Raw genomic sequence first — 114,600 nt, forward strand, 5'->3', positions numbered from 1 at the left:
TCGCCTGCCGGCCCGGTGACAATCGCGGTCTGCACGCCGGGCGCCGCACAAGGCGTGCTGTTGAACTGCCGCCCCGGATACCAGCGGATACTCTTGCGGATGCAGCTAAAACGGTTTTCATAATGCGACTTCGCGCCCGTGCCTGCCTGGTAATTGTTGCTGGCGACATGATCGACCGACAGGATCAGGTATTCGCGCGAGCGGATGTCAGGGCGCGCCGCTTCACCTTTGGCCGGCATGGACTGCGTGCCGCTGAAGTGGCCGCCCAGCGTGAAACTGCGCCCGGCCTGGGCGCAGCGGTGATTGCCGCCAGCGTCGAAGTATTGTGCCTGGCCGTTATGCTCCTCCAGGCGGCGTTGCGCCAGCGCTTCGCCGCCATCCATGCCGGCGTAGCCATAGCCGGTGTTTTGATACAGTTCATGGGCAAACACATCGCCCTGCTGGTGCAGTGCATGGCCGCTGGCGCGGCTGGCGTAAGGATGCTTGTAGTTGAAGCTGGCCAGCGTGAGCGAGCCTGAGACGATCTTCCGTATGGCCTGCCAATCGCGTATGCCGTCGCCTTCCTGCGATCCCGCATCGCTGCGAAACACCATCTCGTCGTCTTCGCCGGCATGGGGGTCGCCTGGGTCGATGCTGTCGCACAGCCAGGTATTGTCGCCCAGACAAAGCGTATGTCCGTCGGCGCGATGTTCATACCAATAGTGGATGCCCTGGTCTTCCCAGCGCCGGTGCAGATGGCTGTAATCGGTTTCATTATGCTGGTTGGCGCAGCTTAATATCGCGACTTCCTCATGCAGCCGGTTTTGCCAGTCGCGCTGCACATAATGCGCGAAGGTCGTTTCGCTGATATCGATGACGTTACGTTCGTGAAACGAGACGTTGTCCATGCGCAGCCTGGCAAACGCCAGCCAGGGTTGCAGCACCATCTGGTAGACCGCGAAACCGCCATCGCTGCGCAACAAGCGAAATTCGCCGACATAACCATTAAAATAGCGCAAGCTGGCGTCATCGCGCACCATCGAAATCGTGACCATGCGCCCCATCATGGCGGTCAGGGGAAGGTAGAGATTGTCGGACAGCAGTTCGACCTCGAAACGGAAGTCGCGTGACATTTCTTCGTGTGCCCGCAAGCTGTTGACCAGCAGCGCGGTATCGGGCGGACCATCGCCGCGCGGAAAATCCATGCGCAGCAAGCGGCTTTCCTGGACTTGTTTGCCGCTTGCGAAAAGCCGCGCAAGATCGCCTCCCAGCTCGCCATCGCCCATATTGCCTCCTTCGGATTTGTTTCGCTAGACCATGCTAACCATGGTGGAGGCTGGCATATTGAGAGAACTCAAACTAGTTGGCCATGCGCAAAAAAAGGCTCTGTTCTCGTTAACTAGGGGAACCTCTCTGCAAGGCTAAGGTCTGACTGATCAGACCAGGTAAACAGGGAGAGCGTCATGCAACAGGCGCACTGGCAGGCATTCATCACGCAGTTTGCGGCACTGTCCTGGCGCCAACGCCTGGACAGCATAGCGCTATTGAACGGCACCCAGCGCAAACAAGCAGCCAGCGCATTGATCGAGCGCACGGCCCAGTCTCGGCTGTGTTGCCCGGCATGTCGCTCGCGACATATACACCGGCACGGTCACGCCAACGACTTGCAACGCTATCGTTGCGTACCGTGCGGCAAGACTTTCAATGCGCTGACGGGTACGCCGCTGGCGCATCTGCGCCATAAATCCCTGTGGCTGGACTATGCCGATTGCCTGCTGAACTCGAATTCGGTACGCAAGGCTGCGCAACAACTGGGCATACACCGCAACACCAGTTTCCGCTGGCGTCATCGCTTTCTGACACTGGCAAGAACCGACCGTCCGCGCTGCCTGCACGGCATCACCGAGGCGGATGAAATGTATCTGCTGGAGTCGGAAAAAGGCGCACGTCATCTGCAACGCCCGGCGCGCCGGCGTGGTGGTCATGCCCGGCAACGGGGTATATCCAGCGAGCAGGTCTGCATCCTGGTGGCGCGCGACCGCACGGGACAAACCATTGCTTGCGTCACGGGCAAGGTGCAACTGACGAAGAAGCAGTTGCTGCATTGCCTGTTGCCCGTGATTGATCGGGACATCTTGCTGGTGACTGATGGTCATGCCGCCTACGCTGCCTTTGCCAGAGAGACCGGCATCAGCCATCAAGCCGTCAATTTGCGTGCTGGCATACGCGTACGCGGTGCTGCCCACGTGCAGAACGTCAACGCGTATCACAGCCGCTTGCGGGGATGGCTGAGCATTTTTCATGGCGTGGCGACGCGTTTTCTGCCCAATTACCTGGGCTGGCGCTGGATACTCGACGCCAGGCGCATCCTGTCCGCTGAAACATTATTGAAGGCAACCTTGGGAGATTTCCCACACATGACGGTGACATAGCCCAAAAAAACCGCATCGGCCCTGCGGCGGATGCGGCTTGTTGAGTGTCGAAACTTACTTCTTCGCCGTGGCAGCTTTCGGATACTTGATCGTCATTTCCTTGAGCAAGTTATCCGCATGGTCGACTTCTTTCATGACCCACAGCATGTAGCGGATGTCCAGGTGGATCGCGCGCGTGATGGCCGTGTCGAAGTACCAGTCCTTGGTGATCGATTCATAGGTCGAATCGAAGTTCAGGCCGATCAGTTCGCCACGCTTGTTCATCACGGCCGAACCGGAATTGCCGCCGGTGGTGTCGGCGCTGGTCAGGAAGTTGACGGGCACGGTGCCCAATACCGGGTCGCGGAACTGGCCGTAGCGTTTTTCCTTGACGGCGTCGATCAGCGCTTGCGGCGCTTCGAACGGGGCCTTGCCGGTGACTTTCTCGACGATGCCTTCCACGGTCGTGAATGGACCCTTGGTGATGCCGTCGCGCGGCGAGTAGGGCGCCACGGTGCCGTAGGTTACGCGCAGGGTCGAGTTGGCGTCAGGATAGACTGGTTTGCCTTGCGACTTTTTCCAGGCGATCACGGCTTGCATGTATTGCGGAATCACGCGTTCCAGGTTGCCGTCGATTTCCTTGCGGCGCTCTTCCAGCGCTTGCGCCACCGGTTGCAGCTTGGCCGCCAGCTGGAGGAAGGCGTCGTCCGATTGTTGCAACGCAGCTTGATCCTTGCCCATCCAGGCCAGGCGCTTGGCCGTGTCGGCCAGTTGCGTCTGCTGGTACAGGGCCGCCACAGCCGTTGGCGCCGGCAGCAGCGCGTCCAGGCCTTGCGGATGGCTCTTCGCCGCCAGCTGGGCGTAACGCTTCAGGCCCGCTTCAAAACGCGCCTGGTCGACCTTGTTGACGTACGACTGTTCCAGGCGCGCCAGGCGGGCCTTGATGAAGGCCAGGTCGCGCTGCTGGTAGCCGGACTCGCGTTCCGCATCCGGCTTTTGCTGCTCTTGCGCCAGGCGGTACAGGGTGCGTGCGCTTTTCAGCAAGTCGCTATTGGTGGCCACCGACCAGGCGAACTCTTCATCGCTGAGCGCCATGTCGTTGGCGATCGCCGCGTCCAGCTCGGCCAGCATGGTGTTCGATACATTCGGCTGTTTGGCGTACCAGGCGCGGAACTCGGCATCCTGCACGTCCTTGATGGCGGCGATGTCCTTGCGGGCGAAACCGTCGAGCAAGCCCTGGGTTTTCTTCAGCACGTTATTGATGCTTTTCACCACACTGGCGTAACGCACGGCGGCCGCTTCGTCACCGGCAGTGGCGTCAGCCATCACGGCCAGGTCGGCTTGCAGCTCAGCTACTTTCAAGGGGAAGGCCGAATCGCGCGCTTCGCGGATTTCCGCCGGCAGCTTGTAGCGGCTGGTGCGGCCGGGGTAGCCGGCCAGCAAGATGCCGTCGCCGGCCTTGATGCCTTCCGCCGAGACCACCAGGAAGTCTTTCGATTTGTACGGCACGTTGTCCGGCGAGGGGTCGGCCGGACGGCCATCCTTGCCCACGTAGGCGCGCAGGAACGAGTAGTCGCCCGTGTGGCGCGGCCATTCGTAGTTGTCGATATCGCCGCCGAAGTTGCCGATCTTGTCCGATGGCGCGTACACCAGGCGCACGTCGCGTATCATCATCTGGCGGATGCGGTAGTATTCCAGGCCGCGGTGGAAGGCGGGCACCGAGCAGCGGTACATCTTGTCCGTCTCGCATTCGGCGATCAAATCCTTGATGCGCTTTTCCACTGCTTCGTGGCGGGCGCGGCCCGTCATGTCGGCCGTCAAGCCTTTCAGCACGCGGTCGCTGACGTTTTCCACCTTGTCGGTCACGTAGACCAGGCTGTTCGGGCCGCCCGGCAGCTCTTCGGCGCGGGTCTTGGCCAAAAAGCCGTTGGTGATGTAATTGTGTTCCGGCGTGGAATTGCGCTGGATCGCGCCATACGCGCAATGGTGGTTCGTGACCACCAGGCCGGCATCGGACACGAAGGACGCCGAGCAGCCGCCCAGCGACACGATGGCGCTCATCGGGTGTTTGCTCAGGTCAGCCAGTTTCTCGGCGGGGATTTCGATGCCCACGCGCTTCAATTCGGATTTCAGTTGTGGCAGCTGGTACGGCTGCCACTGTCCTTCGTCTGCGTGTGCGCTGGCGAACGCGCCCATCAGGGCGACAGGTAATACCAATTTTTTTAACAACATATGCCCCTCCATAAAAAGCAGGCGAAAGTATAGCCTGTCCGGCGGCTGGAAGGCAGGCAAAAAATTCTCCTACGACAATTATTAACTTGTTTTCAGGCGCGCTTTCAAGCTGGCGGCCGCAAGGGTATTTGCAGTGACAGACGACAACCGCTGCCCGAGGCCGGCGCACCGATCACGAACTGCCCGCCCAACGCCGTGACCCGTTCGGCAATGCCGATCAGGCCGAAACACTGGCTCTTGCGTTGTTGTTGCGGCGTAATGCCGACGCCATTGTCGCTGATCACCAGGTGGATGGCCCAGGCATCAAAGCTGAGCTCGATCTCGACGGTGCTGGCCTGGGAGTGGCGCATGACGTTGCTCAGCGCTTCCTGCACGATGCGGAACAGCACGATTTCGACCTGGCTGCCGATGGCCGCAAACAGCGCTTCATCGCCGATGCGCAGCTGGCAGCTTATCCCGCTGCGCTTGCGGAAATCGCCCACCTGCCATTCGATGGCGGCCTGCAAGCCCAGGTCCAGCGCCATCGGGCGCAATTCATTCATGATGCCGCGCACGCTCTTGATGGTGGTATCGACATTGCTGAGCACGGAGCCGACGCGGCCGTGCAGGCGCGGATGCGAGCCTTCCGTGCGTGCGCTGAGCATGGAAATATCGATGCGCAGAGCCAGCAGGTTTTGTCCCAGCTCATCGTGGATGTCGCGCGAAATGCGCTTGCGCTCGTCTTCCTTGGCCGTTTCCAGGTGCAGCGCCAACTGGCGCAGCTGGGCATGCGACTGGCGCAGCGCGCCATCCATCAGCTTGCGCTCGGTGATGTCCGTATGCGCCACCACCACCCGCAGCGGCCCGTCTCCCAGGAAACGGCTGACCCTGGCCTGCGACCAGCGCGCGCCGGCGGGCGTGGCAAATTCATATTCGAGCGTAAAGATATCGGCGCGGCCGGCAATCACGGCGCGGATGCCGCTGGCCAGTTCCTGCCCCGACTTGCGTTGCCAGCGCGGATCCGTCTCGCAAAACTGCAGATACTGCACTTCCCTGGCGGCATGCCCGGTAAACGCCATGCACGCCTGGTTGGCATGCACGATCTTGCCCGCCTCATCGAGCACCAGCACGCGGTCCGTCAGCGAATCGATGGTGGAGTGAAAAAAGCGTTCCGCATCGCGCAGGGCCACTTGCGCCTGTTCGCGCTGGTGGACTTCCAGCTGCAAATGCTGGTTGGCCCGCACCAGCTCGGCGGTACGGTCGATCACGCGCTGGTCGAGCTCACGGTGCAATTCGCGTACGGCCGCCTCGGCCAGCTTGCGCTCGGTAATGTCGGAAAACACGCCCACGAAGTGGCTGGTCGCGCCATCGGACGTGCGCATCGGCGTAATCGACAGCGATTCGACGAAGCGCTCGCCATTCTTGCGCCGGTTGACCAGTTCGCCAAACCAGCTGCCCTCCTGCCGCAGGCTCTGCCACATCGATGCATAGAATTGGGGGGGATGGGTGCCGCCGCCCAGGAAGGACGGATTGCGGCCGATGGCTTCTTCGGCCAGGTAGCCCGTGATGGTGGTAAAGGCGGGGTTGACGGAGATGATCAGGTTATCACTATCAGTCACCATTACCCCCTCGCGGATGGTATCGAGGATGACAAAGGCGCGCCGCAAGGCCGAGTCGCGCGCCAGGCCGTCGCCCAGGTCCGTCACCAGCATGCGCGCGGTGGCGGTAGCCCGGTCAACATTGGCCTCGATGCGCACCACGCCACCGTCGACAGGCGCATTCTGGAACAACGGCGCTTCCAGCACTTGCCGCACGCCACTGTCGAAAACGGCGTCGAGAAAACGCCGGAACGCGCCTTGCGCCTGGGGCGCGATGAATTGCTCGAAAGGCCGCGCCAGCATTTGTTCCTTGTCACGCTGCAGCAAGCCGCAGGCGGCCACGTTGGCGCGCGTGATCACGCCTTCGCGGTTCAGCGAGAAATAACTGACGGGCGCCTGCTCATACAGCTGGGAATAAAGGTCGCGGCTGCTCTCAAAGGCATTTTTCAGCTGTTCCAGTTCGGCCAATGCCACATTCTGCATTTCCAGTTCGATCTGGCTGACCTGCAATTCATGCAGCTGGCGCATCATCTCTTCACTCGACAACGATGACGCCACGGATACCAGTTGCTCCGCTGCCAATTGCTCGGCCTGCTCACGCAACTTCATGGAGTTGATCCCGCTGTCGAATGCGTCGTTCATGACACGCTCTCACCCGCTTCTCCGCCCATCACCACATCGGACTGCATCTGCCGCAGCTGGGCTTCCAGCAGCTTCGACTCGGTGATGTTGATAAAGGTCACGATCACGCCATCGATCACATTTTCTATGGTCCGGTACGGCATGATGCGTACGTCGTACCAGCGCCCGGTCTTGGTTGATACATGTTTCTCGGAAAATACCAGGCTGCGGATGACTTCCAGCGCATCGTTTTCCAGTTCCGGATAATCGAGATCGTTGACGATATCGCTCAAAGGGCGACGCAAATCCGTCGCGATGAGCTTGTAGATTTGCGTGGCCGGCGCGGTAAAACGGCGGATGCGCAAGGCGCTATCAAGGAAAATGGTGGCGATATCCGTGCTGTTGAGCAGGTTTTTCATGTCGCTATTGACCAGCGACAAATCATCGACCTTCGATTGCAGCTCGGCGTTCACCGTATACAGTTCTTCATTGAGCGACTGCATCTCTTCCTTCGAGGTAGTCAGTTCCTCGTTCGTCGATTGCAGCTCTTCATTGGTCGATTGCAATTCCTCGTTAGCCGATTTCAGTTCTTCGCGTGAAGTCTGCATCTCGTCGCGCACGGCCTGGATTTCATTGCGCGCCTGCGCCAGCTGCTGTTCCAGCTCCAGCACCTTGGGATTGGGCGACCGCCCACGGCGCGTCTCGGCCACCAGCGGCGCGCTGGAAAACGTCACGAACAGCATGCCGCGCAAGGATTCGGGCTGGCTCAGCGCCTCGGCGCTCACATCCACGCCCAGCGACTGGCCCAGATGGTCTTTCACGACCAGCCCCCTCAGACGCACCACGCCATCGCTTTGCAAGGCCTGCTTGATCAGGCCGGCCAGCTCATAACGCAAGCCTTCGCGCGCCATCGCGTGGATATTCCAGTTGGCCTTGCCGGCCGCCGGCTCCAGGAAGGCGCCCGTACGGCCATTGATATACAGGATGTCCCCATCCTGGTTCAGCAGTGCCGCCGCCGGTGAATACTTTTGGAGCAATAACTGCTCGACATGGGATTGTATTTTTCCAGGCATGCTAGCTTCTCTCGTATCGCTGGGTATGGGGGGCGACACCAATGATACCTTGGTGGGGAAATACGTAGGCAGGCGCTGACGGGCCAGGTTATCAAGCCGGCGGTACAGACGGCTCGACGTGATCAGCGGTGCAAACAATTCGGAAAAATGGCCAGGTGTATCGGCGGTGCCCAACAATAACAGACCGTCGCGGTTCAAGGCGTAATGAAACAGGGGAATCAGCCGCTGCTGCAGCCTGGCGTTCAGATAAATCAGCAGATTACGGCAGCATAGAATATCGAGCTTGGTAAACGGCGGATCCGAAATGATATTTTGCTGGGCAAAAATAATCATATTGCGTATCTCTTTTTTCACGTGGTACTCACGCTTGCCGGCCATAAAAAAGCGCTCCAGGCGCTCCGCCGAGACATCACTGCTGATCGTGTCAGGAAACCTGCCCTGTCGCGCACGATCGATCGCGTCACCCGACAGGTCGGTGGCGAAAATCTGCAAGCTGTATTTCGAAGGCGGATTGATGCCGGCCACCACTTCATGAAACACCATCGCCAGCGAATACGCTTCCTCGCCCGTGGAGCAGGCCGGTATCCAGGCTTTGAAGGCACGCCCGTCTGGATGGGCTTCCAGCAATTGCGGCAAGGCCACCGCTTTCAGATATTCCCATACCTTCTGGTCGCGGAAAAAACTCGTCACGCCGATCAGCAATTCCTTGAACAGCAAATCGATTTCTGCAGGGTTGCTGCGCAAATACACCACGTATTCTTCCATCGCCCCCATTTGATGCAGACTCATACGCCGCTCGATGCGGCGCAGCACTGTATTGATCTTGTAATCAGTAAAACTATTACCCGTATGTTCAGATAGCAGTGCGACGATTTCCTGCAGCGTATTCCGCCCGTTAGCCCCACTCCCCGGCGAGCGCAGGAAATTGCTGCGCAACATGTAGGCAATGATCTTTTCCGGCATCTTGTCGGGAAAATCGATCAAATCCACCAAGGCGGCGCTAATCGCGCTTTGCGGCATCATGTCGAACTTGGCCGCATCGGGATGCTGGGCCAGGGTCAGGCCGCCTGCCCGCTTGATCGCCTGCAAGCCGCGCGTGCCATCGCTGCCCATGCCGGAAAAAATGACGCCCACGGCCAGCTTGCCCACTTCGGCTGCCAGGCTCTCGAAAAAGATATTGATCGGCAGGCGATGCCCGCGCAGCTGCACCGGTTCGCTGAGCACAAAGCAGCCATTGAACAGGGTCAGGTCCGCATTCGACGGTATCACATAGATATGATTCGGCCGCATTTCCCTGTGATGCGTGATTTCCATCACGGGAATGCTGGTAGCCCGCTGCAGCAGTTCAGGCAGCATGGCTTTTTGCGTAGGATCGAGATGCTGGATCACCACGTAGGCTATGCCGCTTTCCTGCGGCACATTCGACAGGAAAGCAACGATGGGATCGAGCCCGCCGGCCGAAGCGCCGATCGCCACCACGGGGAAGATGATGGGAGCGGCCTCGGTATTCGAAGCAGTGCTGTGTTTGCTGCGTATCATCATCTGCAAGATAGCCACCGTGCCCGAAGGAAGGATAGGCAATGATTAATCTTGCATTTTAGCACTCAAGCACGGTCTGAAAACCGAATTTGACACAGGGTGTAAAGCCTGTGTCCGATCCCGCAGCACCACCTTCCCCTTTTACTGCGCTGGCTGTGCCTGCGCTTGCGGCTGCGGCACATGCCAGCCGCCGCCCAATGCCTGGATCAGCGCCACGGCCGTGGTCTGGCGGTCCGCCTGCGCCTGCACCAGCGAGCGGCGCGCCGACAGCGCCGTCACCTGCGCCGTCACCACGTCCGTATAGCTGACCTGGCCCGCGTTGTAGCGGTTCAGCATCTGCTGTTCCACCTCATCGGCAGCACTCGACGCCACCTTGCGCAACTCGATCTGTTCGGCCAGCGCGCGCGTGGCCGACAACTGGTCTTCCACCGCGCCAAAGGCGGCCAGCACGGTCTGGCGGTAACGCGCCACGGCCGCATCGCGGCCCGCCTTGGCCGCATCCACGGCAGCACTGGTGGCGCCCGCATTGAACAGGGTTTGCGTGGCCGACAGGCCGAGCGACCACAGGCTGCTCGATGCATTGAACAGGTCGCCTATCTTGCTGGAAGCCCCGCCATACGAGCCGGTCAGGTCCAGGCTCGGGTAATAGGCGGAGCGGGCAATGCCGATCTGCTCGTTGGCCAGCGCCACGCGGCGCTCGGCGGCAGCGATGTCGGGACGGCGCTCCAGCAGGGTCGACGGCACGCCCAGCGGCACGTCTGGCACGACGATATTCCACGGCGCCACGGCCAGGCTGAAATCAGCCGGCGCGCGGCCCAGCAGGATGGCGATCGCGTGTTCCAGCTGGGCCCGCTGACGCACGGAAGTGGACAGGTCGATCTGCGCATTGGCCAGTTGCGTCTGCGCCTGCAGCAAGTCGGACTTGGCGGCGATGCCCGAATTGAAGCGGTTGCGCGTAATGTCGAACACGCGCTGGTAGCCATCCAGGGTGGAGGTCAGCAGCGCGATCTGCGCATCTGTCTGGCGCAGCGAGAAATAATTGGTCGCCAGTTCGCCCTGGGCCGACAGGCGCGCTGCCGCCAGGTCCGCCGCGCTGGCCGCGGCGCTCGCTTCCGCGCCCGTCACGCCGGCGCGCAGCTTGCCCCAGACATCCGGTTCCCAGCTGGCGCCGATGGAGGCGCGGTAATTATTGCTGACGCTTTGCTGCCCGACACCGCCACCGCCATTGCCACTACCATTGCCCGAACGCGTGCCGCTGCCCGTCAGGCTGACGGTAGGGAACAGCGAAGCGCGCTGTTCCCGCACCAGCGCGCGCGCCTGTTCATACGAGGCGATGGCTTCGGCCACGTTCTGGTTCGATATCTCGATACTCTCGGCCATCTGGTTCAGCTGTGCGTCGCCGAACAGCGTCCACCAGGGACCGCGTTCCAGCGTATCGGCCGGCGCGGCCGGCTGCCAGCCAGCCGCTTCCTTGAACGCCTGCGGCGCGGGAGTCAGCGGCACTTGATAGGTGGGGCTGACGGAGCAGCCGGCCAGCAGGGCCGCGGCGGCCAGCGCCAACAGGCGGCGTGCAGGAACGGTGGACTTGATATGTTTTACTTGAATCATGATTGTGTGCTCGGGTTATCTGGCCCTGGAATGCGGCTCAATTGCTGCTCGTCGGCGCTGCGCGTGCGCAGTTTGTCGAGCAGGATGTAGACCACCGGGGTAGTCAGCAATGTCAACAACTGGCTGGCAATCAGGCCGCCGATGATGGCGACCCCTAAAGGCTGGCGTAACTCGGACCCCTCGCCAAAGCCGATCGCCAGCGGCAAGGCGCCCAGTGCCGCCGCGACGGTCGTCATCAGGATGGGACGGAAACGCAGCAGGCATGCTTCGCGCACCGCTTCCACCGCTGTCAAGCCGCGCGAACGCTCGGCCTCCAGCGCGAAGTCGATGATCAATATAGCATTTTTCTTGACGATGCCGATCAACAGGAACACGCCGATCAGGGCGATGATGGAAAACTCCATGCGGAACATCAGCAGCGCCAGCACGGCGCCCACCCCGGCCGACGGCAGGGTCGACAGCACGGTGACCGGATGCACCAGGCTTTCATACAGGATGCCCAGCACGATGTAGATCACCACGATGGCCGCCAGGATCAGCAGCGGCTGCTCCTTGTTGTTGTCCTGCGCGCTTTTCGCCGTGCCCTGGAAGCTGCCGCGCACATTGACGGGCATGCCGATTTCCGCTTCCGCCTGGGCCACGGCCGCCTGGCCATCGCTCAGGGTGTAGCCATCGGTCAGGTTGAACGAGACGGTGGTCGCCAGCTCGCCGCCCTGGTGGTTGACGGAAGTAGCGGTCGAGCTTTCGGCAAAGCGGCTGAACGAGGACAGCGGCACCATGTTCGTCAGCGTATTGCTCAGCGCATTGCCGCTCGATGGATCGCGCGAGGCCGTGATGTTGGCCAGCGTGGCGCCCGCCGTGGCGGCCGTCGCCGGCACGTACACGGCACTCAAGGATTCCGGACTTTGCGCGTAGCGTGGCGCCACTTCCATGATCACGTGATACTGGTTCAGCTCATCGTAGATGGTCGCTACCTGGCGCTGGCCAAAGCTGTTGTACAGCGCATTGTCGATATCGCGCACCTGCACGCCCAGTTCCGTGGCACGGTCCTTGTCGATATGCACATAGGTTTCCACGCCATTTTCCGCCTGGTCGGTATCGACGTCGATCAGGGCCGGCTGCATCTTCATCTGGTCGGCCAGTTTGGCTGCCCATTTTTTCAGGTCCGCCTGGTTATCGCTGATCAGGGTGTACTGGTAGGTGGAGTTCGATGAACGTCCGCCCATGCGCAAGTCCTGCACCGGATTGAGGAACAGCGAGACGCCCGTCACCTTGGCCAGTTGCGGACGCAGGCGCGCGATCACGGCCTGCCCCTTGTCGGTACGCTGGCCCACGGGTTTCAGGTCGATGAACATGAAGCCGCCGCCTGCCCTGCCGCCCCCCGTGAAACCGACCACGGTGGCCACGGCCGGATCTTCCTTGATGATGTTGACCAGTTCACGCAACTTGCCCTGCATCGCCTGGAACGAGATGCTCTGGTCGGCGCGCATGCCGCCATTGATCTGGCCCGTATCCTGCTGCGGGAAAAAGCCCTTCGGCGCGGCCGCGAACAGATATACGTTCAAGCCCACCACAAACACCAGGATGGCCATCACCAGCGGTGCGCTCGACAGGGCCCAGTCCAGGCAATGCTCGTAGATCGTCAGCATGCGCTGGAAACCACGCTCGAACCACTGCGCGATCTTGCCCGGCTGCTTGTGCTGCTCGTCGTTTTTCAGCAGCCAGGCGCACATCATCGGCGTGGTGGTCAGGGAAATCACCAGCGAAATCATCACGGCGGCCGACAGGGTCACGGCAAATTCGCGGAACAGGCGCCCGACCTGGCCGCCCATGAACAGCAGCGGAATGAAGACCGCCACCAGCGACAGGCTGATCGACAGCACCGTAAAGCCCACTTCGCGCGCGCCCAGCAGGGCCGCCTTGAAGCGGTCCATGCCCGCCTCGATGTGGCGCTGGGTGTTTTCCAGCACCACGATGGCGTCATCGACCACGAAGCCGGTGGCCACCGTGAGCGCCATCAGGGACAGGTTGTTCAGGCTAAAGCCCAGCATGTACATCACGCCGAAAGTGCCGAGCAGCGAAACGATGGTGGCCACCGCCGGGATGATGGTGGCGCGCACGCTGCGCAAAAAGGCGCTGACCACCAGCACCACCAGCACGATCGAAATCAGCAGGGTAAATTCGATCTCGTGCAGCGAGGCGCGGATGGAATTGGTGCTGTCGGACGCCACCTCCAGCTTGATGTCGCCCGGCAGTTGCGCCTGCAGTTGCGGCAGCAGTGCGCGCACGCCATCTACGGTGGCGATCACGTTGGCGCCAGGCTGGCGCGTGATCAGCACGATCACCGCCGGCTGGCCATTGAACAGGCCCAGGGTGTTGGTGTTTTCCACGCCGTCGACCACATCGGCCACGTCGTCGAGGCGGATGGCGGCGCCATCGCGCCAGGCCACTACCAGGCTGCGGTAATCGGCCGCGCTGCGTCCACCCGAGGCCGTGCTGGCGCCCGAATAGATTTGCAGGCTGCGGTCATTGCCCGTAATCGCGCCTTTGGGACGATTGGCATTGGTCGCCTGCAAAGCGGCCCGCACATCGTCCATCGACACGGAATAATGATTGAGCTGGAACGGCAGCAGTTCCACGCGCACGGCCGGCAGCGAACCGCCGCCCAGTTCCACGTCGCCCACGCCCTTGACCTGGGCGACTTTCTGCTGCACCAGGTTCGACACGGCGTCATAGATCTGGCCCGGCGTGCGCGTCTTCGACGTCAGCGCCAGGATGATCACGGGTGCATCCGATGGATTGGCCTTGTTGTAGGTCGGGTTGCTGCGCAAGGTGGCGGGCAAGTCCACGCGCGAAGCGGAAATGGCGGCCTGCACTTCGCGCGCGGCCGCATCGATCTGGCGGTTCAGGTCGAACTGCAGGCTGATGCGGGCCGAGCCGGTGCCGGACGACGACGTCATTTCATTCACGCCCGAGATCACACCCAGGCGCCGCTCCAGCGGCGTGGCTACCGAGGTGGCCATGGTTTCCGGGCTGGCGCCCGGCAGGTTGGCGCTGACGGAAATGGTCGGGTAGTCAACCTGCGGCAGCGGCGAGACGGGCAGCACGAAAAACGCACCGATGCCCGCCAGCGCGATGCCGATGGTCAGCAGCACGGTGGCGATGGGCCGTTTGACGAACGGTGAAGACAGGTTCACGCGGCGCTCCCCGCATCCGTTTTATCCAGATTCACGCTGCTGCCTGTGCCACTGGTGGTACTGCCAAAGCGGCGGCCCAGGCGGTCGAAGGCCAGGTAGATCACCGGCGTGGTGAACAGGGTCAGTACCTGGCTGACGATCAGGCCGCCAAAGATGGCCATGCCCAGCGGACGGCGCAATTCAGCGCCCTCGCCCCAGCCCAGCATCAGCGGCACGGCCGCAAACAACGCCGCCAGGGTCGTCATCAGAATCGGACGGAAACGCAGCAGCGCCGCCTGGTGAATCGCTTCCTGCGGGCTCTTGCCCTCGTCGCGCTCGGCCTCGATGGCAAAGTCGATCATCATGATGGCGTTCTTCTTGACGATACCGATCAGGAGGATGATGCCGATGATGCCGATCACGCCCAGGTCCTGCCCGCTCATCATCAGCGCCAGCAAGGCGCCCACGCCGGCCGACGGCAGGGTCGACAGGATCGTCAGCGGGTGGATGTAGCTTTCATACAGCACGCCGAGCACGATGTAGACGCAGACCACGGCGGCCAGAATCAGCCACAGCTGGTTCGACAGCGATTTTTCATAGGCGCCGGCCGCGCCCAGGAAGGTCAGGCTGACCGATGGCGGCAAGGCGATATCCTTGGCCGCCTGGCGGATCGCATCGACCGCGCTGCCCAGGGCAACGCCATGGGCAGTGTCAAAACCCAGGGTGGTGGCCGGATACTGCGCCACGTGGGTGATTTGCAGCGGCGCCTGTTTTTCCGTGACGCTGGCAAACGCCGACAGCGGCGTCGATTTGCCCGAACCGGTGCGCACCTGCAGGTCGCCCAGGTCCGATGGGGTGGTGACGATGCCAGGCTGCGCTTCGAGAATCACGCGGTACTGGTTGGTTTCCGTGAAAATCGTCGAGATGATGCGCTGGCCGAAGGCGTTGTACAGCGCATCGTCGACGGTGGCGGTGGTGACCGACATGCGCGCGGCGCTGTCGCGGTCGATGCCCACGCTGACGGCGGCGCCGGTGGCGCCCGCATCGGTGGTGACGTTGCGCAGCTGCGATTTTTCGCGCATGCGGGCCGCCAGCTTGCCGGCCCATTGCGTGACAGTGGCCGTATCGGCGCCTTCGAGCGAGACGCGGTATTGCGTCGGGCCCGATTCGGCATCGATGGTCAGGTCTTGCGTGGGCTGCAGGTACAGGGTCACGCCGGCGACCTGGCCTACCCGTGCGCGCAGGTGCTCCATGATCTCTTCCTGGCTGCCGCTGCGCGAGCGCTTCAGGTTGATCAGCATGCTACCGGTATGCAGCATGGTGTTGTTGGCGGCGTCCACGCCCACCAGCGAACTCAGGGTGTCTACGGCCGGATCGGCCAGCACCGCAGCGGCAGCCGCCTGCTGCAAGGCCGCCATGCGCTCGTACGAGACGGCTTGCGAAGTTTCGATGCGCGCCTGCAGCTGCCCTGTATCCTGGGTAGGGAACAAGCCTTTCGGGATGGTGATGTACAGCACCACCGTCAGCACCAGGGTGGCCAGCGCGACCAGCAGGGTCAGGCCCTGGCGTTTCAGCACCCAGACCAGGGCCACGTCGTACTGCGCGATGACCTTGTCAAAGAAGACCTGGATGCGGTGGCCCATGGCGCTGACTTTTTCATCGGCGTGGCTTTTCAGCCAGCGGGCCGACATCATCGGCACCAGGGTCAGCGAGACCACGGCGGAAATCAGGATCGTGATGGCCAGGGTCATGGCGAATTCGCGGAACAGGCGTCCCACCACGTCGCCCATGAACAGCAGCGGAATCAGCACGGCGATCAGGGACACCGTCAGCGAGATGATGGTAAAGCCGATCTGCGAGGCGCCTTTCAGGGCGGCCGCCATCGGCGTTTCGCCCTCTTCGATGTAGCGCGCGATATTTTCGATCATCACGATGGCGTCATCGACGACGAAACCGGTGGCGATCGTCAGCGCCATCAGCGACAGGTTATTCAGGCTGTAGCCGAGCAAATACATGATGCCGCAGGCGCCGATCAGCGAAATCGGCACCGACAGGCTGGCGATCACGGTGGCGCGCAGGCTGTGCAAAAAGGCGAAGATCACCAGCACCACCAGCAGCACCGACAGCAGCAATTCCATTTCCACGTGTTCCACCGAGGCGCGGATACCCGTGGTGCGGTCGCTCAGCACGTCGAGTTTCATGGCCGCCGGCAGGCTCGCCTGCAATTCGGGCAACAGCGCCTTGATGGCGTCGACCGTCTTGATGACGTTGGCGCCAGGCTGGCGCTGCACGTTCAGGATGATGGCCGGCTGCTTGCCCGACCAGGCGCCCAGGCGCGTATTTTCAGCGCTGTCGACCACGTTGGCGACATCGGACAGGCGCACCGGCGCACCGTTCTTATAACTGACGATCAGGCGTTTATAGTCCTCCGCCGTGACCAGCTGGTCGTTGGCGTTGATGGTAAACGAGCGCGTGGGGCCGTCGAAACTGCCCTTGGCGCTATTCACGTTGGCGGCCGTAATGGCCGTGCGCAGGCTATCGAGGCCCAGGCCGTAGGAGGCCAGCAATTTGGTATCGCCCTGGATGCGCACCGCAGGACGCTGGCCGCCGGACAGCGACACCAGGCCCACGCCGGTCACCTGGCTGATTTTCAGTGCCAGGCGCGTGTTGACGATGTTCTGCACCTGGGTCAGCGGCATGGTGTCCGAGGTAATCGCCAGGGTCATCACGGGCGCATCGGCCGGATTGATCTTGGCGTAGACTGGCGGCGCCGGCAAGTCGGTCGGCAGCAGGGAGCCGCCCGCGTTGATGGCCGCCTGCACTTCCTGCTCTGCCACGTCCAAGGTCTGGCCCAGGGTGAATTGCAGGGTGATGATGGACACCCCGGCCGCACTGGTGGAACTCATGCGCTGCAAGCCCGCCATCTGGCCGAACTGGCGTTCCAGCGGCGCCGTCACGGTCTGTCCCATGACTTCCGGGCTGGCGCCCGGATACAGGGTCTGTACCTGGATGGTAGGGAAGTCGACTTGCGGCAAGGCTGCCAGCGGCAGGAACTTGAAGCCCACCAGCCCTGCCAGCACGATGGCCAGCATCAGCAGCGCGGTGGCGACCGGGCGCTTGATGAACGGTGCGGATGGACTCATGGCGCCGGCCCTTTCAATGTGAAGCCTGCAATCATTGGGCCGCTCCACGGGCTGGCGCTGGTGCTGCCGGTGCTATCGGCGCCGAGGCGGCCGGCGCGGACGCCGATGCGCTGGCGGCAGCATCCGCGTCACGGCGGCGGTGGTGGCGTTCGCCGCCTGCCCCGTCCGCAGCGCCGCTGGCTCCTGCGCCGCCGGCACCGCGTTCGCCACGCTGTCCACGCTGGCCGCCCTGACCACCCCAGCCGCCATGCATGCCGGCTGGTGCGTCGCCCGGCAAGGTCACTTTCGCGCCTTCCTTGAGGCGGTCCGCGCCTTCCGTGATCACTTTCTCGCCCGCTGCCAGGCCTGCCTTGATTTCCACCATGTCGATGGTGGCCTGGCCGCGCGTGACCGGGCGCACGGTGACGGTCTTGTCTTCCTTGAGCACGTAGACGAAGTCGCCGGTATTGCTGTGGCGCAGGGCGGTGACAGGCACCAGCACGGCGCCCGTGATGTTACCCAATTCCAGGCGCACGTTGACGAACTGGCTCGGGAACAGGGCCATCTTGTCATTCGTGTAGCGGGCCTTGGCGCGCACGGTGCCGGTCTGTACGTCGACCTGGTTGTCGAGCGCGCTCAAGCTGCCCTGGTCCAGGGTAATCGTGCGCGTGCGGTCCAGCGCCAGCGCCGACAGCGCCACTTTTTGCGCCTGGCGTTCCTGGATCGTTTGTACTTTATCCTGCGGTACCGAGAAGACGACGTCGATCGGCGACAGCTGCGTAATGACCACCACGCCGCCCACGTCGCTGGTGCTGACCAGGTTGCCGATATCGACCACCTTCAAGCCGGCGCGGCCGCTGATCGGCGACACCACCTTGGTGTAGCCCAGATTGAGTTTGGCCGTGCCTTCGGCCGCGCGGTCGGTCAATACCGTGCCTTCGAGCTGCTTGACCAGCGCCGCCTGGGTATCGACGTCCTGGCGCGCGATCGAATCCTGGGTCAGCAGGGTCTGGTAGCGTTTCAGGGTCAGGCGCGCATTTTCCAGCTGCGCCTCGTCGCGCTGGCGCTGGCCCGTTGCCTGCATCAGCGCCATCTCGAACTGGGCCGGGTCGATCAGGGCCACCACATCGCCAGCCTTGACCATGGCGCCTTCCTTGAAGCGCAGTTCCTTCAGGATGCCCGACACTTGCGGGCGTACGGTGACGGTGGCTGCCGCCGTCACGGTACCGAGCGCATCGAGCGTCACAGGCAAATCGGACTTCACGGCAGTGGCCACGCCGACCGTCGTCGATGGGGCGCCCCTGCGTCCACCTGGGCCACCAGGGCCGCCGGGACCGCCAGGACCACCCATGCCGGGGCCGCCTTGCGCGCTTTTGCCCGAGTGGGTCAGATACCAGGCGCCGCCTCCCAGGGCGCCCATCACGGCCAGCGCGATAACGCTACCGACAATCTTGGAACGGCGGCTGCGCCGTGGGGTATTTGCTGCTGTCTGCGAATCCATCGCTATCCTTTATAGGCCGCTGGCACGGCGATTGTGTGGCGCCGGCCGAGGTCTGTGCGCGCTCGGGCCGGATGAACGTTTTTGTTTGTTTTTACGCAATCGAGAGAAAATCAAGAGCTGAAAATCAGCTGAAAAAACAGCGTTTTCTCCATGCTGCGAGGACTCTAGCATAGTCATGTATCCATTTCATTTCTACCTGAAACATTTTATGCACGCAACAGCAAGCACCACCGGAACAGCGGCGGACGTGCCTGCAGGGATCTCTGGGGAAATAGCGGAAAAATCAGGCTCGCGGGGGCGCGAGCCGCAGCCGGTGGTCGTTTCAGGCGGCTGGCAGGCAGATACAAACTCGCTACAATTTTCCTGCCAGCGGCCTTGACCAAGGCATATCTGCCTGCATATCGGCAGCCGACAAGAAAACAAGCCGGACAAAAGCCGGCTTGTTTGGGGATGCTGGGAAAGCCGGCACGGGTCGGCCCGTCTCGCCCGCTTATTTACCGTCCAGCGGCACCGTGCACAGGCAATGCGTCAGCGCCATGAAAGGCTTGTGTTCGCGCGTCAGGCTGGAGAGCCAGCTGAAATCATTGGCGATCCCCAGCGCGGCGTCGGTCGGCAAGCCGGTGCCAGCCAGGCCCAGTTTCACGTGCTCGCCCAGGCCCAGCGATGCCATCGCCTTGGCGCCGAACATGCCGATCAGGCGGTCGACATTCGAGGTTTCCTGCTCCAGGTACGCCACGCGGTAGCCGGGGCTCAGCTTGGCCAGCTTGGCGGCCGAGGCCAGCGCATCGCCATAGCTGCCAATGCGGTCGACCAGGTTGCGGTCCTTCGCCTGCAAGCCGGTCCAGACGCGGCCCTGCGCCACTTCGTTGACTTTTTCCGGCGTGGTCTTGCGCGCCTTGGCGACCAGGTTGATAAAGTCGCCATACACGTGATTGATCGAACCCTGGATCACTTGCGCGAAACGCGGGTCGAGCGGGCGTAATGGATTGCCGGAATCGGCCAGCCAGGTGGTCGGCGAGCCGGCCGTGTGGATGCCCAGTTTTTCGATGACCTTGTCGGCCGTCGGCAAGATGGCGAATACGCCGATCGAACCGGTAATGGTGGCGGCATCGGCAATCACTTCATCGGACGAGGTGCTGATCCAGTAACCGCCCGAAGCGGCCACGTTGCCCATCGACACCACCACCGGCTTGCCGGCGGCGCGCGTCAGTTCCAGTTCGCGGCGTATCAGTTCCGAACCGAAGGCGCTGCCGCCCGGCGAATCGATGCGCAGGACGACTGCCTTGATTTGCTTGTCTTCGCGTGCCTGGCGGATCAGGCGCGAGGTGGACAAGCCGCCGATCGCGCCAGGCGAAGCGACGCCATCGCCGATTTCGCCGGAGGCGATCACCACGCCGACAGCGTCGCCCAGATGACTCGGACGCAAGCGGGCCAGGTAGTCGCTATACGAAACCTGGCGGAAGTTGGTGCCGTCGGCATTCCTGACGCCGCGCTCCATCATCAGGCTGCGGATTTCATCGCGCGTCTTCAAGCCGTCGACCAGCTTGGCGTTGACGGACAGTTTCGCCAGGTCGCCGCCGGCGGCCGTCAGCAAGGCTGGCAAGTCATTAATCGATTGCATGATGGCGCCGGCCGGCAGCTTGCGCGCCTTTTCCACGTCGTTCGTGTAAGTGGTCCACAGGCCGTTATTCAGATAGCGGTCCGCTTCGGCCGCCGCTTCGGACGGACCGTTGGCGATGAACGGTTCAGCGGCGCTCTTGTAGGTGCCCACTTTCAGCAGGTTGACCGTGACGCCGACCTTGTCGAGCGCATCGCGGTAGTAATTGCGGTAGCGGCCAAAACCTTCGAGCATGACGCCGCCCATCGGGTGCACATAGACTTCATTGGCGCTGGCAGCCACCAAGTACTGGCGCTGGTTGTAGCTGGCTCCCCAGGCGACGACCTTCTTGCCGCTGGCGCGGAAGCGCTCCACGCCGGCCGCCACTTCGCGCAAGGAAGCCAGGCCGCCGCCCTGCAAGTCGTCCAGCATCAGGACCATGCCGCCGATGTCGCTATCCTTGCTGGCCGAATCGAGCACTGCCAGCACGTCGCGCAGCTGCACGCTCTTTTTCACGTCGCCGCTGACATTGGCCAGTACCGCTTCGCGCACGCCGCCCGGCGTTTCTTCCACCAGCGGGCCTTGCAGGTCCAGCACCAGGGTGGTCTTTTCCTTCAGCGGCTTGACGCCACCGCCAAAGATCGCCACCAGGATGGCGATCAGGATCAGCAGGAAGATCAGGTTGAAGACGACGCGGCGCGTAGCGTCCAGGGCGCGCCAGAATACGCCAAAACCGCGGCGCAGGGCCGGGAACGGATTAAGTGACATCGATACTCCATGAGGTTAAACCTAAAGGAAACCAATATAACTGAAAATCCGGCCAAAGTAATGTTTTTACAAGTCCTTTACGCTCGCAGGCGCGGGCGTGGAAATGAGCAACAATCCAGCCATGACCAGGGCGCCATTCAATATCAACAACTCCAGGCCGATGCGGTAGTGCGCGAACCACTGCGTTTGTTCCTGCTCAATCAGCGCGCACAGCAGCGGCCCGGCCACCGCCACCAGCGGCACCCAGCGGTCGCGCACGCCACGGCGCGTCAATAAACCGAAGGCAAACAGGCCCAGCAAGGGACCATAGGTATAGCTGGCCAGCTTCAGGATCACGCCGATCATGCTGGGGCTATCCATCCATTTGAAGGCCATGATCAAGAGGAGGAATAGCGCGGCAAAAGCCAGGTGCACGCGGCGGCGCCAGCGCATCTGCTGCGCAGGCGCCAGGTCGGCGCGCCGCTGCAGCCCCAGGATATCGATGCAGAAAGTGGCGGTCAGCGCCGTCAGCGCCCCATCCACGCTGGGGAACAGGGCCGAGATCAGTGCAATGAAAAAGATCAGTTGCACCACGGCCGGGAAGTGGCCCAGCACCACCGCCGGGAACAGTTTGTCGCCGCTGGCCGTCACGCCGGCGACCGGCGCATACAGGTGCAGCAAGCCGCCCAGGAACAAAAACAGCAGCAGCACGCACGTCAGCACCACGGTCAGGCTGAGCATATTCTTTTGCGAATCGCGCAAGGTGCGCACCGAGATATTCTTTTGCATCATCTCCTGGTCCATGCCCGTCATGGCGATGGTGATGAAGATACCGGCCACGATGTGTTTCCACACATAGGCGGGGCTGTCCGGGTCCAGCGTAAAAATGCGCGCCAGGCCCTGGGAACGCATGCGCTCGAGGCTGTCGATCACGGACAGATCCATCTCACGCAGCAAAAACACCACGCAAATGACCAGCCCCGCCAGCATGCACGCCGTTTGCAGGGTATCGGTCCAGACGATGGTTTTCACGCCGCCTTCATAGGTGTAGAGCAAAATCAGCAGCAGCACGGCCAGCGCCGTGAGCCAGAATGGCACGCCGAAACTGTCGAGTATGGTCGCCTGCAAGATGTTGACCACCAGATACAGCCGCGCCGTGGCGCCCAGCAAGCGCGAGACGATAAAAAACGCCGCCCCGCTCTGGTAGGAACGGCGTCCCAGGCGCAGTTCCAGGTAGCGGTAAATGGAAGTGAGCTGCAGCCGGTAATACAGCGGCAGCAAGATAAAAGTAATGACCAGGTAGCCCAGCACATAACCGATCATCAGCTGGATATAGCCAAAGCCATCGCGCCCCACGGCGCCCGGCACGCTGATGAAGGTGACGCCCGTCAGGGTGGTGCCCACCATGCCGAACGCCACCAGCATCCAGTGGCTGTTCTTGTTGCCAATAAAAAAGCTGTCATTCGTCGCATGGCGCGAGGTGCGCCAGGCCACGCCCAGCAATATCAAAAAATAGGCGAGGACGACAGAAAACAAGACGGCTGGAGGCATGGGATTCAGGGAGCGAACGATGATCAGGGCAGGAATATACAGCATCGCGCCTGCCGCCATGGCGGAAGCGATAGCTCCGGCAACAATAGGCTTGAGTGGCAGAAAACAATAAAACGAGCGAAAATGGGCTTTATTCCCTTTCGCGTCCTGCGCGCCATCTGCCATGCCTGATTCAGCAGCGATCTCCCCGCGCCTGCGCGCCGATGTCAATCCAACCCCGCTGAGCGTGGCGCTGATCCTCATTGCGCTCGGCGCCTGGTATCTTGCCCAAGTCGTGGGCGCCAGCCAGGCGGCGCTGTACGTGGTGGGCGCCCTGCTCGGCATCACGCTGTATCACGCCGCATTCGGTTTCACCTCCGCCTGGCGCGTCTTCATTGCCGATGGCCGCGGCGACGGCCTGCGCGCGCAAATGCTCATGCTAGCCGTTGGCGTGGCGCTGTTTTTTCCTGCGCTGTCTGCCGGCACGCTGTTTGGCACGCCCGTCGCGGGGCTCGTATCGCCGGCCGGGACTTCGGTGGTCGTCGGCGCCTTTATCTTCGGCATCGGCATGCAGTTGGGCGGCGGCTGCGCATCGGGCACCTTGTACACGGTGGGCGGCGGCAGTACGCGCATGGTGATCACCCTGGCCGCGTTCATCGCAGGATCGGTGATCGGCACCGCGCATATGCCGTTCTGGACTTCCTTGCCGCAGCTCAAGCCCATCTCCCTCGTCAATACCCTGGGCCTGGCACCAGCGCTGGTGCTGAACTGGATCGTCTTCGCGCTGATCGCAGCCATTACCGTATTTGTTGAAAAACGCCGCCACGGCCGGCTCGTGAGCGCCCCGGCACGGCCGGCGCATGTGTCGCCATGGCTGCACGGACCATGGCCACTGATGGCTGGCGCCATCGCGCTCGTCGTGCTCAATTTCGCCACGCTCGCGCTGTCGGGACGGCCGTGGGGCGTGACGTCAGCATTCGCCCTGTGGGGCGCAAAAGCCGCTTCGCTGGCCGGTATCGATACGGCCAGCTGGGCTTACTGGTCCACCAAGGCCAACGCGGCCGCGCTTGCCGCGCCGATCGCACAGGACAAGACGTCCGTGATGGATATCGGCATCGTGCTCGGCGCGATGCTGGCGGCGGCGCTGGCCGGCCGCTATGCACCGGTGTGGCGCCTGCCGCTGCGCTCGCTCGTCGCGGCCGTGGCCGGCGGCTTGCTGCTCGGTTATGGTGCACGCCTGGCGTATGGATGCAACATCGGCGCGTATTTCAGCGGCATCCTGTCGGGCAGCCTGCACGGCTGGCTGTGGCTGGTGTTCGCCTTCCTCGGCAACGTCATCGGCACACGGCTGCGTCCCTGGTTTGGCCTCGAAGTCGAACGGGTGCAGCCGTCGGGCTGCTGATCATGCCCTGATTAATGCCCTGCCGCATGGATAGCTTGTTCGCCGCCGGCCCGTGCCGGGATCGGGTTCAAGCGGTCCAGCCTGCCGCTCAGGGCCGTCAAGCCGAACGCCCCCAGCACCACCAGCGCGCCGATCCAGCCAGTATGAATCAAGCCCAGGTGATCGACGATCAGGCCGCCACCCCAGGCGCCGCCGGCAATGCCCAGGTTAAAGGCGGCGATATTCAGGCCCGACGCCACGTCGACGGCGCGCGGCGTAAAGTGCTCGGCTTGCCGCACGACATACACTTGCAGGCCAGCCACGTTGCCGAAGGCGACGGCGCCCCACAGCAGGACGGTGGCCACCACCAGCCAGGGATACGGCGCCGTCAAGGTCAGCACCAGCAATACTGCCGCCAGCAGCAGAAAGATCAGCTTCAGGGCGCTGACCGGCCCCCGTTGATCGGCCAGCTTGCCGCCCCAGATATTGCCGAAAGCTACAGACACACCATACACCAGCATCACCAGGCTCACGGCGCTGGCGCCAAAACCCGATACCTGCTGCAAGATCGGCGCCAGATAGGTAAAGGCAATGAAGGAGCCGCCATAGCCGACCGCCGTCATGGCGTACACCAGCAGCAAGCGCGGCTGGGCCAGCACCTGCACCTGTTGCAGCAGGGAAGCAGGTTTGCTGTGCTCGATGGACGATGGCACATACAGCAGGCTGCCGATAAAGGCGATCAAGCCCAGCGCCGAGACAGCCAGGAAAGTTTCACGCCAGCCAAAATGCTGGCCGATAAAGGTACCCAGCGGCACGCCCGTCACCAGCGCCACGGTCAAGCCCGTAAACATGATGGCGATCGCGCTGGCCGCCTTGTCCTTGGGCACCAGCGAGGTGGCAATGGTGGAACCGATGGAAAAGAAGACGCCATGCGCCAGGCCCGTCAGGATGCGGGCAATGACCAGGGACTCGTAGCTGGGCGCTTTCCAGGCCAGCAGGTTGCCCAGGGTGAACAGCACCATCAGCGACAGCAATAAAATCTTGCGGGGCACCTTGCCTGTCAGCGCGGTCAATACGGGTGCGCCAACGGCAACACCCAGCGCATACAGGCTGACCAGCAAACCGGCCGATGGCAGGTTCACGCCCAGGTCGGCAGCGATGGTGGGCAACAGCCCGACGATAACAAACTCGGTGGTTCCGATGGCAAATGCGCTGATGGTCAGCGCGAGCAAGGCAATGGGCATGACAGACTCCGAAAAGATAATGTCATGCAGTATCGGGGTTTTCTTTGTTTCGAAAAATACTTCGCCAGGCAGATGATATTTGCGCTGAAATCAACAGTTGGCGATCTGCTACACTGGCTATATCACTACGGAATCCCCAACATGAATTCAGAAAAACTGGCGCTGCTGGTCGCGCGTGAAATGCCTTATGGGAAATACAAAGGAAGGCTGCTGGCCGACCTGCCCGGCCATTACCTGGGCTGGTTCGCGCGCGAGGGTTTCCCCTCGGGCGAACTGGGCAGCCTGATCGCGCTCATGTACGAACTCGATCACAATGATTTGCGCAGCCTGCTGGACCCGCTGCGCACGCACAAGTCGCCCTGGCGGCCCGGGGAATAAGAAACCGCTTAAAATTCGCGGATTTTCTTCGCCAGCATGGCGCTGAACTCGCCGTTTTCCACCAGCTTTTGCAACTCGCTGGCGCCGCCCACCAGCACGCCGTTGACGAACAGCATCGGAAAAGTCGGCCAGCCAGTCCACATCTTGAGGGCATTGCGGCGGTGCCACTGGCTCAGGTAACTGCCGTATTGCAAGTAGTGATATGGCGTGCCCAGCACGTCGAGTATCTTGCGCGCCTTGCGCGGAAACGGATTGAGCGCCATGCCGACCACCACCACCTGATGCGCGGCAATCGCGGCCTGTACTTCACGCACGATATCTGTATGTTTGCTGCCGATCAATGGACGGGCGGCGGGATGGATCTGGGTTTCGTCGAGAATGGCGCGGGTCATGGAAGTCCTGGATAAGTAGCACTCAGCGTGCAAATGATGCATTGTGCCATGCGAATGCACTGCCCGGCTTAACTGTCACCCAGCGGCACATATTGCCCCATCTTCAGACAAGTCAATGCGACCGAGGTGCGGAAGCGCCGCACGTTGTCGTCGCCGCCGAACAGGCGCTCCGTCAGCGCTTCGTATTCGGCCATGGTGCTGGCCGTGATCACCAGCAAATAGTCCGCTTCGCCAGTAATGCCGTAGCACTGCTGTATCGCCGGTTCGGCCAGGATGCGGGCGCGCAAGCCAGCCGTGCGCTGCGGGTGCTCGTCGTGCAGATGCACTTCCACCGTCAGGATCAAGGGACGGCCCAGGCGGCTGGCGTCGAGTACGGCCACTTCACTACGGATCACCCCGCTCTCACGCAGGCGCCGGATGCGTCGCTGCACGGCGGGCGCCGACAGGTGCACGGCCAGCGCAATCTCGCGTTGCGAGATGGTGTTGTCACGCTGGAGGATTTCCAGGATGGCCAGGTCAAAGCTGTCGAGTGTGGCGAGCGAAAGTTGCGTCATGGGTCGGTAAATGCAGTGCAAATATCAGGATAGACACAATAAACTTTCGGCATCACGCTTTCAATACATTTCACCATGACCCTGTCACGCCATTCCGCTTTTATTCCCCTGCTGGCCATCCTGGCTTCCGTCACCTCGCTCGGCCTGGGCACCTCGTGGGCCAAGCACACGCTGTTTCCACTGGTGGGGGCACAAGGGACGACGGCCGTGCGGGTAGGTTTTTCAGCGCTGTTGCTGCTGCTGTTCTGGCGCCCGTGGCGCTGGACATTGCGCCGCGCCGATGCCCGTTCGGTGATCTTGTATGGCGCGGCGCTGGGCGCCATGAACCTGTGTTTTTACATGGCCCTGCGCACGATCCCGTTCGGCATTGCCGTGGCGATCGAATTTTCAGGACCGCTGGCCGTGGCGCTGCTGTCCTCGCGCCGCCCGCTGGACTTTGCCTGGGTGGCGCTGGCCATCGCAGGCCTGGGCTTGCTCCTGCCGATCGGCCACAATGTCAGCGGCCTGGACCCGGCAGGCGTGGGCTTTGCGATGGCGGCCGCCGTGTTCTGGGCCACCTACATTCTGTTCGGCAAGCGCGCCAGCACCTTGCATGCGGGGCATTCGGTATCGCTGGGCCTGCTGGTGGCGGCCATGGTGGTGGTGCCCGTGGGCGTGCTGCACGCCGGCAGCGCCCTGCTGTCGCCCACGGTGCTGCTGGTGGGGCTGGGCGTGGCGCTGGTATCGAGCGCGATTCCCATCTCGCTGGAAATGGTGGCGCTCAAGCGCTTGCCGCCGCAGGCGTTCGGCATCATGGCCAGCATGGAGCCGGCCGTGGCCGCCATCCTGGCGCTGTTCCTGCTGGACGAATACCTGGGCGCCGTGCAATGGCTGGCGATCGCCATGTTCATGGCCGCCTCGATGGGCAGCTCGGTGACGGCGCAGCGCAGGCAGCGCCCCGCGGCGACTGCCTAGTCAATGAACCGCCGCGCCCGCCACATGCGAAGCCAGGTTCTTGCGGGCCAGCCAGGCCAGTGGCAGCAGGGCCAGCAGCGCGGCAACCATGCCGGCCCACGGCGAAGCGGCCATCAGGTGGCGCGACACCATCAGCGCGCCCAGCATCGAACCGAATGAAATACCCAGGTTAAACGCCGAGATATTCAGGCCGGAAGCGAAATCGACGGCTTTCGGCGTGTAGCGCTCGGCCGTGGACAGCATGCCCGATTGCAAGGCCGGCGACAGGCCAAACGCGAACATGCCCCAGATAAACAGCATCACGGGCATCAGCCATTGCGAGCTGATGCTCAAGGCCACGCCCACTTGCGTGACGGCCAGCGCCAGCAGGATCATGCGCAGCGCCTTTTGCCAGCCGTAATGGCTGGTCAGATAACCGCCGGCCAGGTTGCCGGTAAACGTGGCGGCGCCAAACACGATCAGCAAGGCGCTGGCGACGGTCGCGGAAAATCCCGTAATGTCGGTCAGGATCGGCGTAATGAAGGTAAAGGCGGCAAAGCTGCTGCCAAAGCCGAAGGTAGTGACGGCCATCATGGTCAGGATCGGGCCGCTACCGAGCGCCGCCAGCTGCGTCGACGCCTTGCCGCCCGCGCCTTGCGGCAGACCGGTCGGCAGCCAGCGCGCCATGGCGGCCAGGCCCAGCGCGGCCAGCGCCACGACGGCAAAGAACGGCAAACGCCAGCCCAGCAAGTTACCCAGGAAGCTGCCCAGCGGCACGCCCACCACCATGGCCAGGGTCAGGCCCGCAAACATCACGGAAATCGCCCTGCCCGCCTGCGCCTTGGGCACCAGGCCGGCCGCCACCGTGGCGCCGATGGCAAAAAAGGTGCCGTGCGCCACCGCCGTGATGACACGGCCAAACAGCAGGATCTCGAAACTATGCGACAAGGCCGCCAGCAGGTTGCCGGCCAGGAAGACCGACATCAGGCCCAGCAAGGCGCCCTTGCGCGGCAGGCGCGACATGGCGATCACCAGCAGCGGCGTGCCGACAGCCAGCGCCAGCGCATACAGGCTGACCAGCGAACCGGCTGATTCGATCGAGATGCCCAGGTCCTTGGCGATGGCCGGCAAGATGCCGACCACGATGAATTCGGTAACGCCGATAGCGAAGGCGCCGACGGCCAGCGACAGCACGCCGGGCGGCATTTTAGTAGAAACAGGGGTTGCGGCAGTCATCTATTTTCTCCAGCAAATCATTCAAGCCAGACAGTGTATCGATCTCGCGTCTTTTGATATAGACTCTAATAATGGAAACACCTGTGAAATGGATTCAATAATGGCGCGTCAGGATATCAACCGTTCCTTCGAAATGGCCGTCTTCGCGGCCGTGGTGGAAGCGGGCGCGTTTTCCGCTGCGGCGCGGCGCCTGGAGCTGACGCCCTCGGCCGTCAGCAAGCTGGTCAACCGCCTGGAAGCGCGGCTGGGCACGCGCTTGCTCCAGCGCAGCACGCGCCAATTGCACACCACGCCCGAGGGCGACGCCTTTTATGTGCAATGCAAGCGCATCCTCGACGATATCGATGGCGCCGAGCGCGAAGCGGCGCAAGGGGCAGCGCCGCGCGGACGCTTGCGCATCAATTGCTTCATCCCCTTCGGCGTGCATTATTTGCTGCCGATCTTGCCCGAATTTAAGGAACGTTATCCCGACATCGTGCTCGACGTGGTAGTCAGCGACGCCATCGTCGACTTGCTGGAAGACCGCACCGATATTGCCATCCGCACGGGACGGCTGAAGGAATCGAACCTGGTGGCGCGCAAGCTGGGCGAGGATTGCATGATCGTTGCCGCCGCGCCATCCTACCTGGCCCGCCACGGCACCCCGCGCACGCCACAGCAGTTGGCGCAGCACACCTTGCTGGGATTTAATTTCAAGCATCAGAAGGAAACCTGGCCTTTCAGCGATGGCGCCGGTGGCACCGTCCACGTCACGCCGCCCGGCGACATCCTGGTCAGCGATGGCGAAAGCATGCGCCAGCTGGTGCTGGCCGGCATGGGCCTGGGCCGCTTCATGAGCCAGCATGTGCAAAACGATATTGCCCAGGGCCGGCTGGTGCAGCTGCTGCAAGACTACGGCACCGGCGATATCGAAACCGTGCACGCCGTCTTCATGGGACCGGGCTTGCAAGTGCCGGCCCGGGTGCGGGTGATGCTCGATTTCCTGCTGGAAAAGGTCAAGCTCTCGCGGCCTTGCTAGTCACTAATACGCGGGTTCTTCCCCCAGCAGCAGGCGCTTGTCCGCCACCAGCATGGCTTCGAATTCCATTGCCGGCACGGCGGGACTGAACAGATAACCCTGCAATTGATCGCAGCCCAGTTCGCGCAGGAAATGCATCTGTTCTGCCGTTTCCACGCCTTCGGCAACGATTTCCTGGCGCAGCTGCTGCGCCATGGTGACGATGGCGCGGGCAATCGCACAATCGTTTTGCTCGAACGGCAAGCCGACCACAAACGAGCGGTCGATCTTGAGCGTGCTGATGGGAAACTTTTTCAGATAGGCCAGGCTGGAATACCCGGTGCCAAAATCATCGAGCGCCAGCGCCAGGCCCATCGCCACCAATTCATTCATGATGCCGATCACCGTATCGGCGCCCCGCATCAGCAGGCTTTCGGTGATTTCCAGCATGATCTGCTGGGGCCGCACGCGGTGCCGCGCCAGCACCGCCGCTATGCGGGCCGGCAATTGCGCATCGAACTGGCGCGCCGACAGATTGACGGCGATGGCCGGCATCTGCAGGCCCCTGTCTTCCCAGCTGCGGATCTGGCGGCAAGCCTCGTCCAGCACCCAGGTGCCCAGTTCCAGGATCAGGCTGGTTTCTTCCGCGACAGGAATGAACACGCCCGGCGAAACCATGCCGCGCATCGGATGCTTCCAGCGCAGCAAGGCTTCCGCGCCCACGATGCGTCCGCTATCCAGGCTCACCTTCGGCTGGTAATGCAGCTCCAGCTCCTTGTCGCCCAGCGCCAGCCGCATTTCGCTTTCCAGCCGTAAATGCTCCTTGGCGCGGCGATTCATGTCTTCGCGGTAAAAAAGGAAAGTCGATTCGATATTCTGCCCCGCCTTGGCCACCGCCACGTCGGCAAAACGGAACAGGGCCGGCGCTTCCAGGCCATCTTCCGGATACACGGTGATGCCGATGCTGGCGCCCACGTGCAAGGCGTGCGCCTCGATATTGATCGGTGCTTCCAGCAGGTTCAGCAGCTTTTGCGCCACGTTGGCCGCATGCTCGCGCTTTTCGATATGCAGCAGGGCGACGACGAATTTATTGTTGTCCACGCGCGCCAGGATGTCGGCGTCGCGCAGGGCGGCGCGGAATAGCTGGCCGATGGCGATCACCAGCTGGTCGCCCACTTCATGGCCCAGGGTGTCGCTGATCGAGCCGATGCGATTGATGTCGATCACCATCAGCGCGCCATGCGTGCCTTGCCGCTTGGCTTCGGCCAGGCCCTGGTCCACCAATTGATTGAGCAGGCAGCGGTTGGGCAAGCCCGTCAGGCTGTCGTAATTGGCCATGCGCTGCATGCGCGCTTCGGCATCCTTGTGCACGCTGATATCGGAAAACAGGGAAAACACATGGCTGATTTCGCCGAACTCATCGCGCACGACGCTGATCGTCACATCTTGCGGGAACAGCTCGCCATTCTTGCGCTTGCCGATGATCTCGCCGCGCCAGGAACCGTGGCCGCGCATGGCGGCGCGCACCTTGGCGCGAAAGTCCGGATCGTGCACGCCCGAGCGCAGCAAGTCCGGCGTGCGGCCGATCGCTTCGGCCGGCGAATAACCGGTGATGCGGCTAAAAGAACTGTTGATCGAGACGATGCGCTCTTCGGCATCGGTGATCAGCACGCCCTGCTCGCTATCTTCGATGATGCGCGCGTGCAATTTGACCTTGTCGACATCGGACAGCGGCTCGCTCAGCACCGACAGGCGCACGGCCATGCCGGCCACCTTGCCCGCCTGGTCGTGCATCACATGGCGATGCATGCGCAGCCAGGTGACCATGCCCGACTTCTTGCGCCGGCGCACATCGGTAGCCACGTCGCCTTGTGCGACATGCAACTCCAGTATGCCCTCTTCGGCATTGTCTTCCGGATACAGGAACAGGATATGCTGGCCCAGTGCCTCGAATTCGGAATAGCCAAACATTTGCTCGGCGCCATGGTTCCAGCCGATCAGGAAACCGTCGAGGTCCACCTCGAACAGGGCATCGGCCGGCGCCACGCGCACCACGGGCCGGCTGGCCCCGCGCAACAGTTCCAGCTCACTATGCAAGCGCGCCAGGGTAGCCGCTTGCTGCGGGCCGGCTTGCTCACGGGCTTCCTGGCTCAGGCGCAAACACAGGGCGACTTTCGTTTCAAGCATGGCGGCCCCGTTCTTCAACCGGGACGGAGAGGCATTTCAGGGGCGCTGCGGTCTGTGTAATCATCAGAATCCCACTATGGGGCTTGGGGTCGGACAAGAAATACTGTGAATATGTTACCCTGAAAATGTTGGCTTATGTCAACATTTTGTGACGCCTGCAAAATAGCTTGCTGACAAGCCTGCAACGCCCCCGCTTCAGGCGGGTGCGCGGCCGGGCAGATGCCGGGCCAGGCGGGCAAACACCTCCGGCTCGCGCATGCGCGCCATCCACCAGCGCAGCGCGGCGCCATCTTCGCCCACCCGCCAGGCCAGGTAAAACGTTTCCGATGGCTTTGGCTCTTCCACTGCTTTTTCCACCAGCTGGCCGCGCGCGATGGCGGCGCGGGCGCAGGGACCGGGCAGGAAGCCAAAACCCAGGCCCAGCACCTGGTAATCAAACTTGATCTGCATATTGGGGACGCTGAAGGCATCTTGCCCCAGCAACAATCCTACCGTGCGCGGCGCCAGCTGGCGCGCCGAATCGGCCACCACCACGGCGCGGTGCTGCTGCAGGTCGCTGCGGGTAAGCGGCCCCGGCAGTTGCGCCAGCGGATGCGTGGGCGCCACCACGAAGACGAAATCCATCATGCCGATCGGCTGTGAAATATAGCCGCCGCCAGCCGGACCGTCACCGGGCGCGCCCACCAGCAAGTCCACCCTGCGTTCCAGCAGCGCTTCCCAGGTACCCGACAAGGTTTCCTGCACCAGCCGCAGCCGCGTCTGCTGTGCGGCGGCATAAAACGCCTGCACGTCATCGGCCAGCGCCACGGCAGAAAACATGGTGTCCAGGCCGATGGCAATTTCCGTTTCCCACCCCGACGCCACGCGGCGCACGCGGTGTTCCAGGTCGTGCGCGGCTTTCAGCAGGTAGCGCCCCTCTTTCAGCAATTCCTGGCCGGCCGCCGTCAGCACCACTTTCGGGCCGTGGCGCTGGAACACTTGCACGCCGAGGTCATCTTCCAGCTTGGCGACCGTGTACGAGATGGTCGACGGCACCTTGTGCAATTGCTTGCCGGCAGCCGAGAACGAGCCACGGCGGGCGATGGCGTCGACAATTTGCAGTGCTTCCAGGCTCAGTCTTAACATTCGATTTTTTCGACAATGGAACGGTAGATTTTCCGTTTTTCTTTCACGATATGGACGCCTATACTGTCTTCATCGTATAGCGAAGGTGAATCAGGCAATAGTCCTTCGAAATTATCGCACATTAATTAATTCATAAACCGAGAAGAAACGGAGCTCAACATGTTGCAAATTCGTCATAGTGCAGAACGCGGCGCCGCCAACCATGGCTGGCTCAATTCCCATCACAGCTTTTCCTTCGGCCATTATCACGATCCGAAACACATGGGATTCGGCCCCTTGCTGGTGATCAATGAAGACCGGGTCGCCCCGGCCCAGGGTTTCGGCACCCACGGCCACCGCGACATGGAAATCATTTCCTACGTGCTCGAAGGCGCGCTGGAGCACAAGGACAGCATGGGCACCGGCTCCATCCTGCACTATGGCGACGTGCAGCGCATGAGCGCCGGCAGCGGCGTGCGCCACAGCGAATTCAATCCTTCGCCCAGCGAAGGCGTGCACTTCCTGCAGATCTGGATACAGCCGAACGTGACGGGCATCGCCCCCAGCTATGAAGAGAAACATTTCGCGCCAGAAAGCAAACTGGGCAAGCTGCGCCTGATCGCCTCCAGCGACGGCCGCCAGGATTCCGTGAAAATCCACCAGGACGCCGCCATCTACGCCAGCATCCTGCGCGAAGGCGAGCAGCTCGAACATGCCTTGAAAGCAGGCCGCACGGCCTATGTGCACCTGATCCGTGGCAGCCTGGTGGTCAACGGCGTGCCCTTGAAAACGGGCGATGCGCTGAAACTGACGCAGGAAGCGGCGGTGACCTTATCGCAAGCGGAAGCAGCGGAAGTCCTGGTGTTCGACTTGCCCTACTAACGGTATTGCAAAAGGCGACCCCGGCCATAAGTAAAGTGCCTGGCAACAGCAATATCAGGTGGGGGAAATGGTTTTCCCTGCTTTTTGGTATGATGACAGGGCGCGCCAGTACCGAAGTGGTCAGGCGCGTCTTTCTTTTTGAACCTTACTTATATGAGCACAACCATGCAAAGCGGCGCGGACATCCTGACCACAGGCCAATTGGATTACACGACTTCCTGTGCACTGCCGACGCCGTGGGCCCAGTTCACGCTGCACGCCTTTATCGAACACGCGACGGGCAAGGAACACCTGGCCATGGTGCTGGGCGACGTCGGCAACGGCGAACCGGTGCTGGCGCGCGTGCATTCCGAATGCCTGACGGGCGACGTGCTGTTTTCGCAACGCTGCGATTGCGGCGCCCAGCTTGAAGGCGCGCTGAAACGCATCGCCGAAGAAGGCCGCGGCATCTTGCTGTATCTGCGCCAGGAAGGACGCGGCATCGGCCTGATCAACAAGATCCGCGCCTACCGCCTGCAGGAAGCGGGCGCCGACACGGTGCAGGCGAATGAACAGCTCGGCTTCAAGGCCGATGCACGCAACTATGCGCTGTGCAAGCCGATGTTCGGCCAATTCGGCATCGCCAGCCTGCGCCTGATGACCAATAATCCGCGCAAGATTGCCGCCATGGAAGCGCTGGGCATCGTGGTGGCCGAGCGCGTGCCGCTGCTGGTCAACCGCAATGCCTTCAACCAGCACTACCTCAATACCAAAGCGGCTAAACTGGGCCACATGATGACGCCGGCAACGGCGCCCGCGCTGGAAGACGGCGCCCTGTAATGCCCTGGCCGGCGCCTGGATCATTCCAGACGCCGGCCCGCCCTGGCTTCGCTCCTGCTCACGCTCGAAGGATGCATGAAATACTCACAATTTGCCTTGCTGCTGGCCAGCCTGACCTGCGCCAGCGTCTTCGCCGCCCCGGCCACCACGGCCGCCAAGGCGGCTGCCGCCACGCCAGCCACTGCTGCGGCTGAGCACGCCGCCTTGCCGCCGCCCTCGTCGGCTGCGCAAAAGCTGTACACGGCAGCCCGCGCCGACATCCTGCAAATCCGCGTGCTGCTGAAAAACGGCCGCACGCAATCGTCGGTCGGCTCGGGCTTTTTGATCGGCACGGGTAACCTGGTGGTCAGCAATTACCACGTGGTCTCGCAATTCGCGCTTGATCCGGACACCTATGTGGGCGAATGGGTGGACACCAGCGGCCAGCGCGGCAATGTGGAATTGCTGGCCGTCGACGTGCTGCACGACCTGGCCGTGCTGCGCGTCAACCGTCACGGCACGGGCTTTTTCAAGATGCCGGCCCAGCTGGCGCAGCTGACGCAAGGCCAGTATCTGTATTCGATGGGCAATCCGCTCGATCTGGGCTTTGCCATTTCCGAAGGCGCCTACAACGGCGTCGTCACGCGCAGCTTCTACGATCAGCTGATGTTTACGGGACCGATCAATGCCGGCATGAGCGGCGGGCCCAGCGTCACCGCCAGCGGCGACGTGGCCGGCATCAACGTTTCCAAGCGCCTGGATGGCGAACTGGTGAGTTTCCTGGTGCCCGCCCGCTACGCCCAGCAATTGCTGGACAAGGTCGCGCACCAGGACAAGCCGCCGAAAGATTTCAAGCCGCTGGTCACCGCACAATTGCTGGCGCACCAGGAAGTCATGATCAACCGCCTGCTCGATACGCCCTTGAGCCTGAAAGCCATGGGGCCGTACCGCGTGCCGGTGCGCGAGTCGGACCAGATGCGCTGCTGGGGCCGCTCGAACGTGAAAGCGGACAAACCGTATACGGTAGACAACACCAGCTGTGCCATGGAATCGGCGATCTATATTTCCGGCGCCCTGCAAACGGGACAGGTGTCGATGCGCCATGAATTCCTGCGCAGCAACGAGCTGGGCGCCCTGCGCTTTGCCCAGCTGGCCAGCACTTCATTCAAGAATGAAAGCTTTGGCAGCTACAAGAGCACCCAGCTGACGGGCCCGCAGTGCACCGAACGTTTCGTGAAAAACGCCAGCCTGCCGCTGCGCGCCGTCATGTGCGTGCGCGCCTACCGCAAGTTTCCCGGCCTGTATGACTTCGCCCTGCTGGCCGCCAGCACCGATGAACCATTGATGAATCTGCAAAGCCGCATCGACGTGCGCGGCGTGTCGTATGACAACGGCATGCGCGCCACGCGTACCTTCCTCGAAGCATTGTCGCGTGACAAGGGAGGCAAATAATGCGTCCACCCTACTTCATTGAAATCCTGGCCGCCAATGGCGAAGTGCAGCAGCGCCAGCGTCTCGACAGCTTGCCGATACGCCTGGGGCGCGGCTATGACAACGACTTTATCCTCGACGACGCCCATACGGCGGCCGAGCACGCCATCATCGAGGACGATGGTCAAGGCGGCTTGCAGCTGCGCGACCTGGGCAGCCATAATGGCGTAATCCACCAGGGCAAGCGCCAGTTGCAAGTGGCGCTGACGGGCAACAGCATCGTGCGCCTGGGCCATACCCTGCTGCGCGTGCGCGCGGCCGACCACCCGGTTGCGCCCGAGCAAAGCGACACCACCATGCATGGCTGGGAAGGCACCAAGCCAGCACTGACGGGCCTGGTCATGATCGGCCTGTCGGCCATCTTCAGCAACTGGCTGGGCGACGCCGACAATTTCGATCCAATTTCCTATCTGCAAATCCTCACCTATGCGCTGGCCGCCGGCCTGGTGTGGGCCTCGATCTGGGCCGTGGCCAACCGTTTGTTTGGCCAGGTGGCCCGCTTCGGCCGCCATTTGTTCATCATCGGCTGCGGCCTGGTGGCGATGGAAGTGTGGGAACTGGGCAGCAGCATGGTGGCGTATTCGTTCTCATTGGAATCGCTGACGCGCTACGGCCGGCATATGTTCATCGTCATCGTCTGCTGCATGATCTATTTCCACCTGTGCACGATCAAGCCACAGCATCCGCGCCGCTTTGCCGTCACCAGCGTGGTGCTGGCCATTCTCGGCTCGGCGCTGGTCCTGCTGAGCAATCTGCAACTCAATGGCCGCCTGGCTGACGAGCTGTATATGTCGGAACTGTCGCCACCGGTACTGCGCCTGGCGCCCGACCATACGACGGAATCGTTCTTCAAGGAGGGCGCCGCGCTCAAGAAGGGCGTCGATGCCGAACGGGGCAAAGGCGGCAAGGGTGGCGATGACGATGAGGATGGCGACGGCGGCGATGGTGGCGATGGCGGCAGCGACGGCTGATACGCGTGCCGCCAAGGCGCCGGAAAACTAACAGTTGGCAACCAGTGCCAAAGTCTGAAGCTCCCCGAAATACCTGGGGACCTTCGGCTTGATAATATCCTCGTTGATTTGCAACACGATTGATTTCATCAGGTCAGTTTTGTTCAAGCTGGTAGTTTTCATCACAGCGGCGATTTCATCGGCCATCGCTTGCGTCACCTTGATCGACAGTCGCCTGCGCGCAGGCTCCGCCAGCACCTCAAACTCGGTTTTTTTCTGCAAGGCCCCCACCAGCCGCGCAGACCAGGCTGCGCTTTTGCTGGACTTGCTGACGTAGTACATCAATAAACGCTTCCTGAAATCCGGACTCACGGATGGATCAACACGGTAGCAAGCCAAATCCAGCGCATCCATGTAAATCGCCGGCAACTGCGCCTCCACTGGCACCATCGCCTTGTCACGGCTGGCCTTGATTGCGGGCGTCGATTGCGCAGGAGTGGACACGACACGGTCACAGAGATCGCAAACCCCTGCCAGGATATCTTTCGCGAGACCCACGCCATCGCTGAAAGGCACATCCCTGCGCCGATAGGTGGTCGTCACCAGCGCCTTGCAGTCGTAGCAAATCGCTTGGCTCTTGTCGCCTGCCTGCAAAAGTTTCATGATTTCCTCACTGACGTACGCTGATAAAGACCGTGTCGGGATCAACAAAGTAAAACTTGATATACCACTTCCTGCATCGGATGACGTGCACCTCGACACTTTGCACAACATGATGCATGCTGCTTGAATAGTCCGCTCCCGAACTCGATTTAATCAAGCTAATCACTTCCTCTGGGGTAATGTCACCGCTATGCAAAAGATTCTTGGCGTCGATAGCATGCCGGACTTCGTGAGAGTAGGCGCACAGGCTCAGGGCCTGCAATACCTTCTGTCGCGCGTATTTGTAGCCCATTCGATTATTCATAATACGACGTTCCTCGTATTATGCTTGGATTTTTACGAAAATATTCGTACCCCTTACCCATCGCCTCGCGAATAATGCCATAAAAATAATAAAAGAGGCTGGAAAGAACATACGGGCCTGCACTCCAGCGATGCTAATCCCCGGCCGTAAATCCGATGCGATTATCCGCAAGCTACAGCTGATTTCTGCGCCTACTCTCCGCACTGGCCAGACAACAAAAAGCCCGCGCATGCAGTACTGCATGCGCGGGCTTTGTCAATCTGGAGCAGTGGCGCTCAGGCCCTGAACTGGACCGTCTGGGTGCGGCGCGCCGTAAAGCCCAGCAAGCCCAGGCCGATCAGCAGCATGGCGTAGGTCGATGGTTCCGGCACGATCGACACCAGGCCGTCGGAAGCGCCGAAACTGGTGAAGTTACCCTTCCCGTACTGGAACTGCACTTGCTGGCTGCCATCGCAGCAACCTTCCACGCCATAAATACTCAACACATGGTTGCCTGGCGCCAGGTGGACTGAAGCGCTGAGATACTGGCCGGGGTTGGCGTAGCTGCCGCCCCACACCATGTCGTTCGCCTTGAAATCCAGCGCCACGCCATCGACGAACAGCGCGCCGCCTTTGCCGAAATCGACACCGGCACGGAAATTCCAGATTCCCGCCTGGGCCGCACTGACGCCAAAATTAATGCTCGACTTGAACGCCACGTTGTCGCCGCTGCCGAACACCTTGCTATTCTTGACGTTATCGTAACTGCTGATCATGGCCGTACCGTAGCCTTTGACAGGTGCGGCAATGGCCGCGTCGACTACCTCCCGATAGGCGGCGGCACTGGCTTGCGGACCGGCTTCCGAAAAGCCGGTGGAAAACAGAATGGTGCTGGCGTTGGCATGCGCGAACGCAGCAACGGCGGTCAGGCAGAGCGCGGCTTTGAAATAATTTTTCATGATGGTATCCAATCAGGGCATGGAAGCGCCTCAGCTGGGCCACGCTATGTTGAGGCGTGTCAGCGCTGCGCTGGCAATGTCAAAGAGGATGAGCGGCCGGTGGCATGATCTCCCTTCAGAAAAACGGGGCTGCGGCGCAGAGCGCTGCATTGTCCTGGCAAGGGTTCGGGTTACCGGGACAAGATCAAACGGTTGACGGATCGGAACAAACAACGTTTGTATTCTAGCCTAATTACTTCTTAAGAAAATTATTTTTTATCATTAAATATTCTTTTGAAGCAATGTCTCCCAGCTCTGTGGACAGGCCAGGACCAGTCCGTTTTCACACCGCGCCTTGTCGTTTTTGCACCACAGGAAATGCCGCCGCTGTCACAAGATGTCTGTTTCTTTTCACACCAAGGCGCACCACGCAATGAAACAGCATGGCAAAATGGATACACGCTACGATTCGTCCGCAAGGGAGAAAGAGGAAATGGTTGATCTGGAAGAACTACGCTATCTGGCCCTGTCGTTCCCCGACACCACCGAGGAAGAGCACCATGACCGGCCCGCCTTTCGCGTCGGTGGCAAGATCTTTGCCACCCTGCCCGACGACGACCACATCAACGTGCTGCTCGATGCGGAAGCGGCGCACATCGCCACCGTCATCACGCCGTCCGGCTGTGAGAAACTATGGTGGGGCGAACGCCTGGCCGGCATTACCGTGCGCCTGGCCGATGCCGAACTGGACATGCTGGCCGTGGCCCTGACGGCAGCCTGGCGGCGCAAGGCCCCCAGCGACCTGGCGCGCAGCATCGACTGATCAGCTTACAAGGGCCAATTGCGCAGCAACAAAGCCACCATCTGGTGCAATTGCGCCCGCGACACCCCTGCCGCCGCCTGGATGGCCATGCCCTGCGACAGGGTCACCACAAAACGCGCCTGCTGTTCCGGGCACGCATCGGGCGGCAAATCCCCTTCATCCCTGGCACGCTGCAAGCGCTCGCGCAGCCTGATCTCGCCGCGCAGCCGGCGCGCAAACAATTCATCGCGGATCGGCAAGGCATCGTCGCTGCAGGCCAGCGCCGCATTGACGCCCATGCAGCCATGCGGGCCGTCCGGCGCCGTCTGCGCATCGACATACTGGGTCAGCAGCGCTTCGACCACCTGGCGCGCCGTCGGCTGTTCCAGCGCTGCATCGAAAAACTGCATGCGCGTATCGCTGTAGCGCTCCAGCGCCTTGTGGAATAACTGCTCCTTGTTGCCAAACACGGCATACAGGCTGGGCCGGTTCATGCCCATGGCGCGCGTCAATTCGGGCAGCGAACTGCCTTCATAACCTTTCTCCCAGAACACTTTCATGGCGCAATCGAGCGCCTCGTCTTCATCAAACGTGCGTGGCCGGCCTGTCTTGGCCTTGACGGTACTTGTCTCGGTTTTTTTATCTTGCTTCATAGTTTGTTTTTTACTGATCGGTAAAAAATTAATTGACAACGAGGTGCGACTTACCCGATTATATACCGACCGGTTAAAAACACCATCGCCACCCATCTGTTTCTGGAGTATGACATGCAACTACCTTCTTCCCCGACCACGCCCCCCAGCGAGGCCCCCCTCAAGGACGATACCGCACTGGGGCCGTGGCTATCCGTCTTATCGGTCGGCATCGGCGCCTTCGCCCTCGTCACTTCCGAATTCCTGCCGGTCGGCCTGCTGCCAGCGATAGCGGCCGAGATGGCCATCAGCAAGGGCCAGGCGGGGCTGATGGTCACCACACCCGGCATTATCGCCGCCTTTGCCGCCATTTTCGTCACCGTCGGTTCCGGGCGCCTGGACCGGCGCATCGTGCTGCTGGCCCTGACCGCCCTGCTGGTGGCGTCGAACCTGCTGGTGGCGCTGGCGCCCTCGTTTGGCTGGATCTTGCTGGGCCGCGCCATGCTGGGCGTGGGCGTGGGCGGTTTCTGGGCCATCGGCACGGCCATCGGGCCGCGCCTGGTATCGGTGCAACATGCGCCGCGCGCCATGTCCATCATCTTTGCCGGCGTCTCATTGGGCACGGTGGCCGGCGTGCCGGCCGGCGCGCTGGTCGGCGAACTGGTGGGCTGGCGCGTGGCCTTTGGCGCGGCCAGCGCGATTGCCGTGCTGGTGTTCATCGCGCAACTGTTCCTGCTGCCCAAGCTGCCGCCCACGCAAGCGATCAAGCTGCGCCAGTTGCCGATCATCTTCAGCATCCGCAAGGCCAGGCTGGGCCTGATCGCCACCGCCATGCTGTTTACGGGCCAGTTTGCCGCCTATACCTATATCGCGCCCTTCCTGACGCAAGTTTCGCACCTGACAGCCGGCACCATCAGCGCCATGCTGCTGGTGTATGGCGTGACCGGCTTCATTGGCAACATCATCGGCGGCTGGGCGGCCGGCCGCAGCGAACGGGCGACCCTGGCACTCACAGGCGTGCTGCTGGGCCTGGCCACCCTGGCGCTGGCCGGCTTCGGCAGCAACCAGCTGGCCGCCATGCTGATCGTCACGATCTGGGGCTTTGGTTTTGGCGCCATGCCGATCTCGGTGCAAACCTGGATGTACAAGGCGGCGCCGCACCTGATGGAAGGCAGCAGCGCCCTGTTCGTGGGCATCGTGCAAGTGTCGCTGGCAGTCGGCGCGCTGGTGGGAGGCATTTCGGTCGACCACCTGGGCCTGGTCAGCGCGATGGTGCTCGGCGGACTGTTCGCTCTCGGCTGCGCGCTGACGATCTGGATCTTTGGCAGGGAACGGGCCGGCACGCAAGCAGCCGATGGCCGCGCCTGCGAAGCCCAGGCCTAGCCTAGATACGGCCGCGCTTGAATTCGCCGAGAAACTTTTTCACGTCGGCCGGCGTCATCGGCACATCGGCGTCGCCATGATAGGCGTATAAAAAAGGCGGGCCGCCCAGGCGGTCCGTCAGCTTGGCAAACAGCAGAAAACGGCTGCCCAGCGGATAGCTGTCCAGGTCGCTCAAGCGGCGCGAACACTGCACCGACAGCTCGGGCGAAAACGCCTGCCCGGGCACGGGGCGAATTTCCACTCTGCCCCTTACTTCGCGCGATTCCACCGCCACTTGCCGGTATGCATATGTATCACGGGCCATGCCGCCACCTTTTCACAAACAAAGGCGCCATCTTAAGCGAAGACGGCGCCGGTGGTACGCTTACTGGGCAACAATGCGCAGCAAGCGGCCATTCTCTTCATCGGTCAGGGCATACAGATAACCGTCCGGCCCCTGCCTGACGTCGCGCACGCGCGCGCCGATGGCCAGCCTGTCCTGTCCCGTCACCTTGCCGTTTTCATCCAGCGCGACCCGGCGGATATCCTTCGAGGCCAGGCCGCCGCTAAATACGCTGCCGCGCCAGGCGGGGATCTTGTCGCCCGTATAAAACGCCAGGCCGGACGGCGCCGGCGACGGCACCCAGGCCACGGTCGGGTTGATCATGCCGGCCACTTCATGTTTGCCCACCGGCTCATGCGTCTGGTAATCGGCGCCATACCCCTGCAAGGGCCAGCCATAGTTGCCGCCAGCGACGATCAGGTTCAACTCATCGCCGCCGCGCGGACCATGTTCCGTGGCCCACACGCGGCCCGAGACGGGATCGCGCGCCAGGCCCTGCACATTGCGATGGCCGATCGACCACAGTTCCGGCACCGCGCCTTTGGCCGCCAGAGGGTTGCCGGAGGCAGGTTTACCTTCATCGGTCAGGCGCAGGATGGCGCCCAGGTGGGTCGCCAGGTTTTGCGCCTGCTCGCGCGCCAGGCGGTCGCCGATGCGCAGCGGCGGATTGCCGCCATCGGCCACGCTCATCAGCAAAGTGCCGTCCGGCAGCCACAGCAAACGTGAACCAAAATGCTGGCCGCCGCTCTTGTCGGTGCCCACCTTGAACAGGGTCTTGATGCCCGTCACCTGCTTGCCATCGAACACGCCTTGCACCAGGGTGGTGCGGTTGGCCTCATTCGTGCCGGTCGATACCGTCATGTAGACGCGCGGATGGGGTTTGTCCGCATCCTGCGGATGGATGGCGATATCGAGCAAGCCGCCCTGCCCGCCCGCAAACACGGCCGGCATGCCGAGCAGCGGCACGGCCTCGAATTGCTGGCCATTCAGGATATGCAAGCTGCCCTGCTTGCTGGTGACCAGCGCGCGGCCATCGCCCAGCCAGGCGATGCCCCAGGGCTGGCGCACGCCATCGGCCACGGTGACGGCTTTCCATGCCTGTTTCGCGGCAGGCGGTTCGCCGCTGGCAGCCAGCTCGGCGTGGGCCGGCAACGCCAGCGACAACAGGGCAGCCGCGATGGCGGTGGCGCGCAAGGAACGGGGGAACGGATTGTTTCGGGACATGGTTTCTCCTGTAAAAAAGCCAGTTTTATCGTATCAGCATGTTTGCCGTAAAGCCAAGTATGGCATGAGTATCAGCTGAGCATGGTTCAGCAGAACAAAACACATTCCCCGAACATTAAAAAACTTTAATCCAATGCAAAGGCTGGGGTAAGCGGGGGACAGGCATAGTGCAATGCAACAAAATCCCGTTACCACCACGACTCTGGAATGCGTCTATGCCTGCCTTGCTCCGCCTTCGCCCCGCCCTTGTTCCCTGCCTGTGCCTGACCGCGCTGGCAGCCTGCAGTCCTGCCAAAAAAACCGCCGTCAGCAGCACGCCGGAAGTGACCGTGTTGACGGTGCACCATGGCGCCGTACCGCTCAGCGTAGAATTACCGGGCCGTACCGCGCCTTTCCTGATCGCCGAAGTACGCGCCCGCGTCGATGGCGTGGTCTTGCAGCGCAGCTACACGGAAGGCGCCGATGTGCGCGCCGGCCAGGCGCTGTACCAGATCGACCCTGCGCCCTACCGCGCCACCCTGGCCAGCGCCGAAGCAGCCTTGCAAAAGGCCGAGGCCAACCTGGCCACCAACGACGCCCAGTTGACCCGCTACAAGGTACTGATCAAGGGCAACGCCATCAGCCAGCAGGCGTATGACAATGCGCTGGCGGCGCAGCTGCAATCGGCTGCCGACGTGGCCGCCGCGAAAGCGGCCACCACCACCGCCCGCATCAACCTGGGCTACACCAGCGTGGTCTCGCCGATCGCCGGGCGCAGCAGCGTGTCGCAAGTGACGCAAGGCGGTTATGTGCAGGGCGGCCCGGCCACCTTGCTGACCACCGTGCAGCAGATCGACCCGATGTACGTTGACGTGCAGCAATCGTCGGCCGAAGGCCTGGCGCTGCGCGATGCGCTCGTTTCCGGGCGCCTGAAGGCCGACGGTACAGCGCAGGCGGAAGTCAACCTGACCCTGGAAAACGGCGCCACCTACGCCCACAAGGGCACGCTGGAGTTTTCCGGCGTGACCGTCAACCCGGCCACCGGCTCGGTGACCCTGCGCGCGCGCTTCCCGAATCCGGAACACCTGCTGTTGCCGGGCATGTTCGTGCGTGCCGAAGTGGGCCAGGGCTTGCAGCAAAACGTCATGCAGATTCCTTCCTCCTCGATCACGCGCGACCCGCAAGGCCAGGCCACCGTGATGCTGGCCAATGCCGAAGGCAAGGCCGAACTGCGCACCGTGGTGGCCAACACCTTGCTGCACGGCCAGTGGCTGGTCGAGAGCGGCTTGAAGGATGGCGAACGCGTGATCATCGGCGGCACGCAAAAACTGACGCCGGGCGCCGCCGTCAAGGTATTGCCTGAAGCGGCCACGACAGCTCCAGCGGCCGCGCTGGCGCAGAAATAAGGCCGGCACCATGTCACGTTTCTTCATACGCCGCCCCATTTTCGCCATCGTCCTGTCGCTGATCCTGATGCTGGTCGGCGGCATCGCCATCTTCAAGCTGCCGGTGGAACAGTTCCCGCCCGTCTCGCCGCCGGTAGTGCAGATTGCCGCCACCTTCCCTGGCGCGTCCGCAGAAACCATGCAAAACACGGTGATCCAGGTTATCGAGCAGCAAATGAGCGGCATCGACAACCTGCTGTACATGTCGTCGATCAGCGATGACACGGGCCAGTCGACCACCACCATGACCTTCGCGCCCGGCACCGATCCGGACATCGCGCAAGTGCAGGTGCAAAACAAGCTGCAGGTGGCCACCTCGCGCCTGCCGGCCGAAGTGCAGCAGACCGGCCTGCGCGTGAGCAAATCGACCAACGATTTCCTGATCGTGGCCGGCTTTGTTTCCGACGACAACAGCATGACCAAGTTCGACATCGCCAACTATGTGGCCTCGAACGTGCAGGACCCGATCAGCCGCCTGCCCGGCGTGGGCAGCCTGACCCTGTTCGGCACCCAGTTCGCCATGCGCATCTGGCTCGACCCCGTCAAGCTGACCAGCTATGGCTTGACGCCGATCGACGTCAACCAGGCCATCGCTGCACAGAACGTACAGATTTCCGGCGGCCAGCTGGGCGGCACCCCGTCCGTGCAAGGCCAGCAACTGAGCGCCACCATCAGCGAAGCGAGCCTGCTGCGCACGCCGGACCAATTCGGCCGCATCCTGCTGAAGGTGCAGCCGGACGGTTCGCGCGTGCGCCTGTCGGACGTGGCCCGCATCGCGCTGGGCCCTGAAAACTACAATGCCGACGTGCGCTACAAGGGCAAGAGCGCCTCCGCGCTGGGTATCCAGCTGGCGCCGGGCGCCAATGCGCTGGCCACGGCCGATGTGGTGCGTTCGCGCCTGGCAGAACTGTCGCGCTTTTTCCCGCACGGCCTGCGCGTGGTGTACCCGAACGATGTGACGCCTTTCATCAAGGTCTCGATCGAGGAAGTGGTGAAAACCCTCATCGAAGGGATCGTGCTGGTGTTCCTGGTGATGTATCTGTTCCTGCAAAACGTGCGCGCCACCCTGATCCCGTCGATCACCGTGCCGGTGGTATTGCTCGGGACTTTCGGCGTGATGTCGGCAATGGGCTTTACCATCAATACCCTGTCGATGTTCGGCCTGGTGCTGGCGATCGGCTTGCTGGTCGATGACGCCATCGTGGTGGTGGAAAACGTCGAGCGGGTGATGCACGAAGACGGCTTGGGGCCGTTCGAGGCCACGCAAAAAGCCATGGGCCAGATCAGCAGCGCGCTGATCGGCGTGGCCCTGGTGCTGTGCGCCGTGTTCGTGCCGGTGGCCTTCTCCAGCGGCACGGTAGGCGCCATCTACCGCGAATTTTCGCTCACCATCGTCGCCTCGATGCTGCTGTCCGTGTTCGTTGCGCTGACCCTGACGCCGGCCCTGTGCGCCATGCTGCTCAAGCGCCCTGACCCGGAACACTATGAAAAGGGCGGCTTCTTTGGCTGGTTCAACCGATCCTTCGACGCCCGCCGCGACGGCTACCTGGGCGGCGTGGCCAGCATCGTGCGCAACAAGCGCGCGTGGCTGGCGCTGTACGTGATCATCATCGGCGTGGTGATCGCCATGTTCGTGAAACTGCCGAGCGGCTTCCTGCCGAACGAAGACCAGGGCTATATGTTCGTGCAGGTGCAGACGCCGGCCGGCAGCACGCAGGAACATACGGGCGCCGTGCTCGATGAAGTGAGCAGCTACCTGCTGAAAGACGAAGGCGCGATGGTCGATGCCACGGTGACCATCAACGGCGCCAACTCGAACGGCCGCGGCCAGAACCTGGGCCGTCTGTTCCTGCACCTGCGCCCATGGGATGAGCGCAAGGGCGAAAAACTGTCGGTCGCTGCCCTCAGCGCACGCGTCGCCGCCCACTACGCCAACTACCAGGGCGCCCTGATCACGCCGATCGAACCACCGCCGATCCGCAGCCTGGGCTCGGCATCCGGTTTCGACTTCCAGTTGCAGGACCGCGGCAACCTGGGCCACGATGCACTGGCCAAGGCGCGCGACCAGTTGCTGGAACTGGCCCGCAAGGACCCGGACCTGCTGCAAGTGCGCTACACGGGCCTGGCCGACAATCCGACCTACAAGATCGACATCGACCATGAAAAAGCGGCTGCGCTGGGTGTTTCCCTGACCGATATCGACCAGACCTTCTCGACCGCCTGGGGTTCGAAGTACATCAACAACTTCTTCGACGTCGATAACCGCATCAAGCGCGTCTACGTGCAAGCCGATGCGCAGTACCGCATGAATCCGGACGACCTGAAGCTGCTGTATGTGCGCAACAAGCAGGGCGACATGGTGCCATTCTCGGCATTTGCCACGGCCGTCTGGTCGTGGGGCGCGCCGGCCATGCAGCGTTATAACGGCGTGGAATCGGCAGAAATCCTGGGCAAGCCAGCGGTCGGCAAGAGTACCGGCCAGGCCATGGCGGCGATGGAACGGCTGGCACAGCAATTGCCACCGGGCATAGGCTACGAGTGGAGCGGCATTTCGCTGCAGGAATCGCAAGCCGGTGCGCAAGCGCCGCTGCTGTACGGCCTGTCCATCCTGGTGGTGTTTTTGAGCCTGGCGGCGCTGTATGAAAGCTGGTCGGTGCCGCTGTCGGTGATCCTGGTGGTGCCGATCGGCGTGCTCGGCGCGCTGGGCGCGGCCAGCCTGTTCGGCATGCAGAACGACGTGTACTTCCAGGTCGGCCTGTTGACCACCATCGGCCTGTCGGCCAAGAACGCGATCCTGATCGTGGAATTTGCGCGCGAATTGCAGGAACACGGCGCCACCTCGCTGACGGCCGCCATGCAGGCAGCCAAGCTGCGTCTGCGCCCGATCATCATGACCTCGATGGCCTTCGTGCTGGGCGTGCTGCCACTGGCGCTGGCCAGCGGCGCCGGCGCGGCCAGCCAGAAAGCGCTCGGTATCGGCGTGATCGGCGGCATGCTGAGCGCGACCTTCCTGGCAACTTTCATGATTCCCCTGTTTTATGTATTGGTGGCAGGCAAGTCCAAAAAGACTGCCGAGACACACGGCGCACCAGCCGCAGCAGCCGTCGAAGGAGCACCGCAATGACTTATCTGAAAACCATCGCGGCCGCCGTCAGCGCCGCCCTGCTGGCTGGCTGCAGCCTGCAGGAACCGTATGTGCGTCCCGATACGACGGCGCAGCCGGCCTACCCCACCGGTAGCGCCTATCCTGGCGCTGGCGCAACAAGCAACACGACGGCAGCAGCCGACACCGGCTGGGCCGAGTTCTTAGGCGACCCTGCCCTGCGCCGCCTGGTCGCGATCGCGCTGGAAAACAACCGCGACCTGCGCGTGGCCATGCTGCGCGTGGAACAGGCGCGGGCCCAGTTGCAACTGCAGCGCGCCGCGCTGGTGCCACAAGTAGGCCTGGCGGCCGGCAGCAGCGACAGCAAGAACAATTCGTCCAGCAGCGACGACAGCAACCGCAACCATGCGCCGCTACACACGCAAAGCGTGGCCTTGTCTGCCTCGTGGGAAGCCGATTTCTTTGGCCGTTTGCGCAGCCTGAGCGACGAAGCGCGCGAGCAATACCTGGCCACCGCCTACGCACGCCAGGCAGCGCAGATCTTGCTGGTGGCGCAAGTAAGCGAGCAATACCTGACCTTGCTGGCTGCCGGCGAACAGCTGGCCGTCAGCGATTCCACCGTGGCGGCGGCCCAGGAATCATGGCGCATCAACAAGCTGCGCTATGACACGGGCAGCGGTTCGGAAATCGACGCCACCCTGGCGCTGGGCATCCTGCAGCAGGCGCAGGCGAACCAGACGGCGCAGACGCGCCTGAAGGCGCAAGCGGAAAACGCGCTGGTATTGCTGCTGGGCCAACCCTTGCCAGCCGATCTGCCGCCACCGGTGCCGCTGCGCCAACTGACCCTGATGGCCGACGTGCCGGCCGGCCTGCCATCGGACTTGCTGCTGCGCCGCCCGGATGTGCAACAGGCCGAAGCGCAGTTGCGGGCAGAAAACGCCCATATCGGCGCGGCGCGGGCCGCCTTCTTCCCGCGCATCACCCTGACGGCGGCGGCCGGTACGGCCAGTTCCGGCCTGGGCAGCCTGTTCCAGGCCGGTTCGGGCGCCTGGACCTTCGCGCCGCAACTGCTGCTGCCCCTGTTCGACGGCGGCGCCAACCAGGCCAACCTGGACGCGGCCCGCATCGGCAAGGATATTGGCGTCGCGCAATACCAGAAAAGTGTACAGTCGGCTTTCCGCGAAGTGGCCGACGGCCTGGCCGCGCGTGGCACGTATGACAAGGAACTGGAGTCGCGCCAGCAATACAGCGATACCCAGCAACGCCGTCTGGCCCTGGCTGAGTTGCGCTACAACAATGGTATCGATGATTATCTGAGCGTACTGAGCGCCAAGACTGACCTGTACAATGCGCAAACCGCGCTCGTGACGGCGCGCCTGAACCGCTGGAACAGCATGCTGGAGCTATACCGGGCACTGGGCGGCGGCTGGCGCGAGCATAGCGCGACCTGATCAAGACGAGGCTGGCAGTGAAATTACTCTTAGTGGAAGACAACGAACGCGTTTCGCGTTTCGTCATCAAGGGCTTGAGTGAGGCGGGACACACCGTCGACCATGCCGATAATGGCCGCGACGGCATGTACCACGCCGTCAGCGCCACCTATGACGCCATCATCATGGACCGGCTGTTGCCGGGAGGAATAGATGGGCTGGTGATCGTGGAAACGCTGCGCAAGAGCGGCAACCGCGTGCCTATCCTGATCCTCAGTGCCCTCGATGGCGTGGATGACCGTATCCGTGGCTTGAAAAGCGGCGGCGACGACTATCTGATCAAGCCCTTTGCGTTTGGAGAACTGCTGGCCCGCCTCGATGCGCTGCTGCGCCGCTCGCAGGAAAAAAGCGTGGAAACGAGCTTGTCGCTGGGCGGCCTGACGATCGACCTGCTGACCCACAAGGTCATGCGGGACGGTCGCCAGCTGACCCTGCAGCCACGCGAATTCAAGCTGCTCGAATATCTGCTGCGTCACGCCAACCAGGTGGTGACCCGCACCATGCTGCTGGAAAACGTCTGGGATTACCATTTCGATCCGCAAACCAATGTGATCGACGTCCATATCAGCAAGCTGCGTCAAAAGATCGACGCAGGTTTCCCCACCCAGCTGCTGCGCACCGTGCGCAGCGCTGGCTACATGCTGAGCGATCATGCCTAGACTGCTGGCCAGACTCATACCGCGCCTGAGCCTGCCCGGCTTCTCTGCGCGCACCCTGGCCATCGGTTATGTTGCCGTCAGCCTGATCGTGCTGGCCATGTTTGCCGCCCCCCTGTGGTTCAGCTGGGCCACCAATGTGGAACAGGTGCGCACGGAGCTGCTGCAATCGGATACCCACCGCTTGCATCAGCTTTACCTGCGCAACGGTCCCGAAGCGCTGGCGGCCGCCATCAATGCGCAAACGGGCACGGTCTACCAGGGCGTGGGCAAGCTGATGCTGCTGATGGGGCCGGACGGCAAGAAAATGGCTGGCAACCTTGATGAATGGCCTGTCAACGTTCACGGCAATAGCCAGCCTTGCGCCAAGCGCATCATGATCGCTGGCCAGTATCAGAATGTAGAATTGACAAATGGCGTCTTGCCAGGCGGCTATCGGCTCTTGATTGCCAGCAGCTTGAACCGTTTTGAAAACCTGGAAGCCATCTTCATCTATGGCTTGCTGGGCTGCGCCGCCACCGTGCTGATGGTGGCCATACTGGGCGCCCTGCTGATACGGCGCGTGATGCTGAACAAGGTAGACGGCATCAGCCAGACCACCACCGCCATCATCGCCGGCAAATTGTCGCAGCGCCTGCCCGCTCCCAGCCAAGGCGACGACCTGGAAATGCTGACCCATACGGTCAATGGCATGCTGGACCAGATCGAACACCTGGTGCACAGCGTGCAGGATGTGTCGAATTCGATCGCGCACGACTTGCGCACGCCGCTGGCGGAACTGCGCACCCGGCTGGAAGAATTATCCGTCACGCGTCCGCCTGAAGCGGAAACCTATGCAGAGATCGACGCCGCCATCAACGATGTCGACCGCGTGATGGCCATCTTCAACGCGCTGCTGCGGCTGGCCGAAATCGACAGCGGCACGCGCCGTGGCGGCTTCGTCCCCGTCGACCTGGCGCGCCTGACGGCCGAAGTGGCGGAATTTTACCTGCCGGTGGCCGAGCTCAATGAAATCAGCCTCACGTTCGAGCCGCACGGCTTGCTGCAGACCGAAGGCGACCCGCTGCTGCTGGCGCAGGCGCTGGGCAACCTGGTGGAAAACGCCCTGAAATATGCGCCGGCCCATGGCCGCATCGCCATCACGGCGCAGCGCTGCAATGAGCAATTGATACAACTGACGGTGGCCGACAATGGCCCCGGCGTGCCCGAGCATGAGCGGGCGCGCGTGGTGGAACGTTTCTACCGCAGCGACAGCAGCCGCGGCACGCCGGGCGTGGGGCTGGGGCTGGCGCTCGTGTCTTCCGTGGCGCGCCTGCATTGCGGCGCTCTGGAGCTGCAAGACAACCGGCCTGGCCTGCGCGCGGTGCTCTACCTGAGCGTGCCGCGCCACGCCACGCCATCGCTAGCCTGAGCTAGCTTAAGCCGGCAGCAGCAACGCTACCGCCTCGGCCGCAATCCCCTCTTCGCGGCCCAGGTAGCCCAGCTTTTCATTGGTCTTGGCCTTGATGTTCACCTGGCCCACCGCTACCCCCAGGTCCTCGGCCACGTTGGCGCACATGGCAGCGATATGCGGCGCCATCTTCGGGCGCTGGGCAATGATGGTGGCGTCGATATTGCCCACCACATAACCGGCAGCCCGCACGCGCAGCACGGCTTCGCGCAGCAGGGTGCGCGAATCGGCGCCCTTGAATTGCGCATCCGTATCGGGGAAATGGCGGCCGATATCACCCAGCGCGGCGGCGCCAAAGATGGCGTCGGTGATCGCATGCAGCAGCACATCGGCGTCGGAATGGCCGAGCAAGCCCAGGTGATGGGGAATCTTCACGCCACCAATGATCAGGTCGCGGTGTTCAACCAGCGCGTGGCAGTCGTAACCCTGGCCGATGCGGAAAGGGAGGATGGGAGTCGTCATGGGGACTTTCAAAAAGAATGGAGTAAATACAGTTCGGCCGCCTGTATATCGCGCGGCAAGGTGACTTTCAGGTTGCGCGGGTGGCCTTCGATGAGTTTGGGCGACAGGCCCAGCGCTTCGACGGCGCTGGCGTCGTCCGTGATCGCTTGCGGGTCGGGCGCTTCGGACAGCGCGCGGCGCAGCAAGGCATACGGGAACATTTGCGGCGTCTGCGCCAGCCACAGGCCGTCGCGCGGCACGGTGGCCGCCGACAAGCTGCCGTGCCCTGCCCGTTTCACCGTATCGACCACGGGCAAGGCCAGCAAGCCGCCGGCCGGATGGTCGCCCGTTTCGGTGATCAGTTTGGCGATCAGCGCCGGCGTCAGCCCGGGCCGCGCCGCGTCATGCACCAGCACCTGGTCGTGTGCATCCAGGCTGCCCTGCAGCACTTGCAAGGCGTTCAAAATGGTCTCCATGCGCGTGGCGCCGCCACAGCGCAGGACCGTCACGCCATGATCCGGCACGACGGCGTCGATCTGCTCATCGCCGGCGCTGACCACCACATAGGTATGGCTGATCCACGAACTGGCCAAAAAGGCGTCGAGCGCGTGGCGCAGCATGGGCTTGCCGGCGATGGGCAGATATTGCTTGGGACTCGCCGCCTGCATGCGCGCGCCCACGCCGGCGGCGGGGATCAGCGCAACGTAGCGCGGTCTTGTTGTTATTGCCATTATTTTCCTTACTTGCCTGGCGGGACCTTGCCCGCCAATATATTCTGTATTTCGCCATTGCAGGCCTTGCCCAGGCGCGCATATTCCTGCGGAGAATCAATGGCTGCTTGCAACACTTCCACCTTGCGCATTTCTGCCTTGATGTAGGGCAACCAGCCCGTATCGATTTCACGCGCCAGGGCCGCCCTGGCCGTGCCGCCCGGTGCATACAAGGGGCGCGCCTCGAAGCGTTTGGCCAGCGCGGCGCGGACGATTTTTTCCACGCGCGGCAAATGCTCCATATAGGTTTTCATGTGCCGCAGCTCATGCGCCAGTATCTCATCATATGCGCAAGTGCCGGGAGCAAACTCGCGGCCGATATAAATGACCACTGGCGCATAGGTCAGTTTCACGGCGATCTGCGGCGCCACGCATTCATAGCCGCTGACGGGGTCTTGCAGCATGGGGCCAGCCAGCGCGATGGCGACCTGCGATTCCGTCTTGGTCAGGCCCAGCACCCAGGTGTTGCTGCGCGCCACGCCCTTCATCACCGTCAGCGCCTTGTACGGCAGATGCGTGTCGATGCTATAGCCGTTCTGCTGCGCCGTCAGCACCGAGACCGTCTTGCTGATGGTGTCTTCGCAACGGATCTGGAATGGCGTGCGCGCTGCCGCCTGTGCGCCCACCATGGGCAGCGCAAGAGCGATGGCGGCGAGTACGCGCATCCGCTATCAGCCCGGCTGCCAGGCGCCGCTGGTGATTTTATCGAGCCAGAAGATGCCGATCACTGTCTTGACGTCGGTGATCGTGCCGTCGCGCACCCAGTCCAGCAATTGCGGCACGGTGGCCGTAAACGTTTCCAGGAATTCGCCTTCGTCGAGCTGGCGTTCGCCGGCTACCAGGCCGCGCGCCAGGTACAGTTCCAGGTGTTCGTCGGAATACGCGATGGCGTTATGGATGGTGGACACGAATTGCCAGTCGCTGGCCGTATAACCGGTTTCTTCCAGCAATTCGCGCTGGGCGCACGCCAGATGGTCTTCGCCGGCATCGATCTTGCCAGCCGGAAATTCAATAAATACGCGGTCCAGCGGATAACGGAACTGGCGCTCCATCAGCACCGTGCCATCATCGAGCAGCGGCAGGATCACCACGGCGCCCGGATGCAAAATGAATTCGCGCGCGGTGATGCTACCGTCAGGCAAAGTCACCCGGTCGCGCTGCACTTGCAAAAAGCCGCCCTGGTAGACGATGTCGCCATCGACCTTGGTTTCTATCAAATTCGTATCCATGCGTTTCCTCAAGTTCAATAAAAAACGGCGCCCGAGGCGCCGTTTTAAGGGATGTTGCTAGCGGCGTTTGCGCAAGTATTTCATCACAAAACCGGGAAAGGCCAAGACGAGGAACAGGCAGCCGGTAATCGCATAAAACTCCCACGTCTGCGGGAAGCCATTACCGATGCGCGATTCCAGCGCAAAAGCCAGTGCGCCGACGATGAAGTACAGCACCACCATTTCCAGCAGGCGCAGTCCCAGCGGCTTGCGCCAGCCTGGTTCCGCCTGCGCCGCTTTTTTCAGCGGCACAAACGCCAGCAGTTTCTCGTTAAAGAACGGCAGGTTGGCGCCCAGGATGCCCAGGGCGATGACCAGCCAGCTGGAAGCGTTGACATCCATCGATCAGGACGCCAGGGTCTTGCTGATGGCCGAAGCGCAGGCAGCCAGCAGGCCTTCAGGCAAGGCGCCCAGTACCAGCACCAGCACGCCGTTCAGGATCAGCACGATACGCATGTCGCCATGCACCACCAGCGGATTGTTGTCGGTCGGCTCATCGAACCACATCATCTTGACGACGCGCAGGTAGTAGAAGGCGCCGATCAGCGAGAACAGCACGGCAGCAATCGTCAGCCAGATCTGGCCGGTAGCCAGCACCGAGGCCAGCACCGAGTACTTGGCCATGAAGCCCATCAGCGGCGGCACGCCAGCCAGCGAGAACATGAAGGCCGTCATCACCAGCGCGAACACCGGGCTGCGTTTGCCCAGGCCCTTGAAGTCAGCCAGTTCTTCTGCTTCGAAGCCATTGCGGGCCAGCAGCATGATCACGCCAAACGTACCCAGGGTGGTGAACACATAGGTCACCACGTAGTACATGGCCGAACCGTAGGCAGCAGCAGCGCCGGTAGCGTTCAGGATATTGCCTGGCATCGGAATCGTGCCAGCCATCAGGCCCAGCAGCACGAAGCCCATTTGCGCGATGGTCGAGTACGCCAGCATGCGCTTCAGGTTGGTTTGCGCGATTGCCGTGAAGTTACCGATCGCCAGCGACAACACCGCCAGGATCAGCAGCATCTGTTGCCAGTCGCGTGCCATCGGCAGCAAGCCTTCCACCAGCAGACGCAGGGTGATGGCGAACGCCGCCAGTTTCGGCGCCGCGCCCAGCAGCAGGGTCACGGCCGTTGGCGAACCTTGGTACACGTCAGGCACCCACATGTGGAATGGCACGACGCCCAGTTTGAAGGCCAGGCCGGCAACCAGGAACACCAGGCCGAAGACCATGATGGTGCCGTTGGCGGTACCGTTTTCCAGCGCTGCACGCACCACGCCCAGGTCCAGCGAACCGGTGGCGCCGTACAGCATCGAGATACCGTACAACATGAAACCGGAAGCCAGAGCGCCCAGGATGAAGTACTTCATGGCCGCTTCCGTGGCCTTGGCGTTGTCACGGCGCAGGGCGATCAGGGCGTACAGCGACAGCGACATCAGTTCCAGACCCAGGTAGATGATCAGGAAGCTGTTGGCCGAGATCATGATCATCTGGCCCAGCAGTGCAAACAGGGCCAGCACGTAGAACTCGCCGCCCAGGTTACCCGACAGCATGGTGCGGTCGGTGGCATAGCTGCGCGAATAGATCAGGGTCAGCGCCACGGCGCCGTAGGAAAACAGTTTCAGCAGGTGCGACATCGGGTCTGCCACGAACATATTATTGAACGTGTAGACGGTGGTGCCGGCGTTGAAATCGCCCACGGTCAGGAAGGCGCAGCCTGCCAGGGTCAGCAGCGACAGCGCATACGTGTAGTTACGCTTCGCCGCAGGCAAGAACATATCGATCAGCAAGATGGCCGAAGTGGCAATCAGCAGAAAGATTTCCGCGTACAGCGGTACCAGATTAGGTGCATTAGTCATGTTATCGGTCTTCGTATTTAAGGCGTCAGCTTGCCGGCGGCGACATGCTGGAGCAGGTCAGCGACCGAAGTCTGCATCGTGTCGGTGAACGGGGCTGGGTACAGACCCATCACGAGCACGGCGATGGCCAGCACAGCAAGCATGAAGAATTCACGTTTGTTGATGTCGGTCAGTTCAGCCACATGCTTGTTCTTGATCTTGCCGAACACCACGCGTTTGGCCATCCACAGCGAGTAAGCCGCGCCCCAGATCAGTGCCGTTGCAGCCAGCAGACCAATCCAGAAGTTGAATTTCACCGCGCCCAGGATCACCATGAACTCGCCCACGAAACCGGAGGTTGCTGGCAAGCCGCAGTTTGCCATCGAGAACAGCACGAAGAAGGCAGCAAATTTCGGCATACGGTTCACCACACCACCGTAGTCGGCGATGTTACGGGTATGCATGCGGTCATATAGCACGCCGATGCACAGGAACATCGCGCCGGAGATAAAGCCGTGCGACACCATCTGCACGATACCGCCCTGCACCGAGATGTCGTTGAACATGAAGAAGCCCAGGGTCACGAAACCCATGTGCGCGATCGACGAATAGGCGACCAGTTTTTTCATGTCGGTTTGTACCAGGGCCACCAGGCCGATGTAGACCACGGCGATCAGCGACAGGGTGATCATGAAGCCGGACAGGTAGTGCGCTGCATCTGGCGTAATCGGCAGGGAGAAACGCAGGAAGCCGTAAGCACCCAGCTTCAGCATGATCGCGGCCAGCACGGCGGAACCACCGGTAGGCGCTTCGACGTGGACGTCTGGCAGCCAGGTGTGGACCGGGAACATCGGCACCTTGACGGCAAACGCCATCAGGAAGGCCAGGAAGATGAAGATCTGTTCATTCAGCGACAGCTTGAATGCGTGCCAGGCCAGGATATCGAAGGTGCCCGAGACGGTGCGCAGGTAAATGATGGCAACCAGGGTCAGCAGCGAACCGAAGAAGGTGTACAGGAAGAACTTGAACGACGCATACACACGGTTCGAACCGCCCCAGATACCGATGATGATGAACATCGGGATCAGGGTTGCTTCAAAGAAGAAGTAGAACAGCAAGCCGTCCAGCGCGCAGAACACGCCGATCATCAGGCCCGACAGGATCAGGAAGGCACCCATGTACTGGGCGATGCGCTTCTCGATCACTTGCCAGGCGGAAATCACCACGATCACCGTGATGAACGCCGTCAGCGGCACGAACCACAGCGACAGGCCGTCGATACCCAGCGAGTACCAGATATTGAAGGTTTGAATCCACGGTGCTTTTTCAACGAATTGCATGCCGTGTGCGGCGTTGTCGAAATGTTGGATCAGCGGCAGGGTGCACAGCATGCTGAGCACCGCGCCAGCCAGCGACAGCCAGCGGGTAAAACCCGCTTTGCTGTCACGGCCGAGAGCCAGGACCAGGACGCCGCAAATAATCGGCACCCAGATCGACAGACTCAGGTAAGGAGGTAGGGTAGAAATCGTAGACTGCATCATGGTTCTCAGTATTCTTTTATCAGGTCAGCTTACTTGGCAGGCCAAACTGGCAGGAAATAGATCAGGAAGCCCAGCACGCCCAGGATCATCACGAATGCATAGTGATAGATGTAACCGGTTTGCAGTACCCGCGACAGCGAGGACAGCCAGCCCACCAGCTTGGCGCTACCGTTGACCAGCAGGCCATCGATCAGCTTCTTGTCACCGAAGTTCCACAGGCCGTTACCCAGCAAACGGGCACCGCCGGCGAACACAACTTCATTGAACTTGTCCATGTAGTACTTATTGTCCAGCAAGGTATGGATCGCCTTGAATTTCGCAAAGAACCAGGCCGGTACGCGCGGGTTGACCATATAGCAGTAGTAAGCAGCTACCACGCCGGACAGGGCCAGCCAGAACGGTGCAGTCGTCAGACCGTGCAGCGCCATTGCCAGCGCGCCATGGAATTCATGCGACAGCTCTTCCATTGCCGGATGGTTTTCACCGACAAAGATCACGCCCTTGAAGAAGTCGCCATGCAGCATCGGGCCGATGGCCAGGTAACCGACGATCAGCGAAGGAATCGCCAGCATCACCAGTGGGAACCACACCACGAATGGCGATTCATGCGGCTTCTGGCCAGGTTCCAGGCCATGGTGCGCGTGGTCGTCTTCTTCCTCTTCTTCATGATGGTCGTCATGTGCATCACCGTGGGCGCCATGCGCAGCTTTCGGTGCATGGTGGTCATCGTGGCCGTGCGCATGCGCCTGGCCGAAACGTTCCTTGCCATGGAAGACCAGGAAATACATGCGGAACGAGTAGAAGGCGGTGACGAACACGCCAGCCAGCACGGCGAACTGGGCAAAGCCAGCACCCCAGATATGCGTCGCTTCGACGGCTTCGATGATGCTGTCTTTCGAGTAGAAACCCGAGAACAAAGGCGTACCGATCAGGGCCAGCGAACCGATCAGCGAAGTGATCCAGGTAATCGGCATGTATTTGCGCAGGCCGCCCATGTTGCGGATGTCCTGGTCATGGTGCATGCCGATGATGACCGAACCGGCGCCCAGGAACAGCAGTGCCTTGAAGAATGCGTGGGTCATCAGGTGGAATACGGCCACCGAGTAGGCGGACGAACCCAGTGCCACGGTCATGTAGCCCAGCTGCGACAGGGTCGAGTAAGCCACCACGCGTTTGATGTCGTTCTGGATGATGCCCAGGAACCCCATGAACAGTGCCGTGATGGAACCGATCACCAGGATGAAGGACAGTGCCGTGTCGGACAGTTCGAACAGCGGCGACATGCGCGAGACCATGAAGATACCGGCCGTCACCATGGTTGCGGCGTGGATCAGTGCCGAAATCGGAGTTGGGCCTTCCATCGAGTCTGGCAGCCAGACGTGCAGCGGGAATTGCGCCGATTTACCCATCGCGCCGATGAACAGGCAGATGCAGGCGACGGTCAGCAGCGCCCAGTCGGTGCCTGGCAGGGTCAGCAATGCCAGTGCGTCTTTCTTGGCGAACACTTCTTGATAGTTCATGGTGCCGGCAAACGCCAGCAGCAGGCCGATGCCCAGGATGAAGCCGAAGTCGCCCACGCGGTTGACCAGGAACGCCTTCATGTTGGCCACGATGGCCGTCGGACGCTTGTACCAGAAACCGATCAGCAGGTAGGACACCAGGCCCACGGCTTCCCAACCGAAGAACAGTTGCAGGAAGTTGTTGGCCATGACCAGCATCAGCATCGAGAACGTGAACAGCGAGATGTAGGAGAAGAAGCGGTTGTAGCCTTCGTCATCCTTCATGTAGCCGATCGTGTAGATATGCACCATCAGCGAGACAAAGGTGACCACGCACATCATCATCGCCGACAGCGAATCGATCTGGAAGCCCACTTCCATCTTCAGGGTGCCGATCGTCATCCAGTTATAGATCGTGCCATTGAATGTCGCGCCATCCACCACTGCCAGCAACGTGTGCACGGACAGGATGAATGCGATCAGTACGCCCAGGATCGTCGCGGTATGCGACGTCTTGCGACCGACCAAATTACCCAGGAACTGGGTGCCAAGCAAACCTGCAATCGCGGCACCGGCTAGCGGCGCCAGCGGTACGGCAAGAAGGAGGTTAGGGTTGAGGAGTTGCCCCGCCATGATAAACCTTAATCGTTATTATTCGAGAGATCGAGTCTGAAAAACATCAGCCTTTGAGGCTGTCCAGGTCTTCGACGTTGATGGTATCCAGATTACGGAACATCACCACCAGAATAGCCAGACCGATAGCCGACTCAGCGGCGGCAACCGTCAGGATGAAGAAAACGAAGATCTGACCGGCCGCGTCACCCAGGTAATGGGAAAACGCGATGAAGTTCATATTCACCGCCAGCAGCATCAATTCGATTGCCATCAGCAATACGATGATGTTCTTGCGGTTCAGGAAAATCCCGACGATCGAGATTGCGAACAGAATCGCGCCCAGGACCAAATAATGTGTCAGCGTTAATATCATGGTGCCTCCTTGACTTCTGGCTCAGCCGCAGGACGCTCGACAACGGCGTCCATCTTGATGATCTTCAGGCGGTCATTGCGCTTGACGCGCACTGCATCGCCCGGTGCGAAATGCTTGGTGTCTTTGCGTTTGCGCAAGGTCAGCGCGACCGCGGCAACGATGGCCACCAGCAGCACGACGGCAGCGATTTCAAAGGCGAACACATATTTCGTGTAGATCAGCATGCCCAGTTCCTTGGTGCCGCCCAGGTTCACGCCTTCAGCCACCACGTTCGGTGCGAAGTTGCGGAAACCGTGCCACAACACGGCAGCCATTTCCAGCACGATGATCGCGCCGACGGTGGCAGCCAATGGCAGATAGCCCCAGAAGCCTTCGCGCATGCGGTCGATATTGATATCGAGCATCATGACCACGAACAGGAACAGCACCATCACGGCGCCGACATACACCAATACCAGCACGATGGCCAGGAATTCAGCTTGCAGCAGCATCCAGATGCCTGCCGCGGAAAAGAAGGACAGTACCAGGAACAGTACTGCGTGGACCGGATTACGGGCCGTGATGACGCGCGTCGCCGCTATGATCAGAATCAGCGAGAAGGCGTAAAACAAAATTGTTTTAAAGTCCATAAAAAACCCAATAGACGTACAGATGAACGAGGGGCGCACCGCAGCCCGCAGGCTGCGGCGCATCCATCAGCGATAAGGTGCGTCGGCGGCGCGCGCAGCAGCGATGTCACTTTCGTAACGGTCGCCTACGGCCAGCAACATCTCTTTCGTGTAATACAAATCCCCGCGTTTCTCGCCGTGGTATTCCAGGATTTGCGTCTCGACGATCGAATCGACCGGGCAGGACTCTTCGCAGAAACCGCAGAAGATGCACTTGGTCAAATCAATATCGTAACGCGTGGTGCGGCGCGAGCCGTCGTCACGCTGTTCCGATTCGATCGTGATGGCCATCGCCGGGCAAACTGCTTCGCACAGTTTGCAGGCGATGCAACGTTCTTCGCCGTTCGGGTAGCGGCGCAGCGCGTGCAAGCCACGGAAACGCGGCGAGATCGGTGTCTTCTCTTCCGGGAATTGCACCGTGATCTTGCGCGAAAACATGTACTTGCCTGTCAGCGCCATGCCCTTGATCAGCTCGCCTAACAAGAGGCTGCTGAAGAAATCTTTTACCTTATCCATTCGTATGCACTCTCTTACTTCCAAATATTCCAGGATGTCTGCATCCAGGCAGCGACGAAGACCAGGTAGACCAGCGTCAACGGGATAAACACTTTCCAGCCCAGGCGCATGATCTGGTCATAACGGTAGCGTGGGAAAGTACCGCGGACCCAGACGAACACCGAAACGATGAAGAATGTTTTTGCAAACAACCAGAAGAAGCCGCCGAAACCGCCCCAGAATTCCAGGAACTTGAACGGTGCGGACCAGCCGCCCAGGAACATGATCGAGCCCAGGGCGCCGATCAGGATCATGTTGGCGTATTCAGCCAGCATGAACATGGCGTAAGCCATGCCCGAGTATTCGACCATGTGGCCGGCCACGATTTCCGACTCGCCTTCGACGACGTCGAACGGATGACGGTTGGCTTCAGCCAGGCCCGACACCAGGTAGATGACGAACATCGGCAGCAGCGGCAGCCAGTTCCACGACAGGAAGTTGACGCCCTTGTCCGCGAAGAAGCCGATTTGCTGGCCGCCCACGATATCGATGAAGTTCAGGCTGCCCGACACCATCAGCACGATCACCATCACGAAACCCATCGGGATTTCATACGAGATCATCTGTGCCGAAGCGCGCATGGCACCCATGAACGAGTACTTCGAGTTCGAAGCCCAGCCGGCGATGATGATGCCGTAGACTTCCATCGAGGTGATTGCCAGCAACAGCAGCAAGCCGGCGTTGACGTTAGCCAACACTGCTTCCGGGCCGAATGGCACCACCGACCAGGCAGCCAGGGCCGGCATGATGGTCATGATCGGGCCGATCACGAACAGGCCCTTGGCCGACTTGGCCGGGATGATGATCTCTTTGAACAAGAGTTTCAGTGCATCGGCGATCGGTTGCAGCAAGCCCAACGGACCGACGCGGTTAGGACCGACGCGGATCTGGATCCAGCCGATCAGCTTGCGCTCCCACAAGGTAGCGTAGGCAACCAGGCCCATCAGCGGCAGCAGCACGCACAGGATCTTGATCAAGGTCCAGAAGAACGGCCAGGCAGCGCCCAGCAGCTCTTGTCCGCCGTGATTGATGACGTTTACAAATTCAGGCAGAGCCATCAGATTTTCCCCTCTGCTGTTTCAACTGTGATGTCACCGAACATGCCGCCAAGCTGGGCCGTCGAGGCATGCGCCGCCGACACTTTGACCACATTGGCTGGCAGGCCGGCGTGAATAGCCGCCACCAGGATGGCGCTGCCGGAGCCTTGCGCCACTTTGACCTTGTCGCCTGCCTTGATACCCAGCTTGCCAGCCAGTTCGGCGGACAAATGGGCTTGCGGCGCGGCGCCATCGACCGTGCGCAGCAAAGGCTCGGAACGGCGTACCAGTGCGTCGGCGAAGTAGATCGGCACGTCGGCGATACGTTGCAGCGCAGGCGAAGCTGGTGCATACGTGGCCGCTTCGGCAGCGTTGCTGGCGGTATTGGACAGCTGTGCCGACAGGTCGGTCACACCAGCGCCAAAGGCTTCGTCGCGGATCGCTTCGGAAGTGTCGTAGTCGAAACCGGCCAGGCCCAGGATGTTGCCCAGTACGCGCAGCACTTTCCAGGCTGGACGGGTTTCGGCCAGCGGTTTCACGGTGCCGTTGAAACTTTGCGCGCGGCCTTCGCAGTTCACGAAGGTGCCAGAGGTTTCAGCGAATGGCGCGATCGGCAGCAACACGTCGGCGTAATCCATGCCGTGCTTGAAGGCCGACATGGCGACGACCATTTCCGCTTTGTCCAGTGCAGCGCGGGCTGCCTGTGGATTGGCGGCGTCCAGTTCCGGCTCGGCGTGCAGCAGCACGTAGGCTTTCTTCGGTGCCGCAAATACAGGCTGAGCGTTGGCGCGTGGCTTGACCACCAGGTGCGCGCCGACGGTGTTGGCCGCTTCGGTCAGGTAGCCCAGCGTAGCGCCAGTCTGCTCGGCGATCCATTGTGCGGCAGCGTGCAGTTGCGACGCTTGCGGGTGCTGCGTTGCCGCGTTACCCAGCAGCACGGCGCCATGGTCGCCCGCCATCAGGCTGGCGGCGATATTGACGGCCACGTCCGACGCGGTGATCGCTTCGAAACCGGCTGGGGCAGCGATTTCTTTCGCTTTGGCAACCGCTACCACTACTTCCGACAAGGCTGCCAGCCAGTCGCTAGGCGCCACGATCATCTTGTTGGCGATGGTGATCAGTTGGTCATCGTCGGATGCGTGCAGGATCGACAGCTTGCCGCCGGCTTTCACTGCAGCGCGCAGACGCGTTGCCAGCAATGGGTGGTCCTTGCGCAGGAACGAACCGATCACGAAGGCGCGCTTGATCTGACCAAAGTCATTGATCGGCATGCCCAGCCATGGCTTGACGTTCGCGTCCAGCGCGAAGTCGGTCTGGCGCAGGCGGAAGTCGACGTTCTCGGAACCGAGGCCGTGCGCCACTTTTTGCAGCAGGACCAGTTCTTCGACGGTCGAATGCGGCGTAGCGACAGCAGCGATGGCGTCGGCGCCGTGTTCGTGCTTGATGTTTTTCAAGCCGTGGGCCACGTATTCCAGCGCGGTTTGCCAATCGACTTCTTTCCACTCGTTGCCTTGTTTCAGCATTGGGGAAGTCAGACGCTCGGCACTGTCCAGCGCTTCGTACGAGAAACGGTCCTTGTCGGAAATCCAGCACTCGTTGACGGCTTCGTTTTCCAGCGGCAGTACGCGCTTGACCTTGCCAGCTTTCACTTGCACGATCAGGTTCGCGCCCAGGCCGTCATGCGGGCTGACCGATTTGCGGCGCGACAGTTCCCAGGTACGGGCGCTGTAGCGGAATGGCTTCGACGTCAGTGCGCCTACCGGGCACAGGTCGATCATATTGCCCGACATTTCGGAATCGACCGTCTGGCCGACGAAGGACACGATTTCGGAGTGTTCGCCACGGCCGATCATGCCCAGCTCCATCACGCCGGCCACTTCCTGGCCAAAACGTACGCAGCGGGTGCACTGGATGCAGCGCGCCATCTCTTGCATCGAGACCAGCGGGCCGGCTTCCTTCGGTTTCACGACGCGCTTGTCTTCCTGATAGCGCGAACCGCTGTTGCCGTAGCCGACTGCCAGGTCTTGCAACTGGCATTCGCCGCCCTGATCGCAGATAGGGCAATCGAGCGGGTGGTTAATCAACAAGAATTCCATGACCGACTTTTGCGCCTGCACAGCTTTATCGCTGGCGGAGCGCACGATCATGCCGGCACTGACCGGGGTCGCGCAAGCGGGCAAAGGCTTGGGCGCCTTTTCCACTTCGACCAGGCACATGCGGCAGTTCGCTGCGATCGACAATTTCTTGTGGTAGCAGAAGTGCGGAATGTAGGTTCCCAATTTGTTGGCGGCGTCCATCACCATGCTACCAGCAGGGACTTCGACTTTTTTGCCGTCTATTTCGATTTCAACCATGGTGATCGTTACCTGACGCAGCTTAGATGTAAGCGGGCACTAAGCAATGCTTGTGCTCGATGTGATATTCAAATTCTTCACGGAAATTCTTAATGAAGGCCCGTACTGGCATAGCCGCTGCATCGCCCAGTGCGCAAATGGTGCGGCCCTGGATGTTGTCAGCGATCGAGTTGAGCATATCCAGGTCGTCTGGACGACCTTGCCCCTGCTCGATGCGATGTACCATGCGGTACATCCAGCCTGTGCCTTCACGGCAAGGCGTACACTGGCCGCACGATTCTTCAAAATAGAAGTAGGACAGGCGTTCCAGCGCCTTCACCATGCAGCGAGTTTCGTCCATCACGATGACAGCGCCCGAACCGAGCATCGAACCGGCTTTCGCGATCGAGTCGTAGTCCAGGTCGGTTTGCATCATGACGTCGCCGCGAATCACCGGAGCGGACGAACCGCCAGGGATTACGGCTTTGATTTTTTTGCCACCACGCATGCCGCCTGCCAGTTCCAGCAGTTTGGCAAACGGTGTACCCAGCGGTACTTCGTAGTTGCCCGGCAATTCCACGTCGCCCGAGATCGAGAAGATCTTGGTGCCGCCATTGTTCGGCTTGCCCATGCCCAGGTACTTCTCTGGGCCGATGTTCAGCACGAATGGCACGGCCGCAAAGGTTTCCGTGTTATTGATGGTGGTCGGTTTGCCGTACAGGCCAAACGAAGCAGGGAAAGGCGGCTTGAAGCGTGGCTGGCCTTTCTTGCCTTCCAAGGACTCCAGCAGTGCGGTTTCTTCGCCGCAGATGTACGCGCCATAACCATGGTGTGCGTGCAACTGGAACGAGAACTCGCTACCCATGATCTTGTCGCCCAGGAAGCCGGCGGCGCGCGCCTCTTCCAGTGCATCTTCAAAACGCAGGTAATCCTGGAAAATTTCGCCGTGGATATAGTTGTAACCCACGGTGATGCCCATGGCATAAGCGCCAATCGCCATGCCTTCGATCAGCGCATGGGGATTGTAACGAATGATGTCGCGGTCCTTGAAAGTGCCCGGTTCGCCTTCATCTGTATTGCAGACGAGGTATTTCTGGCCCGGGAACTGGCGCGGCATGAAGCTCCACTTCAGGCCGGTCGGGAAACCCGCGCCGCCACGGCCGCGCAAGGACGAAGCCTTGAGGTCGGCGATGATCTGTTCCGGCGTGATTTTCTCTTCCAGGATACGGCGCAGGGCCGTATAGCCGCCGCGGTTCACATAGTCTTGCAAATGCCAGTTCTTGCCATCCAGATCCTTCAGGATCAATGGATCGATATGGCGGTTGTGGAGTGACGTCATTTCTTGAGTTCCTCCAGCATGGCGTCGATTTTCTCGTTCGACATCCAGCTGCACATGGTTTTATTACTGACCAGCAGGACAGGCGCATCGCCGCAAGCGCCCATGCACTCGCCTTCGACCAGGGTGAACTGGCCGTCAGCAGTGGTTTCGCGGAAATCGATACCGAGCTTCTGCTTCAGGTATTCGGCGGCGCGCACGCCACCGGACAGGGCGCAAGGCAGGTTGGTGCACACGGTGATCTTGTGCTTGCCGACCGGCTTGGTGTTGTACATATTGTAGAACGTGGCCACTTCCTGCACAGCAATAGCCGGCATGCCGATATAGTCGGCGATTTCCTTCATGGTGTCCGGCGACAGCCAGCCCAGTTCATCCTGGGCGTGCGCCAGCGCGGCCATCACGGCCGACTGACGCTGGTCGCCTGGGTACTTGGCCAGCTCGCGGTCGATTTTTTTATAGCACTGCTCTGATAACAACATACTTTTTTGCCTCTCGGACTTAGCGGTCAATACTGCCGAACACGATATCTTGCGTACCAATGATGGTCACGGCGTCGGCAATCATGTGGCCACGCGCCATTTCGTCCAGCGACTGCAAGTGGGCGTAATCGGGTGCGCGCAGTTTCATGCGGTACGGCTTGTTGGCGCCATCGGACACCAGGTAAATGCCGAACTCGCCTTTCGGGTGCTCGACGGCGCTGTAAGCCTCGCCCGGCGGCACGTGGAAACCTTCGGTAAACAGCTTGAAGTGGTGAATCAGCGATTCCATATTGGTCTTCATGTCGACGCGGCCCGGAGGCGCCACCTTGCGGTTGCTGGTCATGACAGGACCTGGATTGTTGCGCAGCCACTCCACGCACTGCTTGATGATGCGGTTCGACTGGCGCAGCTCTTCCACGCGGACCAGGTAGCGGTCGTAGCAATCGCCGTTGGTGCCGATAGGAATGTCGAAGTCCATCAGGTCGTACACTTCGTACGGCTGCTGCTTGCGCAAGTCCCACTTCACGCCCGAACCACGCAGCATGGCGCCCGTAAAGCCCATGGCCAGCGCATCTTCCGGCGACACCACGCCGATGCCGACCGTACGCTGTTTCCAGATACGGTTGTCGGTCAGCAAGGTTTCGTATTCGTCGACATAGGTCGGGAAACGGCGCGTGAAGTCTTCGATGAAGTCCAGCAGGGAACCCTGGCGGTTTTCATTGAGCTTGGCGATGGCCTTGGCGTTGCGGATGATCGAGGCCTTGTGCTGCGGCATCGAATCAGGCAGGTCGCGGTAGACGCCGCCCGGACGGTAGTAGGCTGCGTGCATGCGCGCGCCCGAGACCGCTTCGTAGCAGTCGAACAGGTCTTCGCGGTCGCGGAAGCAGTACAGGAACGGGCCCATGGCGCCGACGTCCAGCGCATGCGCGCCCAGCCACATCAGGTGGTTCAGGACGCGGGTGATTTCATCGAACATCACGCGGATGTATTGGGCGCGCAGCGGCACTTCCACATTCAGCAGCTTTTCGATGGCCATCACGTAGGCGTGTTCATTGCACATCATCGACACATAGTCGAGACGGTCCATGTACGGCACGGATTGCAGGTAGGTCTTCTGTTCGGCCAGTTTCTCGGTGGCGCGGTGCAGCAGGCCGATATGGGGATCGGCACGCTGGATCACTTCGCCATCGAGCTCGAGCACCAGGCGCAGCACACCGTGCGCGGCCGGATGCTGTGGCCCAAAGTTCAGGGTGTAGTTCTTAATCTCAGCCATTATTTCATCCCGTAATGTTCTTCGCGGATCACGCGCGGCACGTTTTCCCGCGGCTCGATCGTCACAGGCTGGTAAATCACGCGCTTTTGTTCCGGATCGTAGCGCATCTCGACATAGCCGGAGACCGGGAAGTCCTTGCGGAACGGATGGCCGATGAAACCGTAGTCGGTCAGCAGGCGGCGCAAGTCGTTATGGCCTTCGAACAGGATGCCCAGCAGGTCGAACGCTTCGCGCTCATACCAGTTGACCGCACGCCAGATGTTCACCACGGAGGGCAGCAGCGGCATGTCGTCGTCCGGCGCAAATACGCGCACGCGCACGCGCCAGTTGTGCTTGACCGACAGCAGGTGCGAAACAGCCGCGAAACGCGGGCCATTCCAGGTACCGTCGCCATAGGTCGAGTAGTCCACGCCGCACAGATCGATCAATTGTTCGAAATGCAGGGTCGGGGCGTCGCGCAAGGTCTGCATCACGCCCAGGTAGTCTTCGGCCTTGACGACCAAGGTAACTTCACCCAGCGCAACGGTAGTACTAACGCGTTCGCCCAGGGCAGTACCCAGGGCGTTTTGCAATACTTCTAAATGTGTAGTCATAATCTGAAGCGACCCGGTTAGCGTGCGATCGTGCTGGTACGCTTGATCTTGTTCTGCAACTGCATGATGCCGTACAGCAGTGCTTCAGCTGTTGGAGGGCAGCCAGGCACATACACGTCAACGGGCACGATGCGGTCGCAACCGCGCACCACAGAGTAGGAGTAATGGTAGTACCCGCCGCCATTGGCGCAGGAACCCATCGAGATAACCCAGCGCGGCTCTGCCATCTGGTCGTAGACCTTGCGCAATGCCGGCGCCATCTTGTTGCACAGGGTGCCTGCAACGATCATGACGTCGGACTGACGCGGCGACGGACGAAACACGACGCCAAAACGGTCCATATCGTAACGGGCTGCGCCCACGTGCATCATTTCGACCGCACAGCAGGCCAGACCGAACGTCATCGGGAACATCGACCCGGTACGCGCCCAGTTGATCAGCTTGTCGGCCGAGGTGGTGATGAAACCTTCGCTTAATACGCCTTCAATAGCCATGGCTTATTCCCAGTCAAGGGCACCTTTCTTCCAAATGTACCAAAATCCGACCACGAATTCGGCGATGAACACCATCATCGTGACGAAACCGGCCCAGCCCAGGTCGCGCATTGCTACGCCCCATGGGAAAAAGAATGCCGTTTCCAGATCGAACAAAATAAACAGGATTGCGACCAGATAGTAGCGCACATCGAATTTCATGCGCGCGTCTTCGAATGCTTCAAAACCACATTCGTACGGGGAGAGTTTTGCTGCGTCAGGCTTGTTAGGACCTAACAGACGCCCCAGAAGCTGGGGAGCAATGCCGACACCGAGGCCGACAAGAATAAACAGCAGGACGGGGAAGTAATTTTCGAGGTTCACGATTGATACGCTTATGTTGAACGATCGGTTAAATGAGGACGCTGCGATCACTTGCAGCGTATTTAACGCACGACCCCAATCAAAGCTAAGACCAGGATCGAACGACACATCCTCGTAAAAAAAGCCAGCAACTTTGTATGAGCCATGGCTCATGCGCCGTTGCTGGCTTCTGATTTCTGGTGCCGACGACGAGACTCGAACTCGTACAGCTTTCGCCACTACCCCCTCAAGATAGCGTGTCTACCAATTTCACCACGTCGGCGGTAAGGCCCGTATTCTACTCTGCTTTGCTGCTAAAGTTAATGCACAAATGCATCAAAACACAGATAAAAACGATTAATTTTTACATCTTCCAGCACGATAATGCTTTTTTCTACCGCACTGCCAAAACATTGAGCAATAATCTGCCCGTAATGAGAATCACTCTTGATTCCCTGGAGCTACTCAAGATTATGCTGGCTATTATCCAGCTTAATTAACCCTGAATACTTGAGTTAATTACTTCGGAATCTGGCCAGCCGGGGTGCTTGCCGCTGGCGCCGCTGCTGCCGGCGCGGAGGCTGCCGGAGTCGTCGCCGCTGCCGGTGCAGGCACCGTGGCCGGGATCGCGCCGGCGCCGGTCACTGGCACTGGCTTGACGACTTTATCCATCACGCCGCCACCTACCGTGGTAGCGCGCTGATTGGCCATCAGCGACAGGGCCAGGGTGGCGCCGAAGAAGATCGCGGCGGCAACGCCGGTCGACTTCGACATGAAGTTCGACGAGCCCGTTGCACCGAACAGGCTGCCGGACGCGCCGGAACCGAAGGCGGCGCCCATGTCGGCGCCCTTGCCATGCTGCAGCAATACCAGCGCGATAATCGACAAAGCGGACAAAACCTGTACCACGACTACCAGATTGAACATCATGTTCATTGCAATTCCATTCTTAGTTTAAAGTAATTCAATCGGCGGCGTGAATAATAGCCAGGAAATCCGCCGCCTTCAATGCTGCCCCACCGATCAGCCCGCCGTCAATATCCGGCATGGCCATCAATTCTTTTGCATTCTCCGGTTTCATGCTGCCGCCGTACAGGATCTGCACGCCAGCGGCCGCTACCGCATTCTTGACTGCCAGCTGCGCGCGCAACAGCTGATGCACATCCTGCGCCATCTGCGGCGTGGCCGTCTTGCCGGTGCCGATCGCCCAGACCGGCTCATACGCCACCACCAGTTTCGCCACATCGTCGCCAGTGACGGCTGCCAGCACGGTATTCAATTGCTGCGACACCACGGCATCGGTCTGCCCTGCTTCGCGCTGTTCCAGCGTTTCGCCGACACAGACGATAGGCGTGATGCCCGCCGCCAGTGCCGCCAGCGTCTTGGCCGCCACGTTCGCACAGGCTTCGCCATGGTAGGCGCGGCGCTCGGAATGGCCGACCACCACATAGCTGCAGCCAAAATCCTGCAGCATGGCCGCCGAGATCTCTCCCGTGTACGCACCGGCGGGGTGGGCGGAAACATCTTGCGCCCCCCAGGCCAGGCTTGAGCCTGCCAATTGCGCCTGGCACTGCGCCAGGTACGGCGCAGGCACGCACACGGCGCTGGCGGCGCCATGGCCGGCCACCCCGGGCAGGCCAGCCACTATTTCAGACAATAACACCGCGTTCGAGGTGCGACTGCCGTTCATCTTCCAATTTCCGACGACGAGTTTGCGACGCATAGTAGCCTAAATTCTAATAACCCGTCATTTTAACGCTACCACTGTTGCCGGTCAAACCAAGGCCCGCTGTTTCAGGCAACTTGCAACATGATCTTGCCGATATGCGTGCTGGCCTCCATCAGGGCGTGGCCCTCGCTAGCCTGGTCCAATGGGAAAGTTTTGTAAATGACGGGCTTGATCTTGCCCGCCTCGATCAGCGGCCAGACGGTGGCTTGCAGCCGGGCCGCAATGGCGGCCTTGAACGCCACCGAACGGGGACGTAGGGTCGAGCCGGTCACCGTCAGGCGGCGGCGCAGCAGTTGCCCCACATCCAGGGTCGCCTTGTTGCCCCCCTGCACGGCGATCACGCCGATGCGGCCATCGTCGGCCAGGCAATCGATCTCGCGCGGCAGATAATCGCCACCGACCATGTCGAGAATCACGTCCACGCCGCGGCCGCCCGTCAATTGCTTGACGACCGCAACAAAATCTTCCGTACGGTAATTGATGCCGCGTTCGGCGCCCAGGGCTTCGCAGGCGCGCGCCTTGTCGTCGCTGCCCGCCGTGGCGAACACGCGATGCCCCAGCGCCACCGCCAGCTGGATCGCCGCCACGCCGATGCCGGAGGTGCCGCCCTGCACCAGCAGGGTCTCGCCATCGGCCAGCGCGCAGCGGTCGAACACATTGCTCCAGACGGTAAAGAAATTTTCAGGCAGGGAAGCGCCTTCCAGCGCCGTCAAGCCTGCCGGCAAGGGCAGGCACTGGCCGGCCGGCGCGGCACAGTATTCGGCATAGCCGCCGCCCTGCACCAGCGCACAGACCAGGTCGCCCAGCTTGAATGGTGTTCCGGCCAGGTCGCCATCGACGATTTCGCCGGCCACTTCCAGGCCGGGCAAATCGGACGCGCCAGCGGGCGGCGCGTATTTGCCCAGGCGCTGCAGCACGTCGGGGCGGTTGATGCCGGCCGCGTGCACCTTGATCAGCAGCTCTCCGGCCTTCAGCTGCGGCGCGGGGCGCTCGGCAATCTGCAAAACATCGGCGGGACCGGGCTCGGTGATGGCAACTGCACGCATGGGGGCACTCTCGCAAGGAAAAAAGCGATTGTACGCCAAGCCGCCGCAGCTTGCAGCGCCCTCCCCCTATGCACCGCCGGTTTTCGAGGTGCGCGGCAAGGGCGTGCCCGGCTTCCATTTGGCCGACAGGGTTTGCCCCTCATCAACTTGCTCCGGCGTCATCATGCGCAGCACGGCGGCACGCTGGTCGGCCGCATTCGACGAGCCATTCGCGGCCGCCAGATTCCACAACATATAGGCGATGACGATATCCTGCTGCACACCCCCCATATGGTAGCGGTACATCAGGCCCAGCACCTGCTGCGCCTCGGCATGGTTTTGCTCGGCCGCCTTGCGGAACCAGACCACGGCCTGCTTGTGATCCTGCAAGACGGAGTTACCCGTGTAATACATGGCGCCCACCACGTACTGTGCGTCGGCCTTGCCCTGGTCGGCCGCCTTGCGGTGCCAAAACATGGCTTGCTTGTAATCTTGCGGCAAGCCGCGCCCCATGTAATACATCAAGCCCAGCAAATGCTCGGCGTCGGGATTGCCCGCCTTGGCCAGCGGTAGAATTTCCTTGTAGGCCAGGCTGTAATTCTTGTTGTTGTAGGCGCTGGCGCCTTCAGCGAAGCCGGCCCGCGCGCTCTGCTGTATCGCGCACAGCAGCAGTAATGCAATGATCAGTTTTTTCATCGGAGTGGGGAATAGTCTGACTGCTTTTTTATTATCCTGACGAATACAGGACACCCTTACTTCCAGCTAACTTTACCCAGGCCATCAACACTGGAATCGCGATCGGCGGGCTTGCCGTAGACCACCACCGAACCGAGTCCACTCAGGTTCAGCTTGGCGCTTTTCAAGGCAGTCACGGTGGCGTTGCCCAGGCCGCTCAAATCGAGGTTGACCGCGTCGGCCTGGAATTGCTGCGCATTCAGGCTACCCAGGCCGCCCAGGCTCGCTTTCAGCAACTTGCCACGCCCGCCCAGCACCACCGAACCGGCGCCCTCCAGGTCGAGATCGGCGCGTTCGTTATTGCCGACCCACAGCTGCATGCTGCCCACGCCGCCCAGATTTGCCTTCAGCTTGCGATAGTCGCCGACCATCTTGATGCTGCCTGCGCCTTCCAGCGACAGCACGATCTCGTCGCCCGTAAAACCGGTGATATCAGTGGTACCCATGCCTTCCGAGCTGAGTTCGCGCAAGTTCGGCAAGACCAGCTCGGCGCGCACGGAGGAAGGGTTGATCTTGAAGCCGCGAATTTCCGTTTCGATATGCAGGGTGTCGCCGCTTTGCGCCGTGCTGACATCGGCAATATAGCGCTTGTCGGCCGTGATGCTCAAGGAAGCCACGCTGCCCTGGCGGATGCGCACTTCCATCACGCCATCGAGCTTGACCCGCACCACGCGGGCGTCGATCGGGCGTGTTTCCAGCAAGCGGGTTTCAGCACCCGCACTGCGCAGCAGGCCAAAGGCTGCCAGGAACAGCAGTGCCAGCTGGAGTATCTTTTTCATATGACTTCCTTGGTATCTTGTTTTGTTGGGGCCATCACAGCTTTATTCATGGGCTACTGTAGCAGCGCCATATCGTGCTAGCAATAAATTATGCAAAGCGGGCTTTTTCGGCAGCGCTCAGGCGTTTGGCTTTGACCACCACCACTTGCATGGCTGCCTTGGCGCTTGCCTGGGAGGCGACAGGAACAGCGTAGCTGGAGTTGGCCACTTGCAAAGCTGGTGCGGCTGGCGCCATGGCATAGCAGCTTGCGCTCAGCAGGACTGCGGCGGCAACGACGATGGCTTCCATGTTTTTAGCGATGTTCATGTTGATCTCCCAGTGTGTCAGTGTATTTGTGGGCGCAATCTGTTGCGCGATGTAATCACTATAGCCATGACACCCCTGGCAGGCACGTCGATTGCGACGAACTGCAATTTCAGCACCCCAGCCTACCAAAATCGGGGATGGGCGTGCAGACAAGCATGCACCACGCCTCCTGCTGTAAGATTGCCAGCTCGATAAAATGGGAGCGGCATGGAAAGCAATCAACGCATCGTCATCATCGGCGCAGGCATCGTGGGCGCGTCGCTGGCCTACCACCTGGCCAGCCACGGCGCACACGTCATCGTGCTCGAAGCGCAGGCAATCGCCTCCGGCGTGACTGGCACGTCCTTTGCGTGGATCCATACCACACATGGCAACGCCGATCCCACCGCCCACTTGCACAGCGCCGCCATCGCGGAGTATCGCCGGCTTGAAACAGAGCTGCCGCAGCTGAAAATACACTGGGGTGGCGCCCTGTCGTATGGCGGCGAAGCGGGCAACATGCCGCCAGCCACACTGGTCTCACGCGAGCAGATATGCACGCTGGAACCCAAGCTCAAACATCCTCCTGAACATGCCTGGCATGCCGCCGCAGAAGGCGCGCTCGATGCGGTGGCGGCAACGCACGCCCTGCTCGCCGGCGCCCAGGCGCATGGCGCGCAAGTGCTTACCCACACCCCGGTGCTGGACTTTAGCCGCGATGGAAGCAGCGTGACGGGCGTCAAGACCGCCAAGGAAAACATTGCGGCCGACCTGGTCGTGCTGGCGGCCGGCACAGCCACCGCCAGTCTGGCTGCCATGCTGGGCGCAACACTGCCCATCACCACCTCCCCGGCCATCCTTATCTGTTACAAGGCGCCAGCCAACTTAGTGCAGGGCATTATTTCCAGCCCGCAGATGGAAATACGGCAAGGCGCGGATGGCTGCCTGCTGGCGGCGGAAGACTATCTGGACGATACGCCGGACAACCAGCCGGCTGCCGTCGCACAACGCACGGCTGCTGCAATACAGGACGAATTGCACGGCGCAACGGGTATCGAGACAGAACTGGCCTGCGTGGGATGGCGGCCCATGCCTGCCGACGGCATCCCCATCATCGGGCCGCTGCCGAATATGTGCGGCGCGTATGTCTGCGCCATGCATCCGGGCGTGATCCTGGCGGCGGTCGTGGGACGACTGGCCAGCGAAGAAATTATCACCGGCAAGGCCGCGCCAGCACTGGCGCCATGCCGGCCAGATCGATTCTCCGCGCCTAAGTAATCGAGCCACAAAAAAGGCTATGTCACCGTCAGATGTGGGAACTCTCCCAAGGTTGCCTTCAATAATGTTTCAGCCGACAGGATGCGCCTGGCATCGAGTATCCAGCGCCAGCCCAGGTAATTCGGTAGATAACGCGTGGCCACGCCATGAAAGATGCGCAGCCATCCCCGCAAGCGGCTGTGATATGCGTTGACGTTCTGCACGTGGACCGCGCCGCGCACGCGGATGCCGGCACGCAAGTTGACGACGGCTTGATGGCTGATGCCCGTTTCCCGGGCAAACGCGGAATAGGCAGCATGGCCATCGGTTACCAGCAGGATGTCGCGGTCGATCACGGGCGGCAAGCAATACAGCAGTTGCTGCTTCGTCAGTTGGCCCTTGCCTGTGACGAAGTCGACGGTTTGCCCGGTGCGGTCGCGCGCCACCAGGATGCAGACCTGTTCGCTGGAAATGCCGCGCTGCCGGGCAGATCCACCACGCCGGCGTGCCGGACGCCGTAAATGGCGCGCGCCTTTTTCCGATTCCAGCAGATACAGTTCATCGGCTTCGGTGATGCCATGCAGGCAGCGCGGCCGGTCGTTTTTTGCCAGCGCGAGGAAACGATGGCGCCAGCGAAAGCTGGTATTGCGATGGATGCCCAGTTGCTGGGCAGCCTTGCGCACTGAATCCGAGCTCAGCAGGCAATCGGCATACTGCAGCCACAAAGCTTTGTGACGCAGATGCGCCAGGGGCGTGCCCGTCAGCGCATTGAATGTCTTGCCGCAAGGCACACAGCGATAACGCTGCAGATCGTTGGCCTGGCCGTGCCGGTGCAGATGCCGCGAGTGGCACGCCGGGCAACACAGGCGTGCCTGGGCCGTGCGTTCGATCAGCGCGACAGCCGCTTGCTCGGGCGGCGTGCCGCTCAGAATTTCTACGCTGTCCAGGCGTTGCCGCCGGGACAGTGCCACAAACTGCGCGATGAATGCCTGCCATTGCGTTTGCAACATGATGGCCTCCCTGCTTGGCTAGTCTGATCAGTCAGACCTCAGCTTTGCATACAGGTTCCCCTATTTAACGAGGACAGAGCCACAAAAAAACCGCCAGGGCTGGCGCGCTGGCGGTTTTGATCATCTAGCGGCCAAGGCCGCCATCAGGCGAACTTAAGCGGCTGGCGCTTCGCTGCCTTCCGCTGCTTTCATCGACAGTTTCAGGCGGCCGCGGTCGTCCGTTTCCAGTACTTTCACGCGCACCAGCTGGCCTTCTTTCAGGTAGTCGGCCACGGCGTTGACGCGCTCGTTGGCGATCTGGCTGATGTGCAGCAAGCCGTCCTTGCCTGGCATGACTTGCACGATGGCGCCGAAGTCCAGCAGTTTCAGCACGGTGCCTTCGTAGGTCTTGCCCACTTCGACCGACGCGGTCAGCTCTTCGATGCGGCGCTTGGCTTCCTGGCCGGCAGCAGCATCGACGGAAGCGATGGTGACCACGCCTTCGTCGCTGATGTCGATCTGGGTGCCGGTTTCTTCGGTCAGCGCGCGGATCACGGCGCCGCCCTTGCCGATCACGTCACGGATTTTTTCCGGGTTGATCTTGATGGTGATCAGACGCGGTGCGAAATCGGACAGTTCGGTTTTGACGTGCGGCATGGCTTTTTGCATTTCGCCCAGGATGTGCTCGCGGCCTTCCTTGGCTTGCGCCAGCGCCACTTGCATGATTTCCTTGGTGATGCCCATGATCTTGATGTCCATCTGCAGCGCGGTGATACCGTTGCGGGTACCGGCTACCTTGAAGTCCATGTCGCCCAGGTGATCTTCGTCGCCCAGGATGTCGGACAACACGGCAAACTTGCCGCCTTCCTTGATCAGGCCCATGGCGATACCGGCCACGTGTTCTTTCATCGGCACGCCGGCGTCCATCAGTGCCAGGCAGCCGCCGCATACCGACGCCATCGACGAGGAACCGTTCGATTCGGTGATTTCCGACACCAGGCGCACCGAGTAGCTGAACTCTTCGGCTGCCGGCAAGGCGGCGATCAGCGCGCGCTTGGCCAGGCGGCCGTGGCCGATTTCGCGGCGTTTAGGCGTACCGACGCGGCCCGTTTCGCCGGTGGCGAACGGAGGCATGTTGTAATGCAGCATGAACGAATCGGTGAACTCGCCCATCAGCGCATCGATCTTCTGGCTGTCGCGGGCCGTACCCAGGGTCGCCACTACCAGCGCCTGCGTTTCGCCGCGCGTGAACAGGGCAGAACCGTGGGTGCGTGGCAGCACGCTGGTGCGGATCGAGATCGGACGCACGGTGCGGGTATCGCGGCCGTCGATGCGTGGCTCGCCGTCCAGGATTTGCGTACGGACGATTTTCGCTTCGATCTCGAACAGGATGTTGTTTACTTCTGCGGCGTCGATGGCGGCGCCACCGTTGGCAGCGGCTTCAGCCGTCAGGTCGGCGATCACTTCCGAGGTCGCCGCTTTCAGCTTGGCGGTACGTTCTTGCTTATCCTTGGTTTGATACGCATCATTGATCTTGGCGTTGGCGAAATGCGCGACGCGGGCGATCAGTGCTTCGTTTTTCGGCGCAGGCGCCCATTCCACTTCCGGCTTGCCGCCGTCACGCACCAGGTCGTGGATCGCGTCGATCACGACTTTCATCTGGTCGTGGCCATACACCACGGCGCCCAGCATGATTTCTTCGGACAGTTGCTGCGCTTCCGATTCCACCATCAGCACGGCCGTTTCGGTACCGGCAACGACCAGGTCCATTTGCGAGGTTTTCAGTTGCTGAACGGTCGGGTTCAGGATGTACTGGCCATTCGCGTAACCAACGCGCGCGGCGCCGATAGGACCGTTGAACGGCACACCCGATACGCACAGGGCAGCCGAAGCGCCGATCATGGCGGCGATGTCCGGATCGATTTCAGGGTTGACCGACAGCACGTGAATGATCACTTGCACTTCGTTCAGGTAGCCTTCCGGGAACAGCGGGCGGATAGGACGGTCGATCAGACGGGAAGTCAGTGTTTCTTTTTCGGAAGGACGGCCTTCGCGCTTGAAAAAACCGCCCGGGATTTTACCGGCAGCATAGGTTTTCTCAACATAATCCACCGTCAAAGGGAAGAAATCCTGGCCTGGCTTGGCATCTTTCCGTGCCACCACCGTTGCCAGAACGACGGTATCTTCGATCGACACCATGACTGCGCCGGATGCCTGACGGGCGATTTCGCCCGTTTCCAGCGTTACCTGGTGTTGACCGTATTGGAAGGTTTTCGTAACTTTATTAAACATGGGGTATCCCTTTTCTATTTGCCGACAGATTTTCAGGGGCTGTCGTTCACCTCACCACAGGCGGCATGAGTACTGCCACCTTTACTACACTACTTTACTTTTCAAACATGCTATTTCACTGCGAATACGGTACTCAGTGAAACGAATTCGGAATTTCAAATGACAAAATGCCCGCGTCAGCGAACTGGCGCAGGCATTTCTGTATAAACCTTGTGCGGCAAAAATTACTTGCGCAGACCAAGTTTAGCGATCAGGTCGCGATAACGGGTAGCGTCTTTAGCCTTCAGGTAGGACAACAGGCTCTTACGACGGTTGACCATCATGATCAGGCCGCGGCGGGAGTGGTGGTCTTTCGAGTGGGCTTTGAAGTGGCCGTTCAGTTCGTTGATACGAGCGGTCAGCAGTGCAACTTGCACTTCAGGGGAGCCGGTGTCGTTTTGACCACGTGCGTTGTCCGCGATGATAGCGGCTTTGTTGATGTTTTCTACTGTCATGATAAACCTTTCACATGCGGTGCGCAGAGTCTTCACCCTATACACCGTGAACTACATTAAAAGAATTCTGGCTCAAATTGAAAACCAGACGCGCAAGTATATCGGAAAAATGCCCGCCTGTATCCTGCCGTGCAGGCTTTTATCAGCGCATGATAGGATTTCGCCGTCTTTTAAGGAGTCCGACCATGAAAACAATACGCAAATTTACAACACTTGCCATCGCCATCCTGCTGAGCGCCTGCGCCAGCTGGCGCAGTCCGCCACCGCAACCGGGCGACACGCGCGCCGCCGTGGAAGCGCGCCTGGGCCAGCCCACCAATGTTTACCAGCTGGCCACCGGGCCGGAACTGGAATACGCCAACGGCCCCTGGGGCCAGACCACCTTCATGGCCCGTTTCGGCCTTGATGACCGCCTGCTCTCCTATGAACAGGTGCTCGATACGCCAGCTTTCGGACGGGTCCAGATAGGCGTCTCGAATGAACAGGACGTGCTGCACCTGCTGGGCCGGCCAACGGAAAAATCGTATTTGTCGTTGAGCAAGCTGCATGTCTGGTCTTACCGCTACAAGGAATCGGGCGCCTGGGATTCCATGATGCATGTGCATTTTGACGATGCAGGCATCGTGCGCATGATGCTCAATGGCCCGGACCCGGACAAGGAATTAAAACGCTTTTGAGGCGCTGCTGTTTTTTTCAACAAAGATGCTGCAAGGCAATATTCTCGATGCTAGAATGCGGTAGTTTCCACATGGAAACATTGTGTAAAGTCTACAAGCAAGTACTGGCCCATCTATATCAAGCTACTAGAAAGAGGCCGCACAAATCAACCGTACCGAAAGAAAAAGATGCCGCAAGCACCGAGCCACCCCAGCCGCTTTGTCCGTCCCGCCCTGCCCCTTTCCCTGATACTGGTCGCCGTACTCACCGCCTGTGGCGGTGGTGGCGGCGGTGCAAGCGATCCCGCCTTTCCAGGCACGCCGCCACCAGTGACGCCGCCTGTCACGCCTCCCGCCTCGAACGCCAATACACCATTGCTGCTGACCAGCAGCAACGCCAGGTCGGCCCCGCCGCAGGCGTTTGGCTATGGCGTCGTGACCCTGGGCATGGCGCAAACCGTGGTCGACTGGAGCGCAGGCTTCAGCGATAGCGCCACCTTGCCCAAGGCGTGCAGCAATGGCGGCAGCCAGAGCGCCACCTTCACCGACGCCGATGGCAGCCACGGCGTGAGCGCCGGCGACAAGCTCAGCGTGACGTATGTGAATTGCTATCTGAAAGAGGTCGACGTCACCCTGGACGGCACCATCAACGTGGCCTACGCCACGCCGCCCAATGGCCAGCAATTGAGCGGCACCATCAGTTTTGCGCCGGGATTTGCCGAAAGCAGCGGCGGCGCGCGCCAGAACCTGAGCGGCAACGTGCGCTTTGACTACGCGAACGTCAATCTCTCCAAGCTGCTGCGCACCTATTCCGACAGCCAGCCGCTGGTCATTTCCGTGACCGACAGCGCCAGCAAGACCACCAGGAGCGATACCGTGACATTGCTTGAAGCGCAGCACGAATTGCGCATCGACACCGCGCGCGCCACCACCAGCCTGCGCTACCACCTGGCCAGCGAAATCCTGGGCGGCAGCCTGGACATCAGCACGACCACGCCATGGACGTCCTGGTTCGACACCCTGCCCGACGCCGGCGAATTGCTGCTGACGGGCGCCAGCGACAGCAAGGCGGGCTTGCGCGTGCGCCCGGTCGCCGATAGCAGCGACCTGGACGTCGTGCTGGGCAATACCCCGTTGACCAGCATCCCGGCAGCGGCCGCCAGCTATCTGTGGAGCAGCGGCGCCTGGCTGCCGCAAAATGCAGGCCTGGCCAAATATGACATCAAGCCGGCCACGCAAAGCGGCCTGTCGCTGCTGATTGCGCCCGACCTGACGAATGTCGCGCCTGGTACTGGCAGCCTGTCGTGGGTCTATTCGCGCCCGCTGCAAACCTTGCCAGTAGGCAACGTCTTCTTCCGGCCGCAAGATGGCAGCTTCGGCACCATCGCAGCCAATGTCAGCTACCAGGGCGCCATCCTGATCGTGCGCCCTGCCAGTCAGTTCGTGCCCGGCGTCACCTACCAGCTGAGCTTTGACGACAGCGCCACCTACCCGCTGCGCGATGCCACCGGCAATTCCATCAGCCCGCCTGGCGGCGCCGTGCAAGTCAAGCAAAGCATCCGCGCCGTGATCGGCACCAATAATGCAGCGCCATTGCTGCTGGGCGCGGGTGCCAGCCTGACCCTCGATGCCAGCGCCTCATCGGCCAATGGCCAGCCCGTCAACAGTATCCGCTGGCGCCAGATCTCCGGCCCGACGCTGACGCTCGACAGCACCACGGCAGCACGCATCACGGTCACGGGTCCGGCCAGCAGCAAGGGCGTGTCCACCATCGAATTGCAGGTAAGCAACGCCGCTGGCGAAACGGATACGCAGCAACTGGCGATCCAGGTGCTGACTGATTTTTCGCAAGCGCTGCTGTACACCTACCGTATCGGCAAAGGCGACCTGGTGATTGAAAGCGACGCCAGCGCCACGGAATTCGCCTACGCCCGCTACTACTCGGATAACACCACCGAAATCATGTCCAGCCGCGAGCGCAATTTCCTCATTACCCTGCCAGGCAACCAGACCTGGCAAGCAGGCCTGACGGCAAGCTACGGCCCCGGCAACACCAGCGGCGTGACTGGCTACGGCTGGGTCGGCGATGATGATTGCAAGGGCAAGAGCACGGGCAGCTTCATCGTGCGCGAATATACGTTCGACAGCAACGGCCAGCCCGCCAGCATCGCCATCGATGTCGATGACAACTGCGCCGGCGTGACCACCCAGGCATCGATCCGCTATCGCAGCAAAGTCCCCGTCCGTCCGTAAGCACTGCCTGCCGCGGCCACGCGCTGCGGCAGGATGTTTTCAAGGCTGCGGGTCGATGCGCTCATCTTTCGCATGCAGCTTGTTGAGCGCCGCCAGATAAGCCTTGGCGGCGGCCACGATGATGTCGGCGTCCACCCCCACCCCATTGACGATGCGCCCGTCGCGCGACAGGCGCATCGTCACTTCCCCTTGCGACTGCGTGCCCGTGCTGATGGCGTTGACGGAAAACAGCACCAGCTCAGCGCCACTGGCAACCGCGCTTTCAATCGCATTGACGGTCGCATCGACCGGCCCATCGCCCTGCCCTTCACAGCTGCGCTGCTCGGCGCCAAGCAGGAATACCACCGCGGCATGCGGCACCGCACCCGTCGCCGATTGCTGCGTCAGTGAAACAAAACGGTAGTACTCACTCTCCTGCGCCTGCTCTCCTGCACTGGCGAGGGCCAGGATGTCTTCATCGAAAATCTCGGCCTTGCGGTCAGCCAGCTCCTTGAAGCGCCCGAACGCGGCGTTCACCTCGGCCTCGGACTCCAGGCTGATGCCCAGTTCCTGCAAGCGCTGCTTGAAGGCATTGCGGCCCGACAACTTGCCCAGCACGATCTTGTTGGCGGTCCAGCCCACGTCTTCGGCGCGCATGATTTCGTAGGTTTCACGCGCCTTCAAAATGCCGTCCTGGTGGATGCCGGAAGCGTGCGCAAACGCATTCGCACCGACCACCGCCTTGTTCGGCTGCACGGCAAAGCCCGTGATTTGCGCGACCATTTTGGACGCCGCCACGATTTGCGTGGTATCGATGCCTACCGTCAAGTTGTAATAGGCGGCGCGGGTGCGCAGCGCCATCACCACTTCTTCCAGCGCCGTGTTGCCGGCCCGCTCGCCCAGGCCATTGATGGTGCACTCGATCTGGCGCGCGCCGCCTATCATGACGCCGGCCAGGGAATTGGCCACGGCCAGCCCCAGGTCATTGTGGCAGTGCACCGACCAGATGGCCTTGTCGGCATTCGGGATGCGCTCGCGCAAGCGCTTGATGGTGTTGCCAAACACTTCGGGCACGGCATAACCGACCGTATCGGGGAAATTGATGGTGGTGGCGCCTGCGGCGATCACGCTTTCCAGCACGCGGCATAGAAAATCTTCATCGGAACGGCTGCCGTCTTCGGGGCTGAATTCGATGTCATCCGTAAACTGGCGCGCATAGCGCACGGCGTTTTGCGCCTGCAGCAACACTTGCTCGGGCGTCATGCGCAGCTTCATCTGCATGTGCAGCGGCGAGGTGGCGATAAACGTGTGGATGCGCTTGCGCCCGGCGGGCGCCAAGGCTTCGGCGGCGCGGGCGATGTCGCGCTCATTCGCGCGCGACAGGGAACAGATGGTGGACTCGCGCACGGCGCCGGCAATCGCCCGTATCGCCTCGAAGTCGCCGGGCGAAGCCGCCGCGAAGCCCGCTTCGATCACATCGACCTGCATGCGTTCGAGCTGGCGGGCGATGCGCAGCTTTTCTTCGCGCGTCATCGAGGCGCCCGGAGATTGCTCGCCGTCGCGCAAGGTGGTGTCAAAGATGATGAGTCGGTTACCGGGTCGGTTGCTGGCGTTCATGGCTGCTCCTGGCTGAAGACTGGCTATGCTACCGACCCACGCTACTCCATCTTAATGGTCGGTCTGGATAATGCTGACGGGCTTGCCTTTGGCCATGCGCCAGAAAAACACGGCGTAGCCGGACAAGCCATAGGTTACAAAGATGGGGAACAAGACTTTCGGCGGATCGATCGAGATCAGCGCAAAGAACAGCGCCAGCAAAAAGACCACAATGAAGGGCACGGACTTGCGGAAGTTCACATCCTTGAAGCTGTAGAACGGCACGTTGGTGACCATCGTCAGGCCGGCGAACAGGGCGATCACCCACGACACCCAGGCCAGCTGGTTGCCGGACACTTGCAGGTCGTTCATCAGCAAGATGAAGCCGGCGATCATGGCGGCCGCCGCCGGGCTGGGCAAGCCCTGGAAGAAGCGCTTGTCGACCACCGCGATATTCGTGTTGAAGCGGGCCAGGCGCAAGGCGGCGCCGGCGCAATACACGAAGGCGGCCAGCCAGCCCAGCTTGCCCATGCCGCGCAGCGACCATTCATAGATCACCAGCGCCGGCGCGGCGCCGAAGGACACCATGTCGGACAGGCTGTCGTACTGGGCGCCGAATTCGCTCTGGGTATTGGTCAGGCGGGCGATGCGGCCATCGAGCCCATCGAGGATCATGGCAATGAAGATGGCCCAGGCCGCGTGTTCGAATTTCTGGTTCATGGCCATCACGATGGCGTAGAAACCGCAAAACAGGGCAGCCGTCGTAAATGCATTGGGCAACAGATAGATTCCCCGGCGGCGCAAGGTTTTCTTGCCCGCGCCATCGGCGACCGGCTGGCGCGCGAATTTGCTGAAGCGGGAAGCTTTGGAGACTGCGGGTGTGCCGTTCTTGCCTCTACGACGGGGGAAGTTTGCCATGTTGTTCCATTTCTTGTGTACTGCAAAATAAGCGATGCCGAATCGCTGGCAGTAGCTCTGCGCCACTGCCAGACTATGCTGCCATTATAGAGGAGCGGCCGCCAAAGAAAAGCACGGCGGCATCAAGCTGACAACATTGCACCCATATTCAAGTGCTTAGTTGAACCTTATTTGAACTTCACCTTGGCTACCAGCCCCATGTTCAGGGTGGTTTCACCGGGCTCGAAGCTCGGTTCCGCCACCTGCTGGCCGCCATACGCCATCGCATCGGCGCTGACGGAACGCGCCGCCATCAGCGTGGGACGCTGGGCAAAGTTGCCCGAGCCTTCAAAATCGATGGTGTCGATCACGGCATCATTCAGGTTGCGGCCCATGGCGGCGGCAATCGCAGCCACCCGCTGGTTCAGGTTTTGATACGCAGCGGCGATGCGCTGGTCGTCCAGCTTGCGCACGGTGGCGGGAGCCAGGCCGAAGTTCAAGCGGTTCAGGGTCAGCACGGATTGCGCTGCCGCAACAGTTTTCGGCAAGGCGGCCAGATTGGTGGTCGTTACCTGCAAGTACTGGCCCACGCGCCAGCCGGTCGGCACGCGCGGCTTGGCAACGCTGCCGGCTGGCAATGGCGCCACTTCCGGGTACACGGCATAGGTGTAATAACCCTGGGTTTTCAGCACGGCTTGCGGGTCGGCCTGCTTGACGATGGCGACGCCCTGGTTCATCTTCTGGTTCACGCGCGAAGCGGCAGCGGCCTTGTCCTTGTCCTGCTCTTCGATGGCCAGGGTCACGGTCACCTGGTCATTCGCATGCACCACTTCGCCATTCGCAGGCACTACCACCAGCGCGCCGGAGGTAGGCAGGCTTTGCGCCTGGGCGGACAAGGTAGCGGTGGCCAGGGCGGCCGCAGCCAGCATCGTTTTCATGACGGTCATCTATTTCTCCTCGGATTTCTGGAACGTGGACGCGCATGGGGTGATGCTGCCGACCCCATGGCTTTATCGGAATACTACAGCGCGGCCGCAAGGCGCGGCGCGCAGATTTACATGAATTACTTGAATTTGACCTTGCCAACCACGCGCATATCGAGCGTGGTTTCGCCTGGCTCGAAGCTTGGTTCGGCAACGGCGCTGTCATCGGCCATCTTGGCGGCGCGCATCATCATCGGTGCAGCAGCCGGACGGCTTTCATTGGCGTAACTGCCCGAACCTTCGAAATCGACCGTATCGAGCACGGCGTCGGACACGTTGCGGCCCATGGCGCGGGCAATCGAAGCGATGCGCTCGTTCAGGTTTTTATACGTGGCGGCAATGCGCTGATCGTCCAGCAGGCGGATGGTGTCCGGTTTCAGGCCGAAATTCAAGCCGTTCAAAGTCAGCACGCCTTGGGCGGCGGAAACCGTCTTCGGCAGATTGGTCAGGTTGCTGGTCGTCACTTCCAGGTACTGGCCCACCCGCCAGGCAGTCGGCACGCGCGGCTTGGCGACGGCGCCGGCTGGCAGCGGACGCTCTTCCGGGTAGACAGGGTAGGTGTAATAGCCATACGATTTCAGCACGGCTTGCGGGTCAGCCTGCTTGACGATGGCCACACCCTTGTTCATCTTCTGGTTGACGCGCGAGGCGGCAGCCGCCTTGTCCTTGTCCTGCTCTTCGATGGCCAGGGTGGCAACCACCTGGTCATTGGCATGCTTGACTTCGCCGTAAGCAGGCACCACCACCAGGGTGCCGGTCGTCGGCAGGGTTTGCGCTTGCGCGCCCAGGGCAACGGTGGCAGCGGCGGCAACAAGGACGGATTTCATGACGGTCATAGGGGTGCTCCTCGATAATGTGTGTGATTGACAAGAGCAAATGGAGGTGACAAACCCTCGCGCTTGCCCGTTAAAACTTGTCAAAGTGTGTAGATTCTACCGCCCCAACAATTCCCGTGGCGCAAATTAACAAATCGTCACAAACTGCCCTCGCCCGTCACATTTTCTCACATCTCATAACGGTGTTATTTTAAATAACATCAGTGCCCGGCAACTACGCCTCCCGTACGCCGGCCTGGCCTAAAGCTGTGAGCGCGGGCGCGCCAGGCAATGACCAGGGCGATCAACAGCAAGCCCAGCATGGCCCACGGGAACGCCTGCGCGCCATAGCCGTCGAGCAACATGCCACCCGCCAGGCCGCCGCCCGCAATCGCCACGTTCCAGATGGTCGCCACCATTGCCTGCGCCACGTCCATGCCATCGCCGGCCGCATCGGCCGACGCCGTTTGCAGCAAGGTGCCTGCGCCGCCAAAGGTCATGCCCCAGATCACCATGCTGATATAGATCACGGCGGGAGAGTCCATCGCAAGGCCCAGGACCACCACCACCAGCGCGAAAGCGGCGATACTGCCCAGTACCATCTTGCGCAGCCAGCGGTCGATCAGCTGGCTGACCAGCCAGATACCGGCCAGCGACCCCACGCCATACACCAGCAGCACCAGGTCGACCCGGCTGCGCAAGCCCGACGGCGCCAGGAAGGGCGCGATATAGGTGTACAAGATATTGTGCGCCAGCATCCACGCCACGATCACGCACAAAATGGGACGCACGCCGGGCGTCATGAACACTTGCCGTATGCTCAGGCGCTCGCCATCTTTTTGCCCCGGATAATCAGGCACGGCCAGCAAGACCCAGGCGACCAGCACCACCGCCAGGCCCGACATGATGCCGAAGATGCTGCGCCAACCCAGCACGCCACCCATCAGGGTGCCCAGCGGCACCCCGAGCGACAGGGCCAGGGGCGTACCGATCATGGCGATCGCCATCGCCCTGCCCTGCTGTTCCACCGGCACCATGCGCCGCGCATAGCCGGCCATCAAACCCCAGGCCAGCCCGGCGGCCATGCCAGCCAGGAAACGCGAGACCAGGGTCACGAGGTAATGCGGCGACAGGGCCGTGACAGTATTGAAAACCAGAAAGCCGCCCACGGCCAGCAGCAGCACGTGGCGCCGGCGCCAGCCGCTGGTCAGGGCCGTCAGCGGAATCGCCGTCAGGATCGAGCCGATCGCATACACGGTCACCAGCTGGCCCGTCATCACTTCGGATATGCCGAGGCCTTGTGCGATCTGCGGCAACAGGCCGGCTGGCAAAGTTTCAGTCAAGATAGCGATAAAACTGGTCATGGCCAGCGCCAGCAAGCCGGCCACGGGCAGGCGATTTGAATTGGAAATAGAAATATCAGCAGCGCCCTGTCCAGGCACTGTGGCGGTAATACGGTCAGTCATAGGAGTCCTTCTGGTTGCGCAAGCGGCGCATGAATGCGCGCCTGGCGTGCTACGAAAGCGGTGATGCGCGTTGCGGTCGGCAGAAACCGAAACAGATGCAGTGAGCGATGACACTGCAAAGGAAGGGCGGCATTATATAGCAATACAGAAAGACAGGAGCCCAGCGAGAAACGTGCACACAAGAAAAAGCCAGGCCCCTGTCTGAAAAACCAGACAAGTGACTTTTTTCCATCACCGCTGAAGCCATTATGCGAGAATGCCAGTCCCCCCTGGATGGTGCGCATGATGACCAAACTCGCCGCAATCATGACTGGCATGACACTGGTGCTGGCAGCCTGCAAGCCCGCAGCCACGGCGCCTGCGCATGACATTCCTGCCGCAATGCGCCAGACCGCGGCCACCCTGCTGCAGTCACCGCTGCTGCACGCGACCTCGATTGCCGTGGTTTACCGCGGCAAGGAATTCATTCTGCACCAGGGTGAGCTGGAGACCGGCAAAGCCAATCCGCCGAACGATACGACGCTGTATGAAATCGGCTCCGTCAGCAAAACTTTTGCTGGCCTGTTACTGGCCAATGCCGTGCTTGACGGCAAGGCGGCGCTCGACGATCCCATACAACAGTACCTGGCAGCCGCCTACCCTAACCTGCAGTCGCAGGGACAGCCTGTTCGCTTGCGCCATTTGATCACGCACACCAGCAATATGCCGGGCATGCTGCCATTGCAGGTGAACACCATCTTGAAGGATTTCCCTGCACACGCCACGCCGGCCAAACTCAATGCAGCCTACGCCAACTACGGACAACAGCAATTCTGGCAAGACTTGCACACAGTCAGCATCAAAGGTCCGCTGGGCAAGGACTACGCCTATTCAAGTGCCGGCACCGAACTGATTGCGCACACGCTCGAAAAAATCTACGGGTTGCCGTATGACGTCCTGCTCACGCAATTCATCGCGCGCGAAGCCGGCATGCACGATACCCGGCTGAGCATCACGGCCAGCGATGCCGGCCGGCTGGCGCCCGGCTACCACAGCGACAATCCCGTCAGGACGACACCGATGCCGCAACTGCCCTGGGGGGCAGCCGGCAACCTGAAGTCGACCATGCCGGATATGGCGAAGTACCTGCGCCTGCAATTGAGCGCCAACCCGGCGGTCATCGAATCGCACAAGCCGCTGGTGCGCTTTCAGGACGACTTCAGCATAGGCTATTTCTGGAACATCGGCGCCAATCGCCAGCTGGGCACGCATTATGTGCACCATGGCGGCGTGCCAGCCGCGCAAAGCTATGCCTACGTCATTCCCCGCTATCAGCTGGGGGTTTTCATCATCACCAACCAGAGCGGCGATGCGACTGCCGCCGCCATGGAAAAGGCGCTGGCGCATATTTTCGATGCAGCCGAAGCCATGGAAAGCGCGAACCAGGCACGCTCCTTTTGATCAGCCTCGTGCCGCTGGCTGGCTGCCACGCCGGGCCACACAGACGAAAAAAAGCCGGCAAATGCCGGCTTTTTCTTGCTTTGAACTAAAGTAACTTAGTTCTTCGACTGGTCGACCATTTTGTTCTTGGCGATCCAGGGCATCATGGCGCGCAGTTTGGCGCCCACTTCTTCGATCTGGTGCTCGGCCGTCAGGCGGCGGCGCGAGATCAGGGTCGGTGCGCCTGCCTTGTTTTCCAGGATGAAGCTCTTCGCGTATTCGCCCGTTTGGATGTCTTTCAGGCATTGACGCATCGCCTCCTTGGTGGCCGAGGTGACCACTTTCGGGCCCGTCACGTATTCGCCGTATTCGGCGTTGTTCGAGATCGAGTAGTTCATGTTGGCGATACCGCCTTCATAGATCAGGTCAACGATCAGTTTCAATTCGTGCAGGCACTCGAAGTAGGCCATTTCTGGTGCGTAGCCGGCTTCGGTCAGGGTTTCAAAACCGGCCTTGATCAGCTCCACGGCGCCGCCGCACAGCACGGCTTGTTCGCCGAACAGATCGGTTTCGGTTTCTTCACGGAAATTCGTTTCGATGATGCCGGCACGGCCGCCGCCGTTGGCCGAAGCGTAGGACAGGGCGATATCGCGGGCGATGCCCGATTTATCCTGGTACACGGCGATCAGGTGCGGCACGCCGCCACCCTGGGTGTAGGTGGCGCGCACGGTGTGGCCTGGTGCTTTCGGCGCAACCATGATCACGTCGAGGTCGGCGCGTGGCACGACCTGGCCGTAATGCACGTTAAAACCGTGGGCGAAGGCCAGCACGGCGCCTTGCTTGGCGTGCGGGGCGATGTTTTCGTTGTAGACCTGGGCGATGTTTTCATCTGGCAGCAAGATCATGATGACGTCGGCTGCTTTCACGGCGTCGTTCACTTCCGCCACTTTCAAGCCGGCCTTTTCAACCTTGTTCCACGAGGAGCCGCCCTTGCGCAGGCCGACGGTGACGTTGACGCCCGAATCGTTCAGGTTTTGCGCATGCGCATGGCCTTGCGAACCGTAGCCGATGATGGCAACGTTTTTACCCTTGATCAAGGAGAGGTCGGCGTCTTTGTCGTAAAAAACTTTCATGGTATTTCCTATATTTTGTAAATGCGTTGTATGGGGTGCGGCTGCTGCAATATGCTTTTCTTACACCTTCAGGATGCGCTCGCCGCGGCCGATGCCCGAGCCGCCCGTGCGGACGGTTTCCAGGATGGCGGCGCGGTCGATGGAATCGATGAAGGCGTCGAGCTTGACCTTGTTGCCGGTCAACTCAATCGTATACGTTTTTTCGGTGACGTCGATGATGCGGCCACGGAAGATATCGGCGGTGCGCTTCATTTCCTCGCGCTCCTTGCCCACGGCCCGTACCTTGATCAGCATCAACTCACGTTCGATGTGCTGGCCCTCGGTCAAATCCACCACTTTGACTACCTCGATCAGGCGGTTCAAGTGCTTGGTGATTTGCTCGATGATGTCGTCGGAACCGCTGGTGACGATGGTCATGCGCGACAGGGTAGCATCTTCGGTCGGCGCTACAGTCAATGTTTCGATGTTGTAGCCGCGTGCCGAGAACAGGCCCACCACGCGCGACAGGGCGCCCGCTTCGTTTTCCAGCAAGACAGAAATAATATGGCGCATGATTACAGGTCCTCCGATCCGAGCATCATTTCGGACAGGCCTTTGCCGGCTTTCACCATGGGCCACACGTTTTCGGACTGGTCCGTAATAAAGTTCATGAACACCAGCCTGTCTTTCAAGCCAAACGCTTCTTTCAGGGCGCCGTCGACGTCGCCCGGTTTTTCAATCTTCATGCCCACGTGGCCATACGCTTCGGCCAGCTTTTCAAAGTCGGGCAGCGAATCCATGTAGGACTCGGAATAACGCGAACCGTAATCGATCTCTTGCCATTGGCGCACCATGCCCAGGAAACGATTGTTGAGCATGATGATCTTCGGCGTCAGGTGATACTGCTTGCACGTGGCAAGCTCCTGGATACACATCTGGATCGAGCCTTCGCCCGTGATGCAGGCGACGGTGGCGTCCGGATTGGCCATCTGCACGCCCATGGCGTACGGCAAGCCGACCCCCATGGTGCCCAGGCCACCGGAATTGATCCAGCGGCGCGGCTTGTCGAAACGATAATATTGCGCGGCCCACATCTGGTGCTGGCCCACGTCGGAGGTGATGAAAGCGTCGCCCTTGGTGATCTGGAACACTTTTTCCACCACCGATTGCGGCTTGATGACCAGGTCCGAGCTTGGATATTTCAGGCAATCGCGGCCGCGCCATTCGGCGATCTGTTTCCACCAGTTCGATAGCGCATTGACATTCGGCTTGGCTTCCGCCGCGTCCAGTTGTGCCAGGAATTCGATCAGCACATCCTTGACGTTGCCAACGATGGGAATATCGACTTTTACGCGCTTGGAAATCGACGATGGATCGATGTCCACGTGAATGATCTTGCGCGGGTGCGAGGCGAAATGTTTCGGGTTGCCGATCACGCGGTCGTCGAAACGGGCGCCGATGGCGATCAGCACGTCGCAGTTCTGCATCGCCATGTTCGCTTCATAGGTGCCGTGCATGCCGGGCATGCCGACAAACTGCTCGCTCGACGCGCGGTAGGCGCCCAGTCCCATCAAAGTGTTGGTGCACGGGAAACCCAGGCGGTCCACCAGCTTGTTCAGTTCGGGGGCTGCATTCGCCAGTATCACGCCGCCGCCCGTGTAGATCATCGGGCGCTCTGCCTGCAGCAGCAATTGCACGGCCTTGCGGATCTGGCCCGAATGGCCTTTGTCGACCGGACGGTAAGAGCGCATTTCGACTTCCTTCGGATAGTCGAAATGGCATTTATGCATGCTGATATCTTTCGGAATATCGACCAGCACGGGACCGGGACGGCCCGTCTTGGCAATAAAGAAAGCTTTCTTGATGGTCGCCGCCAGGTCCTTGACATCCTTCACGAGGAAGTTGTGCTTGACCACCGGGCGCGTGATGCCGACCGTGTCGCATTCCTGGAAGGCATCCTGGCCAATCGCGTGGCTGGGCACCTGGCCGGAAATGACCACCATCGGGATCGAATCCATGTACGCGGTCGACAAGCCCGTGACGGCATTCGTCACGCCGGGGCCGGAAGTCACGATGGCGACGCCAACCTTGTTCGAGCTGCGCGAATAGGCATCGGCAGCGTGCACGGCGGCCTGCTCGTGGCGTACCAGGATATGCTGGAATTTATTTTGCTGAAAGATGGCGTCGTAGATGTAGAGTACGGCTCCGCCCGGATATCCAAAGACGTGCTCGACGCCCTCTTCAGCCAGACAGCGCACGACAATTTCTGCGCCGGTAATCGGTATTGTTGCTTCGGTATTCATGAAACATTCCTTTCAAGGTCCATTGGAGATTGATCGGATGTTCTTTCCTGACGAAGTACGCCGTGCGCGACAGTGCTCCTGCTTCCCTTTTCATGCGGTCACGACATTTCTTTGGGCACCCATAGATACCTTACAAAACAACGCTTAACGCAACTCGTTTGGCCGGAGTTTCTGTGGCGCCTGTGCGAACCTCTCGCGCTTGTGGCGCGGGTTAGAACAAACTGCCTACAAATGAAAGCGCGTCTGGCCGCGGCTGGCGTTGTGTGCCGGGTGCGACCTGACCATGGGGCTTTGGGGTATTCAAAGCGTCCCATACGTTATCGCGTCGCACCATTACGGTCAAGGAAAATGTCATTAGCTTTTACATTTTGCGCACTTCATATGGAAAAATCATGCGGAAACGCACATTTTTTGCTAGCATGCGCTCAGTTTACAAAAAGCATACCCGCCTTCCCTTCAGCCCACAGCACACGCAGCCGCTAGCTCGCCCCATACCGCATGGCAACAGACAAAGAATTATCCGACTTTCTAGAAAATGTCGAGCGGCGCGCTTTCAAGCAGGCCGCCTACGCGGTCCGCAAGGAAGAGTCAGCACTCGATATCGTGCAGGACGCCATGATCAAGCTGGCCGAAAAGTACGGCGACAAACCCGCCGCCGAACTGCCCATGCTGTTTCAGCGCATACTGCAGAACACCATCCTCGATTATTTCCGCCGCGAAAAGGTGCGCAACACCTGGGTCAGCCTGTTTTCAGGCATGAAACCGGCCGGCGACGAGCATGAAGATTTTGAATTACTTGATACTTACGAAGCAGAACAGGGGTCCAGCGCCGCAGAATCTTCGGCCGATCAGGTCGAACGCGCACAGATACTCGATTTGATCGATGCAGAGGTACAAAAACTGCCCGCGCGTCAACGCGAAGCGTTCCTCATGCGTTATTGGCAGGACATGGATGTGGCTGAAACAGCGGAAGCGATGGGTTGCTCCGAAGGCAGCGTGAAAACACATTGCTCAAGAGCTACGCACACGCTCGCCGAATCGCTGAAAGCCAAGGGAATAAAACTATGAATACCGACGATCTCAATTTCGCTTACAAAGTGCGCCACGCACTAAACGAAAAACTCGACGACCTGCCCGCATCGACCACCGATCGCCTGGCATTGGCACGCAAAGCAGCCTTATCGCGCAAGAAGGCAGACGCCCCCGCCAAGGTGCTGGCACGCCAGAACGTGCTGGCCGGCATCGCCACCCATTTCTTTGCAGAACCGATGGCCTGGCTGACGCGCATGAGCGTGATCATCCCGCTGCTGCTGCTGGTAGCTGGCCTGACGGGCATTTATCAGTTTGAACAGGAACAGCGCGTGGCCGAACTGGCTGAACTCGACGCGGCCGTGCTGTCGGACGAACTGCCCCTGTCCGCCTACATGGACCATGGCTTCAATGCCTACCTGACGAAACGCGAGCAATAAGCATGGCCGGTAACAGCGTACGCAAAGGCTTGCTGGCCGCCGGCATCGGCGTGGGCGCCTGCGCCCTGGCCGGTGTCGCCTGGTTCAGCAACCACTCTTCGGCGCCGCCAGCGGCGCCGGCAGCTAGCACCGCCTCGGCGGCCGCTTCCGCCACGGCGCCTGCCAGCACTGGCAAGCCCGGCGTGCCGCGCACGGCCGGCAAGGGCGGCACGGCAAAATCCACCGACAATCCCCTGTGGGTCAATCTGTCGCATCCGCAACAGGAAGCGCTGGCGCCGCTGGCCGGCGAATGGAACAAGCTGTCGGCATTGCGCAAGCAGAAATGGCTGGACATCGCCAACCGCTTTGCCTCCATGAAACCCGACGAGCAGGCGCGCGTGCATGAACGCATGCGCGAGTGGATCAAGCTGACTCCTGAGCAACGCCGCATGGTGCGTGAAAACTATGCACGCGCCAAACGCATCGATCCCGGTGAAAAAACCCTGCAATGGGAGCAATACCAGCAGTTGCCGGAAGAGCAAAAGAAAAAACTGGCGGCCGAACCCGTGCCGAAAAAACCGGCCAACAAATTGCTGCCGGTTCATCCTGGCGTGATCATGACACCTGCCGCGCCAGTCATGAACGCCATTGGCGCGCCAGTGGCAGCGCCGCTGGTCCCGGCTGCTGCACCGGCTCCTGCGCCCGCACCGGCAGCCGCCGTGCCGCTGGCCGATCCGGCTGCCGCCGCGCCCGTCGCGCCTCCCCCTGCTACGCCTACGCCACCGCCCACCAATGCCAAATAGCACACCAGCCGCCAGCAGCAACGCCATCCCCACGATCAAGCGCCGCCTGATTTCCATGGTGTACGAGTCGCTGCTGGCACTGGCCGTGCTGTTCCTGCCCTTTTTACTGTTTGAGCTGGCCGTGCAAGGCGCCCATACGCCCTTGACCGAACATATGCGCCAATGCCTGGCTTTCCTCGTCATGGGCGCCTATTTCATCCATCAATGGAGCCGCGAAGGCCAGACCCTGGCCATGAAGACCTGGCGCCTGAAGGTGGTGCTGCCGGGCCATGCCCACGTGCCGCTGCGCATCGCCGCCTACCGCTACATCCTGGCATGGATGTGGCTGCTGCCCGCGCTGCTGGTGTCGTATGTGCTGGACTTGCAGCACTGGGCAGCCTTGTCGGCCCTGGGTATCGGCATCCTGGCCTGGTCGGCCACGGCCCTGTTCACAGGCAATGGCCAATTCCTGCATGACAAGATTTTGGGTACGCAGATCGTGCAACTGCCCGCGCCCGTCAAGAAGTCCAGGAAAGCAGCTGCCTGAGTAGAAGTTTTAACAGGACTTGATCTGCATCATTGAAGTACCGGGTAGACGTGGGCGATCATGATGTCACCATGTCTATCTCTCCCCTGCCCCATAGCGACCTCCACGAAACGCGCCTGGATGTCTGCACCGAAGACGAAGTCGTTCAACTGGTCCACACTTTTTATGCGGCCGCGCGCGACGACGCCATGCTGGGTCCCGTGTTTGCCGCCGAGGTCAAGGATTGGGACGCCCATCTGGCGACCCTGGTCGATTTCTGGTCTGGCTTGCTGCGCGGCACCATGCGCTACCACGGCAAGCCACTGGCGCAGCATGCGCGCATGGACAATCTCACGCCCTGTTTGTTTCGCCGCTGGCTGACCCTGTTCTTTGCCACCACTGAGGGCATGGGCAACCTGGCGCTGCAGGAAAAAGCCGACGCCATCGCCCTGCGCATTGCCGAACGGCTATGGAAAAGCTTTGCCGAGCGGCATATGCAGGCGCCCCTTTAGAAACGCTCGAAGCCCAGCAGATAACGCCATTGGCCGACAGGCATGGCGCCCATCGGGATGCGGCCGATGCGCAGGCGCTTGATGGCCACCACGTCCAGGCCCACCATGCGGCACATATGGGCGATCTGGCCCGGCTGCACGTTTTTCAGGGCGAAGCGCAGGCGCGTTTCGTTTTGCCAGCTGACCTTGATCGGTGGCAAAGGTTTGCCATTGAAAGGCAGGCCGTGATTGAGCAAGGCCAGGCCGTTGTCGGCAATCTGGCCCGCCACTTCCACGATGAATTCCTGCTCCACCGTTTTCGCTTCATCGACCAGCTTGCGGGCGACGCGGAAATCCTGCGTGAACACCACCAGGCCGGAACCCATGGTGTCGAGCGGATTGGTGATCGTCAGGCCGATCAGGTGGCGCTTGAGGAAACGCTGTACGGCGCTGGCCGGCACGTTCTCAGGCATAAACAAAGCTTCCGGCTGTAAACATGCCAGCGCAGGCTTGCCATCCTTGCCGATGCCCGCATTGAAACCGGCCGGCTTGTGCAGCAGGATGGTGACTGGCGGCATTTCTTCCAGGGTGGCGTTGGGCAGCAGCAGCACTTCCTGCTTGTCGGACACGCGCGCACCCGCCTCCTCGACCAGCTCACCATCGACCGTGACCCAGCCGCCCTCGATATACAGCTCGGCCTCACGGCGCGAACAGGGCAAGTCTTCAGCCAGGCGCTTGGCCAGGCGAACGGTGGGCATATCAATTGGTGTGGTCATGGGGATGCGCAAAAGCTAAGGGAGGAGAAAGCCGGTATTGTAACCGACCCGCTCCTCCCTACTTGTTGCTGATTGTCGGCTTACGCTGCGCTAAGCCGACCTACCCGACTTTGGGGTCAGGCGTTTGCCTTGGCCAATTCCTCGGCAAAGAAACGGTGGCCCATCTCTTCCAGGCCCAGCGTCTGCAAGACTTCCTGCAGGCGCTCGGTCGGACGCTGGCGCGGCAGATTCTTGTAGCTGGCGATGATCAGCTCATTCTTCATCGAATGCTCCCAGCCCACCAGTTCCGTCACGCTGACCTGGTAGCCATGGGCTTCCAGCTGCAAACAGCGCAGCACGTTGGTGATCTGGCTGCCGAACTCGCGCGTGTGCAGCGGGTGGCGCCACAGTTCCGTCAAGACGTTCTTGCCCAGGCTCTTGCCTTTGTTCTTTTTCAGCACGGACGCGACTTCTGCCTGGCAGCACGGCACCAGCACCATGAATTTCGCCTTTTTCTTCAAGGCAAAATGGATGGCGTCATCGGTAGCGGTGTTGCACGCATGCAAGGCCGTGACGATATCGATCTGCTTGGGCAGCAAGTTCGATTCCGTCGATTCGGCCACCGACAGCGGCAGGAAGGACATGCCGGGGAACTTGAATTTCTGCGCCAGCTCTTGCGAGCGCTGCACCAGCTCTTCGCGCGTCTCGATGCCGTAGATATGCGAGCCATCATTGCCGTTCTTGAAGAACAGGTCGTACAGGATGAAACCGAGATAGGACTTGCCGGCGCCATGATCCACCAGGGAAACACCGGGATGATCCTGCTGTATTTCGCGCAGCAGCGGCTCGATGAACTGCGTCAGGTGATACACCTGTTTCAGCTTGCGGCGACTGTCCTGGTTCATCTTGCCATCGCGCGTCAGGATATGCAACTCCTGCAGCAATGCAATCGACTGGCCATCCTTGATCTCGGGCATGTTGCTGGCGGCCGTGATGACGTCCTTCGGTGCAGCGACCACGTTAGCGGCGGGCGCCGCGCCCTTAGCGCGCTTCATCGATCCACGCCATCTGGATGGCTTCCAGCACTTTTTCGCCGCCGCGCGTATGGTCGTCGTCGAAGCCGTCCAGTTCCACCACCCAGTTATGCAGGTCGGTGAAACGCACGGTCAAGGGATCGATATCCGGGTGCGCATCGTACAGGGCCTCGGCAATCGCCGTGATGTCGGACCATTTCATCGTCGTGGCCATATTAGTGGCTGCCTTCACTGACCTGGTTGATCGTGTATTTCGGGATTTCGACGACGAGGTCTTCCTCGGCGACGATCGACTGGCAGGACAGGCGCGATACGGCTTCCAGGCCCCAGGCCTTGTCCAGCATGTCTTCTTCCAGTTCCGTCGCTTCGTTCAGGGAAGCAATGCCTTCGCGCACCAGCACGTGGCAAGTGGTGCAAGCGCATGATTTTTCGCAAGCGTGCTCGATGTCGATGTCGTTTTCCAGCAGGATGTCGCAGATGGACTTGCCGGCTGGCGCCTCGATCACGGCGCCGTCCGGGCACAGTTTGGCGTGAGGCAGGATAACGATTTGTGGCATGGTGTCTTCTTTCAGTCTGTCATTCGGAGCGCGCCGGCATGGGCTGGCGCACTGCACTCTTCAATTATTGGGCTACCTGGTCCAGCGATTTGCCCGTCAGGGCGCTGCGCACGCTGCGGTCCATGCGGCGCGAGGCGAATTCTTCGGTGCCGTCGGCCAGCGCTTCGATCACGCGCTTCAAGACCTGGTGATCGACGGCGCCGCTTTGCGAGTCGCTTATCGCCTGGCGCACCTGGGCCATCAAGCCATCGACAGCGGCGCGTTCGGCCACGTCGAGCAAGGCGCCGTCTTCGTCCAGCGCCGATTGCGTGGCCAGCAGGATGCGCTCCGCTTCCACCTGCTCTTCGCGCAAGGCACGCGCCACCATGTCGACGTCGGCCGAGGTGTAGGAATCCTGCAGCATGCGCGCGATCTCGTCGTCTTCCAGGCCATACGCCGGCTTGACGCTGATCGACGCTTCCACGCCCGAGCGCAATTCGCGCGCCGACACCGACAGCAAGCCGTCCGCATCGACCTGGTACGTGACGCGGATGCGCGCGGCGCCCGCCACCATCGGTGGAATGCCGCGCAATTCAAAGCGCACCAGCGAACGGCAATCGCTGACCAGTTCGCGCTCGCCCTGCAGCACGTGCACGGCCAGCGCCGTCTGGCCATCCTTGAAGGTCGTGAATTCCTGGGCGCGGGCGCACGGAATCGTCGAATTGCGGGGAATGATTTTTTCCACCAGGCCGCCCATGGTCTCGATGCCCAGGGACAGCGGGATCACGTCCAGCAGCAACCAGTCATCGCCAGCCGCCCGGTTGCCCGCCAGCAAGTTCGCCTGGATGGCCGCGCCCAGCGCCACCACCTTATCGGGATCGATATTGGCGTGCGGGGTGGTATGGAAATATTCGCTGACAGCGCGCTGCACATGCGGCATGCGCGTGGCGCCGCCCACCATTACCACGCCATCGACGTCGTCTGCGTCGACATTGGCGTCGCGCAAGGCTTTCTTGATGGCGCTCATGGTTTTGACCACCAGGTGCGCCGTCATGGCGGCGAATTCCTCGGCCGTGATGCGCAAATGGATTTCCTCGCCCGAATTCAGCTTGGCGTCGATGGTGGTTTCCGACTTGGTCGACAGCAATTCCTTGATTTCGCGCGCCTTGACCAGCAGGATCGCCGTATCTTCATCGGACAGCGGCGCCAGCTTGGCGTGTTCGCTGATCCAGCAGAACAGGCGGCGGTCGAAATCGTCGCCGCCCAGGGCCGAGTCGCCGCCGGTGGACAAGACTTCAAACACGCCCTTGCTCAGCTTCAGGATCGAAATATCAAACGTGCCGCCGCCGAGGTCGTACACGGCGTACACGCCTTCGGAGGCGTTATCGAGGCCATAAGCGATGGCGGCGGCAGTCGGCTCGCTCAACAGGCGCAGCACGTTCAGGCCGGCCAGCTGGGCCGCATCCTTGGTGGCCTGGCGTTGCGCATCGTCAAAATAGGCGGGCACGGTGATCACGGCGCCGACCAGGTCGTCGCCCAGCGAATCTTCCGCGCGCTGGCGCAGGGTGGCCAGGATTTGCGCCGACACTTCGACCGGGCTTTTCACGCCGGCCACGGTTTTCAGCTGCACCATGCCAGGCGTATCCTGGAAATCGTAGGGCAGGTTTTCCGCGTAGGCGATGTCGGCCAGGCCACGTCCCATGAAACGCTTGACGGAAACGATGGTGTTCTTCGGGTCGGTGGTTTGCGCGGCCAGGGCCTTGTAGCCGATGTTGGCGTGGCCGTTCGGCAGATAGCGCACCACGGACGGCAGCAGGGAGCGGCCGTCTTCATCGTTGAGCACTTCAGGAATGCTGTTGCGGACGGTCGCAACCAGGGAATTGGTGGTGCCAAGGTCGATGCCGACGGCCAGGCGGTGCTGGTGCGGCGCGGTCGACATGCCTGGTTCGGAGATTTGCAGAAGTGCCATTGTATTCGTGCCTCGATAAATTTTTTGCGTGATACTGCGCTTGCCATGTACATCACGCCTTTGAAACGGTAGCGCGCATTATAAGGCGCGGGTGAAACTCACGCTTCAGGCTTCGATGGCCTCGAAGGCAAACCTGACTTCTTCGCCGAACTTGTCGAGGAACATCAGGGCGCGCACGCTTTGCGCCGCATTCACATAGTCGGCCGCGTCGAGCTGGGCGCCCACCTGGGCCAGCAGGGTCTTGCGTTCCCCGCGCAACTGGCGGTCCAGGGCGTCGAGCGCGTCGGCGTCCTTGCCGGCCCGCGCATCGCCCAGTTCCTCGCGCCATTCCATCTGCTGCATCAGGAAGCTGACCGGCATGGCCGTGTTCGACTCCGTCTGCAAATCGACGCCATGGAGCTCGCACAGGTATTGCGCGCGCTTTTGCGGGCTTTTCAGGGTTTGATACGCTTCATTGGCGCGCGTCGCCCACTGCATGGCGACACGTTTTTCCGCACTGCTGGCATTGATGAAGCGGTCCGGATGTACCTTGCCCTGTACGTCGCGGTAAGCGGCGTCGAGCGCGCCCAGGTCCAGCGCAAACTGCGCCGGCAACTGGAATAATTCAAAGTGGTTTTGCATAATGGTCAGTGGTCGCTGTGCCTCAATCGATGAGTACAGCGGCACCGACCGGGGTCCTGCTTGCGTCTTAGATGCGGAAACTCTCGCCGCAGCCGCAGGCATCTTTTTCATTCGGATTGTGGAACTTGAAGCCTTCGTTCAAGCCTTCGCGCGCGAAATCGAGTTCCGTGCCGTCGATATACGGCAGGCTTTTCGGATCGACGAACACTTTGACGCCGTGCGATTCGAAGACGCTGTCCTCTTCCGCCACTTCATCGACATATTCGAGCTTGTAGGCCAGGCCCGAGCAACCGGTAGTGCGCACGCCGAAGCGCAAGCCCATGCCCTTGCCGCGCCGTTCGATATAACGGTTGATGTGTTTCGCCGCTTTTTCGGTCAGTGTAATCATGTAGTTCTCCGCGCCTGCCCGGCCTCACGGCCGGGACAGGATGCAAACTTAGGCCGCTGCCGGATGGCGGGTCTTGTAATCCAGTACGGCTGCCTTGATGGCGTCTTCCGCCAGGATCGAGCAGTGGATCTTCACTGGCGGCAGCGCCAGTTCTTCCGCGATCTGCGTATTCTTGATCGCCAGCGCCTGGTCCAGGGTCTTGCCCTTGACCCATTCGGTCACCAGCGAGCTCGACGCGATAGCCGAACCGCAGCCATAGGTCTTGAATTTCGCATCTTCGATCAGGCCATCGGCGCCAACCTTGATCTGCAGTTTCATCACGTCGCCGCAGGCAGGCGCGCCGACCATGCCGGTGCCGATGGTTTCATCACCCTTGTCGAAAGCACCCACGTTGCGCGGGTTTTCGTAGTGATCGAGTACTTTGTCCGAGTAAGCCATTTTGATGCTCCTTAAATATTCTTGCAGGCCCCATTAACAAGGGCAAATTAGTAAAGTGCCTGAAAAACCGTAGCGAGCGGCAGTGATTTGTGGCCGAGAAGCGCAACTGTGCTAGAGCACAGTGAGCATCGCAGGCCGCAAAGCGCGACGCGCAGTAGGTTTTGCAGGTACTTTTAGTGCGCGGCCCATTGGATCGAGTTTATGTCAATGCCGTCCTTGAACATATCCCACAGCGGCGACAGTTCGCGCAGTTTGTGTACTTTCGATTTCAGCAGGTTCACGGCGAAGTCGATGTCTTCTTCGGTCGAGAAGCGGCCGATGGTGAAACGGATCGAGCTGTGCGCCAGTTCGTCGCTACGGCCCAGGGCGCGCAGCACGTACGATGGTTCCAGGCTGGCCGAGGTGCAGGCCGAACCGGACGACACGGCGATATCCTTGATCGCCATGATCAGCGACTCGCCTTCGACATAGTTGAAGCTGACGTTCAGGTTGTGCGGCACGCGGTGATCCATGTCGCCGTTGATATAGGTTTCTTCGATTTCCTGCAAACCCTTGGCCAGGCGGTCGCGCAAAGCCTTGATGCGGCTGATTTCGCTATCCATTTCTTCCTTGGCGATGCGGAAGGCTTCGCCCATGCCGACGATCTGGTGCGTCGGCAAGGTACCCGAACGCAGGCCGCGCTCATGGCCGCCACCGTGCATTTGCGCTTCCAGGCGCACGCGCGGCTTGCGGCAGACGTACAGCGCGCCCACGCCTTTCGGGCCGTAGGTTTTGTGCGCGGTAAAGGTCATCAGGTCGACCTTGGTCTTTTGCAGGTCGATCACGATCTTGCCGGTCGCCTGGGCAGCGTCGCAATGGAAGATGATGCCTTTCGAACGGCAGAAGGCGCCGATCTCGTCGATCGGCTGGATCACGCCGATTTCATTGTTCACCAGCATCACGGAAACCAGGATGGTGTCCGGACGCACGGCGGCAGCCAGTTGCTCGACCGTGATCAAGCCATTGTCTTGCGGTTCCAGGTAGGTTGCTTCAAAGCCGATGCGTTCCAGTTCGCGCACCGTGTCCAGCACCGATTTGTGTTCGGTCTTGACGGTGATGATGTGCTTGCCCTTGGTTTTGTAGAATTGCGCCGCGCCCTTGATGGCCAGGTTGTTGCTTTCGGTAGCGCCCGACGTCCAGATGATTTCACGCGGATCGGCATTGACCAGCGCCGCCACGTGGCCGCGCGCCTCTTCCACGGCTTTTTCCGCGGTCCAGCCATACATATGGCTGCGCGATGCCGGATTGCCGAACTGCTCGCGCAGGTAAGGAATCATTTTGTCGGCGACGCGGGGATCGATCGGCGTGGTAGCCGAGTAATCCATGTAGATCGGGAAATGCGGCGCCGTTTCAAAGTGCACCTGGCCTACGTTTTTTTCTGGGGCGTTCATCAATAACTCCTGCAATCTAGCAACTGGTATCTGTTTTAACCGAGGGCGGCGTGGTTACGGTGCATCACCATCACGCTTTGCTCGGCATTCTTTTGTCTCTGCTGGTCGACCAGGTCCTGCAAGGACACAGAATCCAGATAATCGACCATTTTTTCGTTGAGGGTGGACCACAGCTCATGCGTCATGCAGCGCGCACCGGTGGCCGCGTCAGCGCCGTGGCAATGTTCCTTGCCGCCGCACTGGGTAGCATCGAGCGGCTCGTCGACAGCGATGATGATGTCAGCCACCGTCACCTTGTCGGCGCGGCGCGCCAGGCTATAACCGCCGCCCGGGCCACGGATCGACTCGACGATCTCATGGCGGCGCAGCTTGCCGAACAGCTGTTCCAGATAGGACAGGGAAATCGACTGGCGCTGGCTGATGCCGGACAAGGTGACCGGTCCCTTGCCCTGGCGCAGGGCAAGATCGATCATCGCTGTCACGGCAAAACGACCTTTTGTAGTCAGACGCATACATCCTCGGCTCAACTGGTTTAAAATATTGCGGTTTTTCAACTTTCAACCAGTCTTCGCTTTCGCGATCCTAAAGACCGAGTAGTTGAATGAATTAGTCAAGTATAACAAATTCGGCGGGGTTTGTCAGAGAGCCCCTCGATGACCACAAGGCTGGCAAGGGCTTAGCAGGCCGCGCAGACGGCAGCGGCCTCAGGAAAACAAGATTCGGGGAATGGCAAGTGCCCTCAGGCGCGTAGCGCCGAACGCACCCGCATCAATTCAAAACCCAGCAAGTTCAAGCCATCCCAGCTCGATGGATCGGCAATCCTCGGATTGTCCGACGCCAGGCCCACGCCCCAGATGCGGTCGACGGGGCTGGCTTCGACGATGATGCGTTCCCCGGTGCCCAGCAAGAACTTGCGCAGGGCCGGCTTTTGTGAAAACTTGGCAAAGTTGCCATCGTAGACGATGCCGGTGCGCGCCTCGGCCCATACCCTGGCGTCGAAATTGGCCACTTCGCGCCCCAGCTTTTTCACTTCCGATGGCCGCTCGGCCGCCACGATGCGCGCCTGCACGGCCGTGTCGCCGAACAGGGCCGCCTTTTGCGCCATCATGTAATGCTCGGCGGTGGCGTAGGTGACGCCTGCCAGGGTGAAGGGCGAAGGAAACCATTGGCTGAAGCAACTTTTATCGGCCAATTGCGGCTGGGCCGGCGTATGGCCCCAGAAATACAGGTAATCGGGCACGCCGCCCGCCGCCAGCCAGGCTTTCAGTTCTTCAACATTACGAATTTGCATAATCCTCGGACTTCCGTAGCAACTGCATGGGGCCAAACAGCGCCTGCATGTCGCTATTGTCAATAAAAGACAGATTATACGGATGTTCGGCCGCGATCTGCGGCAGGCGGGCCGCCACCGGCAAGCGCCTGACTTGCTCGGCAATCTTGCCCCACAACACTAACTGCGGCGGCGCCACGCCTTCCTGGCCTGCCAGCGCTTCCAGCACCACTTGCAGGAAAGGCAGCCAGCCGCGCGCATCCTGCACGGGGGGCACGTGGGAACGGAACACCAGGGCCGCGTTAAGCAGCAAGAACCCCTGCTGCGTCAGCTTGTGCTGCAGGTCGGGCAAGGTCTGTATCATCGCGCTGCCGGGCAATAGCGCGGCGGCCGCCACGGGTGCCATTGCCGCGCCGGACGTTTCCCCGGTTTTCAATTGACCGTCCGCCACCAGCAGCATCTTCATGAAGTTGCGCAGCGAGGTGGCGCGGTTGACCGGTTTCGACAAGCCCGTCGCCGACCACAGGCTGCCGACGGCGCCATCCATGAAACACACGCCGGTGGCGCTTTCGGCGCGCGGATACGGCCCCTCGCCCACCAATACCTGGCGCACCTGGTCCAGCGGCAAGGCAAATGCGGCAAACAGCCGGCCCTGCGTGGGCAGGTAATCATCGACGGCCAGCGCCGGCAGGTAGGCGGGGTCGGCAGCCATCACGGCGTGCAAGCCCCGCAGCAAGGTGGGACGCCAGGAAACATGGGCCAGGGCCAGCGCATCGGTGATGCTGGCAGGAACAATTTGAACAGCGGAAAAAACGGTCATGGTGCTCGCGCTAGCGCGGTAGTTGGGCAGGCGCGGATTGTAGCGCACCATGCGACCGTTTTTTACTCTCTATTCAGCGTCGGGCTGTTGCGACGGGTGCGCGGCGGCAAAGGCTGGCAAGCTGTTGCAATGGGCAACGATGCGCACCACATGCGGATACGGCGCCATGTCGATCTCGAAGCGCTCGGCGTTGTACGCCAGCGGCACCAGGCAGCAATCGGCAATCGTCGCCGCATTGCCATGGCAAAATAAGCCATCGCCACCCTCCCGCGCCAGCAGCGCCTCCACGCTGGCCAGCCCCTCCCGCATCCAGTGGCGATACCATTCCAGCTTGACCTCTTCGGACAAGCCCAGCTCATGCTTGATATATTTCAGCACGCGCAGATTGGTCAAAGGATGGGTATCACCCGCAATCAGCATGGCCAGCGCCCGCACCGTGGCGCGCCCCAGCGCATCGGATGGCAGCAACGATGGGCCAGCCTGCGTTTCATCGAGGTATTCCATGATCGCCAGCGACTGCGTCAGGATCACGCCGCCATCATCGAGCGAGGGCACCAGCGCCGCAGGATTGATAGTGCGGTAGGCGGGCAACAATTGCTCACCGCCGCTGCGCAGCAGATGCACGGGGATGCTGTCGTAGGCGATGCCTTTCAGGTTCAGGGCGATGCGCAAACGATACGAGGCCGAACTGCGGAAATACGTGTACAGCTTCATGGCAGCCTCCTGTCAGTTGCGGCCAGCGTACGGGGTCACGGTTTGCTCGATACAACCGAAGATGCTGGCGCCCGCGCGGTCGCGCATTTCGATGCGCACCGTATCGCCGAATTGCAAAAAGCCCGTTTTCGGCGCGCCGTGCTCGATGGTTTCATACATGCGCACTTCGGCCAGGCAGCAATACCCCACGCCGCCGTGGGCGATGCTGGAACCGAACAATCCCCCCTGCTTGTTCGACACCGTGCCCGAACCGATGATGGTGCCGGCCGCCAGTTCACGCGTTTTGGCGGCATGGGCGACCAGTTGCGCAAAATTGAAGGTCATGTCCTCGCCCGCATTCGGCTTGCCGAACGGTTGCCAATTCAAATCCACCAGCAGCGGCAGGTGCAGCTTGCTGTCGATCCAGTCGGCGCCCAGCTCGTCGGGCGTGACGGCCACCGGAGAAAACGCGCTGGCCGGCTTGGACTGGAAGAAGCCGAAACCCTTGGCCAGTTCACCGGGAATCAGATTGCGCAAGGAAACATCATTGACCAGCATCAACAGGCGAATGGACTGGGCCGCCGTGGCCACGTCCGCGCCCATGGCCACGTCGCCCGTGATCACGGCCACTTCCGCTTCCAGGTCGATGCCCCACTCTTCCGACAAGGCAAAGATCGGATCGCGCGGGCCGACAAAACTGTCCGAGCCGCCCTGGTACATCAGCGGGTCCGTATAGAACGAAGCGGGCACTTCCGCATTGCGCGCCTTGCGCACCAGTTCCACGTGGTTGATATACGCCGAACCATCGGCCCACTGGTAGGCGCGCGGCAACGGCGCGTGGCACAGGCTGGCGTCAAACGGCTGGGTGTCAAGCGCCTGGCCCGCGTTCAAGGCTGCGTAGACTTGCTCCAGCTTGGGCGCGATGCTTTCCCAGTCGTCGAGGGCCGCTTGCAGGGTCGGCGCGATGGCCGCGACACTGAGGTAGCGAGACAAGTCGCGGCTGACGACGACCAGGGCGCCGTCGCGGCGGCCGTTTTTCAGGGTAGCGAGTTTCATGCAATTCCTTGTTTTTTCAATGACACTTTATGTTTGCTCATGCATCCACGCCGCATGCTTGGGGGCGCGGCGCGTTTGCGACCATTCTTCCAGCATTTCCCATTTGACGGCGTCCAGCTTGGCCAGCATCTCGGGCGTGCCCACATTGGCCGCCAGTTCCAGGCGGTGGCCGTTGGGATCGAAGAAATAAATCGACTGGAAAATGGTGTGATTGACGGGGCCCAGCACGTCGATGCCGGCCGCTACCAGGCGTTCCTTGGCGGCCAGCAACTCTTCCATGCTGCCCACTTCCAGCGCCAGGTGCTGCACCCAGGCGGGCGTGTTGCGGTCGCGGTCCATGGCAGGCTGGGTCGGCAATTCAAAGAAGGCCAGCACATTGCCGTGGCCCGCATCGAGGAAAACGTGCATATACGGGTCTGGCGCCTTGGTCGATGGCACACGGTCTTCGGCAATTGCCAGCACGAAGTTCATGTTCAGGTGCTTGACGTACCACTCGACGGTTTGTTTGGCATCGATGCAACGGTAAGCCACGTGATGGATTTGCTTGATATTCATGCCTGTCTCCGATTCTGCAGTTCTGTTTTCCCAGCATTAGAATCCAGTTCAAACTATCATACAAACAATTTTTATCCATACATTTATCGGATTTCCTGATGAGTCCCAGTTTACGCCAGATGCGCGCCCTCGTGGCGCTGGCCAAGACCGGCAGCTTTACGCTGGCGGCCGATTACCTGCACGTCACGCAGTCCGCCCTGAGCGGCTTGATCAAGGAACTGGAAAGCGTGCTGGGCCTGCGCGTGGTCGAACGCAGCACGCGCAAGGTGCAGTTGTCCGACCTCGGCCGCGAACTGTATCCGCTGTTTGAAAAGATGATCGTCGACCTCGATGGCGCCATGGCTGGCATCGCCCAGCGCAAGGCCTTGAAGACAGGGTTGGTGCGCATTGCCGCACCGCAAATGATGTCTTGCACCCTGCTGCCTGAAGTGATCGCCGCCTATCGCGAGCTGCATCCCGAGGTGCAGCTGCGGCTGGTGGATTGCCCTGTGGAAAACGTGTCGGGCCGCGTCTTCAGCGGCGAAGTCGATCTCGGCATCGGCCCCGAGCGCGATGCAACGGCAGAAATTTCCGCCCAAGTGCTGTTTGAAATGCCCTTCGTGCTGGTGTTCCCAGAGCTACACCCGCTGCAGCATAAGGAAAGGGTGACGTGGGCCGACCTGAAGGACTATCCCTTTATTTCACTGCAAGGCCAGTTCACGGAAAGATTACTGCGCGATATGCATGGCGCCTTGCGCGACCTGTCGCTGAACCCGTACAACGAAGTTACCTTCATGACGACGGCGCTGGCCATGGTTAGCGCCGGGCTGGGCGTGACCGTCTGCCTGCCGTATGCGGAAGCCATGGTAAAACTATACAAGTTGCAGATGCGCGCCCTGCACGAACCGGACCTGACGCGCCGCTTTTTCGTCTATACCAGGACGGGGCGCTCGCTGTCGCCCGCCGCCGAGAGTTTTATTGCTTTCCTGTTCCAGTTTGTGGAAACGCATGAGTGGAATCTCAGCGATGAGCGAACAAGGGCAGTGGCAGGGACAGGGGCAGAGCAAAAACTTGCCGGCCTTCTATAATTACCCATCCACGACTCCAGCCATACGCCCAAGCACCATGACCCAGCCAGCCGCCCTGTCCGATATCGACGCCGCCACCATCGCCATCAACCAGCGCATGAACAAGTTCGACGGCCATGCGCAAGTCTGGCTGTTCGGCTATGGTTCCTTGATCTACAAGGCTGATTTCCCCTACATAGCACGCCGCCCCGCCAGCATCACAGGCTGGACCCGGCGTTTCTGGCAAGGTTCCCACGATCACCGTGGCACGCCGATGGCGCCGGGCCGGGTGGCTACCATCGTGCCGCAGGCAGGCGCCATCTGCGACGGCATGGCGTACCTGATCACGCCTGAAGTGTTTGCCCACCTCGATCACCGCGAAAAGAACGGCTATCTGCGCCTGTCCACCGTCATCAGCTTTGACGACGGCAGCAGCACCGAAGGCCTGGTGTATATCGCCAATGAAGAAAACGCGGCCTTTCTGGGCGCAGCTTCCGAACTGGACATCGCCCGCCAGATCGCCCGCGCGGCCGGACCCAGCGGCCCGAACAGCGAATACCTGCTGCACCTGGCCCACGCCTTGCGCGAGCTGGGCAAGACTGACCCGCATGTGTTTGCCATCGAACGGCACCTGGCGCAATTATCCCATCCTGGCACAGCGGGCTGAACGGCAACACTACACGTGTTCAGGCTGGCGGCAGCGTGCGCACCACCACGCGATTGCGTCCCGCATCCTTGGCGCCATACAGCGCGGCGTCGGCCAGGCGCAGCAGAGTATCAGCGCTGGCGGCGCCCGGCGCCGGCTGGACCGCAACGCCGATGCTGATGGTGACCTTGCCCGCGGGCGCGCCGGCATGCACGATGCCCAGTTCCTCGATTGCGCCACGCAACGCCGTGCCGATCTGCAAGGCATCCCGCGCATCGGTGTCGGGCAGCACGATGGAAAACTCTTCGCCGCCGTAACGGGCCACCAGGTCACCGGCGCGCCGCATGCCATCGCGCAGCGCGTGCGCAACGCGGATCAGGCATGCGTCGCCAGCCTGATGCCCGTAGTGGTCGTTGTATCGCTTGAAATGATCGACATCGAGCATGACCAGCGAGAGCGGCTGCCCCGCGCGCGCCGATCGCGCCTGCTCGCGCCGCAGCACCTCGTCGAAATGGCGCCGGTTCGCCAGGCCCGTCAGGCCATCCGTCATCGACAGGGCCGCCAGCCTGCGGTTGGCGTCCTCCAGCTGCGCCGTACGCTCGGCAACGCGCCGTTCGAGGTTGTCGTGCAGCCTGGCGCTGGCGATCGAGATCATGGCCTGGGCGCCCAGCATGCGCAGGAAGGTCACGCGCTCCTGCGTAAACGGCGCATCGGCCAGCCGGTTCTCGAAGTAGAGGATGCCGTCAATCTGGCCGCCGTGCCGGATTGGCAGGCACATCACGGCCCGCGCATGGTGCTGCAGGTAAGGGTCGGCGGCAAAGCGCGACAGGCCCGTGACGCTGTCCTCGATCACTTCGGCGCCCGTGCGCACCAGGTAGCGCAGCAGCGACAGCGGGAACTGCGGATCGCTGGCCGCATCGAGGTCGACCCGGCGCGATTGCAGCACGGTGACGGTCTCGCCGTCGGTCTCGGCCTCCACATGGTAGGCGCCATCGGCCAGCAGGAGCAGGCGCGCCACCTGGGCGCCGGCGTTTTCGCAGACGATGGCAATCAGGCGCGCCAGCACGTTGCGCAGGCCCGTTTCATTCGACAGGATGGTGGCCGCCTTCATCAGCGACACCATGTCGAGCGCCGCGCTGCCATCCATCCGCACGCTGGCGTGCGCCGACGCCCTGGACGGCGGCGCAGCGTGGCGCGCGCGCAGCTGCGCCACCTTGCCCTGCGCGCCCCACTGCTCGTAATAGGCAATCGCGTCGCCGATGAACACGGCCGCCACGCGCGGCTGCTGCTGTTCCAGCCAGTATTGGCCGCACAACTCATTGCCCAGCGCCTGCAGATTCACGTAGCCGGCCAGGCCGGCCGCATCGACCGCCTGCTGGTAGTAACGCGTAGCCGCCTGCAGTTCGCTGCGGTAGCGCGCCATCTCCGCCTGCACCAGCAGGTGCCTGGCGACACTGTGGTCCGAACCTTGCACGGCCCAGGCGGCAAGGCTGCCGTGCAGCGCGTCGATTTTCTCCAGCAGAGCAACGGCGTCGGCGCGCCCGCGGTCGCGCCGCACGGCGCGGATCCAGACCAGCGCGGCATAGAAACTCGACTCGACCACCTTGGCCTGGCCGCGCATGATGCCGGTGACCAGGGGCAGCTGCGCGGCCAGCTGCTCGGCGTCGGCAGTATCGAACAGGTAAGCATCGCGTATCTTCCCTTGCAGGAAATAGGCACGGTACAGCTGCGAATGGCCATACTGCTGCAGAAAGCCGGCCTCGCTGAACGATGCATCGTCGTAGCTGCCGCGCTGCGGCAACAGTCCCATCAGGGATTTGATCGGCGCCACGGCGCCGGCGACGCAGCAGTCGGCCATGGCCTGCTGGCCATTGGCCCGCATCAGCGCCATGTCCTGCTCGATATCGAGCAGCAGCTGCGGCAAATGGTCGCCCAGGATCAGCCGCTCGGTCGCGCGCACCGCCGCCACCAGGCCGACCTGGACAAAATCGCCGATTTCCAGCGCCCAGCCCATGGCCTCCTGGTACAGGGCGTCGGAGTGGCGCAGCGGCTGCGTCCAGTGGCTGGTCAGCGCGGCAAACATCAGGCCCGCCTGCGTGCGCGCCTGCAGATTGCTGCGGCGCCTGGCCAGCAGCAGCGCCATCGCGCCCACGGCATGGCCGCGCGCCGCATCGCCTTCATACAGCGCAACCATCAAGGCATAACCGACATAGGCAATGGCGCTGAAATCGCTGCTGCCGCCCTGCATGGACATACGCGTCATCGACACCACCATCAGGGCGCTGAGATCCTGCTGGCCCGCGTAGTAGCTGGACATCCACAGGCCATGCATCATCTGCATGGCCGCCAGGGCGGCGGCATCGGTCATGTCGCCGGCCGCCAGCAGGACGGCGGGTTCACGGGCGCCCGGCAAGCGCCCGAGCCCGGCACGCAGTTCGTCGAAGCGTGCTTTCAGCTGCGCCACCTCGTGCGGAATGTCCATGCCCAGTTGCGCCAGCGCTGCGCGCTGCACGGCGATGGCGTCCGGCAGGCGTCCCTGCAATTGATACTGGTGCGCCTGGATGGCGATGCAGCGCACCTGCTCCAGCGGCGTGCGGACGCGGGCGCGCACCAGGCCGTAGATCGCTTCGGCGGCATCGAACTGGCCGCACAGGTAGCTCGCCTCGGCCGCGCCGAGCTGCAGGTCGAGCCACAGCCCGGCCGCGCTGCGCCAGGCATCGTCCGGCAGCAGTTCGAGCCCGGTGCGCATGTGGACCAGCGTGGCCTGGAAGGCCGCGCAGCGCCGCGCCTTTTCGCCCGCCTGCAGGTTCAGTGCGGCCAGCTGCAGGCGCTCGCCCGCGTCGCCGAGCAGCGCGCGGCCGGCATTGAGCTGCTCGACGATGTCGAACAGCCTGCCGTCGCGCTCCTGCCCGCCTGTTTGCGCCAGCAGCAGACGGCCCAGCAGCAAATGGCTGGCCGCCCGCGCCTGCTCGTCTGCCGCCAGGTAGGCGGCCTGCTGCACCCGGTCGTGCAGGAAACGATAGCCGCTGTCCCGGTCTCCGGCGCCGTTGCCAGGCATGCCGTCGCGCCTGGCCAGCGGCTGGATCAGGCCGGCGGCCAGCGCCGGCGCCAGGTCTTGCAGCGCATGGTCCGGCGGGCGATCCATGGCCAGCGCCAGCGTGCCGAGCGTAAAGCAGTTGCCGCTCGACGCCGCCAGTTGCAGCAGCTGCTGAGTGGCCGTGGGCAGGCGGCGGATTCTTTCCAGCAGCGCCTCGACCAGGTTGTCGGTATACCTGGCCTGCTCGATCGCCGCCAAGTCCCAGTCCCAGCAATCGTCCGCTGCCCGGTAGCGCAGATGGCCGTCATCGTTGAGCCCGGCGAGAAACTGCCTGAGGAAAAAGGGGTTGCCGGCCGTCTTCTGGTAGCAGATGCGGGTCAGCTCGGCGCAGTCGGCCACGGCCATGCGCACGGTGGCCGCCACCACCTGCCCCACCTGCGGCTCGGTCAGCTCGCGCAGCGCCAGCGTCGTCACGCGCGCGCCGCGGCCAAGCAATTTGTTGCGCAGCGCGGCCAGCGGATGCGCGTCGCCAACCTCGTGGTCGCGGTAGGCGCCGATCAGCAGCAGGCCACTGCCGTTGCACGCATCGCCGGAAGCGCACGAGAGCATCAGCAGTTCGAGCATCCGCAGTGTCGCGCCATCGGCCCATTGCAGATCGTCGAGAAACAGCACCAGCGGCTGTCCGGATGCGACAAATACCTGGACGAAACGGGGAAACAGGCGGTCCAGGCGCAACTGCGCCTGGACCGGCGTGGCTGCCGGCGCCGGCTCGGTGGCGCCCACGATCAGCGCCAGCTCGGGTATCAGTTCGACCATGGCGCCCAAGCCGCTGCCCAGGGCCTCGCGCAGCTTGCCATCCCATAGTCGCAGCATTTCCGCGCTTTGCCCCAGCAGTTGGTGCATCAGGGCCTGGAAGGCTTGCACCAGCGCCGCATACGGTATTTCGCGCTGCAACTGGTCAATTTTTCCGGACAAAAAATAAGCGCGCCGGGCGATAACCGGCTGTTGCACCTCGCGCACCAGCGCCGATTTGCCGATGCCTGAATTGCCGGCCACCAGCAGCATTTCGCAGGCACCGGCCGCGCTGCGATCAAATGCCGCCAGCAGGCTGGCAACGGCATCGTCGCGGCCGCGCAGGGTCGACGGCACGACGAAGCGCCCGTCGTGCGCGGACAGTGCGCGGCGCCCGACAGGCATGGGGCTGCGGCAGGCGGCCAGGTCTGCACGCAAGCCTTGCAGGCTCTGGTAGCGCTGCGCGGGATTTTTTTCCAGCAGGCGCTGGATAATCGGCAGCAATTGACCTGGCAGGTCGGCCAGCGCCGGATGCGACCAGTCCGGGCTGCGCGCCAGGTGGCAATGCACGAGCTCCATTTCGTCGTCCGCCTCGAACGGCGCCTGCCCGGCCAGCAATGCATAGAAGGTGGCGCCGAGCGCATAAAAATCGGCGCGGTAATCGACCCGACGGTTCATGCGCCCCGTTTGTTCCGGCGCCATATAGCGCAGCGTGCCTTCCAGCGGGTAGCCACCGGCAGCGTCCTGCCTGTCAGGCGGCGGTTCGCAGGCGACGCCGAAATCGATCAGTTGCAGCAGGCGCCGCCCGCCATGCCAGACCAGGTTCGACGGGTTGATGTCCCTGTGGATCAGGCCCTGCCGGTGCACCGCTTCCAGCGCGTCGCACAGCTGCAGCGCAATGTCGAAAAAATCATCGAGGTCCAGCGCCGGTTGCCCCGGTCCGGTGCGCGCAACCAGGCCCTCGCGCACGAGCTGGTCGAGCGCCCGGCCGCCGCTGTCTTGCAGGATCATGGTCCAGCGTCCGTCATGGCGCTGCAGCGCCAGCGCCTGCACCACGCCAGGATGGCTGCAACGGCGCGCCATGGCGTACTCGCGCTGAAAGCTGGCTACCTGTTGAAACGAAAGAAACTGCTGCGTGGGCACCTTGACGATCAACGCGGCCCCATCGCTGCCCCTGGCGCGCCAGACCAGCGAACGGGCACCGCTGTGCAGCTGTTCAGTGACCTGGTAGTCGAAAAGAGAGCTCATGGGCTGAGTGCGGTGCGCTGATGATGATCCGGGGCTGCGGGTTGCGATGTCGTTGTGACGCGATTCAATCAGCGCGCTACGTAAGCCTGCGATGCGAACGGCACGCGACTGGGATAGGCTATAAGTAAAAGTATTATATCAGTAGTCATCGAAACTATTGTGTCCGTGATCATTGCTGATAGCAATGAGCCGCCCTGCCAGACGGGACCACCTTCCTGGCACGACACCGTCATCCTATTCATCATCGAGCGATCTACATGACAATCCAAATGACATCGATATCAAAAAATGGATGATATCGATGTCATTTCACGAGACAAAATCTGGAAACCTGTCATAATGCGCTCAATCGCGCTATCTGAAGCACGTTTCCAACAAAAATGATATCGATATCATTATATGAGACACTACTTGCATACCCTATCTTGCCTGCCTGTGCGCCTATCTGTGCGCCTACTGCAGGCCGCCCCCTGCCCGCAGCCAGGAGCATTCCATGCGTAAAACCGATTCCGGCCTGACGATGGAAGACCTGGCACGCCTGGCCGGCGTTTCCAAGATCACGGTCTCGCGCGCCCTGCGCGACAGCCCTTTGGTGACGCCGGAAAAGCGCGCCAGGATCCGCCAGATCGCCCAGGAACAGGGCTACCTGCTCAACGTGAGCGCGCGCAATCTGCGCATGCGCCGCAGTTATTCGGTGGCCGTGGTGGTCGAGATGGCGCCGGACAAGAACCGCCCCATGTCGGGCCCCTACCCGCTGGAATTACTGGGCGGCATCACCCAGGAATTGACGGCGGCGGGCTACAGCGTGGTGCTGACTTCGAAGCAATTAATGAATACGGCCCCGGTCCAGGGTGCGGACGGCTTGATCCTGCTGGGCCAGGGTTCGCACAATGAAGCCGT

General features: G+C 61.4%; 102 protein-coding genes and 1 tRNA gene (2 of these 103 running past the window's edge). 28 read left to right on the top strand and 75 right to left on the bottom strand.

Annotation, left to right across the window (positions count from 1 at the left end):
- Positions 1-1,184, bottom strand: partial view of a type VI secretion system Vgr family protein gene (locus tag ACL9RI_RS09025; protein WP_422726522.1) — the 5' end (the start) only. Its footprint begins 1,510 nt before the window's first position; only the first 1,184 of its 2,694 coding nucleotides appear in the window; the start codon lies at positions 1,182-1,184; its stop codon lies off the left edge, out of view.
- A gap of 258 nt (positions 1,185-1,442) precedes the next feature.
- On the opposite strand from ACL9RI_RS09025, the gene ACL9RI_RS09030 reads away from it, so the two are divergent.
- Positions 1,443-2,411 carry an IS1595 family transposase gene (locus tag ACL9RI_RS09030; protein ID WP_422726248.1) on the top strand — a complete coding sequence of 323 codons (969 nt, stop codon included), beginning with the start codon at positions 1,443-1,445 and terminating at the stop codon, positions 2,409-2,411.
- 54 nt (positions 2,412-2,465) lie between these two features.
- On the opposite strand, the gene ACL9RI_RS09035 is transcribed toward ACL9RI_RS09030, so the two are convergent.
- From ACL9RI_RS09035 to ACL9RI_RS09075, 9 genes are all read right to left on the bottom strand, one after another.
- A complete protein-coding gene (locus ACL9RI_RS09035; protein ID WP_422726523.1) occupies positions 2,466-4,619 on the bottom strand; it encodes a S46 family peptidase in 2,154 nt (717 codons plus the stop codon).
- Between the two features lie 107 nt (positions 4,620-4,726).
- A complete protein-coding gene (locus ACL9RI_RS09040; protein ID WP_422726249.1) occupies positions 4,727-6,841 on the bottom strand; it encodes a PAS domain S-box protein in 2,115 nt (704 codons plus the stop codon).
- Positions 6,838-9,474 (bottom strand): chemotaxis protein CheB, encoded by a 2,637-nt coding sequence (locus ACL9RI_RS09045; RefSeq protein ID WP_422726250.1) that lies wholly within the window; start codon positions 9,472-9,474, stop codon positions 6,838-6,840. Before ACL9RI_RS09045 ends, ACL9RI_RS09040 begins: the two co-directional genes overlap by 4 nt.
- A 99-nt stretch (positions 9,475-9,573) precedes the next feature.
- The gene (locus ACL9RI_RS09050; RefSeq protein WP_422726251.1) at positions 9,574-11,040 is read right to left on the bottom strand and encodes an efflux transporter outer membrane subunit; all 1,467 of its coding nucleotides are present in this window, start codon (positions 11,038-11,040) and stop codon (positions 9,574-9,576) included.
- A complete protein-coding gene (locus ACL9RI_RS09055; protein WP_422726252.1) occupies positions 11,037-14,237 on the bottom strand; it encodes an efflux RND transporter permease subunit in 3,201 nt (1,066 codons plus the stop codon). The genes ACL9RI_RS09050 and ACL9RI_RS09055 overlap by 4 nt, the downstream gene beginning before the upstream one ends.
- A complete protein-coding gene (locus ACL9RI_RS09060; protein WP_422726253.1) occupies positions 14,234-17,359 on the bottom strand; it encodes an efflux RND transporter permease subunit in 3,126 nt (1,041 codons plus the stop codon). Before ACL9RI_RS09060 ends, ACL9RI_RS09055 begins: the two co-directional genes overlap by 4 nt.
- A gap of 31 nt (positions 17,360-17,390) precedes the next feature.
- Positions 17,391-18,839 (bottom strand): efflux RND transporter periplasmic adaptor subunit, encoded by a 1,449-nt coding sequence (locus ACL9RI_RS09065; RefSeq protein ID WP_422726254.1) that lies wholly within the window; start codon positions 18,837-18,839, stop codon positions 17,391-17,393.
- A gap of 490 nt (positions 18,840-19,329) precedes the next feature.
- Complete coding sequence (sppA, locus tag ACL9RI_RS09070; protein ID WP_422726255.1) at positions 19,330-21,204, bottom strand: signal peptide peptidase SppA; 1,875 nt, start codon at positions 21,202-21,204, stop codon at positions 19,330-19,332.
- Positions 21,205-21,270: 66 nt separating this feature from the next.
- The gene (locus ACL9RI_RS09075; protein WP_422726256.1) at positions 21,271-22,779 is read right to left on the bottom strand and encodes a sodium:solute symporter; all 1,509 of its coding nucleotides are present in this window, start codon (positions 22,777-22,779) and stop codon (positions 21,271-21,273) included.
- A gap of 118 nt (positions 22,780-22,897) precedes the next feature.
- Here ACL9RI_RS09075 and ACL9RI_RS09080 point away from each other — a divergent pair, with 118 nt between their 5' ends.
- Positions 22,898-24,115 carry a YeeE/YedE family protein gene (locus ACL9RI_RS09080; protein ID WP_422726257.1) on the top strand — a complete coding sequence of 406 codons (1,218 nt, stop codon included), beginning with the start codon at positions 22,898-22,900 and terminating at the stop codon, positions 24,113-24,115.
- An 11-nt stretch (positions 24,116-24,126) separates the two neighbouring features.
- Here ACL9RI_RS09080 and ACL9RI_RS09085 read toward each other — a convergent pair whose 3' ends face one another.
- A complete protein-coding gene (locus ACL9RI_RS09085) occupies positions 24,127-25,338 on the bottom strand; it encodes an MFS transporter (protein WP_422726258.1) in 1,212 nt (403 codons plus the stop codon).
- A gap of 141 nt (positions 25,339-25,479) precedes the next feature.
- Here ACL9RI_RS09085 and ACL9RI_RS09090 point away from each other — a divergent pair, with 141 nt between their 5' ends.
- Positions 25,480-25,716 (top strand): DUF3820 family protein, encoded by a 237-nt coding sequence (locus tag ACL9RI_RS09090; protein ID WP_183676117.1) that lies wholly within the window; start codon positions 25,480-25,482, stop codon positions 25,714-25,716.
- Between the two features lie 8 nt (positions 25,717-25,724).
- Here ACL9RI_RS09090 and ACL9RI_RS09095 read toward each other — a convergent pair whose 3' ends face one another.
- The gene (locus tag ACL9RI_RS09095; protein ID WP_422726259.1) at positions 25,725-26,108 is read right to left on the bottom strand and encodes a glutaredoxin domain-containing protein; all 384 of its coding nucleotides are present in this window, start codon (positions 26,106-26,108) and stop codon (positions 25,725-25,727) included.
- 68 nt (positions 26,109-26,176) lie between these two features.
- Positions 26,177-26,662, bottom strand: a complete 486-nt coding sequence (locus ACL9RI_RS09100) for an Lrp/AsnC family transcriptional regulator (protein WP_422726260.1) — start codon at positions 26,660-26,662, stop codon at positions 26,177-26,179.
- A gap of 75 nt (positions 26,663-26,737) precedes the next feature.
- On the opposite strand from ACL9RI_RS09100, the gene ACL9RI_RS09105 reads away from it, so the two are divergent.
- Positions 26,738-27,616, top strand: a complete 879-nt coding sequence (locus tag ACL9RI_RS09105) for an EamA family transporter (RefSeq protein WP_422726261.1) — start codon at positions 26,738-26,740, stop codon at positions 27,614-27,616.
- On the opposite strand, the gene ACL9RI_RS09110 is transcribed toward ACL9RI_RS09105, so the two are convergent.
- Positions 27,617-28,831: an MFS transporter gene (locus ACL9RI_RS09110; RefSeq protein ID WP_422726262.1), complete on the bottom strand. Its 1,215-nt coding sequence runs from the start codon at positions 28,829-28,831 to the stop codon at positions 27,617-27,619.
- A 100-nt stretch (positions 28,832-28,931) separates the two neighbouring features.
- On the opposite strand from ACL9RI_RS09110, the gene ACL9RI_RS09115 reads away from it, so the two are divergent.
- Positions 28,932-29,849 (top strand): LysR family transcriptional regulator, encoded by a 918-nt coding sequence (locus ACL9RI_RS09115; protein ID WP_422726263.1) that lies wholly within the window; start codon positions 28,932-28,934, stop codon positions 29,847-29,849.
- 3 nt (positions 29,850-29,852) lie between these two features.
- On the opposite strand, the gene ACL9RI_RS09120 is transcribed toward ACL9RI_RS09115, so the two are convergent.
- Together ACL9RI_RS09120 and ACL9RI_RS09125 are read right to left on the bottom strand one after the other, a co-directional pair.
- Positions 29,853-32,015 carry a putative bifunctional diguanylate cyclase/phosphodiesterase gene (locus ACL9RI_RS09120; protein WP_422726264.1) on the bottom strand — a complete coding sequence of 721 codons (2,163 nt, stop codon included), beginning with the start codon at positions 32,013-32,015 and terminating at the stop codon, positions 29,853-29,855.
- A gap of 195 nt (positions 32,016-32,210) precedes the next feature.
- Positions 32,211-33,140 carry a LysR substrate-binding domain-containing protein gene (locus tag ACL9RI_RS09125; protein ID WP_422726265.1) on the bottom strand — a complete coding sequence of 310 codons (930 nt, stop codon included), beginning with the start codon at positions 33,138-33,140 and terminating at the stop codon, positions 32,211-32,213.
- A gap of 159 nt (positions 33,141-33,299) precedes the next feature.
- Between ACL9RI_RS09125 and ACL9RI_RS09130 the strand changes: the two genes are divergently transcribed.
- The 4 genes from ACL9RI_RS09130 to ACL9RI_RS09145 all read left to right on the top strand — a co-directional run bounded on the left by ACL9RI_RS09130 (position 33,300) and on the right by ACL9RI_RS09145 (position 37,261).
- The gene (locus tag ACL9RI_RS09130) at positions 33,300-34,001 is read left to right on the top strand and encodes a pirin family protein (RefSeq protein WP_422726266.1); all 702 of its coding nucleotides are present in this window, start codon (positions 33,300-33,302) and stop codon (positions 33,999-34,001) included.
- Between the two features lie 165 nt (positions 34,002-34,166).
- Positions 34,167-34,820: a GTP cyclohydrolase II gene (ribA, locus tag ACL9RI_RS09135; RefSeq protein WP_422726267.1), complete on the top strand. Its 654-nt coding sequence runs from the start codon at positions 34,167-34,169 to the stop codon at positions 34,818-34,820.
- A gap of 75 nt (positions 34,821-34,895) precedes the next feature.
- Complete coding sequence (locus ACL9RI_RS09140) at positions 34,896-36,251, top strand: S1 family peptidase (RefSeq protein WP_422726268.1); 1,356 nt, start codon at positions 34,896-34,898, stop codon at positions 36,249-36,251.
- Positions 36,251-37,261 carry an FHA domain-containing protein gene (locus ACL9RI_RS09145; protein ID WP_422726269.1) on the top strand — a complete coding sequence of 337 codons (1,011 nt, stop codon included), beginning with the start codon at positions 36,251-36,253 and terminating at the stop codon, positions 37,259-37,261. Before ACL9RI_RS09140 ends, ACL9RI_RS09145 begins: the two co-directional genes overlap by 1 nt.
- A gap of 27 nt (positions 37,262-37,288) precedes the next feature.
- Here the strand turns inward: ACL9RI_RS09145 and ACL9RI_RS09150 are convergent, their stop codons facing one another.
- The 3 genes from ACL9RI_RS09150 to ACL9RI_RS09160 all read right to left on the bottom strand — a co-directional run bounded on the left by ACL9RI_RS09150 (position 37,289) and on the right by ACL9RI_RS09160 (position 39,145).
- The gene (locus ACL9RI_RS09150) at positions 37,289-37,903 is read right to left on the bottom strand and encodes a hypothetical protein (protein ID WP_422726270.1); all 615 of its coding nucleotides are present in this window, start codon (positions 37,901-37,903) and stop codon (positions 37,289-37,291) included.
- Positions 37,904-37,910: 7 nt separating this feature from the next.
- Positions 37,911-38,207 (bottom strand): hypothetical protein, encoded by a 297-nt coding sequence (locus ACL9RI_RS09155; protein WP_422726271.1) that lies wholly within the window; start codon positions 38,205-38,207, stop codon positions 37,911-37,913.
- 275 nt (positions 38,208-38,482) lie between these two features.
- Positions 38,483-39,145 carry a CCXG family PEP-CTERM protein gene (locus ACL9RI_RS09160; protein ID WP_422726272.1) on the bottom strand — a complete coding sequence of 221 codons (663 nt, stop codon included), beginning with the start codon at positions 39,143-39,145 and terminating at the stop codon, positions 38,483-38,485.
- Between the two features lie 472 nt (positions 39,146-39,617).
- Between ACL9RI_RS09160 and ACL9RI_RS09165 the strand changes: the two genes are divergently transcribed.
- Complete coding sequence (locus ACL9RI_RS09165) at positions 39,618-39,947, top strand: MmcQ/YjbR family DNA-binding protein (RefSeq protein ID WP_183676104.1); 330 nt, start codon at positions 39,618-39,620, stop codon at positions 39,945-39,947.
- Between the two features lie 5 nt (positions 39,948-39,952).
- Here the strand turns inward: ACL9RI_RS09165 and ACL9RI_RS09170 are convergent, their stop codons facing one another.
- Positions 39,953-40,579, bottom strand: a complete 627-nt coding sequence (locus tag ACL9RI_RS09170) for a TetR/AcrR family transcriptional regulator (protein WP_422726273.1) — start codon at positions 40,577-40,579, stop codon at positions 39,953-39,955.
- Positions 40,580-40,693: 114 nt separating this feature from the next.
- On the opposite strand from ACL9RI_RS09170, the gene ACL9RI_RS09175 reads away from it, so the two are divergent.
- Entirely contained in the window at positions 40,694-41,941 is a 1,248-nt protein-coding gene (locus ACL9RI_RS09175) for an MFS transporter (RefSeq protein ID WP_422726274.1), read from the top strand.
- A gap of 1 nt (position 41,942) precedes the next feature.
- Here the strand turns inward: ACL9RI_RS09175 and ACL9RI_RS09180 are convergent, their stop codons facing one another.
- Both ACL9RI_RS09180 and ACL9RI_RS09185 read right to left on the bottom strand, forming a co-directional pair.
- Positions 41,943-42,245, bottom strand: coding sequence for a hypothetical protein (locus tag ACL9RI_RS09180; RefSeq protein WP_422726275.1), 303 nt, complete (start codon positions 42,243-42,245; stop codon positions 41,943-41,945).
- 60 nt (positions 42,246-42,305) lie between these two features.
- Positions 42,306-43,487 carry a PQQ-dependent sugar dehydrogenase gene (locus tag ACL9RI_RS09185; RefSeq protein ID WP_422726276.1) on the bottom strand — a complete coding sequence of 394 codons (1,182 nt, stop codon included), beginning with the start codon at positions 43,485-43,487 and terminating at the stop codon, positions 42,306-42,308.
- Between the two features lie 215 nt (positions 43,488-43,702).
- On the opposite strand from ACL9RI_RS09185, the gene ACL9RI_RS09190 reads away from it, so the two are divergent.
- The 5 genes from ACL9RI_RS09190 to ACL9RI_RS09210 are packed head-to-tail and all read left to right on the top strand — an operon-like array spanning position 43,703 to position 51,571.
- On the top strand, positions 43,703-44,872 hold the full coding sequence (locus tag ACL9RI_RS09190) for an efflux RND transporter periplasmic adaptor subunit (protein ID WP_422726277.1): 1,170 nt from the start codon (positions 43,703-43,705) through the stop codon (positions 44,870-44,872).
- Positions 44,873-44,882: 10 nt separating this feature from the next.
- Positions 44,883-48,035: an efflux RND transporter permease subunit gene (locus ACL9RI_RS09195; protein WP_422726278.1), complete on the top strand. Its 3,153-nt coding sequence runs from the start codon at positions 44,883-44,885 to the stop codon at positions 48,033-48,035.
- Complete coding sequence (locus tag ACL9RI_RS09200) at positions 48,032-49,465, top strand: efflux transporter outer membrane subunit (protein WP_422726279.1); 1,434 nt, start codon at positions 48,032-48,034, stop codon at positions 49,463-49,465. The genes ACL9RI_RS09195 and ACL9RI_RS09200 overlap by 4 nt, the downstream gene beginning before the upstream one ends.
- Before the next feature lie 17 nt (positions 49,466-49,482).
- Positions 49,483-50,163, top strand: coding sequence for a response regulator transcription factor (locus ACL9RI_RS09205; RefSeq protein ID WP_183748414.1), 681 nt, complete (start codon positions 49,483-49,485; stop codon positions 50,161-50,163).
- A complete protein-coding gene (locus ACL9RI_RS09210; protein WP_422726280.1) occupies positions 50,156-51,571 on the top strand; it encodes a sensor histidine kinase in 1,416 nt (471 codons plus the stop codon). Before ACL9RI_RS09205 ends, ACL9RI_RS09210 begins: the two co-directional genes overlap by 8 nt.
- A gap of 6 nt (positions 51,572-51,577) precedes the next feature.
- On the opposite strand, the gene ispF is transcribed toward ACL9RI_RS09210, so the two are convergent.
- From ispF to ACL9RI_RS09340, 26 genes are all read right to left on the bottom strand, one after another.
- A complete protein-coding gene (gene ispF / locus ACL9RI_RS09215; protein ID WP_422726281.1) occupies positions 51,578-52,072 on the bottom strand; it encodes a 2-C-methyl-D-erythritol 2,4-cyclodiphosphate synthase in 495 nt (164 codons plus the stop codon).
- A gap of 8 nt (positions 52,073-52,080) precedes the next feature.
- Positions 52,081-52,782, bottom strand: coding sequence for a 2-C-methyl-D-erythritol 4-phosphate cytidylyltransferase (ispD, locus tag ACL9RI_RS09220; protein WP_422726282.1), 702 nt, complete (start codon positions 52,780-52,782; stop codon positions 52,081-52,083).
- A gap of 8 nt (positions 52,783-52,790) precedes the next feature.
- Positions 52,791-53,486, bottom strand: a complete 696-nt coding sequence (locus ACL9RI_RS09225) for a hypothetical protein (RefSeq protein ID WP_422726283.1) — start codon at positions 53,484-53,486, stop codon at positions 52,791-52,793.
- 6 nt (positions 53,487-53,492) lie between these two features.
- Positions 53,493-54,050 carry an NUDIX domain-containing protein gene (locus ACL9RI_RS09230; RefSeq protein ID WP_422726284.1) on the bottom strand — a complete coding sequence of 186 codons (558 nt, stop codon included), beginning with the start codon at positions 54,048-54,050 and terminating at the stop codon, positions 53,493-53,495.
- Positions 54,051-54,107: 57 nt separating this feature from the next.
- Positions 54,108-54,431, bottom strand: a complete 324-nt coding sequence (locus tag ACL9RI_RS09235) for a DUF2818 family protein (RefSeq protein WP_422726285.1) — start codon at positions 54,429-54,431, stop codon at positions 54,108-54,110.
- Positions 54,432-54,434: 3 nt separating this feature from the next.
- Complete coding sequence (gene nuoN, locus ACL9RI_RS09240; protein WP_422726286.1) at positions 54,435-55,937, bottom strand: NADH-quinone oxidoreductase subunit NuoN; 1,503 nt, start codon at positions 55,935-55,937, stop codon at positions 54,435-54,437.
- Between the two features lie 17 nt (positions 55,938-55,954).
- On the bottom strand, positions 55,955-57,457 hold the full coding sequence (locus ACL9RI_RS09245; protein WP_300759162.1) for an NADH-quinone oxidoreductase subunit M: 1,503 nt from the start codon (positions 57,455-57,457) through the stop codon (positions 55,955-55,957).
- Positions 57,458-57,486: 29 nt separating this feature from the next.
- Positions 57,487-59,589: an NADH-quinone oxidoreductase subunit L gene (nuoL, locus tag ACL9RI_RS09250; RefSeq protein WP_422726287.1), complete on the bottom strand. Its 2,103-nt coding sequence runs from the start codon at positions 59,587-59,589 to the stop codon at positions 57,487-57,489.
- A gap of 46 nt (positions 59,590-59,635) precedes the next feature.
- Entirely contained in the window at positions 59,636-59,941 is a 306-nt protein-coding gene (gene nuoK, locus ACL9RI_RS09255) for an NADH-quinone oxidoreductase subunit NuoK (protein WP_183676647.1), read from the bottom strand.
- Entirely contained in the window at positions 59,941-60,573 is a 633-nt protein-coding gene (locus tag ACL9RI_RS09260; protein WP_422726288.1) for an NADH-quinone oxidoreductase subunit J, read from the bottom strand. Before ACL9RI_RS09260 ends, nuoK begins: the two co-directional genes overlap by 1 nt.
- 66 nt (positions 60,574-60,639) lie before the next feature.
- Entirely contained in the window at positions 60,640-61,128 is a 489-nt protein-coding gene (gene nuoI / locus ACL9RI_RS09265) for an NADH-quinone oxidoreductase subunit NuoI (RefSeq protein ID WP_422726289.1), read from the bottom strand.
- Between the two features lie 14 nt (positions 61,129-61,142).
- Complete coding sequence (nuoH, locus tag ACL9RI_RS09270; RefSeq protein ID WP_300755705.1) at positions 61,143-62,225, bottom strand: NADH-quinone oxidoreductase subunit NuoH; 1,083 nt, start codon at positions 62,223-62,225, stop codon at positions 61,143-61,145.
- Entirely contained in the window at positions 62,225-64,558 is a 2,334-nt protein-coding gene (nuoG, locus tag ACL9RI_RS09275) for an NADH-quinone oxidoreductase subunit NuoG (protein WP_422726290.1), read from the bottom strand. The genes nuoH and nuoG overlap by 1 nt, the downstream gene beginning before the upstream one ends.
- Before the next feature lie 22 nt (positions 64,559-64,580).
- A complete protein-coding gene (nuoF, locus tag ACL9RI_RS09280; protein ID WP_183676083.1) occupies positions 64,581-65,876 on the bottom strand; it encodes an NADH-quinone oxidoreductase subunit NuoF in 1,296 nt (431 codons plus the stop codon).
- Positions 65,873-66,352 carry an NADH-quinone oxidoreductase subunit NuoE gene (gene nuoE / locus ACL9RI_RS09285; RefSeq protein WP_183748384.1) on the bottom strand — a complete coding sequence of 160 codons (480 nt, stop codon included), beginning with the start codon at positions 66,350-66,352 and terminating at the stop codon, positions 65,873-65,875. Before nuoE ends, nuoF begins: the two co-directional genes overlap by 4 nt.
- A 19-nt stretch (positions 66,353-66,371) precedes the next feature.
- Positions 66,372-67,625 (bottom strand): NADH-quinone oxidoreductase subunit D, encoded by a 1,254-nt coding sequence (locus tag ACL9RI_RS09290; protein WP_183676081.1) that lies wholly within the window; start codon positions 67,623-67,625, stop codon positions 66,372-66,374.
- Positions 67,625-68,218, bottom strand: a complete 594-nt coding sequence (locus ACL9RI_RS09295; protein WP_422726291.1) for an NADH-quinone oxidoreductase subunit C — start codon at positions 68,216-68,218, stop codon at positions 67,625-67,627. Before ACL9RI_RS09295 ends, ACL9RI_RS09290 begins: the two co-directional genes overlap by 1 nt.
- Positions 68,219-68,235: 17 nt before the next feature.
- On the bottom strand, positions 68,236-68,712 hold the full coding sequence (locus tag ACL9RI_RS09300; RefSeq protein WP_010399733.1) for a NuoB/complex I 20 kDa subunit family protein: 477 nt from the start codon (positions 68,710-68,712) through the stop codon (positions 68,236-68,238).
- Between the two features lie 3 nt (positions 68,713-68,715).
- A complete protein-coding gene (locus ACL9RI_RS09305; RefSeq protein ID WP_071326314.1) occupies positions 68,716-69,075 on the bottom strand; it encodes an NADH-quinone oxidoreductase subunit A in 360 nt (119 codons plus the stop codon).
- 177 nt (positions 69,076-69,252) lie between these two features.
- Positions 69,253-69,337 (bottom strand) — tRNA-Leu (locus tag ACL9RI_RS09310).
- Positions 69,338-69,573: 236 nt separating this feature from the next.
- Positions 69,574-69,990 (bottom strand): preprotein translocase subunit SecG, encoded by a 417-nt coding sequence (gene secG / locus ACL9RI_RS09315; RefSeq protein ID WP_422726292.1) that lies wholly within the window; start codon positions 69,988-69,990, stop codon positions 69,574-69,576.
- Positions 69,991-70,018: 28 nt separating this feature from the next.
- A complete protein-coding gene (gene tpiA, locus ACL9RI_RS09320) occupies positions 70,019-70,777 on the bottom strand; it encodes a triose-phosphate isomerase (RefSeq protein WP_422726293.1) in 759 nt (252 codons plus the stop codon).
- A 71-nt stretch (positions 70,778-70,848) separates the two neighbouring features.
- On the bottom strand, positions 70,849-71,829 hold the full coding sequence (locus ACL9RI_RS09325) for an NAD(P)H-quinone oxidoreductase (protein ID WP_422726294.1): 981 nt from the start codon (positions 71,827-71,829) through the stop codon (positions 70,849-70,851).
- Between the two features lie 66 nt (positions 71,830-71,895).
- Positions 71,896-72,504 carry a tetratricopeptide repeat protein gene (locus ACL9RI_RS09330; RefSeq protein WP_422726295.1) on the bottom strand — a complete coding sequence of 203 codons (609 nt, stop codon included), beginning with the start codon at positions 72,502-72,504 and terminating at the stop codon, positions 71,896-71,898.
- 56 nt (positions 72,505-72,560) lie between these two features.
- Positions 72,561-73,322 carry a GIN domain-containing protein gene (locus ACL9RI_RS09335; RefSeq protein ID WP_422726296.1) on the bottom strand — a complete coding sequence of 254 codons (762 nt, stop codon included), beginning with the start codon at positions 73,320-73,322 and terminating at the stop codon, positions 72,561-72,563.
- An 88-nt stretch (positions 73,323-73,410) separates the two neighbouring features.
- Positions 73,411-73,629, bottom strand: coding sequence for a hypothetical protein (locus ACL9RI_RS09340; protein WP_422726297.1), 219 nt, complete (start codon positions 73,627-73,629; stop codon positions 73,411-73,413).
- A gap of 207 nt (positions 73,630-73,836) precedes the next feature.
- Between ACL9RI_RS09340 and ACL9RI_RS09345 the strand changes: the two genes are divergently transcribed.
- Positions 73,837-74,886: an NAD(P)/FAD-dependent oxidoreductase gene (locus tag ACL9RI_RS09345; RefSeq protein WP_422726298.1), complete on the top strand. Its 1,050-nt coding sequence runs from the start codon at positions 73,837-73,839 to the stop codon at positions 74,884-74,886.
- Positions 74,887-74,903: 17 nt separating this feature from the next.
- On the opposite strand, the gene ACL9RI_RS09350 is transcribed toward ACL9RI_RS09345, so the two are convergent.
- The 3 genes from ACL9RI_RS09350 to rpsO form a co-directional block, all read right to left on the bottom strand.
- Complete coding sequence (locus tag ACL9RI_RS09350; RefSeq protein WP_422726299.1) at positions 74,904-75,875, bottom strand: IS1595 family transposase; 972 nt, start codon at positions 75,873-75,875, stop codon at positions 74,904-74,906.
- A gap of 153 nt (positions 75,876-76,028) precedes the next feature.
- Positions 76,029-78,146, bottom strand: coding sequence for a polyribonucleotide nucleotidyltransferase (pnp, locus tag ACL9RI_RS09355; protein ID WP_422726300.1), 2,118 nt, complete (start codon positions 78,144-78,146; stop codon positions 76,029-76,031).
- Positions 78,147-78,370: 224 nt separating this feature from the next.
- Positions 78,371-78,640 (bottom strand): 30S ribosomal protein S15, encoded by a 270-nt coding sequence (gene rpsO, locus ACL9RI_RS09360; protein ID WP_010399743.1) that lies wholly within the window; start codon positions 78,638-78,640, stop codon positions 78,371-78,373.
- 185 nt (positions 78,641-78,825) lie between these two features.
- Between rpsO and bamE the strand changes: the two genes are divergently transcribed.
- Both bamE and ACL9RI_RS09370 read left to right on the top strand, forming a co-directional pair.
- Positions 78,826-79,317: an outer membrane protein assembly factor BamE domain-containing protein gene (bamE, locus tag ACL9RI_RS09365; protein WP_422726301.1), complete on the top strand. Its 492-nt coding sequence runs from the start codon at positions 78,826-78,828 to the stop codon at positions 79,315-79,317.
- A gap of 168 nt (positions 79,318-79,485) precedes the next feature.
- On the top strand, positions 79,486-81,549 hold the full coding sequence (locus tag ACL9RI_RS09370) for a PKD domain-containing protein (RefSeq protein WP_422726302.1): 2,064 nt from the start codon (positions 79,486-79,488) through the stop codon (positions 81,547-81,549).
- A gap of 39 nt (positions 81,550-81,588) precedes the next feature.
- Here the strand turns inward: ACL9RI_RS09370 and ACL9RI_RS09375 are convergent, their stop codons facing one another.
- The 5 genes from ACL9RI_RS09375 to ACL9RI_RS09395 form a co-directional block, all read right to left on the bottom strand.
- On the bottom strand, positions 81,589-83,145 hold the full coding sequence (locus ACL9RI_RS09375; protein WP_422726303.1) for a 2-isopropylmalate synthase: 1,557 nt from the start codon (positions 83,143-83,145) through the stop codon (positions 81,589-81,591).
- Positions 83,146-83,196: 51 nt separating this feature from the next.
- Complete coding sequence (gene pssA / locus ACL9RI_RS09380; protein WP_422726304.1) at positions 83,197-84,042, bottom strand: CDP-diacylglycerol--serine O-phosphatidyltransferase; 846 nt, start codon at positions 84,040-84,042, stop codon at positions 83,197-83,199.
- A 167-nt stretch (positions 84,043-84,209) separates the two neighbouring features.
- On the bottom strand, positions 84,210-84,968 hold the full coding sequence (locus tag ACL9RI_RS09385; RefSeq protein WP_422726305.1) for an SIMPL domain-containing protein: 759 nt from the start codon (positions 84,966-84,968) through the stop codon (positions 84,210-84,212).
- 116 nt (positions 84,969-85,084) lie between these two features.
- Positions 85,085-85,840: an SIMPL domain-containing protein gene (locus tag ACL9RI_RS09390; RefSeq protein ID WP_422726306.1), complete on the bottom strand. Its 756-nt coding sequence runs from the start codon at positions 85,838-85,840 to the stop codon at positions 85,085-85,087.
- Between the two features lie 200 nt (positions 85,841-86,040).
- Positions 86,041-87,285 (bottom strand): MFS transporter, encoded by a 1,245-nt coding sequence (locus ACL9RI_RS09395; protein ID WP_422726307.1) that lies wholly within the window; start codon positions 87,283-87,285, stop codon positions 86,041-86,043.
- Between the two features lie 282 nt (positions 87,286-87,567).
- Here ACL9RI_RS09395 and ACL9RI_RS09400 point away from each other — a divergent pair, with 282 nt between their 5' ends.
- A complete protein-coding gene (locus tag ACL9RI_RS09400; RefSeq protein WP_422726308.1) occupies positions 87,568-88,725 on the top strand; it encodes a serine hydrolase domain-containing protein in 1,158 nt (385 codons plus the stop codon).
- A gap of 95 nt (positions 88,726-88,820) precedes the next feature.
- Here the strand turns inward: ACL9RI_RS09400 and ilvC are convergent, their stop codons facing one another.
- Genes ilvC through ACL9RI_RS09415 form a run of 3 tightly spaced genes read right to left on the bottom strand, consistent with a single transcriptional unit; the run spans position 88,821 to position 92,119 of the window.
- Positions 88,821-89,837 carry a ketol-acid reductoisomerase gene (gene ilvC / locus ACL9RI_RS09405; protein ID WP_422726309.1) on the bottom strand — a complete coding sequence of 339 codons (1,017 nt, stop codon included), beginning with the start codon at positions 89,835-89,837 and terminating at the stop codon, positions 88,821-88,823.
- A 60-nt stretch (positions 89,838-89,897) separates the two neighbouring features.
- The gene (ilvN, locus tag ACL9RI_RS09410) at positions 89,898-90,389 is read right to left on the bottom strand and encodes an acetolactate synthase small subunit (protein WP_038493839.1); all 492 of its coding nucleotides are present in this window, start codon (positions 90,387-90,389) and stop codon (positions 89,898-89,900) included.
- Positions 90,390-90,391: 2 nt separating this feature from the next.
- A complete protein-coding gene (locus ACL9RI_RS09415) occupies positions 90,392-92,119 on the bottom strand; it encodes an acetolactate synthase 3 catalytic subunit (RefSeq protein WP_422726310.1) in 1,728 nt (575 codons plus the stop codon).
- 498 nt (positions 92,120-92,617) lie between these two features.
- Here ACL9RI_RS09415 and ACL9RI_RS09420 point away from each other — a divergent pair, with 498 nt between their 5' ends.
- The 5 genes from ACL9RI_RS09420 (at position 92,618) to ACL9RI_RS09440 (ending at position 95,387) form a co-directional block, all read left to right on the top strand.
- Complete coding sequence (locus ACL9RI_RS09420; RefSeq protein WP_183676059.1) at positions 92,618-93,187, top strand: RNA polymerase sigma factor; 570 nt, start codon at positions 92,618-92,620, stop codon at positions 93,185-93,187.
- Entirely contained in the window at positions 93,184-93,588 is a 405-nt protein-coding gene (locus ACL9RI_RS09425) for a DUF3619 family protein (protein ID WP_422726311.1), read from the top strand. The genes ACL9RI_RS09420 and ACL9RI_RS09425 overlap by 4 nt, the downstream gene beginning before the upstream one ends.
- A gap of 2 nt (positions 93,589-93,590) precedes the next feature.
- Entirely contained in the window at positions 93,591-94,370 is a 780-nt protein-coding gene (locus tag ACL9RI_RS09430) for a DUF3106 domain-containing protein (RefSeq protein WP_422726312.1), read from the top strand.
- Positions 94,360-94,896 (top strand): RDD family protein, encoded by a 537-nt coding sequence (locus ACL9RI_RS09435; protein WP_422726313.1) that lies wholly within the window; start codon positions 94,360-94,362, stop codon positions 94,894-94,896. Before ACL9RI_RS09430 ends, ACL9RI_RS09435 begins: the two co-directional genes overlap by 11 nt.
- 71 nt (positions 94,897-94,967) lie before the next feature.
- On the top strand, positions 94,968-95,387 hold the full coding sequence (locus tag ACL9RI_RS09440; RefSeq protein WP_422726314.1) for a group III truncated hemoglobin: 420 nt from the start codon (positions 94,968-94,970) through the stop codon (positions 95,385-95,387).
- Here the strand turns inward: ACL9RI_RS09440 and ACL9RI_RS09445 are convergent.
- The 15 genes from ACL9RI_RS09445 to ACL9RI_RS09515 form a co-directional block, all read right to left on the bottom strand.
- The gene (locus ACL9RI_RS09445; protein WP_422726315.1) at positions 95,384-96,142 is read right to left on the bottom strand and encodes an rRNA pseudouridine synthase; all 759 of its coding nucleotides are present in this window, start codon (positions 96,140-96,142) and stop codon (positions 95,384-95,386) included. The two genes, ACL9RI_RS09440 and ACL9RI_RS09445, sit on opposite strands and share 4 nt — an antisense overlap.
- A gap of 116 nt (positions 96,143-96,258) precedes the next feature.
- Positions 96,259-97,176, bottom strand: a complete 918-nt coding sequence (locus tag ACL9RI_RS09450; RefSeq protein ID WP_422726316.1) for a class I SAM-dependent methyltransferase — start codon at positions 97,174-97,176, stop codon at positions 96,259-96,261.
- Complete coding sequence (gene iscX, locus ACL9RI_RS09455; protein ID WP_422726317.1) at positions 97,163-97,357, bottom strand: Fe-S cluster assembly protein IscX; 195 nt, start codon at positions 97,355-97,357, stop codon at positions 97,163-97,165. The genes ACL9RI_RS09450 and iscX overlap by 14 nt, the downstream gene beginning before the upstream one ends.
- Positions 97,358-97,370: 13 nt before the next feature.
- On the bottom strand, positions 97,371-97,712 hold the full coding sequence (gene fdx / locus ACL9RI_RS09460; protein WP_183676053.1) for an ISC system 2Fe-2S type ferredoxin: 342 nt from the start codon (positions 97,710-97,712) through the stop codon (positions 97,371-97,373).
- Positions 97,713-97,776: 64 nt separating this feature from the next.
- Entirely contained in the window at positions 97,777-99,660 is a 1,884-nt protein-coding gene (gene hscA, locus ACL9RI_RS09465) for a Fe-S protein assembly chaperone HscA (protein WP_422726318.1), read from the bottom strand.
- Positions 99,661-99,765: 105 nt separating this feature from the next.
- Positions 99,766-100,281 (bottom strand): Fe-S protein assembly co-chaperone HscB, encoded by a 516-nt coding sequence (gene hscB / locus ACL9RI_RS09470; RefSeq protein ID WP_422726319.1) that lies wholly within the window; start codon positions 100,279-100,281, stop codon positions 99,766-99,768.
- A 67-nt stretch (positions 100,282-100,348) separates the two neighbouring features.
- Positions 100,349-100,669, bottom strand: coding sequence for an iron-sulfur cluster assembly protein IscA (gene iscA, locus ACL9RI_RS09475; protein ID WP_183676050.1), 321 nt, complete (start codon positions 100,667-100,669; stop codon positions 100,349-100,351).
- 48 nt (positions 100,670-100,717) lie between these two features.
- Complete coding sequence (gene iscU / locus ACL9RI_RS09480; protein WP_102122353.1) at positions 100,718-101,107, bottom strand: Fe-S cluster assembly scaffold IscU; 390 nt, start codon at positions 101,105-101,107, stop codon at positions 100,718-100,720.
- A 173-nt stretch (positions 101,108-101,280) separates the two neighbouring features.
- Positions 101,281-102,537, bottom strand: coding sequence for an IscS subfamily cysteine desulfurase (locus ACL9RI_RS09485; protein ID WP_422726320.1), 1,257 nt, complete (start codon positions 102,535-102,537; stop codon positions 101,281-101,283).
- 35 nt (positions 102,538-102,572) lie between these two features.
- Complete coding sequence (gene iscR, locus ACL9RI_RS09490) at positions 102,573-103,049, bottom strand: Fe-S cluster assembly transcriptional regulator IscR (protein ID WP_065310626.1); 477 nt, start codon at positions 103,047-103,049, stop codon at positions 102,573-102,575.
- A 227-nt stretch (positions 103,050-103,276) separates the two neighbouring features.
- Positions 103,277-103,828 carry an NADAR family protein gene (locus ACL9RI_RS09495; RefSeq protein WP_422726321.1) on the bottom strand — a complete coding sequence of 184 codons (552 nt, stop codon included), beginning with the start codon at positions 103,826-103,828 and terminating at the stop codon, positions 103,277-103,279.
- Positions 103,815-104,627 (bottom strand): uracil-DNA glycosylase, encoded by an 813-nt coding sequence (locus tag ACL9RI_RS09500; RefSeq protein WP_422726322.1) that lies wholly within the window; start codon positions 104,625-104,627, stop codon positions 103,815-103,817. Before ACL9RI_RS09500 ends, ACL9RI_RS09495 begins: the two co-directional genes overlap by 14 nt.
- A gap of 69 nt (positions 104,628-104,696) precedes the next feature.
- Complete coding sequence (maiA, locus tag ACL9RI_RS09505) at positions 104,697-105,341, bottom strand: maleylacetoacetate isomerase (RefSeq protein ID WP_422726323.1); 645 nt, start codon at positions 105,339-105,341, stop codon at positions 104,697-104,699.
- Between the two features lie 12 nt (positions 105,342-105,353).
- Positions 105,354-106,376: a fumarylacetoacetate hydrolase family protein gene (locus tag ACL9RI_RS09510; protein WP_422726324.1), complete on the bottom strand. Its 1,023-nt coding sequence runs from the start codon at positions 106,374-106,376 to the stop codon at positions 105,354-105,356.
- A gap of 27 nt (positions 106,377-106,403) precedes the next feature.
- Positions 106,404-106,931 (bottom strand): VOC family protein, encoded by a 528-nt coding sequence (locus ACL9RI_RS09515; RefSeq protein ID WP_422726325.1) that lies wholly within the window; start codon positions 106,929-106,931, stop codon positions 106,404-106,406.
- Between the two features lie 98 nt (positions 106,932-107,029).
- Here ACL9RI_RS09515 and ACL9RI_RS09520 point away from each other — a divergent pair, with 98 nt between their 5' ends.
- Together ACL9RI_RS09520 and ACL9RI_RS09525 are read left to right on the top strand one after the other, a co-directional pair.
- Entirely contained in the window at positions 107,030-107,998 is a 969-nt protein-coding gene (locus ACL9RI_RS09520; RefSeq protein ID WP_422726326.1) for a LysR family transcriptional regulator, read from the top strand.
- 64 nt (positions 107,999-108,062) lie between these two features.
- A complete protein-coding gene (locus ACL9RI_RS09525; protein ID WP_422726524.1) occupies positions 108,063-108,644 on the top strand; it encodes a gamma-glutamylcyclotransferase in 582 nt (193 codons plus the stop codon).
- A gap of 19 nt (positions 108,645-108,663) precedes the next feature.
- Here the strand turns inward: ACL9RI_RS09525 and ACL9RI_RS09530 are convergent, their stop codons facing one another.
- Positions 108,664-113,700, bottom strand: coding sequence for a diguanylate cyclase (locus tag ACL9RI_RS09530; RefSeq protein WP_422726327.1), 5,037 nt, complete (start codon positions 113,698-113,700; stop codon positions 108,664-108,666).
- Between the two features lie 493 nt (positions 113,701-114,193).
- On the opposite strand from ACL9RI_RS09530, the gene ACL9RI_RS09535 reads away from it, so the two are divergent.
- On the top strand, positions 114,194-114,600 hold the 5' end (the start) of the coding sequence (locus ACL9RI_RS09535; RefSeq protein ID WP_422726328.1) for a LacI family DNA-binding transcriptional regulator. It continues 580 nt past the right edge of the window; only the first 407 of its 987 coding nucleotides appear in the window; the start codon lies at positions 114,194-114,196; the stop codon falls past the right edge of the window.

The sequence above is a fragment of the Janthinobacterium sp. Mn2066 genome, assembly GCF_049319705.1.
Lineage (GTDB): Bacteria > Pseudomonadota > Gammaproteobacteria > Burkholderiales > Burkholderiaceae_D > Janthinobacterium.

Coding starts and splice junctions, on each gene's coding strand:
- nuoF (WP_183676083.1), bottom strand. CDS start 65,876: ATGACGTCACTCCACAACCGCCATATCGATCCATTGATCCTGAAGGAT.
- ACL9RI_RS09530 (WP_422726327.1), bottom strand. CDS start 113,700: ATGAGCTCTCTTTTCGACTACCAGGTCACTGAACAGCTGCACAGCGGT.
- ACL9RI_RS09175 (WP_422726274.1), top strand. CDS start 40,694: ATGCAACTACCTTCTTCCCCGACCACGCCCCCCAGCGAGGCCCCCCTC.
- ilvC (WP_422726309.1), bottom strand. CDS start 89,837: ATGAAAGTTTTTTACGACAAAGACGCCGACCTCTCCTTGATCAAGGGT.
- ACL9RI_RS09495 (WP_422726321.1), bottom strand. CDS start 103,828: ATGCAAATTCGTAATGTTGAAGAACTGAAAGCCTGGCTGGCGGCGGGC.
- ACL9RI_RS09245 (WP_300759162.1), bottom strand. CDS start 57,457: ATGATGCAGTCTACGATTTCTACCCTACCTCCTTACCTGAGTCTGTCG.
- tpiA (WP_422726293.1), bottom strand. CDS start 70,777: ATGCGTCGCAAACTCGTCGTCGGAAATTGGAAGATGAACGGCAGTCGC.
- ACL9RI_RS09445 (WP_422726315.1), bottom strand. CDS start 96,142: ATGACCACACCAATTGATATGCCCACCGTTCGCCTGGCCAAGCGCCTG.
- ACL9RI_RS09290 (WP_183676081.1), bottom strand. CDS start 67,625: ATGGCTGAGATTAAGAACTACACCCTGAACTTTGGGCCACAGCATCCG.
- ACL9RI_RS09130 (WP_422726266.1), top strand. CDS start 33,300: ATGTTGCAAATTCGTCATAGTGCAGAACGCGGCGCCGCCAACCATGGC.
- ACL9RI_RS09300 (WP_010399733.1), bottom strand. CDS start 68,712: ATGGCTATTGAAGGCGTATTAAGCGAAGGTTTCATCACCACCTCGGCC.
- bamE (WP_422726301.1), top strand. CDS start 78,826: ATGAAAACAATACGCAAATTTACAACACTTGCCATCGCCATCCTGCTG.
- nuoI (WP_422726289.1), bottom strand. CDS start 61,128: ATGGATAAGGTAAAAGATTTCTTCAGCAGCCTCTTGTTAGGCGAGCTG.
- rpsO (WP_010399743.1), bottom strand. CDS start 78,640: ATGACAGTAGAAAACATCAACAAAGCCGCTATCATCGCGGACAACGCA.
- pssA (WP_422726304.1), bottom strand. CDS start 84,042: ATGGCAAACTTCCCCCGTCGTAGAGGCAAGAACGGCACACCCGCAGTC.
- ACL9RI_RS09210 (WP_422726280.1), top strand. CDS start 50,156: ATGCCTAGACTGCTGGCCAGACTCATACCGCGCCTGAGCCTGCCCGGC.
- ispF (WP_422726281.1), bottom strand. CDS start 52,072: ATGACGACTCCCATCCTCCCTTTCCGCATCGGCCAGGGTTACGACTGC.
- maiA (WP_422726323.1), bottom strand. CDS start 105,341: ATGAAGCTGTACACGTATTTCCGCAGTTCGGCCTCGTATCGTTTGCGC.
- ribA (WP_422726267.1), top strand. CDS start 34,167: ATGCAAAGCGGCGCGGACATCCTGACCACAGGCCAATTGGATTACACG.
- ACL9RI_RS09415 (WP_422726310.1), bottom strand. CDS start 92,119: ATGAATACCGAAGCAACAATACCGATTACCGGCGCAGAAATTGTCGTG.
- nuoL (WP_422726287.1), bottom strand. CDS start 59,589: ATGGCGGGGCAACTCCTCAACCCTAACCTCCTTCTTGCCGTACCGCTG.
- ACL9RI_RS09485 (WP_422726320.1), bottom strand. CDS start 102,537: ATGAACGCCCCAGAAAAAAACGTAGGCCAGGTGCACTTTGAAACGGCG.
- ACL9RI_RS09145 (WP_422726269.1), top strand. CDS start 36,251: ATGCGTCCACCCTACTTCATTGAAATCCTGGCCGCCAATGGCGAAGTG.
- ACL9RI_RS09095 (WP_422726259.1), bottom strand. CDS start 26,108: ATGACCCGCGCCATTCTCGACGAAACCCAGATCCATCCCGCCGCCCGT.
- ACL9RI_RS09515 (WP_422726325.1), bottom strand. CDS start 106,931: ATGAATATCAAGCAAATCCATCACGTGGCTTACCGTTGCATCGATGCC.
- ACL9RI_RS09155 (WP_422726271.1), bottom strand. CDS start 38,207: ATGAATAATCGAATGGGCTACAAATACGCGCGACAGAAGGTATTGCAG.
- ACL9RI_RS09075 (WP_422726256.1), bottom strand. CDS start 22,779: ATGCTGTATATTCCTGCCCTGATCATCGTTCGCTCCCTGAATCCCATG.
- ACL9RI_RS09340 (WP_422726297.1), bottom strand. CDS start 73,629: ATGAACATCGCTAAAAACATGGAAGCCATCGTCGTTGCCGCCGCAGTC.
- ACL9RI_RS09125 (WP_422726265.1), bottom strand. CDS start 33,140: ATGTTAAGACTGAGCCTGGAAGCACTGCAAATTGTCGACGCCATCGCC.
- ACL9RI_RS09065 (WP_422726254.1), bottom strand. CDS start 18,839: ATGGATTCGCAGACAGCAGCAAATACCCCACGGCGCAGCCGCCGTTCC.
- ACL9RI_RS09115 (WP_422726263.1), top strand. CDS start 28,932: ATGGCGCGTCAGGATATCAACCGTTCCTTCGAAATGGCCGTCTTCGCG.
- ACL9RI_RS09510 (WP_422726324.1), bottom strand. CDS start 106,376: ATGAAACTCGCTACCCTGAAAAACGGCCGCCGCGACGGCGCCCTGGTC.
- ACL9RI_RS09165 (WP_183676104.1), top strand. CDS start 39,618: ATGGTTGATCTGGAAGAACTACGCTATCTGGCCCTGTCGTTCCCCGAC.
- ACL9RI_RS09425 (WP_422726311.1), top strand. CDS start 93,184: ATGAATACCGACGATCTCAATTTCGCTTACAAAGTGCGCCACGCACTA.
- iscX (WP_422726317.1), bottom strand. CDS start 97,357: ATGAAATGGTCCGACATCACGGCGATTGCCGAGGCCCTGTACGATGCG.
- ACL9RI_RS09150 (WP_422726270.1), bottom strand. CDS start 37,903: ATGAAACTTTTGCAGGCAGGCGACAAGAGCCAAGCGATTTGCTACGAC.
- ACL9RI_RS09140 (WP_422726268.1), top strand. CDS start 34,896: ATGAAATACTCACAATTTGCCTTGCTGCTGGCCAGCCTGACCTGCGCC.
- ACL9RI_RS09375 (WP_422726303.1), bottom strand. CDS start 83,145: ATGAACGCCAGCAACCGACCCGGTAACCGACTCATCATCTTTGACACC.
- ACL9RI_RS09160 (WP_422726272.1), bottom strand. CDS start 39,145: ATGAAAAATTATTTCAAAGCCGCGCTCTGCCTGACCGCCGTTGCTGCG.
- ACL9RI_RS09090 (WP_183676117.1), top strand. CDS start 25,480: ATGAATTCAGAAAAACTGGCGCTGCTGGTCGCGCGTGAAATGCCTTAT.
- ACL9RI_RS09450 (WP_422726316.1), bottom strand. CDS start 97,176: ATGAAGCGCGCTAAGGGCGCGGCGCCCGCCGCTAACGTGGTCGCTGCA.
- fdx (WP_183676053.1), bottom strand. CDS start 97,712: ATGCCACAAATCGTTATCCTGCCTCACGCCAAACTGTGCCCGGACGGC.
- ACL9RI_RS09080 (WP_422726257.1), top strand. CDS start 22,898: ATGCCTGATTCAGCAGCGATCTCCCCGCGCCTGCGCGCCGATGTCAAT.
- ACL9RI_RS09345 (WP_422726298.1), top strand. CDS start 73,837: ATGGAAAGCAATCAACGCATCGTCATCATCGGCGCAGGCATCGTGGGC.
- ACL9RI_RS09180 (WP_422726275.1), bottom strand. CDS start 42,245: ATGGCCCGTGATACATATGCATACCGGCAAGTGGCGGTGGAATCGCGC.
- ACL9RI_RS09260 (WP_422726288.1), bottom strand. CDS start 60,573: ATGGACTTTAAAACAATTTTGTTTTACGCCTTCTCGCTGATTCTGATC.
- ACL9RI_RS09030 (WP_422726248.1), top strand. CDS start 1,443: ATGCAACAGGCGCACTGGCAGGCATTCATCACGCAGTTTGCGGCACTG.
- ACL9RI_RS09440 (WP_422726314.1), top strand. CDS start 94,968: ATGTCTATCTCTCCCCTGCCCCATAGCGACCTCCACGAAACGCGCCTG.
- ACL9RI_RS09190 (WP_422726277.1), top strand. CDS start 43,703: ATGCCTGCCTTGCTCCGCCTTCGCCCCGCCCTTGTTCCCTGCCTGTGC.
- sppA (WP_422726255.1), bottom strand. CDS start 21,204: ATGTCACTTAATCCGTTCCCGGCCCTGCGCCGCGGTTTTGGCGTATTC.
- ACL9RI_RS09110 (WP_422726262.1), bottom strand. CDS start 28,831: ATGACTGCCGCAACCCCTGTTTCTACTAAAATGCCGCCCGGCGTGCTG.
- ACL9RI_RS09430 (WP_422726312.1), top strand. CDS start 93,591: ATGGCCGGTAACAGCGTACGCAAAGGCTTGCTGGCCGCCGGCATCGGC.
- ACL9RI_RS09420 (WP_183676059.1), top strand. CDS start 92,618: ATGGCAACAGACAAAGAATTATCCGACTTTCTAGAAAATGTCGAGCGG.
- ACL9RI_RS09100 (WP_422726260.1), bottom strand. CDS start 26,662: ATGACGCAACTTTCGCTCGCCACACTCGACAGCTTTGACCTGGCCATC.
- ACL9RI_RS09185 (WP_422726276.1), bottom strand. CDS start 43,487: ATGTCCCGAAACAATCCGTTCCCCCGTTCCTTGCGCGCCACCGCCATC.
- ACL9RI_RS09105 (WP_422726261.1), top strand. CDS start 26,738: ATGACCCTGTCACGCCATTCCGCTTTTATTCCCCTGCTGGCCATCCTG.
- iscR (WP_065310626.1), bottom strand. CDS start 103,049: ATGCGTCTGACTACAAAAGGTCGTTTTGCCGTGACAGCGATGATCGAT.
- ACL9RI_RS09120 (WP_422726264.1), bottom strand. CDS start 32,015: ATGCTTGAAACGAAAGTCGCCCTGTGTTTGCGCCTGAGCCAGGAAGCC.
- ACL9RI_RS09050 (WP_422726251.1), bottom strand. CDS start 11,040: ATGATTCAAGTAAAACATATCAAGTCCACCGTTCCTGCACGCCGCCTG.
- ACL9RI_RS09330 (WP_422726295.1), bottom strand. CDS start 72,504: ATGAAAAAACTGATCATTGCATTACTGCTGCTGTGCGCGATACAGCAG.
- ACL9RI_RS09295 (WP_422726291.1), bottom strand. CDS start 68,218: ATGACTACACATTTAGAAGTATTGCAAAACGCCCTGGGTACTGCCCTG.
- ACL9RI_RS09435 (WP_422726313.1), top strand. CDS start 94,360: ATGCCAAATAGCACACCAGCCGCCAGCAGCAACGCCATCCCCACGATC.
- ACL9RI_RS09395 (WP_422726307.1), bottom strand. CDS start 87,285: ATGACTGACCGTATTACCGCCACAGTGCCTGGACAGGGCGCTGCTGAT.
- nuoG (WP_422726290.1), bottom strand. CDS start 64,558: ATGGTTGAAATCGAAATAGACGGCAAAAAAGTCGAAGTCCCTGCTGGT.
- iscU (WP_102122353.1), bottom strand. CDS start 101,107: ATGGCTTACTCGGACAAAGTACTCGATCACTACGAAAACCCGCGCAAC.
- ACL9RI_RS09350 (WP_422726299.1), bottom strand. CDS start 75,875: ATGTTGCAAACGCAATGGCAGGCATTCATCGCGCAGTTTGTGGCACTG.
- nuoE (WP_183748384.1), bottom strand. CDS start 66,352: ATGTTGTTATCAGAGCAGTGCTATAAAAAAATCGACCGCGAGCTGGCC.
- ACL9RI_RS09400 (WP_422726308.1), top strand. CDS start 87,568: ATGATGACCAAACTCGCCGCAATCATGACTGGCATGACACTGGTGCTG.
- ACL9RI_RS09085 (WP_422726258.1), bottom strand. CDS start 25,338: ATGCCCATTGCCTTGCTCGCGCTGACCATCAGCGCATTTGCCATCGGA.
- ACL9RI_RS09170 (WP_422726273.1), bottom strand. CDS start 40,579: ATGAAGCAAGATAAAAAAACCGAGACAAGTACCGTCAAGGCCAAGACA.
- ispD (WP_422726282.1), bottom strand. CDS start 52,782: ATGGCAATAACAACAAGACCGCGCTACGTTGCGCTGATCCCCGCCGCC.
- ilvN (WP_038493839.1), bottom strand. CDS start 90,389: ATGCGCCATATTATTTCTGTCTTGCTGGAAAACGAAGCGGGCGCCCTG.
- hscB (WP_422726319.1), bottom strand. CDS start 100,281: ATGCAAAACCACTTTGAATTATTCCAGTTGCCGGCGCAGTTTGCGCTG.
- ACL9RI_RS09195 (WP_422726278.1), top strand. CDS start 44,883: ATGTCACGTTTCTTCATACGCCGCCCCATTTTCGCCATCGTCCTGTCG.
- ACL9RI_RS09335 (WP_422726296.1), bottom strand. CDS start 73,322: ATGAAAAAGATACTCCAGCTGGCACTGCTGTTCCTGGCAGCCTTTGGC.
- iscA (WP_183676050.1), bottom strand. CDS start 100,669: ATGATTACACTGACCGAAAAAGCGGCGAAACACATCAACCGTTATATC.
- nuoN (WP_422726286.1), bottom strand. CDS start 55,937: ATGACTAATGCACCTAATCTGGTACCGCTGTACGCGGAAATCTTTCTG.
- nuoH (WP_300755705.1), bottom strand. CDS start 62,225: ATGGCTCTGCCTGAATTTGTAAACGTCATCAATCACGGCGGACAAGAG.
- ACL9RI_RS09325 (WP_422726294.1), bottom strand. CDS start 71,829: ATGCGTGCAGTTGCCATCACCGAGCCCGGTCCCGCCGATGTTTTGCAG.
- hscA (WP_422726318.1), bottom strand. CDS start 99,660: ATGGCACTTCTGCAAATCTCCGAACCAGGCATGTCGACCGCGCCGCAC.
- ACL9RI_RS09200 (WP_422726279.1), top strand. CDS start 48,032: ATGACTTATCTGAAAACCATCGCGGCCGCCGTCAGCGCCGCCCTGCTG.
- secG (WP_422726292.1), bottom strand. CDS start 69,990: ATGAACATGATGTTCAATCTGGTAGTCGTGGTACAGGTTTTGTCCGCT.
- ACL9RI_RS09370 (WP_422726302.1), top strand. CDS start 79,486: ATGCCGCAAGCACCGAGCCACCCCAGCCGCTTTGTCCGTCCCGCCCTG.
- ACL9RI_RS09390 (WP_422726306.1), bottom strand. CDS start 85,840: ATGACCGTCATGAAATCCGTCCTTGTTGCCGCCGCTGCCACCGTTGCC.
- ACL9RI_RS09060 (WP_422726253.1), bottom strand. CDS start 17,359: ATGAGTCCATCCGCACCGTTCATCAAGCGCCCGGTCGCCACCGCGCTG.
- ACL9RI_RS09235 (WP_422726285.1), bottom strand. CDS start 54,431: ATGGATGTCAACGCTTCCAGCTGGCTGGTCATCGCCCTGGGCATCCTG.
- ACL9RI_RS09385 (WP_422726305.1), bottom strand. CDS start 84,968: ATGACCGTCATGAAAACGATGCTGGCTGCGGCCGCCCTGGCCACCGCT.
- ACL9RI_RS09500 (WP_422726322.1), bottom strand. CDS start 104,627: ATGACCGTTTTTTCCGCTGTTCAAATTGTTCCTGCCAGCATCACCGAT.
- ACL9RI_RS09520 (WP_422726326.1), top strand. CDS start 107,030: ATGAGTCCCAGTTTACGCCAGATGCGCGCCCTCGTGGCGCTGGCCAAG.
- ACL9RI_RS09230 (WP_422726284.1), bottom strand. CDS start 54,050: ATGGATACGAATTTGATAGAAACCAAGGTCGATGGCGACATCGTCTAC.
- ACL9RI_RS09225 (WP_422726283.1), bottom strand. CDS start 53,486: ATGCGCGTACTCGCCGCCATCGCTCTTGCGCTGCCCATGGTGGGCGCA.
- ACL9RI_RS09040 (WP_422726249.1), bottom strand. CDS start 6,841: ATGAACGACGCATTCGACAGCGGGATCAACTCCATGAAGTTGCGTGAG.
- pnp (WP_422726300.1), bottom strand. CDS start 78,146: ATGTTTAATAAAGTTACGAAAACCTTCCAATACGGTCAACACCAGGTA.